88 protein-coding genes (2 of these 88 only partly in view) are annotated in these 115,343 nt (G+C 51.9%); 39 read left to right on the top strand and 49 right to left on the bottom strand.

All coding sequences use genetic code 11. The features are described 5' to 3' along the window. The 10 genes from ACYVJM_RS17500 to ACYVJM_RS17455 form a co-directional block, all read left to right on the top strand. Positions 1-856, top strand: the 3' portion of a protein-coding gene (locus tag ACYVJM_RS17500; RefSeq protein ID WP_461149517.1) for a DUF3078 domain-containing protein. The gene continues 101 nt to the left of window position 1, outside the view; the window shows 856 of its 957 coding nt (coding positions 102-957); its start codon lies beyond the left edge, outside the window; the stop codon is at positions 854-856. An 82-nt stretch (positions 857-938) separates the two neighbouring features. After that, positions 939-1,271, top strand: a complete 333-nt coding sequence (gene mscL, locus ACYVJM_RS17495; protein WP_461149516.1) for a large conductance mechanosensitive channel protein MscL — start codon at positions 939-941, stop codon at positions 1,269-1,271. 90 nt (positions 1,272-1,361) lie between these two features. Further along, positions 1,362-2,711, top strand: a complete 1,350-nt coding sequence (murD, locus tag ACYVJM_RS17490) for a UDP-N-acetylmuramoyl-L-alanine--D-glutamate ligase (protein ID WP_461149515.1) — start codon at positions 1,362-1,364, stop codon at positions 2,709-2,711. A 101-nt stretch (positions 2,712-2,812) separates the two neighbouring features. Beyond that, entirely contained in the window at positions 2,813-3,934 is a 1,122-nt protein-coding gene (locus tag ACYVJM_RS17485) for an FtsW/RodA/SpoVE family cell cycle protein (RefSeq protein WP_097126454.1), read from the top strand. A 28-nt stretch (positions 3,935-3,962) separates the two neighbouring features. Then, positions 3,963-5,057 (top strand): undecaprenyldiphospho-muramoylpentapeptide beta-N-acetylglucosaminyltransferase, encoded by a 1,095-nt coding sequence (gene murG / locus ACYVJM_RS17480; RefSeq protein WP_461149514.1) that lies wholly within the window; start codon positions 3,963-3,965, stop codon positions 5,055-5,057. A 73-nt stretch (positions 5,058-5,130) separates the two neighbouring features. Continuing rightward, positions 5,131-6,516, top strand: coding sequence for a UDP-N-acetylmuramate--L-alanine ligase (gene murC, locus ACYVJM_RS17475; RefSeq protein ID WP_461149513.1), 1,386 nt, complete (start codon positions 5,131-5,133; stop codon positions 6,514-6,516). A 37-nt stretch (positions 6,517-6,553) separates the two neighbouring features. Continuing rightward, entirely contained in the window at positions 6,554-7,327 is a 774-nt protein-coding gene (locus ACYVJM_RS17470; RefSeq protein WP_461149512.1) for a cell division protein FtsQ/DivIB, read from the top strand. Continuing rightward, complete coding sequence (ftsA, locus tag ACYVJM_RS17465; RefSeq protein ID WP_461149511.1) at positions 7,324-8,721, top strand: cell division protein FtsA; 1,398 nt, start codon at positions 7,324-7,326, stop codon at positions 8,719-8,721. Before ACYVJM_RS17470 ends, ftsA begins: the two co-directional genes overlap by 4 nt. An 81-nt stretch (positions 8,722-8,802) precedes the next feature. Then, positions 8,803-10,245, top strand: a complete 1,443-nt coding sequence (gene ftsZ, locus ACYVJM_RS17460) for a cell division protein FtsZ (RefSeq protein WP_461149510.1) — start codon at positions 8,803-8,805, stop codon at positions 10,243-10,245. A gap of 72 nt (positions 10,246-10,317) precedes the next feature. Then, the gene (locus ACYVJM_RS17455; RefSeq protein ID WP_461149509.1) at positions 10,318-11,022 is read left to right on the top strand and encodes a DNA alkylation repair protein; all 705 of its coding nucleotides are present in this window, start codon (positions 10,318-10,320) and stop codon (positions 11,020-11,022) included. Between the two features lie 89 nt (positions 11,023-11,111). Here ACYVJM_RS17455 and ffh read toward each other — a convergent pair whose 3' ends face one another. Continuing rightward, on the bottom strand, positions 11,112-12,431 hold the full coding sequence (ffh, locus tag ACYVJM_RS17450) for a signal recognition particle protein (protein ID WP_461149508.1): 1,320 nt from the start codon (positions 12,429-12,431) through the stop codon (positions 11,112-11,114). Between the two features lie 375 nt (positions 12,432-12,806). Here ffh and ACYVJM_RS17445 point away from each other — a divergent pair, with 375 nt between their 5' ends. Together ACYVJM_RS17445 and ACYVJM_RS17440 are read left to right on the top strand one after the other, a co-directional pair. Next, positions 12,807-13,148, top strand: coding sequence for a hypothetical protein (locus ACYVJM_RS17445; protein WP_461149507.1), 342 nt, complete (start codon positions 12,807-12,809; stop codon positions 13,146-13,148). Between the two features lie 192 nt (positions 13,149-13,340). Then, the gene (locus ACYVJM_RS17440; protein WP_461149506.1) at positions 13,341-14,183 is read left to right on the top strand and encodes an endonuclease/exonuclease/phosphatase family protein; all 843 of its coding nucleotides are present in this window, start codon (positions 13,341-13,343) and stop codon (positions 14,181-14,183) included. Positions 14,184-14,276: 93 nt separating this feature from the next. On the opposite strand, the gene ACYVJM_RS17435 is transcribed toward ACYVJM_RS17440, so the two are convergent. Then, complete coding sequence (locus tag ACYVJM_RS17435; RefSeq protein WP_461149505.1) at positions 14,277-15,983, bottom strand: amidohydrolase; 1,707 nt, start codon at positions 15,981-15,983, stop codon at positions 14,277-14,279. Positions 15,984-16,308: 325 nt separating this feature from the next. Between ACYVJM_RS17435 and ACYVJM_RS17430 the strand changes: the two genes are divergently transcribed. After that, positions 16,309-16,725 (top strand): hypothetical protein, encoded by a 417-nt coding sequence (locus ACYVJM_RS17430; protein ID WP_461149504.1) that lies wholly within the window; start codon positions 16,309-16,311, stop codon positions 16,723-16,725. An 83-nt stretch (positions 16,726-16,808) separates the two neighbouring features. On the opposite strand, the gene ACYVJM_RS17425 is transcribed toward ACYVJM_RS17430, so the two are convergent. The 3 genes from ACYVJM_RS17425 to ACYVJM_RS17415 all read right to left on the bottom strand — a co-directional run bounded on the left by ACYVJM_RS17425 (position 16,809) and on the right by ACYVJM_RS17415 (position 20,700). After that, entirely contained in the window at positions 16,809-19,526 is a 2,718-nt protein-coding gene (locus tag ACYVJM_RS17425) for a carboxypeptidase-like regulatory domain-containing protein (protein ID WP_461149503.1), read from the bottom strand. Positions 19,527-19,532: 6 nt separating this feature from the next. Further along, positions 19,533-20,303, bottom strand: a complete 771-nt coding sequence (locus ACYVJM_RS17420) for a GLPGLI family protein (protein ID WP_461149502.1) — start codon at positions 20,301-20,303, stop codon at positions 19,533-19,535. A gap of 67 nt (positions 20,304-20,370) precedes the next feature. Then, positions 20,371-20,700, bottom strand: coding sequence for a hypothetical protein (locus tag ACYVJM_RS17415; protein WP_461149501.1), 330 nt, complete (start codon positions 20,698-20,700; stop codon positions 20,371-20,373). Between the two features lie 481 nt (positions 20,701-21,181). Here ACYVJM_RS17415 and ACYVJM_RS17410 point away from each other — a divergent pair, with 481 nt between their 5' ends. Then, positions 21,182-22,399, top strand: a complete 1,218-nt coding sequence (locus ACYVJM_RS17410) for an NADP-dependent isocitrate dehydrogenase (RefSeq protein ID WP_461149500.1) — start codon at positions 21,182-21,184, stop codon at positions 22,397-22,399. Positions 22,400-22,611: 212 nt separating this feature from the next. Beyond that, positions 22,612-23,019: a Dabb family protein gene (locus ACYVJM_RS17405; RefSeq protein ID WP_461149499.1), complete on the top strand. Its 408-nt coding sequence runs from the start codon at positions 22,612-22,614 to the stop codon at positions 23,017-23,019. A gap of 223 nt (positions 23,020-23,242) precedes the next feature. Here the strand turns inward: ACYVJM_RS17405 and ACYVJM_RS17400 are convergent, their stop codons facing one another. The 4 genes from ACYVJM_RS17400 to ACYVJM_RS17385 form a co-directional block, all read right to left on the bottom strand. After that, positions 23,243-26,536, bottom strand: a complete 3,294-nt coding sequence (locus tag ACYVJM_RS17400) for a M4 family metallopeptidase (protein WP_461149498.1) — start codon at positions 26,534-26,536, stop codon at positions 23,243-23,245. Between the two features lie 41 nt (positions 26,537-26,577). Continuing rightward, positions 26,578-27,063: an FAD-binding oxidoreductase gene (locus ACYVJM_RS17395; protein WP_461149497.1), complete on the bottom strand. Its 486-nt coding sequence runs from the start codon at positions 27,061-27,063 to the stop codon at positions 26,578-26,580. A 133-nt stretch (positions 27,064-27,196) separates the two neighbouring features. Further along, positions 27,197-27,703 (bottom strand): SixA phosphatase family protein, encoded by a 507-nt coding sequence (locus tag ACYVJM_RS17390; RefSeq protein ID WP_461149496.1) that lies wholly within the window; start codon positions 27,701-27,703, stop codon positions 27,197-27,199. A gap of 119 nt (positions 27,704-27,822) precedes the next feature. Continuing rightward, entirely contained in the window at positions 27,823-28,629 is an 807-nt protein-coding gene (locus tag ACYVJM_RS17385) for a 3-keto-disaccharide hydrolase (protein ID WP_461149495.1), read from the bottom strand. A 123-nt stretch (positions 28,630-28,752) separates the two neighbouring features. On the opposite strand from ACYVJM_RS17385, the gene ACYVJM_RS17380 reads away from it, so the two are divergent. The 3 genes from ACYVJM_RS17380 (at position 28,753) to ACYVJM_RS17370 (ending at position 33,385) form a co-directional block, all read left to right on the top strand. Then, positions 28,753-30,639 carry a family 16 glycoside hydrolase gene (locus ACYVJM_RS17380; RefSeq protein ID WP_461149494.1) on the top strand — a complete coding sequence of 629 codons (1,887 nt, stop codon included), beginning with the start codon at positions 28,753-28,755 and terminating at the stop codon, positions 30,637-30,639. Between the two features lie 92 nt (positions 30,640-30,731). After that, complete coding sequence (locus ACYVJM_RS17375) at positions 30,732-32,744, top strand: c-type cytochrome (RefSeq protein WP_461149493.1); 2,013 nt, start codon at positions 30,732-30,734, stop codon at positions 32,742-32,744. A gap of 242 nt (positions 32,745-32,986) precedes the next feature. After that, positions 32,987-33,385, top strand: a complete 399-nt coding sequence (locus tag ACYVJM_RS17370) for a T9SS type A sorting domain-containing protein (RefSeq protein WP_461149492.1) — start codon at positions 32,987-32,989, stop codon at positions 33,383-33,385. 172 nt (positions 33,386-33,557) lie between these two features. On the opposite strand, the gene ACYVJM_RS17365 is transcribed toward ACYVJM_RS17370, so the two are convergent. Both ACYVJM_RS17365 and ACYVJM_RS17360 read right to left on the bottom strand, forming a co-directional pair. Then, the gene (locus ACYVJM_RS17365) at positions 33,558-34,625 is read right to left on the bottom strand and encodes a PLP-dependent cysteine synthase family protein (protein ID WP_461149491.1); all 1,068 of its coding nucleotides are present in this window, start codon (positions 34,623-34,625) and stop codon (positions 33,558-33,560) included. Between the two features lie 86 nt (positions 34,626-34,711). Next, on the bottom strand, positions 34,712-35,848 hold the full coding sequence (locus tag ACYVJM_RS17360) for a redoxin domain-containing protein (protein ID WP_461149490.1): 1,137 nt from the start codon (positions 35,846-35,848) through the stop codon (positions 34,712-34,714). Positions 35,849-36,115: 267 nt separating this feature from the next. Between ACYVJM_RS17360 and ACYVJM_RS17355 the strand changes: the two genes are divergently transcribed. From ACYVJM_RS17355 to ACYVJM_RS17340, 4 genes are all read left to right on the top strand, one after another. Further along, positions 36,116-37,369 (top strand): GDSL-type esterase/lipase family protein, encoded by a 1,254-nt coding sequence (locus ACYVJM_RS17355; protein ID WP_461149489.1) that lies wholly within the window; start codon positions 36,116-36,118, stop codon positions 37,367-37,369. A gap of 1 nt (position 37,370) precedes the next feature. Continuing rightward, on the top strand, positions 37,371-40,859 hold the full coding sequence (locus ACYVJM_RS17350; protein ID WP_461149488.1) for a PVC-type heme-binding CxxCH protein: 3,489 nt from the start codon (positions 37,371-37,373) through the stop codon (positions 40,857-40,859). Between the two features lie 95 nt (positions 40,860-40,954). After that, a complete protein-coding gene (locus ACYVJM_RS17345) occupies positions 40,955-41,836 on the top strand; it encodes an oxidoreductase (protein WP_461149487.1) in 882 nt (293 codons plus the stop codon). 138 nt (positions 41,837-41,974) lie between these two features. Then, positions 41,975-42,781 (top strand): helix-turn-helix domain-containing protein, encoded by an 807-nt coding sequence (locus ACYVJM_RS17340; RefSeq protein ID WP_461149486.1) that lies wholly within the window; start codon positions 41,975-41,977, stop codon positions 42,779-42,781. 9 nt (positions 42,782-42,790) lie between these two features. Here ACYVJM_RS17340 and ACYVJM_RS17335 read toward each other — a convergent pair whose 3' ends face one another. After that, the gene (locus ACYVJM_RS17335) at positions 42,791-43,009 is read right to left on the bottom strand and encodes a hypothetical protein (protein ID WP_461149485.1); all 219 of its coding nucleotides are present in this window, start codon (positions 43,007-43,009) and stop codon (positions 42,791-42,793) included. Between the two features lie 149 nt (positions 43,010-43,158). Next, complete coding sequence (gene carB, locus ACYVJM_RS17330; protein ID WP_461149484.1) at positions 43,159-46,035, bottom strand: carbamoyl-phosphate synthase large subunit; 2,877 nt, start codon at positions 46,033-46,035, stop codon at positions 43,159-43,161. Positions 46,036-46,342: 307 nt separating this feature from the next. On the opposite strand from carB, the gene ACYVJM_RS17325 reads away from it, so the two are divergent. The 3 genes from ACYVJM_RS17325 (at position 46,343) to ACYVJM_RS17315 (ending at position 49,293) form a co-directional block, all read left to right on the top strand. Further along, entirely contained in the window at positions 46,343-47,773 is a 1,431-nt protein-coding gene (locus ACYVJM_RS17325) for a hypothetical protein (RefSeq protein ID WP_461149483.1), read from the top strand. A gap of 37 nt (positions 47,774-47,810) precedes the next feature. Beyond that, positions 47,811-48,734: a helix-turn-helix domain-containing protein gene (locus ACYVJM_RS17320; protein ID WP_461149482.1), complete on the top strand. Its 924-nt coding sequence runs from the start codon at positions 47,811-47,813 to the stop codon at positions 48,732-48,734. 103 nt (positions 48,735-48,837) lie between these two features. Next, positions 48,838-49,293 (top strand): ferritin-like domain-containing protein, encoded by a 456-nt coding sequence (locus ACYVJM_RS17315; RefSeq protein WP_461149481.1) that lies wholly within the window; start codon positions 48,838-48,840, stop codon positions 49,291-49,293. Between the two features lie 93 nt (positions 49,294-49,386). Here the strand turns inward: ACYVJM_RS17315 and ACYVJM_RS17310 are convergent, their stop codons facing one another. The 3 genes from ACYVJM_RS17310 to ACYVJM_RS17300 are packed head-to-tail and all read right to left on the bottom strand — an operon-like array spanning position 49,387 to position 51,547. Next, positions 49,387-50,727, bottom strand: coding sequence for a peptidoglycan DD-metalloendopeptidase family protein (locus ACYVJM_RS17310; protein WP_461149480.1), 1,341 nt, complete (start codon positions 50,725-50,727; stop codon positions 49,387-49,389). 15 nt (positions 50,728-50,742) lie between these two features. After that, positions 50,743-51,369: a TMEM175 family protein gene (locus ACYVJM_RS17305; protein ID WP_461149479.1), complete on the bottom strand. Its 627-nt coding sequence runs from the start codon at positions 51,367-51,369 to the stop codon at positions 50,743-50,745. Positions 51,370-51,388: 19 nt separating this feature from the next. Continuing rightward, positions 51,389-51,547 (bottom strand): hypothetical protein, encoded by a 159-nt coding sequence (locus ACYVJM_RS17300; RefSeq protein ID WP_461149478.1) that lies wholly within the window; start codon positions 51,545-51,547, stop codon positions 51,389-51,391. A 73-nt stretch (positions 51,548-51,620) separates the two neighbouring features. Here ACYVJM_RS17300 and ACYVJM_RS17295 point away from each other — a divergent pair, with 73 nt between their 5' ends. After that, on the top strand, positions 51,621-52,430 hold the full coding sequence (locus tag ACYVJM_RS17295; RefSeq protein ID WP_461149477.1) for a hypothetical protein: 810 nt from the start codon (positions 51,621-51,623) through the stop codon (positions 52,428-52,430). Positions 52,431-52,617: 187 nt separating this feature from the next. Here ACYVJM_RS17295 and ACYVJM_RS17290 read toward each other — a convergent pair whose 3' ends face one another. The 7 genes from ACYVJM_RS17290 to treZ form a co-directional block, all read right to left on the bottom strand. Beyond that, a complete protein-coding gene (locus ACYVJM_RS17290) occupies positions 52,618-54,090 on the bottom strand; it encodes an APC family permease (RefSeq protein ID WP_461149476.1) in 1,473 nt (490 codons plus the stop codon). A 107-nt stretch (positions 54,091-54,197) separates the two neighbouring features. Then, positions 54,198-54,806, bottom strand: a complete 609-nt coding sequence (locus ACYVJM_RS17285) for a pyridoxamine 5'-phosphate oxidase family protein (RefSeq protein ID WP_461149475.1) — start codon at positions 54,804-54,806, stop codon at positions 54,198-54,200. Between the two features lie 42 nt (positions 54,807-54,848). Next, positions 54,849-55,391 carry a nuclear transport factor 2 family protein gene (locus ACYVJM_RS17280; RefSeq protein ID WP_461149474.1) on the bottom strand — a complete coding sequence of 181 codons (543 nt, stop codon included), beginning with the start codon at positions 55,389-55,391 and terminating at the stop codon, positions 54,849-54,851. A gap of 38 nt (positions 55,392-55,429) precedes the next feature. Then, the gene (locus ACYVJM_RS17275; RefSeq protein ID WP_461149473.1) at positions 55,430-55,990 is read right to left on the bottom strand and encodes a TetR/AcrR family transcriptional regulator; all 561 of its coding nucleotides are present in this window, start codon (positions 55,988-55,990) and stop codon (positions 55,430-55,432) included. Between the two features lie 148 nt (positions 55,991-56,138). Next, positions 56,139-58,496 carry a glycoside hydrolase family 20 protein gene (locus ACYVJM_RS17270; protein ID WP_461149472.1) on the bottom strand — a complete coding sequence of 786 codons (2,358 nt, stop codon included), beginning with the start codon at positions 58,494-58,496 and terminating at the stop codon, positions 56,139-56,141. A 171-nt stretch (positions 58,497-58,667) separates the two neighbouring features. Further along, complete coding sequence (locus ACYVJM_RS17265) at positions 58,668-62,093, bottom strand: HEAT repeat domain-containing protein (RefSeq protein ID WP_461149471.1); 3,426 nt, start codon at positions 62,091-62,093, stop codon at positions 58,668-58,670. Between the two features lie 232 nt (positions 62,094-62,325). Continuing rightward, complete coding sequence (treZ, locus tag ACYVJM_RS17260) at positions 62,326-64,188, bottom strand: malto-oligosyltrehalose trehalohydrolase (protein WP_461149470.1); 1,863 nt, start codon at positions 64,186-64,188, stop codon at positions 62,326-62,328. A 209-nt stretch (positions 64,189-64,397) separates the two neighbouring features. Here treZ and ACYVJM_RS17255 point away from each other — a divergent pair, with 209 nt between their 5' ends. Beyond that, entirely contained in the window at positions 64,398-64,832 is a 435-nt protein-coding gene (locus tag ACYVJM_RS17255) for a hypothetical protein (protein ID WP_461149469.1), read from the top strand. 9 nt (positions 64,833-64,841) lie between these two features. Here the strand turns inward: ACYVJM_RS17255 and ACYVJM_RS17250 are convergent, their stop codons facing one another. The 3 genes from ACYVJM_RS17250 to ACYVJM_RS17240 all read right to left on the bottom strand — a co-directional run bounded on the left by ACYVJM_RS17250 (position 64,842) and on the right by ACYVJM_RS17240 (position 68,860). Beyond that, on the bottom strand, positions 64,842-66,815 hold the full coding sequence (locus tag ACYVJM_RS17250; RefSeq protein WP_461149468.1) for a sensor histidine kinase: 1,974 nt from the start codon (positions 66,813-66,815) through the stop codon (positions 64,842-64,844). Positions 66,816-66,973: 158 nt separating this feature from the next. Next, a complete protein-coding gene (locus ACYVJM_RS17245; RefSeq protein ID WP_461149467.1) occupies positions 66,974-68,407 on the bottom strand; it encodes a Gfo/Idh/MocA family protein in 1,434 nt (477 codons plus the stop codon). A gap of 156 nt (positions 68,408-68,563) precedes the next feature. Further along, positions 68,564-68,860, bottom strand: a complete 297-nt coding sequence (locus ACYVJM_RS17240; protein WP_461149466.1) for an SCP2 sterol-binding domain-containing protein — start codon at positions 68,858-68,860, stop codon at positions 68,564-68,566. Between the two features lie 118 nt (positions 68,861-68,978). Here ACYVJM_RS17240 and ACYVJM_RS17235 point away from each other — a divergent pair, with 118 nt between their 5' ends. Continuing rightward, entirely contained in the window at positions 68,979-69,428 is a 450-nt protein-coding gene (locus ACYVJM_RS17235) for a hypothetical protein (protein WP_461149465.1), read from the top strand. Between the two features lie 206 nt (positions 69,429-69,634). Beyond that, entirely contained in the window at positions 69,635-70,090 is a 456-nt protein-coding gene (locus tag ACYVJM_RS17230) for a DUF2147 domain-containing protein (protein WP_461149464.1), read from the top strand. A gap of 57 nt (positions 70,091-70,147) precedes the next feature. Here ACYVJM_RS17230 and ACYVJM_RS17225 read toward each other — a convergent pair whose 3' ends face one another. The 7 genes from ACYVJM_RS17225 to ACYVJM_RS17195 all read right to left on the bottom strand — a co-directional run bounded on the left by ACYVJM_RS17225 (position 70,148) and on the right by ACYVJM_RS17195 (position 79,908). Continuing rightward, on the bottom strand, positions 70,148-71,392 hold the full coding sequence (locus tag ACYVJM_RS17225) for an alkaline phosphatase family protein (protein ID WP_461149463.1): 1,245 nt from the start codon (positions 71,390-71,392) through the stop codon (positions 70,148-70,150). Positions 71,393-71,485: 93 nt separating this feature from the next. Further along, complete coding sequence (locus tag ACYVJM_RS17220; protein ID WP_461149462.1) at positions 71,486-72,286, bottom strand: SDR family NAD(P)-dependent oxidoreductase; 801 nt, start codon at positions 72,284-72,286, stop codon at positions 71,486-71,488. After that, a complete protein-coding gene (locus tag ACYVJM_RS17215) occupies positions 72,286-74,409 on the bottom strand; it encodes an alpha-glucuronidase family glycosyl hydrolase (RefSeq protein WP_461149461.1) in 2,124 nt (707 codons plus the stop codon). The genes ACYVJM_RS17220 and ACYVJM_RS17215 overlap by 1 nt, the downstream gene beginning before the upstream one ends. 161 nt (positions 74,410-74,570) lie before the next feature. Further along, a complete protein-coding gene (gene uxuA / locus ACYVJM_RS17210; protein WP_461149460.1) occupies positions 74,571-75,770 on the bottom strand; it encodes a mannonate dehydratase in 1,200 nt (399 codons plus the stop codon). 226 nt (positions 75,771-75,996) lie between these two features. Continuing rightward, positions 75,997-77,304 carry an MFS transporter gene (locus ACYVJM_RS17205; protein WP_461149590.1) on the bottom strand — a complete coding sequence of 436 codons (1,308 nt, stop codon included), beginning with the start codon at positions 77,302-77,304 and terminating at the stop codon, positions 75,997-75,999. A gap of 317 nt (positions 77,305-77,621) precedes the next feature. Next, positions 77,622-78,899, bottom strand: coding sequence for a mandelate racemase/muconate lactonizing enzyme family protein (locus ACYVJM_RS17200; protein ID WP_461149459.1), 1,278 nt, complete (start codon positions 78,897-78,899; stop codon positions 77,622-77,624). A 64-nt stretch (positions 78,900-78,963) separates the two neighbouring features. Further along, positions 78,964-79,908 (bottom strand): RraA family protein, encoded by a 945-nt coding sequence (locus ACYVJM_RS17195; RefSeq protein ID WP_461149458.1) that lies wholly within the window; start codon positions 79,906-79,908, stop codon positions 78,964-78,966. 489 nt (positions 79,909-80,397) lie between these two features. On the opposite strand from ACYVJM_RS17195, the gene ACYVJM_RS17190 reads away from it, so the two are divergent. The 6 genes from ACYVJM_RS17190 (at position 80,398) to ACYVJM_RS17165 (ending at position 90,547) form a co-directional block, all read left to right on the top strand. Then, positions 80,398-82,908, top strand: a complete 2,511-nt coding sequence (locus ACYVJM_RS17190; RefSeq protein WP_461149457.1) for a glutaminase family protein — start codon at positions 80,398-80,400, stop codon at positions 82,906-82,908. Between the two features lie 101 nt (positions 82,909-83,009). Next, positions 83,010-84,950, top strand: coding sequence for a glycoside hydrolase family 2 protein (locus tag ACYVJM_RS17185; protein WP_461149456.1), 1,941 nt, complete (start codon positions 83,010-83,012; stop codon positions 84,948-84,950). A 179-nt stretch (positions 84,951-85,129) separates the two neighbouring features. Continuing rightward, the gene (locus ACYVJM_RS17180) at positions 85,130-85,501 is read left to right on the top strand and encodes a BlaI/MecI/CopY family transcriptional regulator (RefSeq protein ID WP_012930632.1); all 372 of its coding nucleotides are present in this window, start codon (positions 85,130-85,132) and stop codon (positions 85,499-85,501) included. Then, positions 85,498-87,408, top strand: a complete 1,911-nt coding sequence (locus ACYVJM_RS17175) for a TonB family protein (RefSeq protein ID WP_461149455.1) — start codon at positions 85,498-85,500, stop codon at positions 87,406-87,408. The genes ACYVJM_RS17180 and ACYVJM_RS17175 overlap by 4 nt, the downstream gene beginning before the upstream one ends. Beyond that, positions 87,405-88,823 (top strand): TonB family protein, encoded by a 1,419-nt coding sequence (locus tag ACYVJM_RS17170; protein ID WP_461149454.1) that lies wholly within the window; start codon positions 87,405-87,407, stop codon positions 88,821-88,823. The genes ACYVJM_RS17175 and ACYVJM_RS17170 overlap by 4 nt, the downstream gene beginning before the upstream one ends. Before the next feature lie 248 nt (positions 88,824-89,071). Next, entirely contained in the window at positions 89,072-90,547 is a 1,476-nt protein-coding gene (locus tag ACYVJM_RS17165) for a DASH family cryptochrome (protein ID WP_461149453.1), read from the top strand. A gap of 167 nt (positions 90,548-90,714) precedes the next feature. Here ACYVJM_RS17165 and ACYVJM_RS17160 read toward each other — a convergent pair whose 3' ends face one another. The 3 genes from ACYVJM_RS17160 to ACYVJM_RS17150 form a co-directional block, all read right to left on the bottom strand. After that, positions 90,715-92,916, bottom strand: a complete 2,202-nt coding sequence (locus tag ACYVJM_RS17160) for a S9 family peptidase (protein ID WP_461149452.1) — start codon at positions 92,914-92,916, stop codon at positions 90,715-90,717. An 89-nt stretch (positions 92,917-93,005) separates the two neighbouring features. Next, positions 93,006-93,590, bottom strand: coding sequence for a YcxB family protein (locus tag ACYVJM_RS17155; RefSeq protein WP_461149451.1), 585 nt, complete (start codon positions 93,588-93,590; stop codon positions 93,006-93,008). Positions 93,591-93,698: 108 nt separating this feature from the next. Then, positions 93,699-94,091, bottom strand: coding sequence for a DUF4783 domain-containing protein (locus ACYVJM_RS17150; protein WP_461149450.1), 393 nt, complete (start codon positions 94,089-94,091; stop codon positions 93,699-93,701). A 154-nt stretch (positions 94,092-94,245) separates the two neighbouring features. Here ACYVJM_RS17150 and ACYVJM_RS17145 point away from each other — a divergent pair, with 154 nt between their 5' ends. Then, a complete protein-coding gene (locus ACYVJM_RS17145; RefSeq protein ID WP_461149449.1) occupies positions 94,246-94,758 on the top strand; it encodes a phosphoribosyltransferase family protein in 513 nt (170 codons plus the stop codon). Between the two features lie 49 nt (positions 94,759-94,807). Here the strand turns inward: ACYVJM_RS17145 and ACYVJM_RS17140 are convergent, their stop codons facing one another. The 5 genes from ACYVJM_RS17140 to ACYVJM_RS17120 all read right to left on the bottom strand — a co-directional run bounded on the left by ACYVJM_RS17140 (position 94,808) and on the right by ACYVJM_RS17120 (position 101,034). Next, positions 94,808-94,984: a hypothetical protein gene (locus ACYVJM_RS17140; protein ID WP_012930624.1), complete on the bottom strand. Its 177-nt coding sequence runs from the start codon at positions 94,982-94,984 to the stop codon at positions 94,808-94,810. Positions 94,985-95,076: 92 nt separating this feature from the next. After that, the gene (locus tag ACYVJM_RS17135; RefSeq protein ID WP_461149448.1) at positions 95,077-98,103 is read right to left on the bottom strand and encodes a DEAD/DEAH box helicase; all 3,027 of its coding nucleotides are present in this window, start codon (positions 98,101-98,103) and stop codon (positions 95,077-95,079) included. Between the two features lie 438 nt (positions 98,104-98,541). Next, positions 98,542-99,531 (bottom strand): glycoside hydrolase family 16 protein, encoded by a 990-nt coding sequence (locus ACYVJM_RS17130; protein WP_461149447.1) that lies wholly within the window; start codon positions 99,529-99,531, stop codon positions 98,542-98,544. 495 nt (positions 99,532-100,026) lie between these two features. Next, the gene (locus tag ACYVJM_RS17125; protein ID WP_461149446.1) at positions 100,027-100,239 is read right to left on the bottom strand and encodes a YgaP family membrane protein; all 213 of its coding nucleotides are present in this window, start codon (positions 100,237-100,239) and stop codon (positions 100,027-100,029) included. Between the two features lie 156 nt (positions 100,240-100,395). Next, positions 100,396-101,034 (bottom strand): Crp/Fnr family transcriptional regulator, encoded by a 639-nt coding sequence (locus ACYVJM_RS17120; protein ID WP_461149445.1) that lies wholly within the window; start codon positions 101,032-101,034, stop codon positions 100,396-100,398. Positions 101,035-101,242: 208 nt separating this feature from the next. Between ACYVJM_RS17120 and ACYVJM_RS17115 the strand changes: the two genes are divergently transcribed. From ACYVJM_RS17115 to ACYVJM_RS17105, 3 genes are all read left to right on the top strand, one after another. Further along, positions 101,243-102,904 (top strand): carboxylesterase/lipase family protein, encoded by a 1,662-nt coding sequence (locus ACYVJM_RS17115; protein ID WP_461149444.1) that lies wholly within the window; start codon positions 101,243-101,245, stop codon positions 102,902-102,904. Between the two features lie 124 nt (positions 102,905-103,028). After that, the gene (locus tag ACYVJM_RS17110; RefSeq protein WP_461149443.1) at positions 103,029-103,286 is read left to right on the top strand and encodes a hypothetical protein; all 258 of its coding nucleotides are present in this window, start codon (positions 103,029-103,031) and stop codon (positions 103,284-103,286) included. 86 nt (positions 103,287-103,372) lie between these two features. Continuing rightward, a complete protein-coding gene (locus tag ACYVJM_RS17105) occupies positions 103,373-103,750 on the top strand; it encodes an alpha-L-rhamnosidase C-terminal domain-containing protein (RefSeq protein ID WP_461149442.1) in 378 nt (125 codons plus the stop codon). A gap of 131 nt (positions 103,751-103,881) precedes the next feature. Here ACYVJM_RS17105 and ACYVJM_RS17100 read toward each other — a convergent pair whose 3' ends face one another. The 8 genes from ACYVJM_RS17100 to ACYVJM_RS17065 form a co-directional block, all read right to left on the bottom strand. Then, a complete protein-coding gene (locus tag ACYVJM_RS17100) occupies positions 103,882-105,087 on the bottom strand; it encodes an alpha/beta hydrolase family protein (protein WP_461149441.1) in 1,206 nt (401 codons plus the stop codon). A 200-nt stretch (positions 105,088-105,287) separates the two neighbouring features. Continuing rightward, entirely contained in the window at positions 105,288-106,088 is an 801-nt protein-coding gene (locus ACYVJM_RS17095; protein WP_461149440.1) for an endonuclease/exonuclease/phosphatase family protein, read from the bottom strand. Between the two features lie 64 nt (positions 106,089-106,152). Next, positions 106,153-107,376 (bottom strand): metallophosphoesterase family protein, encoded by a 1,224-nt coding sequence (locus ACYVJM_RS17090; protein ID WP_461149439.1) that lies wholly within the window; start codon positions 107,374-107,376, stop codon positions 106,153-106,155. A gap of 79 nt (positions 107,377-107,455) precedes the next feature. After that, positions 107,456-109,186: a RagB/SusD family nutrient uptake outer membrane protein gene (locus ACYVJM_RS17085; protein ID WP_461149438.1), complete on the bottom strand. Its 1,731-nt coding sequence runs from the start codon at positions 109,184-109,186 to the stop codon at positions 107,456-107,458. A gap of 24 nt (positions 109,187-109,210) precedes the next feature. Next, complete coding sequence (locus ACYVJM_RS17080; protein WP_461149437.1) at positions 109,211-112,777, bottom strand: TonB-dependent receptor; 3,567 nt, start codon at positions 112,775-112,777, stop codon at positions 109,211-109,213. A 35-nt stretch (positions 112,778-112,812) separates the two neighbouring features. Further along, the gene (locus tag ACYVJM_RS17075; RefSeq protein WP_461149436.1) at positions 112,813-113,850 is read right to left on the bottom strand and encodes a FecR family protein; all 1,038 of its coding nucleotides are present in this window, start codon (positions 113,848-113,850) and stop codon (positions 112,813-112,815) included. A gap of 69 nt (positions 113,851-113,919) precedes the next feature. Then, entirely contained in the window at positions 113,920-114,501 is a 582-nt protein-coding gene (locus ACYVJM_RS17070) for an RNA polymerase sigma factor (protein WP_461149435.1), read from the bottom strand. 219 nt (positions 114,502-114,720) lie between these two features. Next, on the bottom strand, positions 114,721-115,343 hold the 3' portion of the coding sequence (locus ACYVJM_RS17065; protein ID WP_461149434.1) for a fatty acid desaturase. Its footprint extends 409 nt past the window's final position; the window shows 623 of its 1,032 coding nt (coding positions 410-1,032); its start codon lies off the right edge, out of view; it ends in the stop codon at positions 114,721-114,723.

Raw genomic sequence — 115,343 nt, 5'->3', positions numbered from 1 at the left:
CGTTAAACCAGACACCTCATACTGGCAGCGCTCCTTCAGTGGCGGGGTCAACTTCAACCAGGCTTCGTTCAGTAACTGGTCGGGGGGCGGGGTCAACTCCATTGCCATCGGGGGTGTTGTAGCTGCCCGCGCTTTCTACGAAAAAGGCAAAACATCGTGGGACAACACCGCTGATCTTCAGTTAGGGTACGTAACGCAGTTAGGAAATACCCGCAAAGCCGCCGATCAGATTATTCTCATTTCCGTACTGGGTCATAAGATAGCGCCCAAGTGGGATTTGTTCGTCTCCGGAACCTTCAACACATTCTTCACTGCCGGTTATCGATACGACAAACTCCCTACTGATCAAACCAGCCTGAAGGTATCCAATTTTTTTGCCCCGGCTCAGCTGACATTTTCCACCGGTTTGGCGTATAAGCCCAACGACTGGTTTGCCTTACGGATTAGCCCGTTAGCTCCCCGCTTCACCTTCCTGGCCGACCAGAGTGTTCGCGTACGGCAGGATGCCAAAACAGGGCTGTACGTCAGCGATCCCAGCCAAAAGGCTTATGGTGTTGACCCTGGAAAAAGCAGTCGTACCGAATGGCTGGCCTTCCAGTTACAGGCAGCTCTGACTAAACCACTCAGCGAAAACGTATCCATAAACGCCCGCTATCAACTGTTCACAGAGTATGCGCAGCTGGGCAACATCAATCACCGGCTCGACCTGATTCTAACGGCTAAAATAAGTCGGTACCTGAATACCACATTTGGCCTGATTGCCCTCTACAATAAAGATTTTAGTAGTGAGCTACAGATTCAGCAAACGCTGGCCATTGGCCTCTCCTACAACCTGAGTTCTTTCCGCAAAAAGTAACGAGTTTAAGCTATAGAAAACCTTACTCAACCCCCGTAATCTTAATCTAACTTCATTTTCTACCCTAAACTAAGTCGTTCTCATGTTAAGCGAGTTTCGTACGTTCATTGCTCAGGGCAGTGTATTGGATTTGGCCGTTGGTGTCATCATCGGCGCAGCTTTCGGTAAATTAGTAAACTCATTTGTGGAAGACATTATCAATCCAATTCTGGGCCTGGTGATGGGAGGAACTGACTTTAGTCAGTTAAAAATAGTGTTGAAAGAAGCGGTCGGAGAGGTTCCGGAAGTCGCCATCCGGTATGGTAACTTCCTCAATACGTTTATTCAGTTCCTACTCATCGCCTGGGTCATTTTTATGATCGTTAAAGCAGCTAACCGCGCTCGCCTATCAAACTCTTTAGCACCTAAAGAATAATCGGTCAGGTTAAATTTTTACGTAAAGAGCCCCGGTATATGGCCGGGGCTCTTTTTTTATGTGTTATTTTGCCGGTTGTATTGTTTACTTATGGCAGTTCAAAAAATAGTTATCCTTGGCGGGGGTGAAAGTGGTGTAGGCGCGGCCCTGCTGGCACAAGCTAAAGGTTTTGCAGTGTTCCTGTCCGATAGAGGTACCCTTAAAGAAAGTTACCGGACTACACTTCAGACGGCCGGCATCCCTTTTGAAGAAGGCCAGCATACCGAAGCGCAGATCTTGGGCGCAACCGAAGTTGTGAAAAGTCCGGGCATTCCATCAACGGTTCCGCTGGTACAAAAACTCATTGCACAGGGTACACCCGTTATTTCGGAAATTGAATTTGCTGCCCGCTATACAAAGGCAAAACTCATTGGCATTACCGGCAGTAATGGTAAAACAACCACCACGCTGCTCACCTACCACCTGCTCAAAACGGCCGGGTTCAATGTAGGGCTAGCCGGGAATATCGGTGATAGTTTCGCCGAACAGGTGATTGCCGATACATACGACTATTATGTACTGGAACTGAGCAGCTTTCAGCTGGATGATATGTACCAAACGCAGCTCGATGTAATGGTGCTGCTGAACATTACGCCCGACCATCTGGACCGGTACAATTACGAGTTCCAAAACTACGTAGCGTCAAAGTTTCGTATTTTACAGAACGCCCGCCCGTCCGATAGTTTCATTTATTTTGCGGAGAACCAGCCCATTTTGGACGAGTTGGAAAAGCGGCAGCCCGACGTACAGAAACTGCCGATTTCACTTCAATCTACTCCATCACCGGGTGGCTATCTGGTCAACGGTCAGTTAACAGCGAGGGCTCAAACGAATTCTTTCTTTATCCAGCAAAACGAAACGCCATTGCGTGGCCCGCATAATGCCCTCAACATGCTGGCGGCTATCCTGGCGGCTCAGTCGGTGGGTGTTACCAGCGAGGCCATTGAAACCGGTTTAAAAACGTTTCAGAATGCCGCTCACCGACTCGAACCAGCGGGCACGATTAACGGAATACAGTTTATCAACGACTCGAAAGCCACCAATGTCGATTCTGTATTTTACGCCTTGTCGAGTATGGATGCGCCCACGATCTGGATAGCCGGTGGGCAGGATAAAGGCAATGATTACGGCCAGCTAGACGAGCTGGTGAGCCAAAAAGTGAAAGCCCTGATTTGCCTGGGCGTCGATAATCATAAATTAGTCGATCATTTCGGCAGTAAAATTCCGTTAATTTACGAAACACAGGATGTAACGGATGCCATCAGGAAAGGCCTTGAGTTGGGGCAACCTGGTGATGTTGTCCTGCTATCCCCTGCCTGCGCCAGCTTCGACCTATTCAAAAATTATGAAGACCGAGGCAATCAATTTAAAGCAGCCGTTCAAAAGATGCATGATGTATGATACATGTAGGATGTATACTGTAATTAGCCGCGAAAGCAGTATATCCTACATCACACATCCTACACCCTACATCCTACACTCTATATCATACATCAAAAAACATGTTTCTTCGCGATTGGATTCGTACACACCTTAAAGGAGATCGCCAGATTTGGTGGATTGTCCTTTATTTGTCCATTATGAGCGTTCTGGTTGTGTATAGCGCGACGGGGACGAAGGCCTTTCGCGAGCTCGACGGGAATACCGAAATCTTTTTGCTCAAGCACGGCTCCCTCCTGCTGATCGGGCTGGCCTGTACCTATTTTGCACACAAGATCAACTACGTGTATTATGCCCGGCTGTCGAAATTTGGCTTGTGGCTTTCTATTCCGCTTTTGCTTTGGGCCTTCTTTAAGGGCTCAACCCTGAACGATGCCTCGCGCTGGGTAACAATTCCCATTATTAACCAGACGTTTCAACCCTCCGATCTGGCCAAACTCGCGCTCATTTCCAATCTGGCGGCCATGCTGGCAAAACGACAGCGCTTCATGAGCGACCCCATCGTCTTGTTTAACCTGATTCTGTGGATTGGTGTCATTTGCTCGCTTATAATCCTGTCCAATACCTCAACAGCACTGCTGCTGGGGGCTACCTGCTTTTTGCTGATGTATATCGGCCGGGTGCCGGTTCGCTACCTAGGCTATATGATTGCCGTTTGTGTGGTATTTGGCGGTATAGCTTTGGCGGCCGGGCAGCGCTTTGGCACGGCCTCTAACCGAGTGAAGAACTTTATGAGTTCAGATACCATCTTTTATCAGGTCGAGCAGTCCTACATTGCCCTGGCTAACGGGGGCCTCACGGGCCAGGGGCCGGGCAACAGCCACCAGCGAAATACCCTGCCGAATCCGTTTTCCGACTTCATCTACGCCATCATCGTTGAAGAGTACGGCTTGTTGCTGGGTGGCATTCCAGTTATACTGGCCTATCTTTGGTTTTTGTGGCGAGGCATGAAAACCCTCCAAAAGGCCACCCGCCCTTTTGGAGGACTGTTATCGGCGGGTTTAACGTTTAGCATTGTTTTTCAGGCATTTGCCAGTATTTGTGTAGCCATTGGCCTGGCTCCCGTAACCGGGCAGCCGTTGCCATTGCTAAGTATGGGCGGTACATCGTTGATATTTACCGGCTTAGCCATCGGCATTGTATTGAGCGTAAGTCGTGACGAAGCCGACGAAAGTAAAATTTGACTCAACCAGCTTCTAAACAGTAATCTGAATGAAAATAATTATCAGCGGTGGCGGTACGGGAGGACATATTTACCCCGCTATCGCCATTGCCAATGAGCTCAAGGCCATAGACCCCGCAACAGAAATTCTGTTTGTAGGTGCTGAGGGTAAGATGGAAATGGAAAAGGTGCCCCGCGCTGGATATACCATCGTTGGCTTACCCGTGGTAGGGATCAAGCGGGAGCTGACCCTGGCAAATCTGGCCTTTCCATTCAAACTGGGCCGGAGTTTAGTACGAGCGCAGCAGATTGTGCGCGAGTTCAAACCCGATGCCGCCGTGGGGGTAGGTGGCTATGCCAGCGGACCCCTGCTTTTGGCGGCCTCCCTGAAAGGTATACCTACACTTATTCAGGAACAGAATTCCTATGCCGGCTTAACCAATAAAGTGCTGGCGCGATGGGCAAAGCGTATTTGTGTGGCCTATCCCGGCATGGACGCGTTCTTTGCGGCCGATAAGATCAAACTGACAGGAAACCCCGTTCGTAGTGATATCCAGTTTGCCAGCCAGCAGGTTGAAGCGGGGCGAACGCTGTTCGGCATTGACGGTAATCACCCAACGTTATTGATTATAGGCGGTAGCCAGGGCGCCCGTACTCTCAATGAAAGCCTGGAAGGCGGTTTGCAACGGTTTGTCGACGCTGGTATTCAAGTGATCTGGCAGACTGGGCCAGCCTTCATTGAGCGGGCTAAAGCAGCCGTGGCGGCAACCGGCTCATCGCTCATCAAAGCGTATGACTTTATTTATGATATGGATAAAGCCTATGCTGTTGCCAACTCTGTTGTGTCGCGGGCGGGTGCTTTATCGGTGTCGGAGTTATGTCTGGTTGGTCGTCCCGCTATTCTCGTTCCTCTGCCTACAGCGGCCGAAGACCATCAGACCAAAAACGCGATGAGCCTGGTAGAGCATAACGCAGCCCTACTCATCAATGACCGGAATGCCCGTGAAGAACTGGTTACGGCGGCCCTGAAGTTACTGGCTAACCCCGCCCAACAGCAGCAGTTAAGCCAGCAGATAAAAACGCTGGGTAAACCCAATGCTGCCCGCGATATTGCCAACGAAGTAATTAAATTAACGAGGTCATAATAAGCTCCATCTGTTGCCTACGCAAAAAGCAGTATAGCTAACAGCCGGAGCCGGAAACGACCAACAATCAGACATGACATTAGCTCAATTCAAATACATTTATTTCCTCGGCATCGGCGGTATCGGCATGAGCGCCCTGGCCCGCTGGTTTCAGGTAAATGGCTATGCCGTAGCCGGATACGATAAAACGCCCACCGCCCTGACGAATGCGCTTGAGTCGGAAGGGATGATCATTCACTTTACAGAAGACGTCGACCAGATTCCGGCCGAATTTCGGGCCAAGCCAGCCGAAACACTGGTTATTTACACACCTGCGGTTCCTAAAACTCACGCGGAATATATCTACCTAACCGAACAAGGTTTTACGCTTCAGAAACGGTCGCAGGTGTTGGGATTACTGGCTGGTCAAATGACAACCATTGGCGTAGCCGGTACGCACGGAAAAACAACAACCTCGTCGATGGTTGCCCATATTCTGCGGGATTCGGGGGTTAACTGCGCGGCTTTCCTGGGCGGTATCACTAACAATTATGGCACGAACTTCCTGCTCAACGAACCCGCCGACGACCTTAAATCGGTGGTGTGCGTGGTTGAAGCAGATGAGTTCGACCGCTCTTTCCTGACACTCTTTCCTAAATACGCCATCGTCACCTCCACGGATGCCGACCACCTGGATATTTACGGAGCACACGACGCCGTCCTTGAATCGTTTGGTAAGTTTGTTAGCCAGATTGAGCCGGATGGTGTTTTGTTTATGAAGCAAGGGCTCTCGCTGACAGATAAGACAAAGGCCACCGTTCGGCCTTACTCGCTCAAAGAAGGTGATTATTATAGTCAGAACCTTCGGATTGAAAAGGCCACCTTCGTCTTTGACCTGGTGCATCCGGGTGGCGTCATCACCGATATTCAGTTGCTGGTTCCCGGTTTTCATAATGTAGAAAATGCGGTAGCAGCGGGGGCGGTAGCATTGGAAGTCGGCGTATCGCCGGAGGCTATCCGATCGGCGCTAACGAGTTACCGGGGGGTTCGCCGTCGTTTCGAGTACATTCTTAAAACCGATTCGACCGTCTTCATCGACGATTATGCCCACCATCCGGCAGAAGTCGAGGCCTTTTTATCGTCGGTAAAAGCACTTTATCCGGATCGTGACGTGACGGCCATTTTTCAGCCTCACCTCTTTAGCCGCACGCGTGATTTTGCCGACGGTTTTGCCGAAAGCCTTTCTCTGGCAGATCACGTTATTTTATTGGATATTTACCCGGCGCGTGAACTACCAATGGAAGGCGTCACATCGGATCTGATTTTCCGGAACCTACGCTCGAAAACGAAAATAAAATGCACCAAAGACGATTTAGTTAACGTTCTGCGGGAATTGAAGCCTACATTGCTTGTCACTATTGGTGCGGGGGATATTGACCAACAACTAAACACAATAAAAAACCTCCTAAAAGACCAATAGATAAAAATATCTAAAAAACAACCTATCTTATTTACAGATGTTTTCTACCTTTAAATCATCCAAAAAGTGGTTACTCTCGGCAGGAGGCATTTTAACTCTGTTCGGGCTTATTGCTTTTACTGAAGTTCGGCACGGACAAAAACGCGTTAAATCCGTTGTTGTCAGGCTGGATGAGGTTGATGGTCACCGTTTTCTGACCCGTAGGGATGTAATCGGGTACCTGACTAACCAGGGAGCGGATCCGGTGGTCGGAGAACACTACGATGAGGTTGATCTCCGACGGTTGGAAGTGAGACTGCGGCAACATGGTCTAATAAAAAGTTGTCAGGTCTCCCGTGACTTAAATGGTGACTTACTCGTCAACATAGAACAGCCTCGCCCTCTGGCACGGCTGATGCCCTTTGGCGATGGGATCAGGAGTGTGTCGGGACAGTACGTGAGCGAAGAGGGACGTTTCTTCCCGATTTCGATGAATTACTCAGCAAGGGTACCAGTTTTGACGGGGATTTTTTTTGCTCATAACCGTTCGTTATCGAACAAACGAAACCAACCGCTCCTGGAATTGTTAAAGCGCATACAGGATGATCCGTTTTGGCGGGCGCAAATCACCGAAATATCGGTAGACGAGCGGGGTGAAGTGACGATGTGGCCGCAACTGGGTAGTCATAGAATCGAGTTTGGCCCGCCAACAGAACTGGATGCAAAGTTTAAGAAGTTAAAGTTAGTGTATACGGACGTTTTACCGGCTAAAGGCTGGAATCGCTATAGCCGGGTGAGCGTTCAGTACCGAAATCAAATAGTTTGCGAATGACATCAACAGGCATGGACGAGAAAATAGTAGTTGGTCTGGACATTGGCAGTACCAAAGTTTGCGCCGTAGCCGGCCGATTGATTCGAAATAATAAAGAGCAGGAAACACTCGAAGTACTGGGTGTGGGCGAAACGAATTTGACCGATGGTGTAGCGAAAGGTTCTGTCGTTAATGTCAACAATACAGTTAATGCCATCAGACGCGCTGTAGCTGACGCATCGAATCAATCCAATTTGAACATTCACCTGGTGAATGTCAGTTTCAGCGGCTCTCATGTCACCTCGATCAAGTCGAGTGGCAGCATTACCCGCTCATCGTCGGGCGATGAAGTGCAGACGGAAGACATTGATCATCTGCTCAATGATATGTACCGCACCTCTATTCCAGCCGATAAGGAAATCATTCATGTGCTGCCAATGGATTTTGTAGTTGACAATGAAACTAGTGTCAACCAACCCGTTGGACGAAACGGCGTTAAATTAGGCGCTGATTTTCAGCTCATTACAGCCCAGGCCAATGCAGCACGCAATATTCGCAAGTGTATTGTACGCAATAATCTGGCTCAGGATACCATGATGCTGTCTGCACTGGCGTCCGGGCTGGCGGTACTGACGGATGAAGAGAAATATGCGGGTGTTGCCCTCGTGGACATCGGTGGAGGCACTACCGAAATGGCCATTTATTACCGAAATGTCCTGCGGCATGTAGCGGTTTTCCCCTGGGCTGGTAACAGCCTGACCTCTGACATTCAGGCAGGCTGCAAAATCCTCCCGAATCAGGCCGAACTTCTCAAGAAAAAATTTGGCAGCGCAAACCCCAACGAATACAACCTCAATGAGGTTGTCGCCGTGCCGGGCTTGAGTAATCGTAAGCCGAAAGATGTACTTTTGAAAAATGTAGCGGTCATTATTGAAGACCGACTGCGTGAAATTGCGGCTCTGGTACAGGCAGAAATTATTCGCTCGGGGTACGATGGCAAGCTGCTGGGCGGTATCGTCTTAACGGGTGGTTCAGCGCTCATTCCGGGTGTTGAGCTTATTTTTGGGCGGGTAACCAGCGTCGAAGAAGTTCGGGTGGGTTATCCTGAACACCTGGAACCCAATGGTCGCGCCGACCTTGTTGGCGACCCGGCCTATGCAACAGCCGTTGGCCTGGTGTGGGCAGGGTACAAGACCATTGATAACCGAATCTCGTTCATCAGTGATCCTAACCGGGCCTATAAAGAGGAGGACCAGCCTATGGGGCCAACTCGTCCGGTGTATCCGTCCGGAAGCAGCGTAAGCAAACCGCCGGTGGGTGTTAAGCAACCCGAACCGGAGCCTAAGAAAAGCTGGTTTGACAAACTTAAGGAGGCTCTCCAGCCAACGAGAGGAAACGAGACCGATACGTATTGATGACCGTAACGAACCAGCCTTATGCCGGTTTGATCGCGAAAAGGGACTTTTTACAACGAACAGACACCACAGACCGACACGATGAATAGTCAGGGCTATAGATTCGAACTCCCAGATGACAACCCAATCATAATTAAGGTTGTCGGTGTGGGCGGCATGGGCGGTAATGCCGTCAAGCACATGCACAAACTGAAGATGCAGGATGTGAGTTTTGCGGTATGCAATACTGATCGCCAAGCTCTTATGAGCAATCCTGTGCCCACAAAATTGCAGTTAGGCGATGGTCTGGGAGCGGGTACTGAAGCTAAAGCAGGCGAAGATGCTGCCCGGGCCAGTCTCGAAGAAATCCGTAATCTGCTGGCTCCACCTACCAAAATGGTCTTCATTACGGCGGGTATGGGTGGCGGTACCGGTACCGGAGCAGCTCCCGTAGTCGCGGAAGTAGCCCGGGAAATGGGCTTGCTGACCGTAGCCGTGGTGACTGCTCCGTACTGGTATGAAGGTACCGACAAGAAAGAGCAGGCTCGCGAAGGGATTGAAAAACTAAAAAAGAGCTGCGACACCGTTCTCGTTGTTCTCAACGATAAACTGGCTGAGCTATACAGTGAACTGACTTGGACAGAAGCCTATGCACACGCAGATGATGTGCTGGCCAATGCTGTAAAAAGTATTGCGGAGATCATTACCACGCAGGGCGATATCAACGCTGACTTTGCCGACGTAAAGAAGGTACTTGAACAGGCTGGTCAGTCGGTTATGGGATCGGCGGAAGTATCAGGCGAAGACCGGGCCTTACGGGCTATCGAAGCGGCTCTGAATTCCCCGTTGCTTAATGACCACGATATTCGGGGTGCCAAACGAATTCTGCTGACCATTTCGTCGAGTAAGGAACATGCGATGCGCCTGAAAGAACAGATGGCCATCTCGGAACACGTGGCGAAGAAAATCCAGAATGAAGCCAAAATGTTTAAGTTTGGCGCCATCACGGACGATGCGCTGGGAGAAAGTTTGCGGGTTACCATCATTGCCGCTGGTTTTGATGGAACAACCACGTTGATGGAGCAGCTTAAAGATACGTCGATTCAGAACCCGCCAGCGCCGGTTGAGTTAGAGCCGGAACCGGAAATATTGCCTCAGGAACCCTTTTTACAGCCTGAGCCCGTGAATGAGCTTGTACTGATTGCTGACGATGGGGAGGAAATCGATCCAAACCCAGTGAATTTGAGCGCCAAAACAGACGATAAACAAACGCCAACCAGTTATAACGGAACGACAATAATTCGGCCGGAGACACCCGGCATTATTCGTCCACTTCCGCACGATGATTCAGATGTGTTGCTGCTTGATGACGAAGAGCGCCCCAGTGACGCCGATATAATCAAGCGGACGGTCGACGCGTTTGTGAAGGGTCAATACCTGGCCGCTGATCTCGACCGACCTACGTTCGAGCGCAACAAAACTATGCTGTACACCTTACCCTTGTTATCTGAGCAAGAATTTGTACGGTCGAAACTGAACGATTAGTTGACTGGTAGTTAGCGAAGTATTGTAATTCGGCAGAGATTCAACGGAGTCTCTGCCTTTTCTTTTGCACCTATGGAGCCGACCTACACCAACATAAAAAACGCCCTGCTCGCCCTGGCCAACCCTGATCGCGCTGTACAGGTAGCTCGTTTTTTCAAAACCGGACCGGGACAATACGGCGAAGGCGACCAATTCATGGGACTATCCATGCCGCAGCAGCATACCCTTGCCAAGCAATTCCTGCATCTTTCTATGGATGAAACGGAGCTATTGATACGCGATTCGTTTCATGAATGTCGAATGGTTGGGTTGCTAATCTGGGTTAACCAGAACCGAAGAGCAGCATCGATACAACAGGAAATTATACTGGAACGGTATCTGGCTAATCGGCACTATGTTAACAACTGGGATCTGGTTGATGTGACCTGCCCGCATATCCTTGGCCCACACCTGCTGAAAGGCGACCGCTCCCTGTTGTATGATCTGGCAAATGAAGACCACTTATGGAGCCAGCGGATAGCTATTGTGTCAACCTTATCGCTCATCAGGCGGGGGCAGTTTGCCGATACCTTCGCCATTGCAGAGTTGCTTCTGGCACATAAGCATGACCTCATTCATAAAGCTATCGGCTGGATGCTCCGGGAAGTCGGGAAGCGCAGCCCGGATGCGCTGGAGGAGTTCCTGCACGACCACGTCCGGCAATTGCCCCGAACCGCTCTCCGCTACGCCATTGAACGATTTGACCCGGCACGACGGCGTTATTATCTGGACTTGTAAAACAAAGAGTCAGGTACTGTCACGAGCGAGTTGCAAACAACCCGACTATTGTTGACAATACCTGACTCTTTTACTGACCGGTCAATTTCTTACCGCATCATTTTGTTTAGCTTCCCTGACGACTGCATGGTGTTCATTTTCTTCATCATCTTGCGCATTTCGTCAAACTGCTTCAGCAAATTATTCACCTGAGTGATGCTGGTGCCGCTACCGTTGGCAATACGCTTTTTACGGCTGCCGTCAATGATGTCGGGACGGCTGCGTTCTTTGGGTGTCATGGAGCTGATAATCGCTTCGATTGGTTTGAATGAATCGTTATCAATATCCAAGTCTTTTATCATCTTGCCCATACCGGGAATCATTCCAAGCAGGTCTTTCACGTTACCCATCTTCTTGATCTGCTGCAACTGCGACAGGAAGTCGTCGAAGTCGAACTGATTCTTACGCATCTTCGCATTGATGCGCTTGGATTCGTCTTCGTCAAAGGCCTGCTGCGCCCGCTCAACCAGCGAAATCACATCGCCCATGCCCAAAATACGGCTGGCCATACGATCGGGATAGAACACATCGAGTGCTTCCATCTTCTCGCCCGTACTGATAAACTTGATCGGCTTGTTAACCACCGTTTTGATCGAAAGAGCCGCTCCACCGCGGGCGTCGCCATCAAGTTTGGTCAATACAACACCGTCAAAATTCAGGCGTTCGTTGAACGTCTTTGCCGTGTTGACCGCATCCTGTCCGGTCATAGAGTCAACGACAAAGAGCGTTTCCGATGGTGAAATAGCGCGTTTGAGGGCTTCAATTTCCTGCATCATTGCTTCGTCGACGGCCAGACGTCCGGCAGTATCGACGATTACAATCTTCTTACCGGTCTTACGTGCCAGCGCAATCCCGTTCTGAGCAATCTCAACGGCGTTTTTATTTTCCGGCTCGGCATACACCTCTACCCCAACCTGTTCACCCAATACTTTTAACTGGTCGATAGCCGCCGGACGATAGATATCGGCAGCAACCAGCAACACATTACGGCCCTGTTTCTTCAAATAGGCCGCCAGTTTACCCGAGAAAGTCGTTTTACCGGAACCCTGCAAGCCAGCAATCAGCATAACAGCCGGATCGCCCTTGATATTGATTCCCTGCGCTTCGCCCCCCATCAGTTCCGTCAGTTCTTCCTGAACGATCTTGACAAACAGTTGGCCGGGCTCAACTGAAATAAGCACCTTTCGGTCAAGGGCCTTATCGCGGATGCGATCCGTGATCTCTTTCGCTACTTTATAGTTAACGTCGGCATCGGTGAGCGCGCGACGAACTTCCTTAATCGTCGCAGCAACGTTAATTTCTGTAATGCGGCCTTGCCCCTTTAGGGTTTTGATGGCCTTATTTAGCTTATCCTGAAGATTCTCAAACATAGTCTATGACAAACAACGGTACAAAGATAACAGTTTCTGGTGGGCGTTTTTACAGACAAATACTACCAAGCCTTACTTATGCGTTATTTTCTGGAAGCCAACTTATTGAAGCGTCCATAGAATCGAAAAAAAAAGTTATGAGTGCATAAGATCAGCCTGTTTGACCAACGGACAAAATTATAGTTGGCCAACTAGTTGATCCAGCCCTGAAAAGTTGGCATCGTATTTGACTTTATTACACAAGCACGTTTATTTTGAAACAACTTAGTACAAGTATATGATGCAATAATACTATTTCATATATTTGTAATAAATGCATCATCATTTGCAGGGATTACGAATAAGGTGCTCTACTAATTCCTAACCTATTGCCTCATGAAAACTTACTTAACGACAATGAAACCGGGCTGCTTAGCTCTCCTTTTGGTGGTAGCCTGTCCATTTGTCTCATTGCAGACCACGGCAATGCCGTCCGTGGATGCATTTACCGGTACATCGATAAACGCAAATGCGCCCCTGATTGATACCCAGGCCAGACCAATAAAACCGGAAAAAGATGCTGTGCTGGTGCGCAATGCTTCGGTCAAAGCAGAACCTGCAGCGCCGGCAACAGCACCCAAAAAGACCGAAGAGAAAAAGACGATCAGTCGGTGTTGGAAACGGCTGATGAATATGGCTCGCGAAATACGCCACGCACATACGAACAGCAAAAAATAAAATTTATCCCTTACTACTTGAATGCCCCTCAGCCTGAACTGTCTGAGGGGCATTTTGCTTTACGACAGGCATTTTGAAGGTTAACCGGCTGGTAGAATTAAATTCATTTTTGATTTATACAGTGAGGAGTACTACCAAGGATATTCCTTACCGTATAAATCAAAAGTACCCATCTTTTTAAACTCGACTGAAATGCGCGTGCTGATTTTTTCTTTCCTGTGCAGCCTTTTGCTTACACAGACCACCTTTGCTCAAAAAGATACACCGATCAATGTGGCAACCTACAACCTCCGCTACAACAATAAAGGCGACGGCATTAACGCGTGGCCAAATCGAAAGGAAAATGTAAAGGCTCTGATCCGGTTTCACGAATTTGACCTCTTTGGAACCCAGGAAGCTCTGCGCGACCAGTTAAATGATGTAGCCGAACTCACTGAATTCGCTTTCCTGGGAGCCGGTCGGGATGATGGTAAAGAAGCCGGAGAGCACTCCGCTATCTTCTATAAAAAAGATCGGTTCAAGCCCTTACAATCCGGCAACTTCTGGCTGAGCGAAACACCCGATAAACCCGGTAAAGGCTGGGACGCCACCTGCTGTAACCGCATATGTTCCTGGGCCAAATTCAACGACCTGAAAACGAAGAAAGACCTCTACTTTTTTAGTGTTCACTTCGACCACCAGGGCGTAGAAGCCCGTCGGCAGTCGGGCAGGCTGATGGTGGAGAAGATCCGGGAAATTGCGAAGAATACCCCCGTCATCCTCGTGGGTGACCTTAACTCAACCCCCGAAACGGAGCAGGTGAAAACGATCCAAACGCTGTTGAACGACGCGCATAATGTAACAAAAATGCCTCCCTATGGTCCGGAAGGCACGTTTAATAGCTTTAAGTTCGATGCGCCCATGGATAACCGTATCGACTACATATTTGTCAGTAAGCAATTTGACGTCTTGAAATACGGCGTTCTGACCGACGCAAAAGAACAACGTTACCCCTCCGATCACCAGCCGGTGGTAGTCAAGGTAGTATTAAAATAAACGCTGGTTGGTGGTGTCAATTTCTCAAAATTGACACCACCAACCAGCCGCTTTTATGTAGCGCCGACCGAGACGGTCGGCACTACATAAAGATTACTCCGAGCGGGAAGAGCCCGCCTTGGCCGCACTGGACTTCTCTTTTTCAACGGCTTTCTTCACCGCTTCGCGCTGATCGTCCCGTACCGTGGGGTACTTGATGCCCAACTGCTCCAGATACGTCTTGTACTTAGCCGGATTGTAGTAAAAGGGCTCCAGCTTGGGCTTAAACTCGGTCATAATCTTCTTGTTGAGATAAATGGCCGGTTGCTCTTTGGGCGAAATCAGGGGCTCATACTTGATGTCTTTTGTCTGTTCGTCTTTGTAATACGACCAGGCTTCTTTTAGAACCTCCGGCTTCAGTAACAGATCCAGCAGAGTCATTGCCTCTGCTTTGGCCCCATAAACGATTCCTTTATGGGCAATGGGCGTGGCCATGGAGATGGCGTTAGCCCAGTGGTGGCCCGGCAGACCGGGGATGTTGCTGGGGTAGCGCAGCACGATGGTGGGCAGTGACCAGGAAATGTCGGCGATGTCGTCCGAGCCGCCCCCCATGGGAGTCATGGCCTGTCCGCCCATCATGACCACCGGAGCCGAGGAGGTGGGCATGCCCATCGAGTCGAGTTTCGTCGCCAGACCTTCCACCTTCGGAGCCTGTAGCTCCAGTTGGGAAGCGCGGGCCAGCAGTTGGTCCTCCTCCGACCAGGTGGGCAAGCCTACTTTCTTGATGTTGTCATAGGCTGCGGCTGCAATAACCCGGTTGGTATGTACCGGCCAGGCTGATCCCAGAATCTCATACGTAAACTTGGTATCCGTCATCAGGGCCGCACCCTCCGCTATTTTCACGCCCGTCTCAAACAACTTCTTAATTTTCGGATAGGTCCGTTCGCGGAAGTAATACCAGACGGCAGCTTTGGAGGGCACGACGTTAGGTTGGTCGCCCCCGTCGGAGATAACGTAGTGTGAGCGTTGGGTAAGCTCCAAATGTTCGCGCCGGAAGTTCCAGCCGATGTTCATCAACTCCACAGCGTCCAAAGCGGACCGTCCCCGCCAGGGCGCACCAGCCGCGTGGGCCGCCTGCCCTTCGAAGTTAAAGCGAACCGAAACGAGTCCGTTATTGCCATTATCGCCCCAGGATACACCGAGGTTGTTGCCCACGTGGGTGAAGATACAGGCATCCACATCCTTGAAGTAGCCATCCCGAACGTAAAATGCTTTGGTACCCACAAGTTCTTCGGCAACACCCGGCCAGAGCATGAGCGTACCGGGGATTTTCTCCCGCTCCATGAGCTTCTTCACGGCCAGCACGGCTACAATGTTCAACGCCTGCCCCGAGTTGTGGCCTTCACCATGCCCCGGTGCGCCTTCCACGATAGGATCTTTATAAGCTACGCCCGGCTTCTGGCTGGCTTTGGGGATACAGTCAATGTCGGAGCCCACGGCAATCAGGGGTTTGCCAGAGCCCCAGGTAGCGATCCAGGCGGTGGGGATACCAGCAATGCCTTTCTTGACAGTGAAGCCCTCTTTCTCCAACAGCGTGGTTAAGTACTTGAACGACTCTTCTTCCTGGAAGCCCAGCTCGGCAAAACTGAAGAGCATATCATTGATTTGCTGAGCCTGAACGGCATTAGCTTCAACAGCCGCTGCGGCTTCGGCCTTGAGTTTGTCAATTTTGTCTCCGCCCTTCGCTGCTTTTTTCGACTGTCCAACGACCAGCGCAGGCAGCAACAAAAGAGCAAATAGAAGATTTGTACAGTATTTCATAGTTATCGCAAAATTTTATGAGGTATTGAAGGGTATAATCATCTAAAAATAAGGAAATACATCTATTTATACGAACATACGCCTTCCAATTTCACGGTTTCCTTCCTTTTACAAATGCTTGAAGGCATTTGGTTGGGACACGCCTAAACGCTGGTGGGTTCTTGCTACCCGACTCCGGCTACTACACCACCGAAAACAACTCCGAACATAAACCCGAACCTACCGTTCGTGAACTGGCTCGTTTGCAACCGGCTTTTCCTGACTAGTTTTATCAGCACAGACGCCCCCAAAGGCAATTACTATCCACACTAATCTATACTTCTTAATGAAATCTATTCTGCTTTCCTGCTTCCCTCTAGTCGCGTTCATGGCTTTTTCCGGTGTCGCCAACCGATCTCCCGATTACACGGCAAATCTCACCGGTGTCTACACGATAGCCTACATGAACTGGGACGGCGACATAGCCCGCATGCCTGAGCCCGGCTTTTCCGGCTCCATCCGGATGACCAAACTGGACCATACACACCTCAATATGACCTTCTCGGTTACAGCCAAAGGCAATGACAAGATCTTCAGCGAGACCTCAGACCCGCAGACGCTGGAAGTAAGGCCTGCCATCGGAAACTCGTTTTTCCTGTACGATAACGGCATGAAGCTTGGGACCATCTCGCCAACGGCCATCGCCATAAAAACTGCTACGGAGGATGGAAAGGGATTGGTTATTATTAAAGCCCGGCGCTGAGGAATGGGCCTGGATATAGGAATCTGGAGAGTAGCTTCGCTCAAATGACAAACTGGCAGTTGACAAAAGGAGTACTCTAAAGGTCAAATTTTTCGTTCGACACGTATCATTATAAATCTGGGTAATAAGGTGTAAGCTTGCTGGCTGACAAAATAATTACTGACTTGATTGAAAACCAGGTATTGATTGTTAAATAAGTTTGACCCGACTAAGCCAAAAGTCCATTTGGATTGACTGGGCTCATACCTGACCAGCGCATCGACAAATTGAGCTGCATTGGTACTTGTCTTAAATCGCCAATCATACCACTCAGCCGAAAGTTTAAAAAACCACCCACCTGAGGGACGTAACGTAAAAACAGCATGAGGTTTGATAAGCCTTGTCTGATAGGCAGGTAACCCTTCAGGTTGCACCGTACTGACGGTAAAATCAGACCGTCGGAAACCTAATTCGGCATTGAATGGATGATCAAAAGACGTAATAAAATAGAGGGTATTATTTATAGATGTAAATTGAGACCGCCGTAGATCTGTACTGTTTATCTGGTTAAATTGTTCACCTCGCGATGCCTCTCCCTCCCATCTGACTTTTAGTGAAATAGGCGCAATAAGTTTGTCTAGTTGCCCAAAAACAAACCATTGACCGAGGGTGCCTTCTATAGGTCTGGTTGTTTGTTGATTAATAGTGTTTGAAATTTGTAAATGGGTGCTGTATGGCGGTTTGTTAGATGCCCATGATGCTGTGGTAAAAAAGGAGAGTAGACCAGGCCAATTAACATATTGATAGGATAATGACAACCGGTTGGATGTAATAACTGGTAGAGCTGGAATAAATCGGCTAAACGTTCGGTAGTCAGTCAGAATACTGTTACTAATAAGGTTGTTTATTATTGGCAGCGTATTGTTCCGGCTATACGTAAAACGCATTTTTTGTCTTTTCCCCAAATCATAGCCAACTGTTAAGGATGGATTTAGCCATAATTTTTTACTTGTCAACACATCCGTACTGTCATAACCAGATGCCCTTACATGTTGTAAAGCAACATCTGTGGATAAATCCCAACGATCCCACTTTTGAAAGTAATGCCCTTCTGTCGTAAAATACACGCTTTCGTACCGTGTCAAGTTTTTATCAGATACCACAGGCACGATTTGTCGTTGATCCGGTGTTTGTAACTGCGCCGAAATAGAGGCTGTTTCATTTCTAACGACCAGGCTTGACCCTATTGAATATTTCCTGGTATCCGATGAGCCTTTCCACCGTAGCCCTGCACTCATTTCGGCGCTGCTACGGGCAATAGCCTGATTATATAGGTTGTAATCCGGCGGCACACCAAAAAAAGAATTGTAGCGTGCGCTATTGTATATATTTTGTTGTGGTAGCTGGTTATAAATGTAATTTAAGTCAACTAGTAAAGCGTTTTTTCCAGGTAGCCTTCGTGTAATACTAAGGTGCTGATTACTTAGCAGAGATTTCTCAAAACCCTCATTACTAATTTCCTCTGAGAGAACTTCATTTTTCGAAATTGTATTAAATTTCAAAGAAGCTGATGTTCTTTTTATATCTGACGAAAAAGTGATTAATGTCTTTGCATCTACTTTATAATCCATTCTGATATTCCCGGCCCAAACGATTGGCGCACGAACATTATCTAGTGAGTCGTATACATTAATTGTCTTGTTATCTAACAAATAACTAAACCTATTATTAGCCTGACTATGTTGCTTATCATTACTGAAATAATAAAAGCCCCGAATTTTTAGGTTTCCCGTCAGTTTGCTACTTACCGTTGCACCAACCAGGTTTACCCGGTTAAAATTATAGCGATCTACGGCTAAATCCGGTACAGTTGTTAGTTGATTATTGACAAGAGGATTTGTCGAAACCGATTCTGTCGAACTTACATTTTGCTGATCTGACTCCAGTTCGTACTGAGCATTGACAATGGGATCTGTACCGATGTTATTTGCATTCCCAATTACGCCTATCTTTAATCGTTTAATGAGAGAGAATACGCTTAAATTGACTTCATATCGTTTGGCTGTACCAGCAGCAATACCACCATTTCCGAAGACCTTTGCTTTTATATCATCTTTAATCTTCAAATTAAGTACCAGACGCCCTGATTTCTCAATTCCCTGCAATAAACTGTTTTCCGAATAATTATTAATAGCCTGTACTTTTTCCAGAACATCAGCACCCATATTCCGGGTGATAAGCTGGTATTTTTTACTGAATAAATCTTCACCTTCAATCAGTACTTTATCAACAATTTTACCGTTTACTTTGATTTTCCCGTCTTCGCTTACTTGTATACCCGGAAGTTTCTTCAATAAATCTTCAACAGAACGTTCCGTTCCATTTGCAAATGCCTTGACAGCGTAGGTTGTTGTATCATTTTCGCTCCGTACTGGAATGATGGCTTTCACAGATACTTCTTTCAGCTCGATTGCTTTCGTCGTTAGACTGAAATTCAGTTGAATGGACAGGGCGTTTTTTTCGGGTGTAATCAGCGTATCAATTGTTTCGAAGCCTAAACCTCGAATACTCAGCTTGTATGAATCTGACAGTGAACTCGTTTTGATCGAGTAATTACCCGCTATGTCTGTAGAGGCAAAAGCGATTAGCGTTGTATCAGGTTTTAGCCGGTAGAGTGTAGCACTAACGGATGGAATAGGTTGGCCCGTAATTTTTTGACTTACATGCCCTTTAATTTGTATGGTTAGCTGCCCAAATGCATAATTATTCAGCAGCAAAAAGCTGACAAGGAGAATGAACCAGTTACTATAGAGCCTAAGCAAAGTTTACTAGGGATTAGGAGGGACTTCAATACCTTTAACTTCTGTTTTTATTTGTGACCCTTCCATACCCGGTTGCGAACTTGCCATCTTATCGAACCTGCTGTTGTTTTCTTTATGACGCTCCCAAAACGTCTTTTCCGTTAAAATTTTTTTACCGGGCGTAAGGGCAGGAACATCGATAATAGTACCTGAAGGTGCCGGCATTCGTAAGGATTCGAATTGAAACGTAACCGCACCTTTGTTATCGTAAGCTTCCAGAATCAGTCCGGGTAGCCCATGTAATTTCCAGGGGCCAGTGCTTACGGGTATCTCGGTTGTAAACCAGGCCGTATAAAACCGCCCGCGTGTTGTTGCTTCAGCTTTCTGGCATTTCATTCCCCCAATTATCCGAAATTGGTTGATAATTTTCCAGTCGATAGGCGTTATTGTGTCGTCGACGTATACGAATTCCATATCAGCCTGCTGATGCGATATAATTCGATTGGTGGGTAAATCTTTATATACCCAGTATGGGCTTATGTTGCTTCCGGATTTTCGATAGGCTATACGTGAAGAATCCATCGGGTTTAATTTCTTAATCATACCCGTTGCAACAGTTACAGATTGATGCTGATTGAATCGTAGTTCAAACGGAATAGCATATCGTTTGGTAGTATCGGCAAAAGCAAAAGCGGTGATTTGCTGATAGGCTAATATGCCCGATGGGGCCTGTCCAAAAATTCTTGTTGAACAGAGGATATAGAATGTGACAAGAAGTAATGATCGTTCTCTTTTCATGGTTGCAGATATAGGGAAAAGCTACTTTTAAAACTATCGGTGAAACGAATGGTGTTGTTAATACTGCTTACAATTGGCTGTATAACTTTAATGATAAATTTGCGTCGGCTCTGCTTTGGGCACACATGGCAGCAACAGCATCTATATTACTACAGCAGGTTGCTGAGCCCGTTACAGTATTTCCATTTATATCCATTGACGTGGACGTTGCCGATGCACAACCAAAAAATAACGCTAGGATCTCTGAATCGTTAAGAATATTATTAATGATTTGGGGCTTTGTGTTCATTTGGCGAATATTATCTGCCATTATACTCGCGCTTACATTACTACCTGCCTTAACTGAGCCAATGCTTAGTAGTACAATACCGGTTAAAATTAATAATATCTTCTTCATTTGCTTGTCTAAGTTTATGATAGCGTTAAAAGTAGCGCTCGAATATATATATATACCTTAATAAAGATTACTAATTAGTAAATTTTATTCAATTTTTTGATTACTAATAATCATATTAATATGTGGGATTATTATCTTTCTCGTCACATAATGGAGATGATAAGGCGTAATCATCGATCCATATAAAAGAAAAGCCCCTGTCAGAAAAACCGACTTGGCGTATAACAAGCACAATGCACGAGATAACGTAAGCGAGTTTGGGCACCTTGGATCTGGGCAAAACCTACCCTGAAAAAGTTGGCCGACAGTAAATACAGTTGATGATTACCAAAACGTATCACCGCCCAACTTCGGATTTTTCAACCTGACAAGCAGGGCCATTCAAGAAGCTGATAGACGAGAAGTACCCATGTTTAGGCTAGATTCACTACTTTTGCGGCTAAGTTTTCGTATCGTTTTCAATCGTTTATAATCAAGTCTGATGGAAAAAATTAAAGTGGCAAATCCGGTTGTCGAACTGGATGGCGACGAAATGACCCGTATCATCTGGAAATTCATTAAAGACAAGCTGATCCTTCCTTACCTTGACCTTGACATCAAGTACTATGATCTGGGCATCGAGTATCGCGACGAAACCAATGACCAGGTAACGATTGATGCGGCTAATGCCATTAAAGAATATGGTGTAGGTATCAAATGTGCGACCATTACCCCCGACGAAGATCGCGTTAAAGAGTTCAACCTCAAGCAGATGTGGAAGTCGCCTAACGGCACGATCCGCAATATTCTGGACGGTACGGTTTTCCGTGAGCCTATCGTGATGAACAACGTACCCCGTCTGGTTACCAACTGGAAAGCCCCTATCATTGTAGGTCGTCACGCCTTTGGTGATCAGTACCGCGCTACGGATTTCCTAGTACCGGGCAAAGGGAAACTGACCATGAAATTTGAAGGTGAAGACGGTACCGTTCTGGAATATGACGTATTCAACTTCCCCGGCGCCGGTGTCGCTATGGGTATGTACAACCTCGACGAGTCAATTCGCGGGTTTGCCAAAGCCTGTTTCAACATGGCCCTGCAGAAAAACTGGCCACTGTACCTGTCGACCAAAAACACGATCCTGAAAAAATACGACGGTCGTTTCAAGGATATTTTCCAGGAAATCTACGACGCCGAATTTGCCGGTAAAGTGCATTACGAACACCGCCTGATCGACGACATGGTAGCCTCGGCCCTGAAATGGGAAGGTAACTTCGTTTGGGCCTGCAAAAACTATGATGGCGACGTTCAGTCGGATACCGTAGCGCAGGGCTTTGGTTCGCTGGGTCTGATGACGTCGGTACTGGTTACGCCCGATGGCAAGACGATGGAAGCCGAAGCGGCTCACGGTACCGTTACACGTCACTACCGCGAGTATCAGAAAGGCAACAAAACATCGACCAACCCAATCGCTTCGATCTACGCCTGGACGCGTGGTCTGGCGTTCCGTGGTCAACTGGACGGCAACCAGCCCCTGATCGACTTCGCCAACGCGCTGGAAGCCGTTTGCGTAGAAACAGTAGAGAGCGGCAAAATGACGAAAGATCTGGCCTTGTCGGCCTATCCCGTCGGCACGAAGCTAACGGCTGGTGAGCATTACATGAACACCGAAGATTTCCTCGAAGCGCTGAACGAGAATCTACAGGCGAAACTAGCTTAATCCGGACCGCACGGGCGGCCCCGCGGGATTTATTTGATTTTTCTGATAGCTATGATTCTGTATGACAGATGTATAGTTTGCTTATGAAGATTCGCAGAATCTAAAAAATCATAGCCATCAAAAAAATCAAATAAATCCAGGTTCAGACAAGTGCCGCTCCAAAGTAGGGCGGCACTTTTTTTACCTTTTGTATCCAAACCTGTAATCGCTTTATGAAATACCTGCTAACCATCGCCCTGCTATCGTTGTTCGCGTTGACAACGTACGCACATACACCAACCGAGGAACCACCTGTTAAAACAATGAAAAGCTCTTCTGTTCAGCACATTGTGCTCTTTAAGTTCAAGCCCGAAACAACGGCGGCCAAAGTGAAAGAGATCGTAGCCGCTTTTGAAGCGCTGCCATCGCAGATCAAAGAAATCAAAGGGTTCAAATGGGGTACCAACAACAGTCCCGAGAACCTGAACAAAGGACTAACGCACGCCTTCATCCTGACTTTCGATAATGAGAAAGACCGGGATGCCTACCTGCCCCACCCCGCCCACAAAGCCTTTGGCGGCATCGTTGGTGCCTGGCTGGCTGATGTGACCGTAGTCGACTTCACGGATCAGGCGAAGTAATACGGTAAATTAGTTTGCTGTCTGTAAACATAACGGGGTGCCACGGTTCAAAATCGTGGCACCCCGTTATGTTTACAGACAGCTTTTCTGTCATCCCGACGGCAGGAGGGATACTCAGTAGGCTGGAAAATTCAATCTCGACCGAAGATCCCTCCTGCCCGTCGGGATAATAGAAACCGTATTAAATTTAACTTCTATGTAGTCCGTTATTCACGTGATTTAGCTACTCCTTCACCACCTTCCGGTTCGCCGTACCCGTAGGCGTTTGAATCTGGAGGAAATACAGCCCTTTGGGTAACCGGCTTACGTCAACGGTGGCCGTTCGCTGGCGGGCATGGATGGCCGGTTGAACGACCGTTGCCCCGGTGATGCTCTGAATTGATACGCGTTCGATGGTTTCGGTGCCGGGTAACTCAAGGGTGAGCGTCGACTGTACCGGATTCGGATAAACCACCAGCGCATCAGACCAGAGCGGTTCGGCACCCGTAACGGTCAGCACATTAAAGGACTGCACAACATCGGTAGCTGCGTAATACAGGTCGTTGCCCGTCTGGTACGCCCGAATCGTGACCATACCCGCCCCGGTGAATTTCAGGGTCGAGCCCGTCAGGGTAGCGGGGCCGCTTTTGACGGCGAAACTGACAGGTAAACTGGATGAGCAAGTGGCGCTTAACGTCAGATCGCCTTGATTCGTGTAGCGGTCGGCGATGGCGTTGAACGTTATAGTCTGTGTACTTTTGGCGGGCAGCGTACGGGTGGCCTGCGTATACCAGACCGGCCATTTTGCACCGGTATACAAGACAGATGCTGATCCCGAAGGCGACAGTTTATCGGCCCCCAAATTAATAGCCGACACGTTCTCACTCGCCCCCGACGACTCCGTGCTGAACACCAGCCGGTTGTCCAGACGCGAATAGCTCGGAAAGCCCAGCGTATTGTTTTTGTATACCGCCTGTAAATTACCCGTGCTCAAGTCTGTAGCGACCACGTAGTACGTGTCGTCATTCTCATTCACATAGTCAAACGCAAGAACATCGGGTGAGTTTTTCGAAAACGACGGGTTGCCGATGCTTTCGCCTTCTTCCAGATCAGAAAAGAGCTTCTGAATATCGCCCGTGGCAAAGTCAGCGGTTTTATTGTTCCAGACATTGATGAAGCCAACGTCCCAGTAATTAATAGCATCACCACCATTATTCTGAAGCTCATTGTAGGCATCGTAAACGATGTTCTCGCCGGTAAAATCCCATTCGAACGAATCGGCATACAAGACCTCGCCCGTTTGAATCCCTTCGGTATAAGTCGGATTGTAGAGTTTGAACTCGGCCCATTTCTTCTTGGCGTAGCTGTACACATAGATAGAGCCATCCTGATCGGCGGTTAGGGCGGCCAGTTTGGTACCATCCTTCGAAATGGCGACGTTATCCCAAATCGTCTCGTCGGAGATGACCGTCTCGGTAGGCGTTCCCGCCAGGTTTACGGCCCGAATGCGCTTATCGGTTGTGACGTAGTAGGCTGTTTTACCATCGTCGGTAACACTCGGGCGGTGGCGCAACCCCAGCGTCGATTTCAGGTCAAATTTAGACGTCCCCGCACCAATAGTCGTTGAATAGAGCTCCGACGTAGACGCATCGGACAGCAGGAGCAAATCCTGCCCCGAAGCTACCGGCACGTCGGGCTGCTTGCCGGGCGTCGACTGGGTTGTTTCGGTGATGCCGACCGCATCGAACGCACTTTTGGCAGCGGCCACTTCGGTACCGGTGGCCCCGTACAAATCGCCGGCGGCTTTGATAATGGACAGGCGCAGATCCAGAAACTGCGAAGTGCGAACCAGATACGTTGTTAAGGCGCGGTAATAGACTTTTTCAGCCTTTTCCTTGCCGACAGCCGTCGCGAATTTGTAAAACGCAAAGTTGACAATGCCACTGTTTATATGCACCCCGCCATTGTCTTCGGTCGTCGTTTCGTACTGGCTCATGGTGGCAGGCTGGTAGCCGTTCGGGTCTTTGCTCTTTCCGCCCTGGTTCGGGTTCGACAGGCTGCGAACGGCTCCCGATGGCAGAACCGCCGGGGTGGCAATGTCTTCGCCAACGGTCCAGTCGTCCCGGTCGATCATAACGCCGAACACATCAGCAAAGGATTCGTTGATGGCTCCCGACTGGCTTTTGTATTGCAGATTAGCGGTATTCTGAATCACGCCATGGGTCATTTCATGACCCGCTACATCCAGGGCACCGGCCAGTGGTTTCAGCAGTCGACCGTTGCCATACGCCATGACCTGTCCATTCCAGTAGGCATTATCGAGCCCTTTTCCGTCGTCGTCCACCACGTTGATAAGCGAAACAATCGTAGCCCCGTTGCCATTCAGGGCATTCCGGTTAAAATTGTTCTTGTAGTAATCGTAAGCCACTCCCGCGTTGTAGTGGGCAGAAATCGCCGTTGGGGTCCAATCGGTATTGGTGCTCGATGTTACCTGGTAGATTTTCGGGTTATCGCCCTTCACGTTCTTCGCATCGACAGTCCAGAGCGCCCCAACCGGATCGCCGGGCATTTTGGATGTGGTGGCGTTGAACATCGACCGCGACGCGTCAATCAGGTAATACGCACCGGCACTCTGCTGGTACGTCTGAACCGAACGCGTTACACCGTTCAAATCCTTCCCGGAGGTTTTAATAGGCCCCACAACCGTGCAGGTATGGTTGTATTTATCGAGAACCTCGCCCGTTTGGGCATCAATGACATACTCCCAACGATCCAGCATATTCGGGCGGACCGTCAACTGATAAGCGAGTTTAGCCAGCCCGTTTTCTGCAAAAATGCACAACTCGCCCTCGGTCGACTTCATCTTCAGAATGTTATCGCCAAACGACCGCACCGGCGACACGGTCCGCACGTCGGCAAGGGCCCGCTCCGATGCGTCGGCCAGCACCAGTTTAGGCGTAGTATTTAGGTTTTTGGGAATCGCCTGATAACGTCCGTTTAGCAAGGTTACCTCACCATTCGTCAGGTGGGCCACCAGCTCGGCACCGAGCACCGGAACGCCCCGGTGTGTTTGCGTCAGACGAACGTGCATTTGTCCGAGGTCGTCCGTTTCGGTACGAGCCACGGCAAAGTTCGACTCGGGGTTTTCCAGCTTCAACAGCCCGCGCACCTGTGTCATGAAGGCGAAAGTGGCGGAGGCAGCCGCTGTAGCCGAAAGCCGTGCGCCACTAGTTTTAGCCTGATTCAAACTGGCCGTTTTCGGCAATTTACGTTCGATAAACACCGGCAAACCCGTTGCCGAGTCACTAACCACGCGCAAACGCAAGGCATCCATAGCCCGGCCAGTGCCCGCCGTTGCCATTAGCGATTGACGCCCTGCCCGATTGGCGGGCAACGGCACAATTACCGCTTTGAGCCGGTTAGCCAGCCCCGGCGACGATGACTTGCTTTTTTGTTTGGAACCGAAACCTGTTGCGGGCGGCTGAGCCAGCACACTGGTGGCGGTCAAGAGAGTCAGAGATAGAAGAAGTTGTTTCATAAGGGCCGGGCCGACGCTTCGGTTGGGTTGGTCGATTCAGTTTACTTCAGTTTCGAGGCAGCGGGTATCATCGCCATGAACGAGTCATAGAATTTCGGGTAATTGGCCGGTACGGTCTTACCGACGTTTCCCCAAGTGACAGTAAATTCCTGCTTTGCTTTTTTCCATCGAACAAACTTGTAGGTATTGCCGGGGTTATCGAACCTGGTGGTTTTAATCCTGCACTTTTCTTCGGCTATCGAGAACACCCGCTTTGTATTGGCCCTGGTTTGCTGCCCAATGAAAGTAAAGGTTGTATCGCGGCTGCGTTTTCCGAAGAGCTTACCATTATCGAGCAGGTAGTAGGCGGTTGAGTAACCGGTAAACCCGCCCCCGCTGCCCGCAGCAATCTGGCGACCGGTATACGTTGCCGGTGTACCGGCTTTGACCAACTGGCGGGGAGTTTTATCACCCGTAGCCCGAAGATGGCGTCCCTGAGTTAGTGCTGTTGAGGCAGCCAGTAGAGCGATCAAAATTATCTGTTTCATTGAGTAATGCGGTAATGCCAGGTCGTTTGAGTAGCTAAAGATAAAGCCTTCGCCCAGCCTCATCCGCGGCCTTTTTGTATGAGTTGGCACAAACATGGGATAAGACGGTAAATAGCCTCGCCCAATCACTACCTCAGGGAAGTGTGGGTTGCCCATACGTGGAAGGGACGAACGTAACCGACCTGCGGAATGGGCCATGATGCATGATTACCCGGAACAGATTATCGAAATCACCCGACTCAATTTTGGCTAATGTTGGTTTCGCGCCGAGACCACGGGCAATTTCCAGAATGGTGTTGCTGTGCCCAACAACCAGTACTTTTTTACCGCGTATCATTTTGACCCGGTCAACGATAGCGTCGGTTGGTTTGCCGGGGTAATCGACAACGGGAACGCCAATGCGTTTGGCAAGCGCCTGAGCCGTTTGGCGCGTGCGGTAGTAAGGCGTAGAGAAAATAGAGTCGATGCCCGCGTTGCCCAGCGTTTCGGCGAGTGCATCCGCCCGTGCATACCCGGCGGGCGTCAGATCGGTGGTATCGGTTTCGTTCACTTTTTCGGCATGACGAACGATGTAAACCGTTGTGGTTGAACAGGCCACGGAGACAATAATCAGAAGAATAAGAAGCGTAAATAAGCGCATAGCATATTGATTTATAAGCCGAACGCGGCTTGGCCCGTAGGTACAGAAAGGCAATGATACAAAAAAGCCCCCGGTGATGCCGGGGGCTCTTACTGACTGGTCAGTTCCTGTGGTTCTGCTTACAATTCACGAACCCAGATGTTCCGGAAACCAACCGGGTTGCCGTGATCCTGCAGCAGGATTGGACCGGCACCGTGTGGCTGCACTTTAGGATAACCAATGTACTCCGTTGTGCCCCGAATGGCGGCATGGTTTTGTACCAGGATGCCGTTGAGCAATACGGTCACATAGGCGTAATCGGTCATCATACCGGCTTTATTGAACTTGGGAGCCTGATAGATAACGTCGTAGGTCTGCCACTCGCCGGGCTTACGGCTGGGGTTCGCCAGCGGAATTGCCTGCTTGTAAATAGAGCCAACCATACCATCTACGTAGGTAGGGTTGTTGTAGTTGTCGAGTACCTGCAATTCGTAACGGCCCTGTAAAAAGACGCCACTGTTACCCCGACCCTGGCTGTTTCCTTCAACTTTTTCGGGTGTTTTAAACTCCAGGTGAAGCTGAAAATCATTGAACTCCTTTTTCGAACGGGCCGAGAAGCCTTTGGTCGAATACATAACACCGTTGGTAACGGGCCACTTCAGCGGGCCTTCGTTCGTCTTTTCCCAACTAGCTGGCGAATAGCCTTTTATGGCTACCCATTCGTCGGTATTTTTACCGTCGAATAGAACAATTGCGTCGGATGGCGGAGTGATGCCGCTGGTGTTGGCGGTAACCGTACCGGGTGTAACAACAGGAGGAACCGGCTCCCAGATTTCAGTTGATTCGGGGGTTTGCTTGCTGGGCTGAGTCTGGGCCTGAGCCTGATTTGACAACGCAAGACTAACGATACCAACGCAGACAGCCAGCGATAAATGTACGTTTTTCATGAAAAATGTTTCGGGTTAATGCCTTTGCATAATTAACGTTCAAAGATAGGGTAAATGTCAATTAGCAGTCTTTTACACGGAAAAAATGTAATTTCGACCTTCAAAACTTCTTTTCTTAGTCTCATGGTAACCCCACCTCCAACAGCCCGCTTCACCTGGCTGCTGAGCGCTGGCTGGGCCCTTGGTCTCGGATTGGCAATGGCCCAACCCGCACCGGCTCCCGGCATCCCGCTTCCGCTCAACGATTTGAGTGCCTTTTCGTCGCCAGCCCCCAACTGGCGTATCGTTGGCACCGTTCGCGCCGACCTCAATAAACCCAACACCCTGACGACCGATAAAGGCACGGGTGTTTTGGTCAATATTCCACTGGCAAAAATGCCTGACGATCCTAAGGTGCCCTACAAATACGATCTGCTCACGACCCTGCAACATGGCGATGTAGACCTCGAATTTGATTACATGATGGCGTCTCAGTCCAACTCAGGCGTGTATTTACAGGGTCGTTACGAAATTCAACTGCGTGACAGTTGGGACATTCGAACACCGAACGTGCACGACAACGGTGGCGTTTATGAACGCTGGGACGACAAACGGCCCGAAGGGCAGAAAGGCTACGAAGGGCATGCCGCCCGTCAGAATGCCAGCCGTGCCCCCGGTTTATGGCAGCACATGAAAATTTCGTTCCAGGCGCCCCGGTTCAACGCGGCTGGTCAGAAGACCGAAAATGGCCGTGTCATTCGGATCGAGCTGAACGGCGTACCCATTCAGGACGATGTTGAACTGACCGGCCCAACGCGCGGATCGCTCTTCGCCGACGAAAAGCCCCTCGGTCCACTCCGCATTCAGGGAGACCATGGCGCGGTGGCGTTCCGGAACATTCGGTACGTATCGTATGACAAACCCCGCCCCGAACTGCTCAACCTGAAATACGCTGTCTATAAAGGCAAATACGAAAAAGAACCCGACTACGATAAAACAGCGCCCGAGTCGGAAGGAGCGACGAAAGTGCTGTCGGCATCGGTCAACCGGATTCCCAATGAGTTTCTCATTCGGTATACGGGTACGCTACGTGTTTCAGAGCCCGGCGAATACCGCTTTAACCTGGGCGCTTCGGGGGGCGGGGGCATGTTGAAGATCAACAACCAGGTGGTGGTGGCACCCGGTGGCCGAAATGGTAACGGCAAAGTTACACTCCCCAAAGGTGACCTGCCTTTTGAACTCTTCTACTCCAAATTTGTCGACTGGGCACAGCCTGCCCTCGGTCTCACCGTAGCCGGGCCGGGTGTTCGTGAATTCGTGATCAGCGAAGGCGCGGGCAGCAACGGCGAGGAGGTCGACCCGATTATTGTCGATGCGCCCAACAACACCGTTCTCCGTAGTTTCATGGATATGCCGGGAGAGAAAAACACGCTGGGCCGTACGCTCCGTGTGGTTCATGCTATTTCGGTAGGTAGCCCCGAGCAGGTACATTACACCTACGACCTTGATAAAGGGGCACTGGTGCAGGTTTGGCGGGGTATGTTCCTGGATGCTACACCCATGTGGCACGACCGGGGCGACGGCTCCTCCCGCCCCATGGGTATGGTACAACGGCTGGGGGCTCCTGTGCTTTTCTTAAGCAAGCTAACTTCCCCACAAGCCGCCTGGACGGCCGATACCACCGGCTCAGGCTACCGGCCAAAAGGCTATGTACTGGACGAAAGCGACCGGCCAACGTTCCGTTACCAGAGCTACGGTTCATCGGTCGATGACAAAATTCGGGTACTGCCCGGCGGGAAAGGCGTTCAGCGGGAAGTGACCATCGCCAATCCGGCGGGCGACCTCTACGCCCGGCTGATTAGCGGTGCCAGCATTACACCCGTCGAAAACGGCATGTATCTCGTTGATGGGCAGGAGTACCTGCGCATCAACGACGCAGCGGGCGCGAAGCCAACCATTCGCGATGCCAATGGTCGGCAGGAATTGATCGTTCCGGTCAAAGGCAAAGTTATTTACTCAATCCTGTTCTAAACGTATAGGAATACGGCTGGAACGGATATAAACAGATAAAATCCGTTTTGATCAGTTCAATCCGCTCGATCCGTGTTCCCATCCATCATCAGATGAAAAAGCTATTTATTTCCTTATTGGCCACCGCTTCCCTCACGGCAGCAGTGGCTCAGGAATCGCCGAAGGAAGAGGATTTCTTCAAGATTCTGAAAGTAACTGCCCCGGAAGGAACACTCCTTGAAGTGGGCGGTTTAACAACGCTGCCCGATGGTAGTGTGGGCGTTGCCACGCGTCGGGGTGATGTCTGGATCATTGAAAACCCAACCAGCCGCAAACCCTTTTTCCGCAAGTTTGCGTCGGGTTTGCACGAAATTCTGGGCCTTACCTACAAGGACGGAGCCCTCTTTTGTGCCCAGCGCGGGGAGCTGACCAAACTCATCGACTCGGATAAAAATGGCAAGGCCGATATTTTCGAAACGGTTTATGCCTGGCCTTTGTCGGGGCATTATCACGAATACAGCTTCGGGCCGAAGATTGCTCCCGATGGCAAGTTTTTCGTAACGGGCAACGTAGCCTTCGGCGACGAAGAGTGGTGGCGGGGCGAAAGTCGTGTCCCCTGGCGCGGCTGGACAATGAAGATCAGCGAAGATGGCACCATGCAGCCCTGGGCAACCGGTATGCGCTCTCCCTGCGGACTGGGCATCTACGAAGGTGAACTCTTCTACAGCGACAACCAGGGTGAATGGATGGGTTCCGGCGGGATCTTCCACGTCAAAAATGGTGCCTTTACGGGCCACCCGGCGGGTCTGCGCTGGACCGGTCTGGCTAACTCGCCCGTTAAACTCACCAACGAACAGTTCGTTGCCAAGATCGACGAACGGCGTCGGCGGGATGAGAACGGCCGGGCCATCAAACCCGAGAACGTAGTTAACGAAACCCCGACCCTGCTGTATAACCTGAAAGACATGTTCCCGAGCGTCGACGTTCAGACGCCTGCCGTTTGGTTACCGCACGGTATTCTGGGTATTTCGAACTCCGAAATCCTGCAAATTCCGGACGGTGCCTTCGGCCCGTTTTCGGGGCAGTTGCTGGTAGGCGACCAGGGTATGAGCAAAATCTCGCGGGTGTTCATGGAAAAAGTGAACGGCGAGTATCAGGGTGGTGCCATTGAATTCCGCAACGGCTTCCGTTCAGGTGTACTGCGGATGGCCTTTGCCAAAGACGGCTCGCTGTTCGTAGGCGAAACCAACCGGGGCTGGGGTTCGGCCGGCGAAGCAAATGACGGCTTGCAACGGGTAGCCTGGAATGGGGCCATGCCCTTCGAGATGCGCACCGTGAAAGCCATGCCCGACGGATTCGAAATCGAATTCACGAAACCCGTCGACCGGAAAACGGCCGAAGATCTGGCCTCGTACCGGGTTGAGAGCTTCCTGTATAAATACCACGCCGTTTATGGCAGCCCGACGATCAATAAGGAAGCGTTACCCCTTAAAGGTGTAAAAGTGTCGGCCGATGGCCTGAAAGCCCGGCTTATTGTTAGCGACTTACGGAAGTACTACATCCATCAGCTGACGCTGGATGGCGTTCGTGGCGTTGAAGGATCGTACTCACTCGTTCACCCGATTGCGTATTACACCCTGAATAACATCCCAACGGGTGAGAAACTGGCCATGAGCGAAGTGAGCACGAAGAACTCAGCCGCGGCACCCGCTACCGCACCAGCAGCACCAGCCGCAGCGGACAAAAAAGCCGTTCCTGCGAAAGGTGCCAAGACCACCACAGGCGCCAAGCCGAAACTAGTTGGCGGGCAGGCGGTGACGATGGCGAAAGCGCCCACCTACGACGAAGTAAAAGGGCTGCTCACCCGCCACACCTGCGCGGCCTGCCACCAGGCCAACAAGCGGCAGGTTGGCCCCGCGTTCGCCGATGTAGCCAAACGCAAATACACCAACGACCAGATTGTGGAGCTGATTTACAATCCCAAGCCCCAGCACTGGCCCGAATACGCTACCGAGATGCCTCCTATGCCACAGGTGCCTAAAAACGACGCGCTGAAGATTGCCGCCTGGATCAACTCCCTGGCTCCGGCAAGCGGCAGTGAATCGGCCGACGCACCGAAGCCGTAATACTCTTACATGTCGCAACGACCGTCCCGGTCGGGTAGGAATAGCATATCTGTTCTTACCCGACCGGGACGGTCGTTTTGGTACCATTCCCTCAGGCAACTATTATTTCGTCCACTCATCCAGCCGGACAACCGCTCCAGTAGTTTGCATTACATAGTACCAGCTGTAGCCTATATCTTTGTTTCACCAATCGGGAATAACCCGACTCGCTTTTAAATCAAAAACTCTAAAACATAAAGACCATGAAAACGCTCATCAAATCTTTCGCCTTAGCTCTTTCTTTCGCTGTTGCTACGTCAGCTGCCACCTTTAGCGAAGCAAAACCAATTGGCCGCCCAACACGTGCTGCCGCCTATCAGTCGGGCATGTACACCTCGGTAGATGGTAAATTGAACATTGCCCTCGACAAACAAACGGGTGGTGCCGTTGATATCATGCTGAAAAGCGCCGATGGTAAAGTGTTGTTCACCCAGCATGTCGGCAAAAACGAAAGCAAGTTCCGCACCCGCCTGAACCTAAGTGAATTGCCCGATGGCGTTTATCAGGTCGAAATCACCAACGGTGTCGACACCAAATCACACAACATTACAATCTCTACGCAGCAACCCGAAGCACCCAGCCGCCAGATTGCCGTCAAATAAACCACAAACCTTCCTCTTTGATCCTAATAAAACCTCGCCTTTGCTGAATGGGCGAGGTTTTTTGTGGTCTCCTTGCTTGTCAGGTCTGAGGACCTGACAAGCACGTATGGCGCCGAATTACGGAGAAAATTACACGGTATGAATAGCCGAAAATGGCTGGTATAGCGCTTTTTTAGAAAACACCGGGCCGGCCAACCAGCAGACGACTGATAGGACGATAATCAGTGAACTCGATATGCGGGGCAACGTAGCCCGGCTTTATGGGTTCTTCCCGAACCAGATCGGTGCTTAAATACTTCTTGTTGCTGTCGCAAAGGATGGTCACTACACGAGCATCGGCCCCCATTTCGTTTTGCAGGTTGATCGCCCCGATCAGGTTGGCCCCGGACGAAATCCCTACGGCCACGCCAAGCTGTACGGCCAGTTTCTGCGCCACCAGAATCGAATCGCCGTCGTTGGCCTGTACGATGTGATCCAGTTCGTTCAGCTTTAAAATATCGGGAATGAACTCGTCGAAAAAGCCCTGGATTCGATGGCTCCCGGTCTTGTGGCCCACCGACAACGTTGGTGATTCGGCCGGTTCGAGCGGGTGAATGCGGATATCAGGTTTGCGGGATTTGAGGTAACGCCCCACACCCATTACCGTGCCGCCGGTGCCTACCCCCGCCACAAAGGCATCGGGCGTAATGTCGACGCTTTGCAGCTGCAGCCAGATTTCTTTGCCCGTCGTCAGGCGGTGGGCATCGGCGTTGTATTTATTGGCAAACTGCCGGGGCAGAAACACGTTGGGGTCGCTGGCAGCCAACTCCTCCGACCGGCGAATAGCGCCCATAAATCCGCCCTCCTCTTTGGTGAACAGTACAATATCTGCACCAAGGCTCCGGATAATGTCGATCCGCTCCTGACTGATGCCAGCGGGCATGATAATGGTAACCGGATGCCCCAGTGCCCGACCTACCGCCGAAAACGCGATACCCGAACTGCCGCTGGTGGCTTCCACAATCCGGTCGCCGGGTTTAATATTTCCCTCCCGATACGCCTGGTGCAGCACGTGCAGCGCCATCCGGTCTTTCATGCTGCCCGTCAGGTTGTAATATTCGCACTTGACATAGAGCGAACGTGGTTCTCCCCGATAGGTATAAAATAACTCCAGCATCGGCGTATTGCCAACCAAATGCCAGAGGTGTTCAAATTTCTCCTGAATAGCGGGTTTCAGTATCGGTTCAGTTGATGAAAGCATACGATCTAAAAAAAATGTTACCCGCATCAGGTGTTGGTCCCTGCGGGTAACTTGTATGTGAACGGCAATGAGAAGTTGATAGCGGGTTAGGGTTTTGCCGCCAGGATTTCCTCCAATTTCTTCCCTAACGCTTCGCCCCGGACATTTTTGGCGACAATCCGGCCATCGGGGCCAATCAGGAAATTTTGCGGAATGGACCGCACGCCGTACTGCTTAGCCACTTCATTATCCCAGAATTTGAGGTCCGACACCTGCGTCCAGTCCAGACCGTCTTTATGAATGGCTTTTAGCCAGGCTTCTTTCGCCGTTGGCCGATCGAGCGACACGCCCAGCACGGTGAAATTTTTGTCTTTATACTGGTGGAAGTTCTTCACCACGTTGGGGTTCTCCTGTCGGCAGGGACCGCACCAGCTCGCCCAGAAATCGACCAGCACGTATTTGCCCTGGAAACTGCTCAACGACACCGACTTGCCCGACGTATCGGCCTGGGTAAACTCGGGCGCCATTGCCCCTACCGATGTAACTTTGGCAATGGCCAGGGTTTTGGCATACGCTTTCCCGGATTCACTCGTTTTCAGCGACTCAGACAGGCCATCGAACATAGGCCCTACTTCGGCATAATCCGGTATGTAATCGTATTGCTGCAGGGTATTCAGGCTCACCAGCGAGTTCGGATTGGCCAGAATAAATTGTTTTTTCAGCTTCTTTTGATCCGCTTCAATGGCCTCGTAACGTTTGTCGATACGTTCTTCAAACTCCTTCGATTTGCGTTGCTCAGGGGTAGCCGACCGATATTCTTTCATCAACAGCGCCATTTTGGTCGAAACCGGTTTAAGCAGGGCCATCAACTTCTGGTTATCGGCGTTCAGGGGTGTACCGCTAACGACGGCATTGTCGAGCGAGTCGGGGCTGGTTACAGATATCGTACCCGGTTCGAGGTACACGGCGGTGGCCGCGATAGGGCGGTTCCTGCTAAATCCGGTTCCGAGTTTATCGACAAAGAGCGTTGCCTGCGTGGGCGTACCAACTTTTCCGTTAAAGGAAAACGCCCCGTTCTGAATCTGGGCGGAGTCCATTTTAGCCGTGCCGCTCTCCATGTAGCGCAGGTACGCTTTGGCGGGAGCTTTCACCCCGGCAAGTTTCGCAGTGAGGGTATACGTGCCGGTCTGTGCCCAGAGCAGCGACGGACTCAAGAGCAGTGCGGTCACGAAAAAGCGTTTCATAGTTGCCTGATTTAGTGTAAGGCTTAAAAATAGCGGAAAAAGGGCGGTTTTCAACCCCTGTTGGCTTTATGGCCGCCGGATTGGGTTAGTTCGCTGCAGCCGCCAGGGTCTGCCTGTACCCGTTTCCGAAATGATACGCCAGTCCTGTTTTACCCAAATTTTACAATCGGGTTAGAGTAAGACTTTAGCGGTCTAACCTTATTTCAGGTAATACATCAGCAAGTTTTGTTGCTGGTTAATCCCTCGTTCACATTAATTTAAAAATGCATGAGACAGCGTAAGGTATTAGCCGCGCTCGGGTATATGTTATTCGTGCTGCTTTCTTCCGGTTGCGGATTGTCCACTGCACAGAATACCCCCCGGCCGGCCGTTGAATCACCCAACTCCCCCTTCGAACTGAAGAATGGCGAGCGGGTGGTCTTTCTGGGAAATTCACTCTTCGAGAACGATTTTCAATATGGGTATCTGGAACTGGGGCTGAGCACCCGCTGGCCCGACCGCGACATCACTTTCCGTAACCTCGGCTGGACGGGCGATAACGTCTACGGCATTGCGCGAAGCACCATTACCAACCCACCCACGGGCTACGATCTGCTACTGGAAAGCCTTACCAAAGCCAAACCTACGCTGGTCTTTCTGGGCTACGGCGGTGTCGAAGCGCAGGACGGTGAGGCCGGTCTGCCAACGTTCATCGAAGGACTCACCAAATTGCTCGATAAGGTCGACCAGTTGGGAGCCAACGTCATTCTTCTTTCCCCGATTCCGGTGCTGACCACCGATCTGACCCAAAACGTGGCTAGCCGGAATGCCATGCTCGAAACTTACGCGGCTGCCATGGCCAGACTGGCGTCGCAACGGGGCAAACGGTACATTGACCTCTTCAAACCCATTCAGGCAATTGGCCAGCAAACGACCATTACCGACAACGGCATTCACCTCAACGAAACCGGCTATTACTACCTAATCACGACGCTCGAAAAAAGTCTGGGCCTGCCGCCCCGCTTCACCCCCGTTACGATGGCAGCGGGCAAACAGCCAGCGGTAACCACCGGACCAGCCAAACTCCTGAACGCGGAAAACAGCCCCACTACCCTGACCTTCGCCCTCGACGAAACACATTTGCCGCTGCCCCTCCCCGCCGTCGACCGGGGCATCGTCAACAACGGGCCCGTGCTGAAAATAACGGGGTTAAAGAAAGGGTTTTATACCCTTACGGCCGATAAAGAAACGTTGATAACGGCCTCGGCCAGCGACTGGGCCAACGGCGTCGAACTCCGCCAGGGGCATTCGTATGAACAGGTTCGCGAACTACGTCAGATGATTTTAAAGAAAAACGACCTGTTTTTCTTTCAGTACCGACCGCTGAACACCACCTATATTCTGGGTTTCCGCTCTTACGAACAAGGGCGGCATGTGAAGGGGCTCGAAGAGCAAAGTATTCTCATCAAGTGGCTGGAGGGCCAGATTGCGGTAAGCCGCAAGCCCGCTGCCAGCGTATACCAACTTAGCCCATTAAAGTAGTATGAACGTTCTGAACGCTTCCCGCCCCCTGCGTTTCCTCCATAAGTTTCTTATGATCAGCGCCGTTCTGCTCGTCACCTCGGCCGCTAACCAGGACAACCAAAGTGATATTCCGGACCCCGACCCGAAACGCGAACTGGCCTCCTTTAAAGTGGCCGATGGGTTTGAAGTAACCCTGTTTGCCGCCGAACCGCTGGTCGCCAAACCCATTCAGATGAACTGGGATGCCGACGGCCGCCTGTGGGTGGTGAGCAGCACCGCTTACCCGCACCTGAAAACGGGCGAACAGGCCAACGACAAGATTTTTGTGGTGGAAGATACCGACGGCGACGGCAAAGCCGACAAATCGACCATTTTTGCCGAAGGACTGCTCACTCCCACCGGCATTCTGCCCGGCGATGGCGGTGTGTACGTCGCGAACTCCACCGAAATCCTGCACTTCATGGATACGGACGGCGATGGCAAAGCCGATAAAAAACGCCGGATACTGAACGGCTTCGGCACCGCCGATACCCACCACCTCATTCATACGTTCCGATGGGGACCCGAAGGGTTATTATATTTCAACCAGTCCATCTACATCTACAGCCACGTCGAAACGCCCTCGGGCATCAAACGGCTGGAAGGCGGTGGCGTCTGGCAACTCAACCCCAAACACCTCGAACTGGACGTGTACGCCAAAGGGCTCATCAATCCGTGGGGATTACAGTTCGACCGTTGGGGGCAATCTTTCCTGACGGATGGCGCCGGGGGCGAAGGTATCAACTACGCGTTTCCGGGGGCTACGTTTGTTACTTCGCCGGGAGCCGCCCGCATCCTTCGTGGACTGAATCCGGGGCAACCAAAACATAGCGGACTGGAAGTCATTTCGGGTCGGCACCTGCCGGAATCCTGGCAGGGAAGCGTCATTACCAACGACTTCCGGGCCAACCGCATTAATCGCTTTAAACTGGAAGAACAGGGCAGCGGCTACGCGTCCAAACAGGTCGAGGATTTACTATGGACGGATAACGTCGCGTTTCGACCCGTCGATATTTCCGTTGGGCCGGATGGCGCTATTTACGTGGCCGACTGGTACAACCCCATTATTCAGCACGGCGAAGTCGACTTCCACGACCCCCGCCGGGACCAGCAGCACGGCCGCATCTGGCGCATCGTAGCGAAAAACCGCCCGCTGGTCAAACGTCAGCAACTGTCGAAAGCATCGGTCAACGAACTGCTGGATGCGCTGAAACTCCCTGAAGACTGGACCCGTTCGCAGGCAAAACAGCTTTTGAAAGCCCACGGTGCTACAGAAGTCGTACCGGCCCTCGAAAAATGGGTGCAGAATCTGGACAAAGCGGATGCCGAATACGAACACCATCTGCTGGAAGCCCTCTGGGTCTACCAGACTCTTGAAGTAGTTAACGAGCCGCTGCTGCTGCGTTTGTTAAATGCCCAAAATCATAAAGCGCGGGCGGCTGCTTTGCGGGCTATGGAACTGTGGCACACGAAAATAGCCAACATGCCCGCGTTGCTCACCAAAGCGGTGGCCGACAGGCATCCGCAGGTACGGATGGAAGCCGTCATTGCCCTCCGAACTATAAAAACGCCCGAAGCCGCCCGAACGGCCCTGTCTGTACTGGACAGTCCGATGGATGAGTTTCTGGATTATGCCCTTTGGCAAACCGTGCGTGAAGCAGAACCCCTCTGGGCACCCCGACTGAAGCAAGACCCCAACTTTTTGGGTGATGCCCGAAAAACAGTCTTCGCCCTGAAATCGGCCAGCAGTCCGGAAGCCATTACGCAGCTAAGGCAACTGTACCAGCAGGGTAAAGTACCGGAAGACTACCAGAAAGACGTACTCGGGTCGATCGCCAAGTTCGGCAGTGCGGCAGATATAGGCGGTCTGTTCGCAAAAGAGATACAAGTTAAAGGCAGTACAGCGAACCAGGTTGCCATGGTACTCGGTACGCTGGAAGAAGCCGCCGGTCGGGGTGTCAAACCAGGCGGGAGTCTGGATCGGATTACGGACTTCATCGATAGCGAAGACGACGCCGTTGCCACCAGTGCCATCCGGCTAATTGGCCTCTGGCAGTTAACCGAACTCAACGGAACGCTGGTAACACTGGCTCAGAAGGGCGACAAAAATCGTCGGCAAGCCGCCCTCGGTGCGCTGGCGATTACGGATAAGGACAACGCCTGGAAGTCCCTGATTACGCTGACCGGTCCCAAAAGCCCGGCCGATCTGCGACTGGCCGCAGCCGCTCAGCTAGTGTCGGTTAATGCCACCGAAGCCGCCCGCATCAGCGCCGACCTGCTCCGGACGCTCCCGGAGCAAACCGATGTGGCTGAACTTTTCCAGGCGTTTCTGCGCAGTAAGGCAGGCACCAAAGCCTTGTCTGATGAACTAGCCGCCCGTAAAATACCGGGAAAACGCGCCCTGGCGGGTCGTCAGCTCATGCAGCGTGGCGTACCGTACAACCGGCGCAACGACGACGATGTGAAGCTGCTGGCAAAAGCCTTTGAGGCATCGGGCGGGGTTCTGCCCGCCGAGAAAATGCCGCAGGAACTGTCAGCGCAGGAAATCACCAGTCTGGCGAGTGTTGTCAAAGAAACCGCCGACCCGGTGAAGGGAGAAATGATATTCCGAAGAAGCTCCCTTTCCTGCCAGACCTGCCATGCCGTTGGCGGGGCCGGCGGGCGCATCGGCCCGGATCTGAGCAGCCTGGGCACCAGCTCACCCATCGAAACCATCACCCGCTCCATTCTCTATCCGAACCAGTCCATCAAGGAAGGGTACGAATTACAGCGCATCGCCAAAAAAGACGGCAGCGAGCTCATGGGCTATCTGGTTAGTAACGGCACCGCCGAGCTGGTGATCCGCGATGTATCGGGGCAGGAAGTGTCCGTTCCTAAAAGCCAGGTGAGCCTGATCGAGAAGGTGCCGGGATCGCTGATGCCGGCTGGTCTGACGGCCAGCCTGGACAAGCAGGAGTTCATCGATCTGGTGGGCTTCCTGTCGAAGATGGGCGAATCGGGCAAGTTCAGGGTACCCACGGAGCGGTTCGTGCGTCGCTGGAATACCGTTTCAACCAGTAAAGACCTCACTAAAAAACTCCGGGAAGACGGGCTGGGGTATGTTGCCAAAGAGAATGCCAAACTGTCCCTGCAATCGACGTATAGTAAAGTGTCCGGAGAACTGCCGGTCGAGGAATTACCCGTTGTCACAAACGGCAGCAAACCCTACAGCATCGTCCGCTTTGATCTGGAAGTTGTGAGCAAAGGCAACGTTAATCTGGCCCTGAACAACACCGCCGGTATCACCGCCTGGGTCGACCAGAAACCGGGCAAACTAACCGACCGCGGCCTGCTTACCGACCTCACCCAGGGCATGCATACGATCACGCTGGCGATTGACCGGAGCGTTTATAAAGAGGGGCCGCTCAGGGTTCAGTTGGTAGACGCGGAGAATGCCCCCGCCCAAACCCGGCTGGTTATGGGACGGTAACGTAGTGAGCCGTTCAACAAAGCAACTTTGAGCGTTTCAGCAAAGTGAGCCGCTCCGATAAACCCGAATTTTGTCAGACAATAACGTCAACGACAATGAGAAAAATTTGGTTTATCACCGGCAGTTCCAGAGGACTGGGACGTAATCTTACGGAGGCTGTGCTGGCCAAAGGCGATGCCGTAGCGGCTACAGCCCGCAACCCAAACCAGTTAGCGGATTTAGTGTCCCGCTATCCGGATCAGATCTATCCTATCCAGCTGGATGTAACGGATAACGTGCAGATCCATGCTGCGGTAGAACAGACAATAGCCCACTTCGGGCGCATCGACGTACTGGTCAACAACGCCGGTTTTGGCATAACCGGTGCTGCAGAGGCTTTTACAGACGAGCAGGTACGCAGTCAATTGAAAACGAACCTGTATGCGCCCATCGAAATAACCCGCGCCGTATTGCCCCACATGCGTCGGCAGCGGGCGGGGCGAATTCTGCAAATTAGTTCGATAGGCGGACGAGTTGGGCGGGCGAGTGTTTCCGTCTATCAGGCCGCTAAATTTGGCCTGAGTGGATTCAGTGAAGCGCTGCGCGAAGAAGTTGCTCCCCTTGGCATACACGTCACCAGCGTAGAGCCCGGTGGCTTCCGCACCGACTGGAGTGGCGAATCCATGACCTACGCTCCGCACATCGAAGGGTATGAAAGTACCGTAGACCAGCGGGCCAGCTACTTCAGGAGCGGCAGCTTTGTGCCCGTTGGCGATCCGGAAAAAGCCGCGAAAGTGATGGTCGATCTGGTGGACCACCCGGAACCGCCCGCCCACCTGATCCTCGGCAGCGAAGCAGCCAGTCTGCTTCAGCAGGCCGATACCGCCCGAAAAGCCGAATTCGATACGTGGCTGCCCGTCACGATTTCCACCGATCACGACGAATCGGCCAACTTCTTTGAAACAGAACTGGGTAAACTGTTCACCCGGAAGAAGTAAAGGCGATCTCTTTTCAATTTGTGATTGTTATCCTTATCGTGGCGTCAGTTTTAAGAAATTGAGGCCACGATAAGGATAACAATCAGTATTCCCGGAACCCGCACTAGTTTCACCCGATTCTTTATAACGGCCAGAACGATGCCCGAACGCGACGATACTAAACTTCCTCAAATTCTGTATTCCTGCTATTTCGCCCGCAGTCGTGAAGGTGAGCAGTTTGTACCAGAGCATGTATTCAGCTACCAGATGGCGGGGTCCGTAACCATGAACGATGGGGAAAACACATACATCTTTAACGAAGGGGATTTCAGGCTCAGTCAACGAAATCAGCTCGTTAAATTCAGCAAGCAGCCTCCCCAACACGGCGAGTACAAGTCGCTGTCCGTTTACCTCGATCAGCATACCCTCCGGCAGTTCAGTATCGAGTACGGCTACAAATCGGAAAAGCCGCACCACAGTTCGCCCATTGTGCGCCTACCCTCAAACGAACTCTTTACCAGTTACATCGAGTCGTTGAGGCCATATCATCAACTACAGCAGCCGGGGAACGAAAACCTGCTTTCCCTGAAATTACGGGAAGCGATCTTCATCCTGCTAAAGACGAACCCCGAGCTGGCCGATGTGCTGTTCGATTTTACCGAACCGGGCAAGATCGACCTGGAGGCCTTCATGAATAAAAATTTTCACTTTAACGTGGAGCTAAAACGGTTCGCCTACCTCACCGGTCGGAGTCTGGCCACGTTCAAACGGGACTTTGAAAAAATATTCCATCAGTCGCCGAGTAACTGGCTCGTTCACCGACGTCTGCAGGAAGCGTACTATCTGATCAAAGAAAAAGGCAAAGCCCCGTCGGAGGTCTATCTGGACCTGGGGTTCGAAGACCTGTCGCACTTTTCGTTCGCCTTCAAGAAAACGTACGGCGTGGCTCCGTCCAGGCTGTCATAGACGATTCTTCTACGCGGGTACATTGGATATTTCCCGATAGGTATCTTCTTCAGTTAAAAAGCCGGCCTCTTCAGCGTAGGGTTTTATTTCTGTCCGAATGCGATCCATCCGCTGCTGACGCAGAAAATTGTCAACAGCCTTTTTTATCTGGTCAACTTCACTGGTCTGTAGTGACTCAGCTATCTGCTTCAACTCTTCGGCCAATTTATCATCCAGTTCAACAGGCACAACTGTTATAACTAATCTGTTTTAAGAGTATATCATAAATAGCCCTCTTATAACCGCGAATCGCAAGAAAACACTGAGTTCTTAAACTAATTGAGCCACACCTGTTTAGATGTGGCTCAACTGGCAATTCCATAAAGTAACCCTTCCCCCTACCGGCTCAGGTACAGATTCCGCTCGGAGTAGACTTTCTGGAAATAATCGTCCGTCAGGTCGTCGATGAAATAGATGCCTTCGCCGGTCGATTTCATTTCCGGGCCGAGTTCCTTGTTTACGTTGGGGAACTTGCTAAACGAGAACACCGGAATCTTGATGGCGTACCCCTTTTTAACGGGCTTGAAATCAAAATCCTTCACCTTCTTATCGCCCAGCATCACCTTGGTGGCGTAGTTTACATACGGCTCCTGGTAGGCTTTGCAGATAAACGGTACCGTGCGGCTGGCGCGGGGGTTGGCTTCGATAATGTAGACCACCTCGTTTTTGATGGCGAACTGAATGTTGATCAGCCCGACCGTCTTGAGGGCAACGGCAATCTTTTTCGTGTGCTCTTCAATTTGCCGAATCACGTTTTCGCTCAGATCGAAGGTGGGCAGCACGGCATACGAGTCGCCGGAGTGGATACCCGCCGGTTCGATGTGCTCCATGATCCCGATGATGTACACGTCTTCGCCATCGCAGATGGCATCGGCTTCGGCTTCGATGGCGTTTTCGAGGAAGTGGTCGAGCAGGATATTATTGTCCGGAATATCCTGAAGGATTTTCATGACATGCTGTTCCAGCTCGTTCTCGTTGATCACAATCTTCATGTTCTGACCGCCCAGCACGTAGCTCGGGCGAACCAGCAGCGGGAACCCTAACTCACGCGAGAGTTCCAGCGCCCCTTCCGACTCCCGTACCGTTCCGAATTTGGGGTAAGGAATCCCAAGGTCGCGCAGCAGGCTCGAAAACTGGCCCCGGTCTTCGGCCAGGTCGAGGGCTTCCCAACTGGTGCCGATGATTTTAATGCCGTAGCGCGTCAGTTTTTCGGCCATTTTCAGGGCCGTCTGCCCGCCCAGCTGCACAATCACACCTTCCGGCTGCTCGTGCATGATGATGGCGTGAACGTGCTCCCAGAAAACCGGTTCGAAGTACAGTTTATCGGCAATATCGGGGTCGGTCGAAACGGTTTCAGGATTGCAGTTAATCATGATAGTTTCGTACCCGGCCTCTTTGGCGGCCAACACGCCGTGTACGCAGGAGTAGTCGAACTCGATACCCTGCCCAATGCGGTTCGGGCCGGAACCCAGCACGACGATCTTCTTGCGGTTGCTCCGAATCGATTCGTTGCCGGGGAGGTCGGAAACCGGCTCGGCATGATCCGTCGTGATGGGTACCTGGTTGTTGAACGTCGAATAATAGTACGGCGTTTTGGCCTCAAATTCGGCCGCGCAGGTATCCACGCATTTATACACCCGACGAATGTTGTGCGCCTGACGGTACTGATAGATTTTACTTTCTTTTACCTGCAACAGGTGCGCCAGTTGTCGGTCGGCATATCCTTTCTGCTTGGCAATGCGCAGCAGTTCGGGCGGAAGGTCGTCCAGATCGTACTGCTGGATTTCGCGCTCCAGCTCGATCAGTTCTTCGATCTGGTGCAGGAACCAGGGATCAATTTTGGTCAACTGCTGGATGGTGCGGAACGACATACCCGCCTTAAAGGCATCGTAGATATGGAACAGCCGGTTCCAGCTTGGGTGTTGCAGGCTTTCGGTCAGGGCGTTGCGGTCGGTGAGTTCGTGCCCGTCTGCGCCAAGCCCGTTGCGCCGGATTTCGAGCGACTGACAGGCTTTTTGCAGCGCTTCCTGGAAATTACGGCCAATGCCCATCGTTTCGCCAACGGACTTCATTTGCAGACCCAGCGAGCGGTCGGCACCCGGAAACTTGTCGAAGTTCCAGCGGGGCACTTTCACGATCACGTAGTCGATAGCAGGCTCAAAGAAAGCCGAAGTCGTTCCCGTAATGGGGTTCATCAGCTCATCGAGGTTGTAGCCGATGGCCATTTTAGCGGCAATCTTGGCAATGGGATAGCCCGTTGCTTTCGACGCCAGCGCCGACGAACGGCTTACCCGTGGGTTTACTTCAATAACGATGATATCGTCCGTTTGCGGATTGACCGAGAACTGGATGTTACAGCCACCGGCAAACTGCCCGATGCCGCCCATTACGGTAATGGCCAGGTCGCGCATTTTCTGGTACAGCGTGTCGGGCAGGGTCATGGCCGGGGCCACGGTGATGCTGTCGCCGGTATGAATCCCCATCGGATCGAAGTTCTCGATGGAGCAGATGATCACGAAGTTGCCGTTGTTATCGCGCAGCAGCTCCAGCTCATATTCTTTCCAGCCCATCACGCTTTGTTCCACCAGCACTTCATGAACGGGCGATGCATGCAAACCAGCGGTGAGTGCCTTGTCGAAATCTTCGGGACGGTTGACGAAGCCGCCCCCCGTTCCGCCGAGCGTAAACGACGGCCGGATCACGAGCGGGAAGCCAATTTCCTGCGCTATTTCTTTCCCTTCCAGAAACGAGCGAGCCGTGCGGCCTTTACAAACGCCCGCGCCCAATTGCAGCATCAGCAGCCGGAATTTCTCCCGGTCTTCGGTCGTTTCAATGGCTTTGATGTCAACCCCGATAATCTGAACATCGTATTTTTTCCAGATGCCCGCCTTATCGCAGTCGATAGCCAGGTTCAATGCCGTTTGTCCACCCATTGTAGGCAATACTGCATCAATCGGTTTGCCCATCTCCTGATGTTTTTTCAGGATATCGACAATGGACTTCTTCTCCAGCGGCAGCAGGTACACGTAATCGGCATTGATCGGATCGGTCATGATCGTGGCCGGATTGGAGTTGATCAACGACACTTCGATGCCTTCGTCGCGGATGGAACGGGCAGCCTGCGAACCGGCATAATCAAATTCACAAGCCTGGCCGATCACAATAGGACCTGAGCCAATGATCAGAACGGAACGAATGTTGGAGTTTTTTGGCATTTTTCAGTGGGAGAATGGACCGCTTCGGTATTCCGGTTACCCGATACTCGGGCGATCCCATAGGAACACTGGCTTTTTATTCTTTAATGAACAAGACAACGATTGTTGGTAGACCGCTGACGGATACCCAAAAATCCTGCAAAAGTAGCGCATAGCGGGGAAAGGAACAGAGTATTCATCATTTTTTTACACTTTTAACTAAAAAGTAATCAACAACCCATATTAATGGTACCACTGGATAGCCATTGTTGCAAAAGGGGTAGGCATATTTTAATTTTGACGGGTTGGCTTTCTCACTTCACTCTTCATGGTACGTCCTTACGTTCTACTTTTTTGTGTACTGATCAGTTGTCTGGCCGTTACCTGTGTTCGTGATTACCCGTCCACTTCGCCTTATGCCCCGCCGGTAGCCCCGCCCCCATCAGGCGGCCTGCCGGGCCAGCAGCAACCGTCGGCCCAGAAACGACTTTTTCTGGCTAACGATAAAATCCGGTTTGGCATCGACCTCAACATGGGTGGCGCCATTACGTATCTGGCCGAAGCGGGCAGCAGCGAGAATATGGTTAACAACCCCGATTTGGGCCGTCAGATTCAGACATCCATTTATGCTGGTCCGTATCCGTACAGCCAGAATGGCAAAAATCCGGTCGAAGCCTGGAAATACCTCGGCTGGAACCCCGTTCAGGCGGGTGATTACTTCCTGCACCCAGCCCGTATCGTTAGCTACCAGCAGACGGATAACCTCATCTACGTTAAGACGATACCACTCATCTGGCCTTTGTTCGACGAACCCGCCGAATGTACGTTCGAGCATTGGTACGACATTAAGGACAACCGGGTGAACGTCCGTTGCCGGGTAACGGTCAACCGGGCCGATACCACGCAGTACGACGCCCGCACCCAGGAAACACCCTGCGTTTACCTGAATGGCCCCTACGACCGCATGTTCTGTTACACAGGTCTGAAACCTTTCACCAACGATGCCGTCTCCGAATTTACGGATCGGAACGTGATCAACCGCTACGGCACAGAAAACTGGGCGGCTCTGCTCAACGAAAAAGGCCGGGGCGTGGGCCTTTTCAAAGCCCGAGAAGTACGGTTCAGAACGGCGGGGTTTGGCATCCCGCACGTTGGCGGGGAGTTCGACGTATCGGCAGGCTACATCAACAGCGAAGATTTCTGGGTCATCGATCATAATGGGGTCTATGACTTCGAATACACGCTCATTGTGGGTACCCTGACGGATATCCGGCAGTACGTGTACAGCCAGCCCCGCCCCCCGTCGGGTCCGGATTATAATTTTGTGAAAGATCGGCAGGGCTGGTATTACGTGAATACAACGGATAAAGGCTGGCCGATTCAGAATGAGTTGAACGTAAAGTGGTCCCGCAACGAAACTAACCCCGAGGATTTTCGGATTTGTGCGCCCCTGACGTTCTGGTACGCGGAGAATGTCTCTAAAATCTATATTCAGGCGGCATTCAAAACCCAGGGCTCAACGGCGCGGTTCTCCTGGCGTAAGCCGGATGAATATGACTTCATGCCCTTTCAGGATCGGTACACCGATTTTCCGATTGTGGGCGATGGGCAGTTTCGGACTTACGAGATCAACACCAGCCAGCTTCCGGGCTGGAACGGCGTCATTTCTCAGATATCGCTGACCAACTCCGCCAGCCAGACTAACCGGGAGCAAGGGGCCAGGGTACGCATCCGAAGTGTTACCTCCGCAAAACTCTAAGGGCTGGATTGGTGAACCCGCCGGGTAACCGGGATCTATGAAAACTAAACAACCCGCGTCCGATTCTGCCGTTCCGGTTTATCAACTTCGGTCATTTCCGCGGCACGAACCCGACAAGCCGTTCTACATGATCCGGCTGGAGCGGCTGGTTCAGGAGTTTAAAGGAATCGACAAGTCGCACACACACACGTTTTATCTGGTCATGTGGATCAGCCGGGGCAGCGGCACGCACACCATCGACTTCAAAACGTACGCCATCGAACCCAACCAGCTTTATTTTCTAACACCGGGACAGGTGCATAGCTGGGCGCTTTCGGCCGATACGCAGGGATTCAACTTGTTCTTCGACGCTAATTTTTTCAAAGGGCGATTTGGCAACCGGCTTTACCAATACCCGTTCTTTCATTCGCACCAGCACCAGCCGCTGCTATCGGCGATTCCGCAACCGGCGCTGTTCGCCGATCTGCTGGCGTATGCCTATCAGGAATACGAAGCCCACCAAGCCAACCGATCCGACGTATTTCTGTCGTTCGTCCATATCCTGCTGGAAACCGCCAGCCGACTGTATCATGAGCAGCAGATCGGGACAGATACCCACCTGTACGACCGCGTTCGGCAGTACGAAGAACTGCTCGAAAACCAGTTTCTCACCGTTCGGGAAGTAAGTGCCTATGCCAGCCAGATGAACCTTACCCCCAATTACCTCAATCATATCTGCCGACTCGTGGTTGGCAAAACCGCCAGCCAGCTCTGGCAGGAACGACTGCTGATCGAGACGCAGCGGTTGCTGACGCATACGACCCAATCCGTTAAGGAAATAGGCTTTCAACTGGGGTTCAGCGACCCATCTTACTTTGTTCGTTTTTTCAAAAAACAAACCGGCCAGACACCCGCCGAATTTCGGCAGTTACTTGTGAGTAGTGGGGTAAGTGAAGGGATGAGCAGGCCGTTTGTTCGATAATGCGCCCGCATATTATCTTTCCGTAAAACCAATACCGCCCGATAAACAATCAGTCGCGGTTGTAGTTGTAGATAAAGTTCACAACTATAGAAAACTGACTGTTATGATTACGAATAAAGAAATTGTTGACGATCTCAATGAGTTGGTCAAAATCAATAATGACCGCATTCAGGGGTACGAAAAAGCGATTGACGATACACAGGACCCGCAGTTAGACGACCTCTTCCGGCACTACGTTGTCCAGAGCCAGAATTTCCGCAGCCAGTTGGCCGAACACATCGTTCGCATCGACGGTCTGGCGGTATCTGACGCGACGTCTACGGATATATCGAGCAAAATTCACCGTGCCTGGATCGACATCAAAGCCGCCATCACGGGAAAAGATAAAGAAACGGTATTGAGTTCGGTTGAGTTTGGCGAGAGCGCGGCCGTTGAGTCGTACAAAGATGCCATCGAGAAAGATCATATCCCGGCTTACATCAAAGAAGATTTGCAGAAGCAGCTTACCCAGTTGGAAGAAGCCCTGACCAAAGTACAGAGCCTGAAGCAAACAGCTTAAGAAGTAGCTAATAACATAAGGCAACAGCCCGTCCGATTGCTCGGACGGGCTGTTGTGTTTAGTGCCCGAAGCGTCCGTCGGATCATCCCATCCTCACGGCCCCACCATCACCCAGCCCGTTTGCCCATCCGGACTACGAACCAGTTGAAACGGGTTGGCCGTGGCCAGCACGTCAACAGCCACACCCGTCGGTAAGGTAGCGATCGTGGCGGCCTGTGCGTCGGCAGCGTCCAGCAGGGGCCGCGATGTAGGCAATACCAGACGCCGGAGTGGGCGTTTTTCGGCTTCGGTGGCGCTACTCGCGACATAGCCGGTCAGGCCGTCCGGCAACTCGACCCGCAGCCAGGATTCAGTTCCGCCAAGAACAGTAAGCGCCGTTGATTTAGCTACTTCACGCAGCGCAGCACCTTCACTGCCGGGCGACGACCGAACGACAGATCGGACCGCTGATACCCGCACCGAATCACCAAGCCGGTTGGCCGACAGCAACGATTGACGCGCCGGGCCACGTCCCATCCGAATAAACGGCAGGGGATCGGTGGCGCCATCCGTAAAGCCGTAAATACCAAAATGCAGGTGCGGCCCCGTGGTACGGGCATTGCCGGTGTTGCCAATGAACCCAACCGTATCGCCAATGGATACCCGCTGCCCATTGGTGACGTTCCAGCGGTCGAGGTGGGCGTAATAGAGCCGGATGTTGCGGTCATTATCGGTCAGGAAGGCCACGTTACCGCCCAGTTTGCTCACGCCCACCCCCGAAATAACGCCATCGACCGAAGCCAGTGCGGGAGTGCCCCGGGGCGCAAAAATATCGACCCCTTCATGCCGTCGACGACCTCCATCCCGCGCCACACCGAAGAAGCTGCTGATCTGGCGGCTGTCGCGCCCCTTAACGGGAAAGCTCAGGGCGGGTTCGCGGGTGATGGAAATCGTGTAGCTCCCTGTCCGTAACAGTTCGGGCTGAATGCGAATCAGGTACGTCTGCGTTCGGCGGGGTTCCCACGCGAGCACGTTGGTATCTGCTTTGGAAGCCGCGATCAGACTGCTTTTTCCCCGACTCTCCAGCGCGAATACATCAATAAACACCTGTGTTTCCTTCTGGCCTTTTGTTTCGACCTGTACCAGAAACCGGTCGCCCCGCTGGGCATCGAGCCGATAGCCCACGGCAAAAGCTTTGTTAGCCGCGAAATAGCCGCTTTCGCGGTACGGAACCGTGATCTTGAGCGAATCCTGAAGGGCACGCTCACCGGCCGAGAGCCAGTCGGTGCCGAGAGCCGTCTGATCAAGTTTGGCCTGTTTGAGCGACTGCCCGTACTGGTCGTGGGGCGACGACGGGCGGAACAGATTGGCTGTTGGGCCGACGCCGGTACAGGCGCTCACCAGGCCGATCAGCAACCCAATCCAGAGAGAACGAAATTTATCTATAAATACCATAGTAATACTATATTATTAAACGACCCGGTCGCGGTGATATTTTAACCGGGACAGGTAAACGACCATGCCCAAACCCACCAGAACACTCAGAAACGGCACCAGAAACGACAACCCGGTGGCAACGAAATAGACAACGGTACTAATGAGTAAACTCGATCGAACGGACTGAACACGTACATGAGCCGCCGGGCGTTTGAGCAGGTGAAAATCTTTAGTGGCGTAGTTCCACATGCAGAACAGCGTAAAGGATATTCCGGAGAACAGAAACAGGTACAACGCCGACGAAAGCTGGTGGGCAGGGGTATTCAGGTAGTCGGCCAGCAGGGAGGTCGTGAAAGGCACGATACTAACCAGCAGCAACAGCAACCCATTGTAGAACATGAACCGGACATCGCTCCGCCGAACCACGTTGTACATCCGGTGGTGATTGAGCCAGATGATAAAGATGCTCGTGAAACTAATAAAATACGCAATGTAATTAGGCCACTGATGCAGCAGCGCAATACCCAGATTGTAGCTGGAAGTGGCGTCTTTCAGGCTGGGAGCTTTAAGCTGGAAGGTGAGCAACGTAATATCAATCGCGAAAACACCATCGCTGAAGGCTTCCATGCGTAATGTTTCATTCTCCTGAAAGTTTGTCATCAGCCCGTATGTCTATGCTTCACAAACCGCCTGTGCGCCGAATAGTTGTCGGGATACTCATGACCGCCCAAAGGTTACCTTCCTGCAGATACCCGAACGACCGGTAAGGCCGCTCCACATCCGGCTCCGTCCGGCGCAGCCCCGTCATAGTAACAATGTAGAAGTGCAGGTTTGCCATGTGGTCTTATCAACCAACCCTTTACGGTCGTTAAGGGTCTGTGTTTTGTGCGTTACTTTTAACAAAAATCTTTATGCGCTGCTTTTCTACGTTTGTAAGTCTTTTACTGCTTACCGTTAGTTGCCGGGAGCAAAGTAACGTCTCACCCCTGGATGCTCCTGTTACATCCCTTGCCGACCTGCCTACTACGTACCAATCGATTCAAGAGGGTAGCGCTGCCGCCGGTCGTCTAAAGCGTGAAACCCAGAACGGCAAAACCAGTGGTGAATGGCGTTATAATGAGCGCGGCCAGTTAATCGAATGGCGACTTTTCCGTTTTGATGCCGTGGAATCAGCCGTTCAGTATCGTTACGACAAGGATGGCCGCTTACTTTATGTACAGCAATTCGCCAATAACTGCGGGTACTCCAGTGTCTATAATTGTACTGGCCCGGTAGAATGGACGAGTTACAACGAGCTATCAACCGACGCAGCCGGGCGTATTACTGAAAGCCGGACGTATCTTAAGCTGAATGGAAACTGGGATTTTCGTAGTAAAAGCGTGTATGCGTATAACGCGCAGGGGCAACTTATAAACGTGCTGCGGTACGATGCCAAGGACGTATTGGCAGTTACCCAAACACTTACGTACGACAGCCGTGCCAATGTGATAGCTATCCGAGAACAAAGCAGCGTAGCGTCTCCTGACTTATCTGACCGCACGTTTACCTACGCGTATGACACGGGCCGTAACCCCTATTTTAACACGGTTTACTATCCTGCTGCCCTATTTCTAAGCCGCAATACGCAGTTAGCTCCGGGTTTAACCTATGAATACCGCTCTGATGGCTTACCAGTACGTATCCGTCAAAATGGGGACGTTACGGAATTGGAGTACTATTAAGAACAGGAGATATACAACTAAATGGGTCGTTCGTGCAAAACGGCAAAAACTCCTTATGCTATCTCCTGACGACAGCCCATGGGCGCGCGATACTCCATAACCAATAAAGGCCGTAACTCAGTAAGTTACGGCCTTTATTGGTTCAAAATGGCTAGTTGTAACGCAACAGATGCGTTAAACTATCAAACTAGCTCCGTTTCGTGAAGAAATAGACCGGAATACCCAGCCCGGCAATGAGCAGGCCCATGCCCGTATTGAAGGTTTTGGTATAGAGCAGAATTCCGCAGATGGTCAGGCCCGCCACGATGTACAGGGCCGGTACCACCGGATACCCGAACGCCCGGTACGGCCGCTCCGCATCCGGCTCCGTCCGACGCAGCCGGAACAGCCCCGTAATGGTGACGATGTAGAACAGCAGCGACGCAAAGGTGCAGTAGTCCAGTAAATCGCCGTATTTGCCCGACAGGCACAAGAGCGAGGCCCAGATGCATTGCAGCCACAGTGCCCGACCCGGCACCGCGTTTTTGTTCAGGTGCGACGCTTGTTTGATGAACAGACCGTCTTTTGCCATGGCGTAGTACAACCGCGCTCCGGCCAGAATCAGCCCGTTGTTACAGCCGAATGTCGACACCATGATCAGTACCGCCATAACGGCCACGGCCACGTTCCCGAATACTGTTTCGACGGCAGCCGTAGCCACCCGGTCGGCATCGGCAAACTGAATACCACGCCCCATAATATCCGTAGCCGTTGGCAGTCCTTTCAGCGGCAGCAGCGACAGGTACGAGACATTGGCCAGAAAGTAAATCGTAGTGACGATGAGCGTTCCAAAGAACAGCGCCAACGGAATGTTCCGGCGGGGATTCTTGATCTCGCCTGCAATGAAGGTGACATTATTCCACGCATCGGCCGAAAACAGCGACCCGATCATCGACGTACCGAAGGCCAGCACCAGCGCGATACCCGCCAGCGGCAGCACCTCACCCGTGGCGGTAACCGTACTGGCCGCCCAGGCATTAGTCAGGTTGGTCGATAGCAGACCCGTACTCAGGCCGATGGTGATCCCAACGATAATCAGACCAAGCAACGCGATCAGCTTAGCCGACGTAAATACGTTCTGAATCAATTTACCGCTCTGTACCCCACGGCTATTGAGCCAGGTCAGCAATACCAGGCTGGAAATGGCAAACAGCGACCCCAGCGTGACCTTGATCGGGCCGAGGGCCAGCAGAACATTGTCGGGGCCGAGGGCCGGAACAAACACGGCGGTGTATTTGGTAAAGGCAACGGCCACGGCCGCAATGGTGCCCGTCTGAATAACTGTGAAGACCGTCCAGCCGTATACAAAACCGGTCAGGTGGCCGTATGCGCGTTGAATATAGATGTACTGCCCCCCCGCTTTGGGCATCATGCCCGCGAGTTCGCCATAGCTCAAGGCTGCCGCCACGGTTAGCACGCCCGTAAGCACCCAGAGCATCAATAGCCAGCCCGACGAACCCAGGTTACGGGCCATATCGGCGGTGACGATGAAGACGCCGGAACCAATCATGGAGCCGGAAACAATCAGCGTAGAGTCGAGCAGGCTTAGCGACCGTTTAAATTCTGTCGGCTCGTTGGCCACATCGGCCGTAGAAAGGGAGTTCGGTAGGTTGTCAGACATGAACTATAATATATAGCTACAAGAAGCAAGCGTTTTGTCGGAAAAACAACCATTTCGCTTAATAATCGTCGGCTAAATCTGATTTCGACTGCTGTTATCCCTTGATTTTATGTACCCTGCAACCGTTTTATTTCCGCTTCCAGGTGGGCGATATGGGCACGTTGGCTGGCCAGTAACCCATTGATTTCGTCCAGGGTATAGCGCGGGGTGATGTGCTGCGGACAGTTCCAGTCAAACGCTTTTACGTGCAGCAACAGCATCCGTTCGGGGGTGTGCCTGTAGCTGGCAGGGTCCAGAAGAGCGAACAGATCAGGTCGGTCAGCCAATTCCACGATCTCGGCTTCTGCGTATAGTTTCAGTCGGGCCTGATGGGCGTAATCGACCAGAATCAGCGAAACGTTCGGGTGCGTAAGCACATTGCCTACTGAGATGTATTGCTTGTTTCCCCGGAAATCAACAAAACCCAGCGTTTTGTCATCAATGGCCTTCAGGAAGCCCCTGGGGCCACCCCGATGCTGAATATAAGGAAAGCCGTTTTCGCCATAGCTGGCCAGATAAAAGCTATCCCGGTCGGCAATGAAGTCGATTTCGTTGTCCGTCAAGCCTACGAATCGGGTGTTTCGTTCAAGGCGGTCGTAGGTTTGCCGACTGCCATAGCGTTCCTGTACCGCTTTGACCGGCTCCGTAAATGCCAATGATGCGTAATTGCGTGCCATGATGCCTAAGCGTTTCGTGGAGGTGATTACTGTTCTGAATGATTAGCCAATACGCCGTTCGGTTTCCAGAATAGGCGCGTCGTTGATGCTGGCAAACCGCTTCTTCATGAGCCCGTTTTCATCAAATTCCCATAGCTCATTTCCGTAGCTGCGATACCATTGCCCATCGGTATCATGCCACTCGTACTCAAACCGAACAGCCATCCGGTTCTCCCGGAATCCCCAAAGTTCTTTCTTCAGCCGATAATCCAGTTCTTTGGCCCATTTATGGGTCAAAAAGGCCTTGACTTCCTCTCGACCGTTGATAAAATCGGTTCGATTACGCCATTCGGTATCGACAGTGTAAGCCAGACTTACTCTTTCGGGATCTTTACTATTCCACGCATCTTCTGCCAGTTGCACTTTTTGCAGAGCCGTTTCGAGCGTAAAGGGTGGCAAAGGCAAGCGCTTAGCTTCCTGCTGTTCTTTTTCGGCCAGTACGTCATCCCACATCGTGTCGCCACATTCTTCCCGTACAAAAGGGGTTTCGTCATTAATTTCATCCATCGTGTCCATCGCTTTAGTTGATTTAGAGTAAGTATTCATACAATACAGACCGGTCTGTCTGCATAAGGGTAAAAAAATTAGAGCATTCGCTCCACAATACGCCGGGCCGTCTGAATCGGCTCCAGATTATGGAAGAGCTGGCTGGTGATCAACGCACCTTCGAAGAGCAGTGTCACTTCGTCGGCAACATCCGGGCCGGCGGTCGGTAGTAAGTCAGCAAACACCTGGCCCATGCGTGATTTATGTCCCTGGATAAACTGTCGGGTAGCGGTCTCGTTTATGTCCAGTTCCACGAGTGCATTCTGAAAATTACAGCCCCGGAAATCAACACTGGTTGAATAATCACCGAGCATATCGAACAGGGCGAGCACTTTCTCTTTCGTCGTCGATGGACCACTTATGGTCTTTTCTACCTGTTCGAACCAGACCTGACTGGTTTCCATCAGATAGGCCTTCAGAATATCATCTTTTGTCTTGAAATGCTGGTAGAGACTCGCTTTAGCCACCCCAGCCTCCTCAATAAGTTGATTGATACCCGTTGAGTTATACCCTTGCCGATGAAACAGCCGGGCCGCCGTATCGAGAATGCGCTGGCGTACGGCTGATGGTTCGGGTCTTGGTTTACCGTTAATAGTCATCTTTTAAGAAAGCTAGACAGACTTGTCTGTTCAGCCTGTTTGATTTGCTAACCAAAGCCCATGGTTGAATAGTTTCCTATGTCCGTTTTATTTTAAGCGACCTCAGAATACCTTATGGAATTTTCGCTTAGCGTCGTGCCACAGTTACCTATTCCACCTCGATCTCATCCACGGCCAATTGCGCCGTTTTGCCCGGATTGCGCAGCCCCGCCGGAACCTGCCGAACGTTTCTGGCAATGATACGAACATAGCGTGCGGTCGTTGGCGCAAAGTCGAACGGAAGTCGGGCCATGCCTCGTTTGCCCCCTTCGGCCGCGTTTGTTTTCGTCGTCAGCACCGGTGTAAACGTCGTTCCATCCTCAGAAACGGCAATCTCGACTTCTTTGGGCAGACAGATATTCCGAGCGGTATATTTCAAAAAACCTACCCGAACGCTTTGTACTGACTGCGACTGCCCGAGGTCGAGGACAGCGCCAAAATCATTGATGAACGAAACGACACCCGCCACTTCATAGCCGCCCATGCTGCCGGTCGTGCCATCGGTAAGCATGAAATTCCGGTCGGGACGGCCGGTCGTGGGCCCATACAGCAGCGTGTATGCTTTACCCGTTGCCTTCGACACGATGTACTCGGCCTGTACATTTGCCAACTGGCTCAGCGGCCGGTTACCCGAAAACGTGGCCACCCGAACCGGCGTCGATTTGTCGAGACGTAAAGGCTGCTCATACCGGGGCGACTCGCCCGAGGGAATGCTGCCATCCAGCGTATACCGAACGACAGAAGCCGGTACAGTCAACGACTCCTTACTTGGCGTTACCGTTATGACGACATTGCCTTCTGCGGTAGGTTTGGCCGATGGTTTCGCGTCGAAAAACGTCCGGGCAAAATTAACGTTTAACGCTGTAAGTCGGTCGAAATGAATCGTCAGCCGGCGGGTGAAGTCGTCGTAGTTTTTCTGTTCTAGTGGGCTCCAGGCTATTTCGGCCAGGGCGGCTGCGCGGGGCCAGAGCATGTACTCGGCCTGATCGGGGGTGTCGATGTACTCCGTCCAGAGGTTGGCCTGAACGCCCAGAATATGCGACGCTTCAGCAGGCGACAAGGTCGCGGGCGTTGGGTTATACGAATACACCATCGACAGCGGCAGCGACCCGCCAAAGCCCGTTGGTTGCGTGGCCGGGTCGCCCTGAAAATGGTCGAAATAGCAGTACTGGCCGGGTGTCATGATCACGTCGTGCTGTTTGCGGGCTGCGTCGAGGCCGTATTTTGTCCCGCGCCAGCTCATAACGGTCGCGTTGGGCGACAGGCGGAGCGATGTTCCGTTGCCTTCCAGAATCTCGTCCCAGCCAATGATCCGTCGCCCTTTTGCCGTTACGAACTTATCGATCCGGTTCACAAAATAGCGCTGTAATCCAAACTCATTTTTCAGTCCTTTCTGCCGAATCAGTTGCTGGCAAAACGCGCTTTTTCGCCAGGCGGTCTTCGGGCATTCGTCCCCGCCAATGTGAATGTATTTTCCCGGAAACAGGCTCATTACTTCGGTCAGCACGTCTTCCAGAAAGGCAAACGTCTTTTCTGTCGGGCAGAAGACGTCTTCAAATACACCCCATTTGGTGGCCACCTGATACGGCCGTCCATTGAGCCCTGTCGGCGAACAGCCCAGTTCGGGATACGATGCCAGTGCTGCCAGTGCATGGCCGGGCAGCTCAATTTCGGGCACGACGTTAATGTATTTCGTAGCCGCGTACCGCACCACTTCCCGAATGTCGTCCTGGGTGTAATAGCCACCATACGGTTTTCCATCGAACACCTGTGGGTCGGAGTCATCGTAATGGCCGATAATAGTTTCGCGTCGTTGGGCGCCAACCTCCGTCAGTTTGGGGTATTTTTTGATTTCAATCCGCCACCCCTGGTCGTCGGTCAAGTGCCAGTGAAAGTTGTTGAACTTATGCAGGGCCATCAAGTCGAGGTACTTCTTAATGTACTCCACCGAGAAGAAATGCCGACTCACGTCGAGGTTCATCCCACGATACCGGTAACGCGGCTGGTCCTGAATCCGGCAAGTGGGCAGGGTTAAAGGCAGGGGGGTAAGGGCATTAGGCAACAGTTGGTATATCGTCTGAACAGCGTAAAAAAAGCCATTGGCGCTAGACGCTTCGAGCGTTACACGGGTTTCGGTTACGTTGATGCGGTAGCCTTCGTCTCCCAGTGCAGCATCGGTTACGGGCACGAATTGAACGCTGTTACCCGTTGGACCGGAGGCTGTTCGAACGGAAATATTGAGCCCGGCGGTGCGATTCAGCTTGTTCGCGAGCGTATCGGCAATGGCTTTGAGTTCGGGTTGTCCGGCGGGTACGGCAATCGTTGTGGCGTTATTAAGAGTAAACTGGCCGGTACCCGCTTCGAGCTGAGCCGGTTTGGGAATAATGGCAAAACGATCCGTTACCTGAGCAGACGTTGTGAAAACAAACAGGCTAAAAGCGGCCAAAATAACAAAGCGAAAGGGCATACGTTGAGCGGGAAGTTGCTTTTATACGTCAACAGCAAAATCGCTTAAAACCGTATAACGATTACGCGTATTCTTAAAAAATAGGTTTAAACACCGAACAGGGAGAACACAGAGCTATTTATCTCCACGTTCTCCCTGTTCGGTGTTTAACCTTTTTGCCGCGCAAACGGCTTAGTTATTTTCTTTCAGCGTTGCCAGAAAGCTCACCACATCGCGAATCTCGCGTTTGGTGAGCAGGTACTTCATTTCGGGCATACTCGATGGCGAGTTTGTGCGCTTGGCGATCTGGTCTTTCTTAATGGCTACGTCCGGCTGGTCGCCCACTTTTACGGACACGTCCGTATCGGTTTCGCCCTGTAGAATACCGCTGACGGTTTTACCGTTTTTCAGCTTCAGCGTGACGGTTCCGAAACCGGGGGCCAGTCGCGCGCTTGGGTTGATGAGAGCTTCCAGCAACTGCTCGCGGGTGAGTCGGCTGGCCACTCCATTCAGGCGCGGACCGGCATTACCGCCCAGATCATCGTAGGAGTGACACCGGATACACTGCGCTGTCTGGTGACGGAAGAAAATCCGACGTCCTAAGTCGGGTTCACCCCCCATCAAACTACCCTTGAACGAAGCCGCCAGCGCATCGGGCGACATTTTATCATTGATCGCTTTGTACCGGGCGGCCAACTGGGGCGATTTACTGCTCTCGATGGCCTCGCCCAGCTCCAGTTGCAATTCGGCGGGGAGCGAACCGGCCTGTAGTTTAGCCAGCAACGGATCGAACGCCTTTTGCGTATTTTTAATGGGTAGTTTACCCAGCGTGAGCAGAGCCGCCTGTTTTTCTTCGGTCGTCCGGTTAGCAATTACGTCGGTAAGGAGCGTCACCATCCGATCTTTGTCCATGCTGGTTTTGCTCAGCAGATCCAGACCTGCCACCCGCACGCTTTTCTCCTTATCGGCCATCGCCACCTCAATAGCTTTGCTTTGCTGTGCGTCGTTCAGCGAAGCCAGCGCCCGCAAAGCGGCAATGCGAATGGCGGGCTCTTTATCCTCCGTCAACCGGCTGAACAGCGCGGCACCGGCTTCTTTCAGGCCCATTCGCTCAATGGATTTGATGGCGCTGAGCCGCAAGGACTGCTCTGAGCTTCCTAGTAGTTTAATAAACGCATCGCCCGTTTTGCTTTTCAGCGCGGCAGCATCGCGATTAACCACGCCCCGATACCGGCCATCGACCCGGTCCAGTACCGATGGTGAGGCCCAGGTGCTAAGCGCGTCCATAGCCTCGGCCCGCATGGCTACGGGATTACCGTCTTTCTGCGCATACATCATGAGCGTCTGCATGGCTTCCGGCGTACCAACCCGCAGGTTGGCGTTAATGGCCCGTCGGATGAGGGGTTCGTTGGTAAAACTCGTCGTTTGAAGTACTTTACCCAGCGCAGGCAAAGCCGCAGGAATAGACAGATCATCGTTGATACCACGAGCGGCTTCGGTCACGACAAACTCGTCTTTATCGGCCAGGAAGGCAGCGATACCGGGACTGTTCATGCGCCGAAGGGCGACCACCGCAGCAATGCGTACCGCTCGCGATGGACTGCTGGCCAGTGCAATTACCGGTTCAGCCTTGCCGATCCGGGCTAGCGCCAGACTACCCGCGTGGCGGATGTAGGCGTCTTCGTCGTTGTTGGCTTCCAGCAGTTGAATGATGGGCTGAATGGCCGGTTCGTAGGCGATGCGGCCCAGGGCTTCGGCGGCAAAGAACCGCGCCCGGCTGTTGCTGTCTTTCAGTAACGGAATCAAAGCGGCACCGGCTTCTTTGTAACGAACATCACCCAGCCATTTGGCGGCCTGCGCCCGAATTTCGGCATCGCTGTCCTGAAGCAATGGCATCAGCAACTGGCCATACTGTTTATCCTGACGGGCCAGCTGGCTAATGCCCCAGATACCATGCACACGCGCCAGTTGATTGCCGGTTTGTTTGGTCGATGCGGTCAATACCTCAACACCTTTAGCGCCCCGTTTCACCAATTCGAACTGGGCTTTCTGCCGAACACGCATATCGGGGTTCTTCAGCAAGTCGCCTAAAGACGCTTCGGAGCGGCCCGCGAATTTTTCGGCCAGCAGGGTTTGGGTTAATTTCCGTTCGGCAGAACCAGCACCGGCTTTATCGTCCAGTTTCCAGATGCGGCCGTAATCTTTCGTGTCCCAGCCATTGATCCAGTCGGCTACGTACAAAGCACCGTCCGGACCGAAGTCGATGCCGGTAGCCAGCACATTACCCAGCACTTTTTTCTCTTCGCCCAGTTCAAACGTAGCGCCTTTGGGTTTCAGTTTGAACGCGTGAATGCCCGACTTGGCCGGGTTGCCAACGAATTCGGCCACGAAAAACATGTTTTTGTAGGCCGGGCTCAGTGCTGTGCCGGGGTTGTATTTCATGCCTGCGGGGCCGCTCACATAGTTGGTGATGGTTGGCGTAATGTAAGCGGCCTGCCCTTCAAAGCGCGGCTTGTACATCTGCTCGTCCATCCACACCTTGTAGGTGTTGTTGCGCGGGTCGCGGTATTTGCCGTACTGCCAGTTGCTGCGCCAGCCCGTATCGGAACCGTTCACGATATACACCAGCCGCTCTTTTTCGCCCGGATGGTCGCCGTCGTTGTCCTCGCTGATCAGGTTGCCATATTCATCGAAAACGAACTCGTGGACGTTCCGAACGCCATGGGCGAACACTTCGAAGTCACTGCCGTCGGGGTTCGATCGCACGACGACGCCACTGTTCGGATGCTCCCATTTCTTGCCGTCCGGGCCTTTGCCGTTGAAGCCAATATCACCAATCTGCCAGTAGATTTTTCCGTCCGGCCCCATCTCGATGCCCGACATGCCGTGGCCGCTAAAGCCCACGTGAACGCCATAGCCGTGCGAAATAGACGTTTTTGTTTCGGCGATACCGTCACCGTCTTTGTCCTGCATGCGCCACAGGTCGGGAGCCACGGCCACGTACAGATCGTTGCCATTGGCCATAACGCCCCCGGCAACGTCGGTCACTTCGTCGTGGAAATCATCGACGACCAACTGCGTCATATCGGCCACGCCGTCGCCGTTGGTATCTTCAATCCGGAAGATGTTTTCCTTCTCGACGGTCATGTCGCGCCAGTCGTGGGAGCCATCGCCGTTGACATCTTTCAGCCATTCGTTTTTCTTACTGTTTTCAGGGGATAGTACCCGGTGCAGAAATGCCCGTTTGTCCTCAACACTTTGCAGATGGTTGGATTCTATTTCCCAATCCTGATGTCCCCGAATGTCGAACTCGGAGTTTTTCTGACGGTTGGTTCGGGTGTAGAACAGCCGCCCGTTGTCGTCAATATCGATGCCGATGGGGTCAGCCACCAGCGAGTCGACGCCCCACAGGTTCAGGCTAAGGCCGGCGGCCAGTTCAGGCGTTACAGTGGCTTCGATGGCTTTCGCCAGTTGGGCGGCTTTAGCAGGGTCCATCCGCTTGATCCGCCGGTCGATCGGATCTTTCTCAACCTGATAGCCCAGCAGGCAAAGCGTGGGCACCAGCGCGCCGAGCCAGAGGAGTTTTTTACCGGTCGGGCTAACGTTGTTTTTTTTCATGTTAATCAGGAGTATAATCGATTTACACTGGAGCCGCCTGGCGGTCCAAACTGATTTTGAGGGTTCAGATGCCTGGGTAGTTGTTTCACGGTTGGATTCAAACCCAACCGACCCTTACCATAGCGGTCATAAAATCAGCGTTTCATGATGTAAAAGCCATTTGCAGCCAAACGCTACTTTCATTCCGGAGAATATGTTTTTACGTAGCCCTTACCTGTAAATAGTTTCGATTTTACTCACAATTCGTAAAGATCAGGATCGATTCCGGTTGAAGCACGACGGCCGCACTACCCCCCACATGGGCCGGAGCCGCCATCGGGCCGTGCCATTGAGGATCGGCGGAGTCGAGGAGCTTGCGCCACTGGGTTTCATTGGCCGGTAACGTCAGCGATTGCTCTTCTTTGGAGAAGTTCATCAAACAAACGACCGTTTCCGATGTATCCGACGTACTGCCTTCTTCCTTCTTATGCTGCCGAAAAAGCGTAAGGGTCTGGCGAATTTCATCTACCACAACGGCCACCGATTCCCGATCCGGGTGACGCAGCGACGACGACTTCCGCAGGGCCAGCAGCGTCTGGTAATACCGAAAGAGGGTCTGGTGCGGTTCCTGTGTGAGCCGTCCCCACTGGAGCTTCGACCGCTCGAAGGTGCGCTCGTCCTGCGGGTCCGGAGTCTCAAAATCAGTTTGAAAATCAGCAAATTCTTTTTTGCGCCCCTGCCGAACGGCTTCCACCAGAGTGGGGTTCGAATGGCTCACGAAGTACAGAAAGGGGTTCAGCTCGCCCCACTCCTCACCCATGAACAGCATGGGCAGATACGGACTGCTCATCACGGCCCCGGCCATCAGCTTCTGCATCTCAAAGCTGACCAGTTGACTGGGTCGCTCGCCCAGCATCCGGTTGCCAATCTGGTCATGATTCTGCGAAAACACCACAAACTGCCGCCCCGCATGCCCCGCCGTCGATTTCCCCACAATCCGGGCGCGCCGGGGCATGTAGGTACCGTCATACACATAGGCATCTTTATACGATTTGGCCAGGTGCTGAATACCGTCGTAGTCGGCATAATAGCCGTTGCGTTCGCCACCAGCCGTTACGCGCAGGGCATGGTGAAATTCGTCGTTCCACTGGGCATCCATACCATACCCGTTGTTCAGCAGCGGCTGAATGAACTGCGTTTCGTTCTGGTCCATCTCCACAATGAGGTAGTGCTGCCGACCGGTTTGCGCCATCAGGGCATCGACATACTGTTTCATTTCGCGAAGGATGTGCGGGTCACCCGCGTCGCAAATGGCATGAACGGCGTCCAGTCGCAGGGCATCGATATGAAAATCGCGGAACCACATCAGCACATTTTCGACAAAATACCGCCGAACGCTATCGCTGTAATCATCATCGAAGTTAATGGCATTGCCCCAGGGCGTGAGGTGTTTGGACGTGAAATAGGGGCCGAAATCTTCGAGGTAGTTCCCTTCGGGTCCAATGTGATTATACACGACATCGAGCACCACGGCCAGCCCCCGTTTATGGCAGGCATCGACCAGTTTCTGCAAGCCTTCGGCCCCGCCGTAGGAATTTTGTACGGCATAGGGCAGCACCCCATCGTACCCCCAGTTTCGGGAGCCGGGAAATTGCGCAACGGGCATGATCTCAATGGCGTTGATACCGAGTTCGACCAGGTAATCGAGCCGATTTTCAATACCTGCGAAAGTACCCTCGGGCGAAAACGTGCCCGTATGCAGCTCATAGATCAGGTAATCGTCCAGCGGGAAGTTAGGCCAGTTGGCATCGGTCCACGCAAACGTTCGGGTATCTACTGCTGCCGATGGGCCATGAACCCCTTCGGGCTGAGCCAGCGAAGCGGGGTCGGGCCTTTCGATGCTGTCGTTGAGAACAATTTTGTAAGTATCGCCGGGTTGTAGCTGGGCCGTTGTCGTACACCAATAGGCACCATCGTTTTCAAGCGGAATATCGAGTGGCCGATTATATCGGCGAAGCACGACGCTTTGCGAGAAAGGAGCCCAGACACGAGCGGTGGCACCATCGGGGCCGAATGTGACCCCCAGCATTCGGTGGTTGAGTAATGCCTGATTCATAGGTTGAGTTAGTCTTTAGTAAGCGGTTAGGTAAACAACCCGCTAACTCCGCTATGTGTTGGCTAAAGCCGAAAATCACCTTACATAAAGCATAGTAGTACCAGCAAAACGAATTTACCTACCGTTGCCTAAAAACAGCTTTAGTAAACGATTTAACCTCGTACAATACCTTACCTTACCAGCGAACCAAACCTATTTACCTTACCAACATGATAAAGACCCTCCAATTGCTTCTGACAGTATCGTTGTTTGCCTTACCGGCAGCAGCACAAACCACTCACACCGCGGCCAAAACCAATGAAACGGTATGGATAATCTCCTACCCTGTTAAGGCAGACAAACGGGCCCAATATGAGCGGTTTATTCATGAGATTTTCTGGCCGGGTGCCAGCAAATTATCAGCAAAGGAGCAAATGGTCTTTAAACAAACGCGGGTGATGCACCCCGTCGGTGCCGACGCTGACGGGCTTTACCGGTATCTGTTCATCATGGATCCCGTAATAAAAGGAGCGGATTACGGCATTGAGTCACTGATCAAAAAAATGTATGGTGCCCAAAAGGGCGCCGAGTATTTCAAGCTATTCAAGGGTGCTGTTGTTGAAGGAAAGTACATGGATTATCGGGTTACCCAGTCAAAAGATTAAGGTTGGTTATTATACCGCCACCTCCACGGTGGTTCCTTCTTCTTCAAAAATCCGGAACGTACCGCCCAGCTCCTGAGCACGCGTTTCCATGTTCCGCAGACCGTAATGATGGGGGGCCAGGGCTTCATCCGTCCAGCTGAAGCCCTGGCCGTTGTCATGAATACGTAAGTTGATATGTCCATCGTCCTCAACGAATAGCTGGACAATGGCCCGGCTGGCCTGAGCATGTTTGATCACATTGTTGAGCGCTTCCTGTACAATCCTGAACAGGTTAAGCACCTGCGACGAACTCAGCTTATACGAGTGCGAACCGGACACCTGCACATCGACGTGCAGACCGTCGGTTTCGTGCACGTAGCGGTTGATATACTGGTTGAGTCGCTCGGCGAATTCCTCCACCGTAAAACTTTCCTGATGGATGGCCCAGATGGTTTCGCGCAGGAGCTTGACGGCCTCCCGGGTGTGGGTCACGATGGTACGAAGCTGACTCGCCAGCCGCTGCCCATCCGCACTGGGTTTTTTCTCTACCTGGGCGCTGATGTGCGTCAGATTAGTCACGATGAAGGCCAGGTGAGCCCCCACATTATCGTGCAAATCGCGGGCAATACGCTCTTTTTCAACCAAAAGGCTGTTTTGAAGAGCCAGTGTCTGCACGTCGGTTTCGTACATACGCTGCTGCTGGATGTTGCGTTCTTTGATCAACTTTTCATTCTGATCCCGGTTAATCTTATAGCGATAGGCCAAGCCCACCATCAATGCCAGCACTTCGAACAAAGCCGCCGGTGCGTAATACGCAAAACAGGACACCGGTCTGAACGTTGGCAGAAGCCCGAAATTGGCAAAAACCAGCCCAAGGTTAAGGGTGTAAAACGGCAAAATACCTACCAGATACAACCAGGCTTCCTGCACATGGTACCGGCGCCGGATGCTGACAATAATATACGCGATAATAACCGGCAGCGGCAGCCAGTAAAGCGCCGTAAACAACCGAATCAGCACCAGTTCCATACTGGGTGTGAGGGGAGTGAACCACTCGGCGGTTAGAGCGACAAGGCATAAAAATCCGCTCCAGAGAACCCCCGTACCAATGATATGCCAGCGATGCGAAGGCGTACGCCATAAACTAAGGAACCGCCGGACAAATGTCAGCTGCGAATAGAACAGAACGAGCGGGAACAAAAAATAGACGTTCTGCCGGGGCATCCAGAACTGGGCAGCAAAGCCAAACTGATTCAGGAATCCATCGTTGATGACGAAAAAACCAACAAGGCCAAGGAGGCAGAAAACATAGCGTGAATAGATCTGGTCGAGCGTGGTCAGGAAGAAAATCAGGCTCATCACCGCCATGAATATTAGCGTAAACAATACCCCGCCCCAAAACAAATAACTCTCCTGCACCACCGACTCATAAGCCGATGCCCGTACCAGTTCGACCGGCACCACCTGCGAACCCCGATGTTTGACCACCCGTAAATAAGCCGTTACAACCTGACCGGCAGGCACCGTAAACGGGAACCAGAAATGTCGGTTGTTCTTGATGCGTTGACCGGCGGGCGTTTTCCAGCCAATCGTCGGTGAGGTCGACAAGACCTGGTTTTGCGCATTCACGACGAAAAGCTGAAGCTCATCGAAACACCAGAAATCAATTTCAGCCAGCCAGGCCTGGGGTTGGCTCAGCGTATTTTTCAGACGAAACCGAAGCCAGATGGGAGTAGCCGTTTGTGTACCTGTAACAACCCCAAAGTTGGGAACCGGCGAGGTAATGGCCCGGAAAGCGGCTGCATTCGCTGGCTGAATGATAGCTGACAGGGTTCGGGTGTGAGACGAATCCCGAAGATACGCCATTGTTCCCTCCAGCGATAACCTGTCACTATCTTCTGGCAGCACAATCACCGGTTGTCGACTCAATGGTTGCGCTGATAGCCGTAGCACCACCAGGCAAACAAGTAAGAGCGACAAAATCAGGTGTTGCAAACGTATCATTAGCGGGTGAAGTCCCCACTAATGTAAACGGAGTGCGATTAATAAACAAGTAGTTAACATCAGTTAATAAGGGAGTGGTGAGGTAGTAAAATAGTTGACCGTCAGACATCGACCATTCTCCTGTTGTACTACATCACCACTCCACGATTAACAACCGCCTACAGGGTATACCCCCCATTATACTGCCGTTTCACAAACTGGTTGGCGTAGTCGTAATTGGTGATTTTCATGTTATCGCCATCCCAGAAGAGCTTTTTGCGACCGGTGAACTTGCCGTCTTCGCGGGCCAGGTAAGAGCGCGTGGCCAGATTGCCCATCAACACGGTTTCGGTAAGCGGGCCGGACTGGTCGAACGAGGAGGATGTGTACGCGCCATAGCCCTGTTTGCAGGCTTTCACCCACTGCTGTTGATGGCCTTCTGTTTTACCTTCGACCAACGGTTTTTCGGGAGCAGGCAGCTCTTTCCCACTGAACTTGTCGGCGGGTAGTAACTTGGGATTATTCCCGAACAGACCACCCGTCAGCATACCTTTGGTGCCGATAAACAGCATGCCGCCATCGATCTCCCGAAATACGTCGCTGTAGGCTACACCTTCGGGTAGTTGGGGCCGAATACCGCCATCAAACCACGAAAACTTTATTTCTTTCACTTTCTTATCCTCGGATGGAAACGTGAGGTGAATAGCCGATGAGGGTGGGCAGCTATCGTCGTAGAACGCTTCTTCGAAGAAATCGGCATATACAGAACCCACGCTGCATTCAACGGAAGTGGGGTATTTGAGCTTGAGAGCACGAAAAGGTACATCCATAAAGTGGCAACCCATATCGCCGAGGGCTCCGGTGCCAAAATCCCAGTAACCGCGCCAGCGGGTGGGCATGTACGCTTCGTGGTAAGGTCGCATGGGGGCGGTGCCCAGCCAGAGCGGCCAGTTTACTTCCGAAGGTACCGGCTGCGACTCCCCTTTTTCTTTCGGTGATTTAACGCCCTGCGGCCAAACCGGGCGGTTGGTCCAGCAATATACGGTATGCACATGGCCAATAACATTCTTCTGGATGGCCGTTTCGATGATGCGCGTGGCATCGCCCGAACTGCCCTGATTACCCATCTGGGTCACGACTTTGTACTTTGCAGCCGCCTGGGTGAGCATCCGGGCTTCGTAGATGTCGTGCGTCAGCGGTTTCTCGACGTACACGTGTTTCCCCATCTGCATGGCGGCCATGGCAATGGGCGCGTGCATATGGTCGGGCGTGCTCACAATAACGGCGTCGAAAGTCTTGCCCGCCTTATCGAACATCTCCCGGTAATCCTGAAAATAAGGTGCGTTGGGAAACTGCCCCCGGAATTTCCTGGCTTGCCGGTCGTCGACATCGCAGAGGGCCACAAAGTTGTCGGAGCCGTTGTTGTATGCCAGCCGAACATTCACATCGGCCTTGCCGCCACAGCCCACGGCAGCGATATTGAGTTTATCGGACGGGGCAATAATGCGCGACCCATCGGCTGCTTTTCCACCCAGCACATGGCGGGGAACTATATAAAAACCAGCCGCTGCCAGCGCACTGTTTTCCAGAAACTTACGACGAGAGGTAGACATAAAGGCGAATGAGCGAATGAGTGAATGAGCGAAATAAGGCCGCTCGTGTAATGAATTGTAGTAAGCTTAAAAACTTACCAGACTACTGATATCCGTATATCCAGTTCAATATACTCAGCGCCAAAGACCCTGTTTCACTCATTCACTCTTTCGCCTTTACCCCATCACTTGCCCCATTTTCATGGCGATACCCATGTCGCCTTTTATTTTGAGCTTACCAGACATGACGGCCATCATGGGGTTAAGGTCGCCGGTACCCATTTTTACGAGATTGTCGATGCTTACCTGCAAATCGCAATCCGCCGGTTTATCTTCGTTGGACACCGTAGCTGGTGACCGAGTAGCATCAATAAAGATAGGCCCCTGATCGGTGACAATCTTAACCGTAGCGTTAATGTTGTCGGCATGTGTAACTTTGGACCGGATTTGCTCGGTTAGTTCTTGCAGAGTCATCGGATTTGGATTTCGTTGTGATAAAGAAACTCAGCCGCGAAAATAAGGTTTTTTTGCGGCCTGACCGGAAGCCCCCTTTTTATTAGCCCATGCGGGTCTCCACCCGCGCTACAATTCTATGCGTTCCCAACTAGTAACTCTCCTCTGCATACTCACCTTCCTTAGCTGCGGCTGGGGCCTGATCGATTCGGCCGTTTCGTTCGTACAAGCCGATGCCGTAGCCGAAACAAAATACGTCGAGTCGAAGCCCGACCCGGCCAAAAAGAAAGACGCACCCAAGCAGTATTTCGAAGACCGCTCCTCCGACGCGCCCGCCCCCGGCGACCCGGACGAGATCAAGTCGCTCGCCGTTGCCCAATTTTTGTATTCCCTGCTCACACTCATCGGGGCCATTCTGATGTTCCGGCTGCGTAAGATCGGCTTCTGGATCTACGTGGCCGGGATTGTGGTTGGTCTCGTATTACCCGTAGCGCTGGTGGGGGTAGGTGCACTGAACACGTCTTTCGGTGTATTTTTCAGTCTGATCTTTGCCGGGCTCTACTGGCTTTCGCTTAAAGAGATGACATGATCTCTGCCAGGCGTTTGATGCGGGTGTAGTGTATAGAGCGTAATAGAGATTATTTTTTGAATCGGATTAAACAATGTTCGCTTAATCCTATCAAACAAGAACAAGTACGCTGCTTTCCCTTGGAATCAGCCTGTTTGTTATAAATTTAATCGTAGTTGAATCGACAAAAACCGGTCTCCTGCGTTTATATAGCAAATCACTCACGTATGAACCCGTTCCGCCTGATTGTCCTCTTCCTGCTCGTCTGTCTTTCACTCCCGTCGTTTGCCAGCGATCCCGACGACCCGGATGCGCTGGTTGGTAAGTGGTTGAGTTCGAAGAAGCGGAATCAGGTTCAGATTTATAAACAGGGCAACAAGTATTTTGGCAAGCTGGTCTGGATGCTGGAACCCAATGAACCGGGCACCAACAAACTGAAGGTCGACAAAGCAAACCCCGACGAAAAGCTGCGAAGCCGCCCGCTCATGCACATGGTCCTGCTCACTAACCTGACCTACAAAGGCAACAACGTCTGGAGTGATGGGGAAATTTATAACCCCGAAGACGGCAAAACGTACAACTGCGAAGTAACTCTCAAGGATCATGATTCCATTGACCTTCGGGGCTACGTAATGGGCCTCAGCTTCCTGGGAAAATCCAAGATATGGACGCGGGTGAAGTGAGATAATGAATAATCAAATTTATTCTATCTACATTATTCATCCTTATCTGTTAACATACTACTCTACAATCCACCGCGAGAGCGCATTGTACCGGCCTTCCAGCACGATCTTATAAAACCCTTTGGGCAGTGCCGATACATCAAGAGTAGCGGCTTCAGCCTTGGCAGGAACTTCGGCCATAAGCAGGTAGTTGTCCCGCTTGCCTTCTTCAAAGTGATTGGTGGTCGACAGCCAGACTTTCAGGGTTTCGTCGGGCTCCATGGCTTTCCAGGTCAGCGCAATTTTATTACCCTCCTTTTTCGCGGTCGGTTCCGTAACGGATAGTTTGCCTGTTAAGGGTACGCCATCCAGTTCAAAAGCCTGTTCTTTCGGAATCGTGAGTTGGAGATGCCGGGCCATGGTCGGCATGATGTCCACAATGGCGGGGGTGTTCTTCTTGAACTGCACATTCAGGTCTTTGGCATTGGTAACGATCCAGGTGGCCCGCTCCCGGTCCGACTGCCCCCCGTGATTTTTACCGGTGTCGGCGCTGCGCCCGTGGTCGGTGGTGATGAATAGCTGCCAGTCTTCTCCAAACGTTTTCTGGCGGTATTGAATGGCTTTCCAGAGTCGGCCCATCTGGTCGTCCATGATGGATACGGCCTTGTAGAATTGTTCACTATCACCGTATTTATGGCCCATATCGTCGGTGTATTCCAGATAGACCCACGACAGATCGGGACTTTCATCGCGGATGTAGCGGCTGGCTTCATCCACCACTTTCTCGTCGATCCGGTGGATGTATTCCGACTGTTTGTCGTGCCGAAAATGAAGCGTATCGAGTTCAAAACCGTCGAAGGAATAATCAAGCCGGAGGTTGCCGGTTTGGGGCAGGCTCTCGCCAACGAGCTTGGTCCGGTTGTCGAGCCAGGTGGAGAAAACGGCCGTTTTTTTCTGCGGATACTGGCTTTCGAAGAAGCGGAAGATAGTCCAGTACTGATAATTGGGGGCTTTGATGCTGTTGTCCCAAACGTTGTGTTTATTAACCCAGGTGCTGGTAAGCAGACTGTTATACCCCACTGCCGAAATCGTTGGCGTTTGCGAGTAAGTGCCTTTCTGACCACCCACATACGCCCGGGCATAGCCACCAACTTTAGCAATGGCATCCAGATTGAGTGTAGGTTGCTTTTCGATCACATCCGACGGAATCCCGTCGACGATAACGAACAGAACTTTTCGGGGGTTTTTCTGCGCCTGACACACAGACGAAAGCCACAACAGGCAACCGCCAATAAATAAGGGTAAGATGGTGCGTTGTACCATAGGTTCGGGAGATATGCCCAAAGTAACGACACCAGGCCATACCATCGAAACACATGCCTAAAATTTCACACCTTCATAATAAGCTTTCTGTCATCAGAACCCAATCGAATTACCGCCATCCACCGGCAGCGAGGCCCCCGTGATGTACTTGGCGGCTTCGGAGGCCAGGAAAACAGCGGCCCAGCCAATGTCTTCGGGCTGACCAAACTTACCCATGGGCGTCCGGCGCATGGCGCGGGCGAAGCGGTCGGGGTCGCCACCCATCGCGGTTTTGCTCATGGCCGTTTCGATGAAGCCCGGCGCAATGGCATTGACCCGAACGCCGTTGCCCGAAAACTCCGACGCCAGCACTTTCACCATGCCTTCCACGCCCGATTTTGAAGCTGCGTAAGCCGCCACCCGATCAATGCCATAGTAGGCCGCCATGGATGAGATCATGATGATCGACCCGCTCTGGCGCGCCATCATACGTTTGGCACAAGCCCGCGTCAGGCTGAAAACGGAGTTGAGATTCGTGTGTACAATTCGGTCGAAGTCTTCGTCGGTGACGTCCAGTGCCGGTTTTTTCATATTGATACCGGCGTTGTTGACCAGCGTATCAATGGGTCCGTGTTCAGCTTCAATGCGTTCAACGAGATCATCGAGCAAGGGCCGGTCGGTTACGTCGTTGACCACATAATGCGCCCGGTCGCCCAGGGTGGCAACCGCTTCCTGCAGCGGCTGCTCCCGCCGACCGGTGATGACCACGGTTCCTCCGGCCTGCACCATGCATCGGGCAATATCGAAGCCGATCCCACTACCCCCACCGGTAATCAGAGCGAGTTTTCCATTGAGTGAAAAAACGGAAAGGCTGGCCGATTGGCCATTAGGCTGCGTAAGTTGTTCTTGTTCCACTAGCGTAATTTATAAATTTCGGATAAGGCTTTGACATCCTCCAGCGTCCGATTGGGCTTGGGGAGTGAAGCCGGAATGGGTTGTTTTGAATAGGTCTGGAGGTACAGCACCCACGAATCGCGCCACCAGATGGCTTCCTTGTGCTGGGTTGACAGTCGGCCTGTTACGTCGGCAAAGATAGCGGGATCAACGGCGGGTTTCACCAGCGCCCACTGCTTCTGCATCCACACGACCGAGTCGGCACCAGTATAGAACCGGGTGCAGAGTTCATCCCAGAGGGTACGACCCGTACTTAGTTTCTTTGTCCAGGGCACGTGGTGAAACCACAGCAGATACGGCAGCGGGCAGGTTTCGGGGTTGTTCCATTGCTGCTGGACTTCGGGCCGATACTGCGCCAGCGCATTGCTGCCCGTCGCCGTCCGGTCGAAGCCGAGCCCAACAGAATCGGCCCGGTGGTAATAAATAGCCGTCCAATCGGGGCGGACGCTTTTCTCCTGCCAGGGTTCAGGCGCGAAATGAACACCCGACCACGGACGCGACAGGCCAAGCGGGGTGTTGTAATTGACATAAATCTCCCGCGACTTGAGCATCAGATCGGTAATGGTTTTCACAGCTTTGGGTTCGCTCGTCAGGGTCATCTTTACCCATTCGTCCGCAATCCCTTCCGACGACAACGTATGATCCCACGCCAGCCGACCGTAGGCGTACCAGTTGGCTTGGGCCATAGGGTTGCCGGTCCAGTTCCGATCGGCACCCGTGTTGGCGACTCCCGCAATGGCCGTCATGGCATATTGGTGCAGGCTTCCGTCAACTACTTTCGCCACCGTTGCTCCTCCGGACGGTGAGCCTTTGCCTTTCACGTAGGTATCGGTCTCCAGGCATTCCTTGAACAGGGGCGCTTCATAGACCCAGTGGGTAGCAAAACCGAGGTACTCCTGCGTGATCTGAAACTCTATCGACAGGGGTGTTTTAGGCATGTTGCCGAACAGGGGCGAGAAGGGTTCGCGTGGCTGGAAATCGATAGGACCATTCTTCACCTGCACAATGACCTTTTTATCGAACTGGCCATCCAGGGGCGTAAATTCTTCATGAGCTGCTTTGAATCGATCGGCTTTGGGGTCGGCTTTGTAGACGAAGGCCCGCCACATTACGATGCCATCATACGGTCTGAGGGCTTCGGCCAGCATGTTGGCCCCGTCGGCGTGGGTGCGGCCGTAATCCTGCGGACCGGGTTCACCTTCGGAGTTGGCTTTGACCAGATAGCCCCCAAAATCGGGAATAGCTTTGTAAATCTCTCTGGTTTTATCGACCCACCATTTCCGCACCTCTGGGTCAAGTGGGTCGGATGTTTTCAGGCCGCCAATGGTTTTGGCCGCCGGAAAATAGACCGACAGATACACCCGTATGCCATACGGCCGGAACACGTTGGCCAGAGCCGCCACCTTTTCGATGTATTCGGCGGTCATGAAACGGGCGCTGGCATTCACGTTATTGACAACCGTGCCATTGATGCCCAGCGACGCATTGGCGCGGGCATAATCGCGGTAGCGCGGGTCGACGGTAGCGGGTAGTTCGTACCATTTCCAGAGCGACTCACCGGCATACCCCCGTTCAATGGTGCCATTGGTGTTATCCCAGTGATTCAGCATCCGGTACTGGATTTTCGGATTGCTGACCAACGATAAATTGTCGAGAGACTGACCCGTTTGCAGTTGCCGAAGCAAGGCAAAGGCACCATACAACACGCCCGAAGCAGTCTTTCCGGAAACGGTTATGTTCCCCGATTTACGACCCGTCAACTGATAACCGTCCGCAGCAAGAGTCTGCAGACCAGCGTTGGGCGCACTCGCCACCGACAGCACAATGCCCCCGGTCCGATTGCCGGCATTGGCAATGATGGGCACCGTTTTGCCAAGTAAGCCCTGCAAACCCATCTGAAGTTCGTCGGCGGCCGATTTCAGGATAGGACTCGTACCATTTAGGGTAATAAACTGCGCCGACCGGGCATAATCTTCCCGCCTGGGTACGTCTTTAATCAGGTCATATTTCAGCCAGAGCCGGTAGCCATCGTCGGAGAAGGCCAGGTGGCTGATGAATAGAAGGCAAAATAGTATTCGTTTCATTTTTTCAGGTTGGTTTTCTGGCGCGGTTTCGTGCCAAGCTGGCGCGGGCATACGCTCGTGCCTTCTTATGTTGCAAGCATTCGCTTGCGTCAGTGAATACTGACTCCATAAAAGGCACGAGCGTATGCTCGCGCCAGCTCGGCACGAACCTGCACCATTTTCTACAAACTCCGTTCAATACCCATTTCCAATCCCCTTATCTCGGCCAGTCCCCGCAACCGACCGATGGCCGAATAACCGGGATAGGTCTTTTTGTGCAGGTCGTCGAGCATCTGGTGGCCGTGGTCGGGGCGCATGGGAATAGACGTTTCGCCGATACCCTGTTGGGCGCGCCGTTTCTGTTCCAGCACGATTTCTTTTACCACCGCATACATATCCACATCGCCTGCCAGGTGGTCGGCTTCGTGGAAGTTGCGCGGGTCTTCTTCGCGCTTGGTTGTGCGCAGATGGATAAAATGGATGCGCTCGCCAAACCGTCGGATCATGGCAGGCAAGTCATTATCAGGCCGGATACCCAGCGAACCGGTGCAGAATGTAATGCCGTTGGCCGTCACGTTGCTGGCGGCCATCAACTGCGCCAGATCGGCTTCGGTGCTAACTACACGCGGCAGACCCAGCAGCGGACGTGGCGGATCATCGGGGTGAATGCACAGATTGACGCCCACTTCCTGCGCCACAGGAGCCACCTGCTGAATGAAGTAATACAGGTTTTGCCGAAGTTCGGCATCGCCGATGGTGGCGTATTCATTCAGTAAGCCCTGAAAGGTATCGAGGGTAAAGGCTTCTTCGGAACCGGGTAAGCCCAGCAGAACGATGTTCGACAGCTCAGCGATGCGTTCGGGTGTCATCTGGCTAAACTTCCGATGAGCCGATTCGATAATTTCGGGTTCGTAGTCGACTTCGGCACCGGGGCGTTTGAGGATGCACAGGTCGAAGATGGCAAAGTCTTCCCACACAAACCGAAGCGCCCGCGAGCCGTCGGGCATTTCGTAATTGAGGTTGGTGCGCGACCAGTCCAATACGGGCATGAAGTTGTAACAGACCGTTTTGATGCCGCAAGAAGCCAGATTTCGAATCGACTGTTTGTAGTTGTCGATGTATCCCTCGCGGGTGGGTCTCCCCTTCTTGATGTCTTCGTGTACCGGCAGGCTCTCGACAACGGCCCACTGCAAGGGCAAATACCGGTCATTATCAGCTTCGACCAATTGTTTTCGTTCGTTGATGGCATCGACGGTCCACAGATCGCCTACCGCAATCTGGTGGAGGGCCGTCACGACCCCGGTGCAACCAGCCTGCCGAATATCCATCAGCGAGACCGGATCATTCGGCCCAAACCAGCGCATTGTTTGTAACATTCCCATTTGTACGCTATTCTTCTGTTGATTGTAATACGGTATCTCAGTCCATTGTGGTGTCGGGTTTGAGATGGCACCGGCCACTCGGCCCAACACCACAGCAAGTTCGGACGGCCACGTCCGGGCTACTCGTTTAAGGTCAATTCTTGCGTCACAAATGTCAGCAAAATGGGCCAGTCGAGCGGATCGACCTGGCCCATGAATACCGGCATTTATCATTAATAGGCTACTTTTACTTCGTTTTTACGCGGCTAAAAACAAAAATATATAACATCGTCCAGGCCACCAGGTACGCGAAACCGGCGATGTAGAAGATGATGTAATAGCCTTCCGACAGGCTACCCAACAGCTTGTAATGATCCAGAATACGGCCGACGATCAAGGGGAAAACGGCACCGCCTAACGTTCCGGCCATCGTACCCAGTCCCACAACCCGGCTAATGACCTGCTTCGGAAACTGATCGGCCGCTACCGTGAAAATATTGGCCGACCACGCCTGGTGAGCGGCAACCGCCAGCGACAAAATACCGATTACCGGCCACATACTATTCATCTGACTGATGAGCATAACCGGCATCACGCATATAGCAAACAATGCCATCGACCACTGCCGCGCCCGGGTTGGGTGCCAGCCTTTGCGAATCAGCATGGACGAGAGCCAGCCCCCGCCAACGCTGCCAATGGTTGCCGCCAGATAAATGACGATGAGTGGAGCACCCAGTTTTTTCAGATCGAGGTGGTAGATATTAGCCAGATAGGATGGCAGCCAGAACAGGAAGAACCACCAGATAGGATCGGTCAGGAGTTTGCCGCTCATGAAGCCCCAGATAGCTTTATTGGCAAAAATGGGGTACTTCACGGCTTCACCATCGGCCGTTGTTACGGTAGCCGCATCACCAGCTGTGGCAAATTCGGCGGCCGTTTCCTGCGTAATGTGGGCCAGTTCCGCTTCGTTAACATTCTTATGCCGACTTGGTATTTCGTACATGAACCACCAGGCTATGATCCAGGCAAAGCCCAGGGCTCCGGTCACAATGAAGGCCGTTTGCCAGCCTGCCATGAGTGCCAGCCAGGGTACCACGGCGGGGGCCGCCACTGCGCCAATATTGGCTCCGGCATTGAAAATACCAACGGCCAGCGCCCGCTCTTTTTTGGGGAACCATTCGGCCACGGTCTTGATCGACGCCGGAAAGTTACCAGCTTCTCCAATGCCCAGCAGGCCACGGGCAATCATGAATCCAAACGTACTACCGGCCAGCGCATGACCCATGGCCGCCAGGCTCCAGACCAGAATGGCCCCGATGTATCCCAGCTTAGTACCCACCCGGTCAATTATATAGCCAGCCAGTAAGGTGGTAGCTCCGTAAAAGAACGTGAAGACCGTAACGATGTTGCCGTAATCTGACTCTGTCCAGCTGAATTCTTTTTCGAGAATGGGCTTCAGAAGACTAATGACCTGGCGGTCGAGGTAGTTGATCGTTGTCGCAAAAAATAACAGCGCAACGATGACCCAGCGGTAATTGCTGGCAGCGGGTAACATACCGCCGGTAGGCCTCAGGGTATCGGCAGCAACGGGAGTGGGTTTTGTAGTCAATGGAACAAGTTTGATTAATGTGAGTGTCGGCAAGACTACTCTAAAACATCCTTAGCCCGTTTAATTACTGTATGGCATAGTGTGTCGACATCGGTTGCCTATTGGGCCCGGAATCTCTGCATGACTACATGGGTTCAGGCTTATCCACACTCACAAGAGTTATCCACAACTTTCAGTGCGTAAATCGTAACTTATCCACACGTTCAACTTGCTGATTTGTAACGCGGCTTTCTCCGGGCTGGAGGAAAGCCGCGTTACACTACCTACACAAAGAAAGGCACGTCCTTCGGTGCGTATTTACGCATGCCTTCCTCGTTGATCTCGACACCGATACCCGGCTTATTGGAGAGCGGAATGAATCCTTTCTCGACCATCGGCCCATCGAAGGTGACGATTTCTTTAAACATGGGCTCTTCATGGAAGTAAATCTGCCATTCCAGAATCAGGAAGTTGGGGACCGATGCACAGACGTGGCTCGACGCCATGGCACCCAGGTACGAGGCCACCATATGCGGAGCAAAAGGTACGTAATATAGATTAGCCAGGTTGGCAATCCGCTGCGCTTCGCCCAGGCCACCCGCTTTCTGTAAATCGGGCATGATAATATCGACAGCCCCGATTTCGAGTAGTTTGCGGAATCCGTGCGCCAGGTAGTGGTTCTCTCCCGCACAGATGGGCGTATTGGATGCCTCCCGAATCTGGCGGTACGCTTCGGGGTTTTCGGCCGGGATGGGCTCTTCGAGGAATAGCAGATTCAGCGGCTCCATCATCTTGGCCACCCGGCGACCCGTGGGTACATCATATTTGCCGTGCATATCCACGCAGATGTCGATCTTCGGACCAACGGCTTTACGGACACCGGCAATCTGGTTGTACATCCGCTCCAGTTCGCCCTGGCTGGCGGTCCAGTTGTAGGCATCGTATTTATTCGGGTCGTTGCGCTCGTCGATGTCGTATTTTACCGCCGTGAAGCCCATATCGACCGCACGCTTGGCACTTTTTCCGAAGGCTTCGGCGCTGGTATCGGTTTCGCGATAGGCCCCGGTGTCGCAGTAAACCCGGATTTTATCGCGGAACTTACCGCCCAGCAACTGGTATACGGGCATGCCGAGGGCTTTGCCAGTCAAGTCCCAGAGGGCCGTTTCGATAGCCGACAGCACCGATACATACATGCCTGCCTGGGCCCCTTCGAAGAAACCCGCTTTTCGAACATCTTCGAACAGGCGATTGACGTTGAGTGGACTTTTGCCTTTGATGCGTTCGCCCATCATCTTCACCAGGTGATACGTTCCGGGCGTGGCATCAACGCCTTCGCCACAGCCCCATATGCCCTGGTTGGTATGGATTTTCACAAACAGGCTGTGTCCATTTCGGATGTAGCCGCACTTGATATCGGTGATTTTCAGGTCGGAGGGTGCCGAGGAAAGCGGGGCATTATGAACGGCCGTTTCCAACCCCTCGCCGAAGGTGGATAAGGAAGTGGCCGCCAGGGCACTGGCAATGGCGCCTTTGGTTAAGAAAGAACGACGGGATGTTGTCATGTTTTAGGAAAGGTTTCAATTAATAGGTGCCAAACAGCGTCTGGCTGCCTGGTACAAAAGTCAACTACCAGGTGCGGGTTTTGAGATACTCCTGAATCTGTTCTTTCGGTACGGGCAGTTCGCTGACGTGGGCATTGAGCCACTGCGAAAAATCTTTCTCGATAGCATCCGACCAGCGGGAGTCGATCTGTCCCGGTGTGTATTTCTGCTCCCGCAGCCGAAGGTGCCCGAACATGTCGCGCAAGCGGATGATCTCCGATGTTTTCACCACTTTTTCGGCCAGATGGGGCGGAATAAACGCCACACCGCCATCGCGTCCCAGCACGATATCGCCCGGCATGACCATCACTTTTCCAATGCGCGTTGGGCGATTGATGCCTACCAGCGTGGTGTTCAAATCCCCTTCCGGGTTATGGTGTGAAGGGTGATAGCTCCGAAAGTACGACGTAAAACCGCCAATTTCTTTCAGACCAGCCACATCCCGAAGGGCTCCTTCGTACACGATTCCGTTGCCCGTTTTGGCGTAAATCGAGTTGCCCAGGTTATCGCCGATGGTTGGGCCGTCTTCGTGCATACCATACTGGTCCACGACATACACATCGCCTTTCACGAGCATGTCAATGGGCCAGGCATTCTGCGATTTCACCCGCCCGTCTTTGGTATGTCCCTTCTCGTCCGTTACCCGGTGTACATCCGGCCGACCAGGCATAAACGTTGCCGTCAGGGCGCGGCCTACCAATACACTGTCGGGGTTGATGGTTTGCCAGTCGCCCGCGTACTGGTAGCGGTATTTTTCGCCTTTCATCACTGCCCAGGCTTCTTCATGGGTTACCAGTTTCATGCGTTTGATAATGGCATCCGGTACTTTGGGGCGGCCATCGGGGAATCGCTCCCCTTTCCATTCGGGCGTTAGGAAGATGAGTTCTTCCTTCGATATCTGCTGTGCAACCGATACCGACGCCAAGCCGGTCAATAACAACACAGCGGTCATTACGATTACCTGTTTCATCGAAAATAGTAGAGATTAAACGTTTAGGATTTGGGAAGAATAAGGCAGATAATCAATTCATCTACCCTTTGTAAGCTCAGGAAAGGATAACCATGAGCCGTGACGATAAAAGTCCCCCATAATTTTCATATTTGCAACCGATTGCAAAAGAATACGAAAAGAATAATTTAATAATAAATGATTTATATACCATTTACTACCAAAGAGGTGAACAATCAACCGACCAAGCTTAAACTATACCCGTTGTAAGTACCAGAATTGTCTTTCATGAATTACAATCGGTTGCAAAAAGCGCCTTATAACGCTTTGCGACGGCTTTGTCTCAATGTCTACTCCAGTCTTTATACGATAAGGCGTATCACCGCAAGACGCAAAGCAGCCGGGCAATTCGGACGGTGCCAAATTATTCCCGTCCTATAAGTAAAGGTTTGCCGACATCTGGTTTATGTTGTGGATGATTTTCGTGTATCTACCAACCAGCTAGTTCCAATGCAAAAAAACTCGGCACTTTTCATTACGCTTCTTTACTCTCTCTTTTGCGGCCAGCTTGCGGCCCAAAACCTTCGTCCACCCGCCTACCCGCTCATTACGCATGACCCTTATTTCAGCGTCTGGAGCATGACCGACAAGCTAACCGATTCGCCCACGCGGCACTGGACCGGTAAACCTCAATCGCTGGAAGGCATTATCCGGGTAGACGGTAATGCGTATCAGTTTCTGGGAGCTGTACCCACCAACTACGAGGCCATTCTGCCAACCGGCGAAACCCAGTCATACACGGCTCAGTACACGACGAAGAAGCCCGCTAACGGCTGGGAGAAAGCCGATTTTAATGCCAGCAGCTGGCAGTCGGGACTAGGTCCTTTCGGCGATACGCCCGAAGCCAAAACGAAATGGGTTACCAGCGATAAAGACGGCATTTATTACCGCCGGGAGTTCACGTACGATGGTAAAGCCGACCCGGCGAAGCTGCTGTTGGCCATCAATCACGACGATGATGTAGTCGTTTACCTGAACGGCACGAAAATCCTCGACAGGCCCGACTATGTCAGCGAGTACGTTAATCTGCCGCTATCTGCGGCAGGTCAGAAAGCGCTTCGTAAAGGTAAAAATGTACTGGCGGTGCATTGTGTGAGCCCTCGGGGCGGTTCCTTCATCGATGTCGGGATTCTGAATCCCATCACAACCCAAACGATCACCGCAGCAACCCAAACGGGCGTGACGGTATCGGCCACCCAAACCGACTATCAGTTTACTGCTGGGCCAGTGAGCCTGCTCGTCAATTTCATGTCGCCTTTGTTGCTTGATGAGGTAGAGGTGGCCGCACGCCCGATTACGTATGTTACTTTTGAGGTTCGTTCGCAGGACCGCAAGCCGCATTCGGTGCAGGTTTACCTGAGTGAATCCGGGACAATGGCAACGAATACGATAGGCCAGGAGGTTGTCCTGAAAGCGGGACAGGCACCAGGGCTGCTCTTTCAGACCGTTGGTACCGAGGCACAGCCCGTTCTGGCCAAGAAAGGCGACAATATACGCATCGACTGGGGGTATGCTTACCTGGCTGCTCCGCAGGAAACGGGCAATCAGACGGCCAACGGCATGGCGCCCGGCCTCAAGCAGGCGTTCCTGACGAATGGCCAGCTTCCTACTGATACCAAAGCCGCTGTACCGGGCAACAAGCCAAGAGCCGCCGTAGACGTGGCTATTGCCAGCGTACTCGATTTTGGCAACGTGTCGAAATCCGCCGAGAAACATCTGATGTTGGGGTACGACGATTTGTATTCGGTGCAGTATTTTAAGCAAAATCTGCGGCCGTGGTGGCGTCGGGATGAGAAAGCCACCATGGTTTCGCTCTTGCAGACCGCCGAAAAAGACTACGGCCGACTTCGGGAAAAATGTGCAAAATTCGACAATCGCCTTTATTCCGACGCGAAAAGGGCCGGTGGTAAAGAGTACGCGGATCTATGCGCGCTGGCATACCGGCAAGCCATTGCTGCCCATAAAATCGTAGCCGGTCCAAAAGGAGAGCTGCTCTTTCTCTCGAAAGAGAATTTTTCGAACGGCTCCATTGGCACGGTGGATATCACCTACCCTTCGGCTCCGCTTTTCCTGCTATATAATCCAGCCTTGCTCAAGGGTATGATGGAGCCTATCTTCCAGTATTCGGAGAGTGGCCGATGGAAAAAGCCGTTTGCCGCCCACGATGTCGGAACGTACCCTCAAGCCAACGGCCAGACTTACGGTGAGGATATGCCCGTGGAAGAGAGCGGTAACATGCTGATTCTGGCCGGGGCCATTACCGGAGCCGAAGGGGACGCAGATTACGCCAAACAACATTGGAAAACCCTGACAACCTGGGTTGAGTACCTCAAAAAAGACGGCTTTGACCCGGCCAATCAGCTTTGTACGGATGATTTCGCCGGTCATATTGCCCGCAATGCCAACCTATCGGTCAAAGCGATTCTGGGCATTGCGGCTTACGGAAAGATGGCCACTCAACTGGGCGACAAAGCCACCGGTCAAAGCTACCTGCAAACGGCGCGGGATATGGCCGTCAAATGGCAGCAGCTTGCCATGGACAAAACCCTTAACCAGAAAGCTCACTACGATCTGACGTTCGAGAACCAGAACGACACCTGGAGCCAGAAATACAACCTCGTATGGGATAAACTACTGAACCTGAACATCTTCCCAAAAGAAGTTCCCCAAACGGAAATCGCCTATTACCTGACCAAGCAGCGCACCTACGGGCTCCCGCTCGATAGTCGTAAGACTTACACTAAGTCAGACTGGATTGTCTGGACGGCCACGCTCGCCAAATCGGACCGCGATTTTGAAGCGTTCATCAAGCCCGTCTGGAAGTACGTCAACGAAACCCCGACGCGCGTACCCCTCTCCGACTGGCACGAAACCATCAACGCGAAACAGGTCGGCTTTCAGGCTCGCTCGGTTGTAGGTGGGTATTACATCAAAATGCTGGAAGGGAAACTGAGTAAGTAAGGTTTAAAACTAACAGCACTACAAACCGAAGCGTCGGCCCATTCCCTCCTGTTTTCAAGGAGGGAATGGGTGAAAAGAACCCTAAACCTTTATAATAACCCATGCGATTCAACCAATTCTTACTCACCCCACTGGGCCTCCTTTGGGCGTCGACGCTTACTTATTCCCAAACCGCGGCATCCGTTCAAAACACGCCCCGTGCTGCCCCGATCATGAGCCGGTGGGAGAAACAGCTTACACCGGAGAACGCCTGGCGTGAATATCCGCGCCCGCAAATGGTTCGGAAACAGTGGCAGAATTTAAATGGTCTTTGGGAGTACGCCATTACACCCAAAACCGCTCCTCAGCCAACGGAGTTTTCGGGGCAGATCCTGGTGCCGTTCTGCCTTGAGTCGACGGTGTCGAAAGTGAATAAGCCCCTCACCGCCGATCAGCGCCTGTGGTATCGCCGGACGGTTAGTCTGCCTGCCGACTGGGCCGGGCAACGGGTGCTGCTCCAATTCGGCGCGGTGGATTATGAATGCAGCCTATGGGTCAATGGCGGGCTGGCCGGATCGCATACGGGCGGTTCCGATGCGTTTAGTTTCGACATTACCGACTACCTGAAAGATGGACAGAACCAACTGGTGCTGGGCGTAACCGACCCAACATCGACGGGCGAGCAGCCACGCGGTAAACAGTTGCTGAATCCAAACGGCATCTGGTACACGCCCGTGTCGGGCATCTGGCAAACGGTCTGGATGGAGCCGGTGCCGAAACAAACTTACATCGACGAGGTAAAACTGACTCCTGAACTGGATTCGGGGCGCGTTCGGGTCGATGTGCTGCTCGACAAGCCCGCCAACAACTACACCACCGCTATTCGATTGACGGCACTGGATGGAAACCGAACGGTGGCAACCACGTTGGTTCGGGCCGGACGAACGGGCTATCTTTCGCTGAAAAATCCCAAACTCTGGTCGCCCGACAGCCCATTTCTGTACGACCTCAAAGCGGAACTGGTTACTGTAACCGACCCCTTCGGCGATACACCCCGCAACAAACGTCCCCGCCAGGATGAGGCACTCAACAAAGCGTTTGCCAGCGCTACCGTAACGGGCAATCCGCTCGATGTGGTTACGGGCTACTTCGCCATGCGGAAGATCGCTATGGGTCGTGGGCCAGGCGTCGCTACACCTGTCGCTAACCAGCCGGTCTTGCTGCTGAACAATAAATTTGTGTTTCAGAACGGCCCCCTCGACCAGGGCTGGTGGCCCGGCAGTTTGCTGACGCCCCCCTCCGACGAAGCAATGACGTTTGAAATTGACTTCCTGAAAAAGTCCGGGTTCAACATGCTCCGTAAGCACATTAAAGTCGAGCCCGACCGTTACTATTACCTCTGCGACAAACTGGGTATGCTGGTCTGGCAAGACATGCCGTCGGGCTTTCTGGAAGGGCAGAACGAAGCCCCCGGCGATCAGTCGGAGCCGATTCGCCGATCGAAGGGCAAAGAACAGTTTGAGCTGGAACTGCGCCGGATGATGAATCGCCTGCACAACCACCCCAGCATTGTAACCTGGGTGGTGCATAACGAAGGCTGGGGCCAGTACGACAACAAACGCCTGGCCGACTGGGTAAAAGCCCTCGACCCCAGCCGGACCGTGAACGCCAGCAGCGGCTGGAATGACCTCGGCGCGGGCGATTTCTACGACATTCATACCTACGAGCCGGAACCCAACGCACCCGCCCCCAAAACCGACCGGGTAGTGGTTATCGGAGAGTTTGGCGGTATCGGCTGGCCGGTACAAGGCCATCTCTGGAATCCAGAGATGCGCAACTGGGGCTACCAGACCTATCAATCGGCCGATGAAGTACTGAAAGCCTACCAAAAGAAGTACGCCAAAATCGTGGAATACTATCAGAAGCAGGCTCTTTCGGCAGCTGTGTATACCCAAACGACGGATGTAGAAGGCGAAGTAAACGGTCTGCTCACCTACGACCGCGAGGTAATTAAAATACCCATCGAAACACTGCGGAAGATTCACGCCCCTTTATTTAAATGAGCACTGCTGGCACGAGTAAATACTCGCGCCAGCAGTGCGCCAGCAACGCCAACGACTTGCCCTTTCTGACGTCAGAAAGGGCATTTTTTAGTTTCAACAAAAATTTAACTAATATATTAGTTGTAAAACTAAACTATTAGTCATACATTTCGTTCATAATCAATAAATCACTGTACATCATGCCGATACGCGATCTTACCAAAGCCGAAGAAGAGATTATGCGTGTGCTTTGGCAGCTTCAGAAAGGCTTTGTCAAAGATGTTCTTGCCGAACTGCCCGAACCCAAACCGGCCTACAATACTGTGTCGACCATTATCCGGATTCTGGAAAAGAAGGAGTTGGTTGGCTACCGGGCTTACGGGAAAACGCACGAGTATTTTCCGCTGATTACTGAAGAAGAATACCGGCGTTTTCAAACGGAACAACTCATGGCGAACTACTTCGATAATTCGCTCAAAAAACTGGTGTCATTTTTCGTACAGGATAAAAACATCAGTTTATCTGAAGCCGACGAAATCATTAAGCTCCTAAACAAACAGAAAGATCAATGAACGCCCTCGACTACCTCCTCAAAGCCAACCTCTATGGCCTGCTGTTTGCCAGTTGTTATTGGATGCTGCTGCGTCGGCATACGTTTTTCGGACTGAACCGGGCATATCTGCTGGCTTCGGTGGTTCTCTCCTTGACCCTGCCACTAGTCACATTACCCGCCAAAACCGTGGAAACGCTTCCAATGCCGGTGGGCGTTATGGCGCTGCCTATCACCCCTATCCCGGTAGCTACGGTCGAAGCCCTCCAACCCGACGCCGGCCCCGATTGGGAGCAACTCGCGCTGTGGGGGTATGGACTCGTTGCACTGACGTTATTGACACGGTTAGGTATCCGGACCGGGCGGCTGCTGCGGCTGATTCGGCAGTCGCCCCGGCAGGTACAGGATGGGTATGTGGTGGTAAAACCCAACGACCCGACCCTCCCGACCTTCTCATTTTTCAACTACGTTATCCTGAATCCCGCCGATACTGACAATGCGCTGATTACTCGGCACGAGCTGGTGCATGTTCGCCAATGGCATAGCGCCGATGTACTGAGCCTGGGTATTGTTCAGGCTGTATTCTGGGGTTATCCGACGCTGCTGCTCATTGCCCGTCTGTTGCGTCAGGTACACGAATTCCTGGCCGACCAGCCCGCTACCCAACCAACGGAATACGCCCAATTTCTGGTCGACTATTCGTTTGGTACGCACCTAAGCCTGAGCAGTCCCGACACCCTGACGAACAGTTTCTTCAATCCGTCACTCCTTAAACAACGCATTATTATGCTGCAACAGAGAGCCACGACCCGCTGGGCGCTGGGCAAATACGCGCTGGTACTTCCACTGGCTTTTAGTCTACTGGCCATGACTACGGCGCGGGAAGAGATCACGATCGCAGTGGACTCATTTCAGGATGAAGGAATCACCGTGACGGGAAAAGTGACGAGTTCAGTGGATGGGAAGCCGTTGCCGGGAGTTTCCGTCTTAATTGTGAACACAAGAAAAGGAACGAATACAAGCGCAACTGGCGAATTTACACTAACGAACGTCCCTAAAAATGGATCATTAGCGTTCAGTTTTGTTGGCTTCAAAACAGATGTTATACCTGTTAACGGGCGCACTGCCCTTGGTGTTGCTTTAGCTCTTCAATCGAATGACTTAAACGAGGCACACGTAGTTGCTTCCGAACCAACATCGGCTCCATCCTCTAAAAAACAGGTATCTCAAACAGGCGATGAAGTCTTCATGGTTGTTGAACAGGTACCCGAATTCCCGGGTGGGATGAAGGCATTAAGTCAATACCTCGCCCGCAACTTACGCTACCCGACAGAAGCTCGCCAAAACAAAGTACAGGGCCGGGTCTATGTAAAGTTTATTGTCGACAAAACCGGCGCTATTCAGGAATTGCGGGTTCTGAAGGGCATTGGTGGAGGCTGCGACGAAGAAGCCATACGCGTTGTGAGTAAAATGCCCAACTGGATTCCGGGAAAGCAACAGGGAAAGACAGTGTCTGTTATGTACAACCTCCCCATTCAGTTTTCGCTCGAAAAGAAAACCGAAGATAAGCGAACGGGGCAGGTTATGTCTGACATAAAAGCGGGGTCGGAGCAGTCCGTAGTTCAGAATAACAGCAAAAGTGGAGGATTAAAAGTAGACAATTCCATGTCGGCTGGCAGCCAGAATCGATATGCGATGCCTCTACCCGATTCGCTCCGAAAGCCCGGCGCAAACATCACGATACGAAGTAATGGATTCACCGCCGGCGATCCGCTGTATATAGTTGATGGTGTCGAAGCCAAAAGCGGTATCAGTCACCTCAGTCAAAATGAGATAGATAACGTCACGGTCCTGAAAGGGGAATCGGCAGCGGTTTACGGCGAAAAAGGTAAACATGGTGTCGTAGTTATAACCACGAAAAAGAAATGAATACGCTCCCCTATCTCTTAACCGCCAGCCTGTATCTGCTGTTATTCTACAGTTGCTACGCGCTGTTGCTGCGCCGGAATACATTCTTCGGCATGAACCGGGCGTATCTGCTCATATCGGTGGGGCTTTCGCTGCTGCTGCCGCTGGTCGAGCTACCCACCGGAACGGGCGACTCCCTGCCCGTGGGCACCATTACCTTGCCAACATTGATCATTGGCAGCCCCCAACCACAATCGGATACCCTCACCGCGTCGCAGTGGTTATGGCTGCTATACGGACTGGGTGTGCTGATTATGCTGGTCCGGATGAGCATCCATTTAGGCTCGCTCGTTCGCCTAATCCGGCGCGGTACGGCTATTCGCACCCCTGCTTATACGCTCATAATACTCCCGACTAACGAAACGCCTTCGTTCTCGTTCGGCCGCTATCTGGTCCTTAACAAGACTGATGCCGCTACGCAACCCGAAGCCCTGATGCGTCATGAAGAGGCTCATATCCGCCAGCGCCACACCGCCGATGTGCTGCTTCTGGAAGTGGCACAGGCTTTCTTCTGGTTCAACCCGGTGCTCTGGCTGTACAAACGCTCCCTTCAGGAAATACACGAATTTCTGGCCGACCAGGCCGCCGTTCGGCAGATTGCCGCCCCTTCTACGTCCGACAATCGACTTTCCGCTCCACCCACCTATGCGCAACAACTAGTGGCCTATGCACTCGATGTGCCCATGACCGCCCTGACAACACCCTTTGTTTCTAAATCAACCCTTAAACAACGCATCGTTATGTTACAAAAACCGCAAACCCATCGCCGGGCACTTCTCGGCTACGTCATCGCTCTGCCCCTGGCCGCCCTGCTGACCATGTGTACTCAATCGGAGCAGGACCAGACCGCTCTCACCACCGCCGAAGCCTCCGCCCGGAAAGCGGCAAAAGTAGAGGGCGAAATCTTTACCGTAGTTGAGCAGCAGCCCGAATTTCCGGGAGGTATGCCAGGTCTTACAGCCTACATCGAGAAGAACCTGAAGTATCCCGAAGCCGCAGAGAAGGCGAATGTTCATGGACGGGTGTTTGTCAGTTTTGTTGTCACAAAAACAGGCGAGATCTCCGATGTACAAATCCTGAAAGGCATTGGCTATGGCACTGACGCGGAAGCGGTACGGGTCGTAAAAAACATGCCCAACTGGAAACCGGCCAGACATAATGGCGAGCTTGTGAATGTGAAATACAACCTGCCCATTAATTTTCAGTTTGAGGATGGGGCTTCATTCTCAAATGAATCTGCTTTCAAGGATATAGCCGTTTTTCTTATTGATGGAAAGCCAGTCAGCGCGAAAGAATTTTCGGCTGTCCCCACCACCAAAATTGCCCGGATGGACGTCGACAAACCCAACAAAACAGTCTCCATCACCACCAAATGATCCTCCAACCCCGAAGAGGGTTGACTATGGATGACCGGGGGCGCAGCCCTCGGATCGTAGCCCGGAGGTCACCGGCCCACCCCAACCACGATGGGGGTTGGTATAGTCCCGCACGCAAAAGCCGGGGGCTACACCCCCGGTTATCCACAGTCAATCCCTTCGGGCTTAGTTTATGACCTAATTTTGGTGCGTAGTGAACCAGTAGAGGGTGTGATCCATTAGTAACAGACAACCGTTCTCTGTTAGTCATGAATCGCATCCTCTACTGGTTTCGTAACGACCTTCGCCTGCACGACAACGAGGGGTTTGTCCGGGCGCTTGAAAACGCGGATCAGGTGCTTCCTGTATTTGTGTTTGACCCACGCTGGTTTACCGGGCATTCGCAGCTGGGGTTTCGCCGGATGTCGGCCTTCCGGGCTAATTTCCTGCTCGAAAGTGTAGCCGACCTGCGCCAGTCGCTCCGCAGCCAGGGAGCCGACCTGATTGTACGTGTAGGGGAACCTGCCGATGTGCTGGCCGAACTTGCCAAGGAAATAGGGGCAACAGCTGTGTACGCCAGCAAAGAAATTACCCAGGAGGAAACCACCCAGGAAACCAGGCTGAGTACGAAGTTAAAACCGCTCAACATCGACTTTGAGCTGTTCTGGATGAGTACGCTTTACCACGTACGGGACTTACCGTTTACTATTTCGCAGTTGCCCGATGTGTTCAGCAAGTTCAGACAACAACTTGAAAAGAAGGCTATCATCCGGCCAGCGTTTGCTACTCCGACCCGTATCGCCCTTGTACCAGCTATAGACCCCGGCGAAATTCCAACCTTACCGGCACTTGGGTTCGACGATGCGGAATCGAATCGGGTTGACCAACCCGATGCCCGTGGCGCAGTGCCCTTCAAAGGGGGCGAAACGGTAGCACTCGCCCGACTCGACCGGTACCTTTGGCAAACAGACCTGATTGCCACCTATAAAGAAACCCGAAACGGCTTGCTGGGCGACGACTATTCGAGCAAATTCTCGGCCTGGCTGGCTACCGGATGCCTGTCGCCCCGGCAGGTCTTCGAAGAAATTCGTCGCTATGAATCCGAGCGTGTTCGTAACGATTCGACTTACTGGCTGGTTTTCGAACTGCTCTGGCGAGACTTTTTCCGGTTTGTGGCGCTCAAGTTTGGCACCCGGATCTTCAAACGGAGCGGTATTAAACATGACCTTCATAAAACCTTCGGACGCGACGAGAACCTGTTTCAGAAATGGACCGAAGGCCAGACGGGTATCCCCTTTATTGATGCCAACATGCGCGAGATGAATGCTACGGGCTTCATGAGCAACCGGGGGCGACAAAATGTAGCCAGCTTTCTGGTGAACGACCTCGGCCTCGACTGGACCTGGGGAGCCGCTTACTTCGAAAGTAAACTTATCGACTACGACCCATGCAGCAATTGGGGCAACTGGAACTACGTGGCGGGTGTCGGCAATGACCCGCGTCAGTACAGCAACGGACAGCCGCGCTATTTTAACATCCTCAGCCAGGCTCTTCGTTATGATGAGCAGGGCGACTACGTGAAACACTGGCTCCCCGAACTGGCCAAGGTACCCAACGATCAGGTACACCTCGTTTCGAATTTAACGACTCAACAGCAGGAAGCGTATGGGGTAGTACTCGGTCAGGATTATCCATTGCCGGTTGTAGACCCGAACAAATGGGTAGTAGCCCCACCCCTGCCCTAAAAAGGGATGGAGCTACTACTGGTCACTTCCCGGCTTCTCTTGTATCTTCTGTTCGTGAGGAGCCAGACCGGGGATGCGGACCTTCAGTTGGCAAGCCTGTTTGGCACTTAAATAGCTTACTAATTTTATTGTCCGATTACCTGTCTGTCGTTCAGGCGCAAACTATTCTACAGATTCTTCTCCACAAAATCCGTCAGCATCTGGTAGAGGTGAAGGCGGGTATTGCCGCCATAAATGCCGTGATTCCGGTTAGGGTAATAGAAGGACTGAAATTGTTTGCCGGCGGCAATGAGCGCATCTTCGAAGGCGATGGAATTCTGGAAATGTACGTTATCGTCGCCGGTGCCGTGTACGAGTAGAAACGGGCCGCGCAGTTTGGCCGCGTGCGTAACGGGCGAATTATCGTCGTAGCCCGCTGCATTTTCCTGCGGACGTTTGAGGTACCGCTCGGTATAAATGGTGTCGTAGAACCGCCAGTTTGTAACGGGGGCCACGGAGATGCCCGCTTTAAAGACATCGGCTCCGAGGGTCATGCACAGCGCACTCATGTACCCGCCGTAACTCCACCCCCAGATGCCCACGCGGGCCGGGTCAACATAGGGCAGGGTCTTTAGATTTCGGGCAGCGGCCATCTGGTCTTCGGTTTCGAGCTTGCCGAGTTGGGCGTAAGTGGCCGTTCGGAAGGCGGCTCCACGAGCACCCGTACCCCGTCCATCGACCGATACAATGATATAACCTTTATCCGCCAGGGTTTGGTACCAGAAGAAGTCGCGGCTGTCCCAATCATTTTTTACCGTCTGCGAACCCGGACCGCCATAGACGAACATGAGAACCGGGTATTTTTTGGCACCCGTACTGTCGAAGTTCGCCGGACGGATCATCCAGGCGTTGAGCGGGGAGCTATCGGCCGCTTTGGTTTGAAAAAATTGCTTTGGCGTAATGGTATAGGTTGCCAAACGGCTTTTCAGAGCTTCGTTGGCTTCCAGCATCCGAAGGTCGCCGGTTGTTTTAGTATCCCGCAGACTAACCCGCACCGGCGCGTTTGCCGATGTATGGTATAGCAAATAATAGGCAAAATCGGGGCTGAAATTGGCCGTGTACGTACCCGGCAGCGAAGTTAGTGGCTGCTTATTCTGTCCATCTACGCCAATGCGGTACAGATGCCGTTCGAGCGGGGAGGTTTCCGTAGAGGTGAAAAAGATCGTGCCCGTTTTTTCATCAACGCCCGATACGCTGGACACCTCGAAGTTACCGGTGGTAATGGGCCGAATAAGCTGTCCGTTCATATTGTACAGATACAGGTGCTTGTAGCCGCTGCGTTCGCTGCTCCAGATGAACGACTTGCCATCATTCAGGTACGTCAGGTCGTCCGTAAACTCCAGGTCAACGTACGTAGGACTTGTTTCGGTGAGGACGGTCGTTGCCTGGCCGGTTGCCGCATTTACGTGAAGCAGGTCGAGTTTGTTCTGAAGCCGGTTCATCCGCCGAATCGACAGCAGACCCGGATTTTTCGTCCACTGGATGCGCGGCAGGTAAATATCGGTTTCGGTGCCCGTTTGCGCCTGTACTTTTTTGCCGGTGAGCACATCGGCTACCCAAACCGACACACGGGAATTCGCTTCGCCCGCTTTCGGGTATTTGAAGCGGTATTCTACCGGATACAGCCCTCCCCAAAGCTGCATGTCGTATTCGGGTACGCGGCTTTCGTCGAACCGAATCCAGGCCAGCCGCTTGCTGTCCGGCGACCATTCGAAGGCACGTGCCATACTAAACTCTTCTTCATATACCCAATCGGCACCACCGTTGATGATGGCGTTCAGCTTGCCATCGGTAGTAAGTTTGGTTTCCTTCTGAGTAATCAGGTCGACGACAAACAGGTTGTTATCCCGCATGAACGCCACGCGTTTACCATCGGGCGAGAAGGTCGCGTACTGCTGCTTACCCCCTTTACTTACCTGCGTCAGGCGGCTTGAGCTAAGGTCATACACGTAGAAATCGGCTTTGCTCGACCGGCGGTAAATGGGCTCCTCCTGGGTGGTGATCAGCATCTTCCGCTCATCGGCCGATAGTTGGTAACCCTCTACACTAACCCGTTTTGCCGTACCCGACACCGTTGCCTGCTGCGCGTCGAAAAGGGTTTCTACGGGCGCCCCGGTGGTAATGGAAAACTTACTGATTTTTCCACCATCGAGAGTGGTATAAAAACCACCGGCCTTCATCCAGTTGACTGCTTCGACGGTACGCTGGCTGAATACACCCTGATTGCGCCCCCACACGTCATCGAGCGACACATTTTTTCGGGTTTGACTAATGGCCGGGAAGGCAACAAGAAAAAGGAAAATCCGTATCAGATATTGATGGGCAGTCATGGGTCTTCTGTTGTCTGTATAAAACGAAACGGTTCGCCGTTGCAACAGCGAACCGTAGCAACGGCGAACCGTTCTATTGAAAATATACCTTATTTTACCGGTTCGGCGGGGACACTGCCTGGCAACAGCCCCTTGCGTTTCAGCAGAGCATCCATGAAGCGCAGGTCATTTTCGCTGGTAAAGATGTTATAGGGCAAATACAGGAATTGCGCTTTCGCGAGTCCTTTGGTTACGGTTTTGGCAATCCAACTGGCCTTTACATTCGACATGGCTTCGGCATTGTCCAGAAACAGGATGTAGGCATCCTTGTCTTTAAACACACCGTTGATCTGGCTCCATTTCAGAATACCGCCTTCTTTGACGTTGATGCGCATCAAAATCTGGCGGCTATCAATTTCATAAATGTATTTCTGAAATAAGGCCTTACTCTGTTCCATCTGGGCGATGCCCGTAATCTGAACGGCCCAGAACAGCACATACAGAATGGTGAGAAGCACAACAACGATGTAGATCCAGTAATTCGGATAGATGTTCGTCAGGCTCAGCACGACGTTCAGTAAAATGAGTGCCAGCGGCACAAATCCCCATTTCCAGTTGTCTTTTACCCATTGACGCAGGGCAATATTAATATACGTTTTTTGGTCTAACGCGTATTTTTTTGTCTTAACAATCATAGCACCTCTACATGAAAGTGCAAAGATAAGAGAAAGATGTATGATGTAGGATGTAAGACGTAGGATATAGCTGGCTGGCCGCGAAAGCAATACATCCTACATCCTCTTTCATGAATCTTTCTTCTCTTTCCGAAAGTGCAGGGCGTTAATGGCGTATTGATGGTTCGTCTGGCGTATCAGCACATATACAGAATAGACCTGTCCATCGGTTTCGTACGTGCCGGTGCTGTATCGCAGCCGATCGGACGAACCCCGGTATACGAACTGAAAACTATGCGGTGGGTATTTACGAAAAAAAGACCGTAAAATCAGTTCGGCATGGGTGGCCTGGAGAGCCTTAAAGTCGACCTTTTCGGTGTCAATCACCAATTCAATTGTTTTGGCGAAACGAGCTGATAACTGCCCGGCATCGCCACTTCGCAGGGAGGTGCCCACCGTTTGGGTGATGTCGGCTTCAACCAGTCGTAGGGCAGGGTATATACCCACCAATAAACTAAACATAAAACTAAATAATAGGCTCATAGCTGTCGAGAGCATAATTCTCTTTTCACCACAAAAGGCGAAAACTATGCCAACTAAATACCCCGCCCCTATATTTCACTGCTTAGCGCCTTTTCCCCATCTTTGCGGGGTCATTTTATTTTACGATTCGCTTATGAATACCGTGCAGCCAACGCTTATCCTGAACGCCGAACAAATCCAGCAAAAGATCAGGCGAATCGCCTTTCAGGTATACGAAAATAATTTTGAAGAGACCACGCTGCTAATGGCGGGTATTTCCGGAGAAGGCTACGTACTGGCGCAGGCATTGGCGCAGGAATTGCGGGCCATTGCTCCTTTTTCAGTAAGTCTGCTTCAGCTGAATTTCGATAAAACACAGGAAGCACAGCCAACGGTAACGGTTGATCCACCCGTAACCAGTTATACGGATGCTGTCGTTATTATTGTCGATGACGTTCTGTATACCGGCCGTACGCTGGCCTTCAGCTTACAGCCCTTCCTGAGCCAACCCGTCCGTAAATTACAGGTAGCGGTGCTGGTTGACCGTAATCACCCGCGTTTCCCGGTAGCCGCCGACTACAAAGGCTACGAACTCAGCACTACCCTGACCGAACACGTCGACGTTGTATTGACGGATAAAGAGCGGATGGGCGTCTACCTGACGTAGTGGAGTGGTGGAGTCTGTTTGCCTATGAACTACTCCACCACCCTACCAACTACACTCTTGTACTTCTCACCAGGCCGATACCGGCGAAGAAAAAGATGCCGCCGAGAATAACATAAACGAAGGACGCCTGAGAAACGCCCCCTTTGGTGAAGTCGATACCCCCGTAAATAAGACCTATTAAACCAGCCAGCGTCAGGATAATACCTAAGATACTTTTCGCATTCATACGTTGAGTTTTTTAGCGTGAACGGTTGATAACCGGGTTAATAACTACAATCAGCTAAAATCCTCCCTGAAAAAATTATTTCTTTTATCAGCTTACTCCAGAAGCACCATAATATCTTCTTTTGTAAGGGCTTTCATAAAATTTTCCTCCGTTGTTATGAGGCTGCCCGCCAGTTGTTGTTTGGCCCGCTGCAACGACAGAATTTTCTCCTCAACGGTGTTTTTGGCAATGAATTTGTACGTGAAGACCGTTTTCTGCTGACCAATTCGGTGGGCCCGGTCAACGGCCTGCGCTTCGATGGCGGGGTTCCACCAGGGGTCCAGAATAAACACATAGTCAGCAGCCGTCAGGTTGTGCCCCAGACCACCGGCCTTCAGAGAGATCAGGAATAATTTCACCGAATCGTCGGTTTGGAATAGCTCCACCTGGCTTTGACGGTCAACTGTCGATCCATCCAGATAAGCGTACTTGATATTTTTCTCTTTGAGGTACTGCCGTACTACCGTAAGGTGCTTAATAAATTGACTGAACACCAATACCTTATGGTTTTCTGTCATGGCACTTTCCAGCCGCATCAGCATATCGTCCAGCTTACCTGAGTCACCTTCGTACTCGGCATCGACCATACGGGGGTGATTGGCAATTTGCCGAAGCTTGGTCAGGCCCTGTAACACAATCATCTGCGATTTGGCAATACCCTCCTCTTCAATCCGCTCTAAGATCAGGTTTCGGTAGTACGACTTGGCTTCTTCATACTGAGCCGCCTGATCGGGGGTCATATCGGAGTAGAGTACACTTTCTACTTTGGGCGGCAGATCGGTGGCTACCTGCGCCTTGTTCCGCCGGAGCATGAATGGCTTGATGAGCCCGTAGAGTTTGCCGGTTCTGGCCTCATCGTGCCGCTTTTCAATGGGTATCTGAAACTCATTCCGGAAGAATGACTGACTACCCAGCAAGCCGGGATTGATGAACGACATCTGCGACCAAAGGTCCATCGTGCTGTTCTCGATCGGTGTACCCGTCAGAATGAGCCGGAATGCATTATTAAGCTGCATAACGGCTCTGGTGATGTGTGAAGATGGGTTTTTAATAGCCTGCGACTCATCGAGAATGACGTAGTTAAAGCGGTAATCGCTTAACAGATCAATATCGATCCGGACAATTCCGTACGAGGTTAGAATAAGGTCGTAGTCGTCGAACTGGGCTGTATTCTTCTCGCGGTAAGTCCCGGTATAGACCATCACGCGCAGGTCGGGGGTGAACTTTCGGGCTTCGAGTTCCCAGTTATACAACAGCGACGTGGGCATTACCAGCAGACTTGGCTCAGTTACACCCGCTTCTTTCTGGCCCTGCAGCATAGCCAGTGTCATGACGGTTTTACCAAGGCCCATGTCATCGGCCAGACACCCGCCAAATCGATACTGCCGCAGAAAATTCATCCAGTCGTAGCCCGCCTGCTGGTAAGGTCGGAGGTTACCCATAAAGCGAGTGGGCAACGGAAACGACTCAATCTCCTCAAAATCGCGTAGCCGTTCAAGCTTCCGGCTGATGATGGTCGTGGCCAGATTTTCGCGCTCCAGTTCCTGTACCAGTGCCAGGTGGTGCTTGTGCAGGACCAGGCGCTCGTCTTCATCAATCCCGTTTGGGTGCTCCAGAAAGCCGAACAGTTCGGAATATTTGGTAAACCAGGCTTCGGGAATTACGGCTATTTCGCCATTGGGCAGGGTAAACTCATGCTTCTTGTTCAGAATGAGCGTCCGCAATTTCAGGAATGGAATTTCAAACTCACCAAATCGAACATTGGCGTAAATATCGAACCAGTCGCGCCCCTCCTTAATGGATACGTTAATACTCGAATAGCCCAGAAAGTAGCGCTTGGTATCCTGTGCATCCTGGCGAAGTAAAAAACCGGCCTCCTTTAACTGGCTATTGTTATTGGCCAGCCAGCTAAACGCTTCGGATTTTGACAACGCCAGCCGACCATGCCGTAAATCCAGGCCCGACTCCCGCAAAAACGTAAGCTTCAAACGTTCCAGCCGCTGGTCCCGACGAATTTTATGGAAGACATACTCGTCGTTCTTCTTTTCCAGACTTACGTTGGCCGATGCGCCGAAATTATCGTACCGAAAGGTGAAATCGCCGTATTGAAACGACAAATCGAACATGATCCGCTGATTGCCGACATCTTCATTGTCAATAACGTCAACTCCATCCTGAAACAACGCCACCGGAACGGCCTTACTCGACTGCACCATTTCGGCCACGGTCAGGACGGGCACCGGCTCCATGGCTTCGGTTCGGATCTCGAATCCTTTCGCATATACATCGTACGAGGCAATCAGGGGCGTAACGAACCGCTCGTAATACTGCTGCTCAATATTGCGGGGAATGACAATATGATTTTTCGTGAAGAAGGGCCGCAGCTTTTTACCATCAACGTTCTTACTGAAGTGGTAAAGCCGGTTATTGACCAGCAGATAAGCCGGTTCATCACAAATCATGAGCGCATCTTTGTACTGAAACTCAACCCGCTCCGTATCCACCGAACCACCATCTTTACCATCTTTCGGGCCGCCCTCTCGTGGGCCGCCCTCTCGTGGGCCTACCGGATAGCGGATAATGGGGAAATAATGGGTAGAGTCGGCGTTCCGGACAAAGTGAAAATGCACCCGTGCCGGTTCGGGCATCCAAATGATGGACTCCCAAGCGGGGTTGCCATCATTGCCCATAATGTAAAAAGGCTTGCCGGGAAGCAGCGCCATAATTTTAGCCTTGATGGTTTCCAGGTAACTGCCGATGGCCTCCTGAATCAGCTTATCCCCTTTCTGCGAGTCGTATATTTTCAGAAAAAAATCAACGGCGGGCAACTTTCGGGTGTTGAACTTTTTGACGATGGTATCCTGCTGAATACTATCAATGAGTTTAACCAGTTCGAAATCCCGCTCGTCCAATCCTTTGGCAAATTCCCCAACATTTTGGGTCGACAAGGTCTGGTTTTGTAGCGTCAGTTCGCCTTTGCTATTACGTTGCACAACAAATGCCTCAATGAGGTAGCCCAGAAACTCGTGATCCAGCAGCGAATACACGATTTGAAACGGTTGCAACGGCGAGACTTTCATGGTTCAATAGCATTCAACCCAGCCTTTAGAAGGCCAGACCGAACGTCAGGAAGAGGGTGAACAATAGCGGTTAAAAACTAGCGTGGATGGCGCGCCGACATCTGCAAAAGAAAACCAGCAAACCTACTCATAATGAGCAGTTTAACTGATATTTACAGTTGTCAAAGATTTCAAATATACGAATCAAAACAAAATGTACAAGTAAGAAATTGACAAAATCAGTGAATGGTAAAAAAGCCGCGCAAAAGTGATAGAAATTGGGGAAATGGAGCTGAATAGCACCCTGAAGTGGCTACTGAAAGGGAAGGATGCCAGCGAGAGTTTTGTGGCTGTAGTTTTTGAGTAGTACGGGGCGTACTACGTCAGCAGGAGCTTGGCAAAGTAAGCCAGTCGCTGTAGATAACCGTTTATAATTTTCGGCTTTACCGGGTGTACTGCCTATTCTTTTGCGTACACTTTTACCCAATCGACCTGCATGATGCCTTCGTTGTCATTGAGCGGTATCTGGTCGGCGGTAGGCAGGGCATTTTCGCGTAAGAAGAAGTCGCCACCAACTGCCAGATTAAGCGTAATGCGCTGTGGTTTTTCAAACAATTTTTCCACTTCATCATCCTGCTTGGTGTCAATTACCTGCCCATCCAGCAAGAACGTCAGAGAATCTTTCTGCCAAATCATTTCATACACATGCCAGCGGTCCGTCAAGTTGGAGGTGCTGGTTATCGTTCTTCCCTCCTGAGGGATGAGTGCCCGGTAAAGTACATTATCGTAGAAGTAGGCATTCTGAAAAACGTACGGATTTTGACCACGGGCCTGTACAATGGCAATGCCCCCATTGGTCGGCCAGTTGTCTCCGTAAGACCAGAAAGACGATCCCATGCCGTAGCCGGCAGGCAATTTGATACGGGCCGCTACCCGCAACTGACTACGGGTACGGTTGGGCGTAAAAAGAGCGTTCGATTCTATTCGGGCTGAGGTAAAATCAAACTCCTTCCTGGTCTCATCGATATCCTGCCGGTACTTATAACCCTTTACTTTCTTCTTCTTAACCTTGATTAGCAGTAATTTATTAGCGGAGTCTTCGGGATCTTCGCTAATCAGTATGTTTTCCGGCTTGTCGGTGTAGAGTTGTAGTTCATTGTTAAAGCTTCCCCCTATCCAAGGCCTCCAGTTGGCATTCTCCGGGTCGACCGGACTCTGATCGAAGTTATCGTCAAAATCCTTGTGCCAGCCATTGGTTGCCAGTAACGAATCGGCTGATCTGGCGTAGTCATAACTACAAAGGTTCGATTCGTCAGTTTGACAGACAATGACCGACGGAGCAGGGACAAATGGATAGATAACGGTCTGTCTGCAGCCCGGTGCAATTGCAGTAAAGAGGCCCAGCAGAAACAGGAGTGTCAGAATACGAGAAAACAGGACACGTTTCATAACATATAATGATACGTTTTAACAGCTAGAGTTTATCTACCTATTTACAGGAAAACTATAGCATGAAACTGTCCTAGCAATTTATGGGCCAGATTTTGGAAATACGGCTTAAACGCATTCTACAAATAACCTGTTCACTAATACAATGATGTATTACAGTGTCTATCAATAGCTAATTTATTCTTTTAGTATACCATAATAGCGTAACATTAAGAGACCTTAAACACAATAATTTCCATATTTTGTAGATAGATTCCAGATTTGAGAATCAAAAAGCTCGCCACAATTAACCCTTACAGTTATTTTCAACCCATTATGACCAGACAAAGAACTGTTCATTCATTTCGATGAACAGTAAAACAAATAAGTAAAGTACTCTGGCACTAATTGTACAGATACAGCCGTGTTTTTGGCATACACAATTAGTCAGCGGCAGTCGGCGAGTTTCCCTGAGGGCCGCAAAGTTGAGTTGCATCAGGTATTCCTGAATGCCGCCTATGCCCTTTTCTTCGACGGGTTCGTACTGAAACCAAAAGGTAAATAAACCGGACAGGTGCCCAACAGACTGCTAATAATGAATATGACAGCCAGTACCACACTGACAATGCCCCAAACGCAGGAAGTGATACCCAAGGCGTATAAAGCAATCAGGACAATTGCCACACTAACCCGTACGGTTCGATCGAGGTAACCCATGTTCTTTTTCATGTAGTGTTTTTCTGACGAAGAACTGACTTTTTACAGATCAGTTCTGTGACAAAAGTCACATAAGCTCGCGCTCCTGAAAAAGTAGGTAATTAACTGTTATACAGCCCGTTTGCCGATGATACAAGTACCCAGCACTGCCACGAACCCAACCAGTAATTAAGCCAGCATGGTTATTTTATTTCGCATGAGCCGAATCTGGCCATTTTTTTCCAGCTGCTTTAGTAATCGGGAAATCACCTCGCGTGAAGTAGCCAGCTCCCGGGCAATTTCTTCGTGTGTAATGTTCAAAACGGTACACTGACAGCTGGCTATTTTTTTCTGAAGGTAGGCCAGCAGGCGCTCATCGAGTTTATGAAAAATCACTTCATCGATGGTCATCAACAAGTCGTCGAACCGTTTTTGATATGTTTGGAATACAAACTGCTTCCAGGTGGAATACCGGCATAACCACTCATCCACTTTCTCAACCGGAATGGCGATCAGTTCGGTTTCCTCTTCAACGACAGCCGTAATTTCGCTCCGCTTACTGCCCAGACAACAGGTTAGCGACATGGCACAGGCGTCCATACCCCCAAGGTAATACAGTAATGCCTCCCGACCTTCCTGATCGGGACGCATGATTTTAACCGCCCCCCGAATGATGAATGGAACAAAACGGATGTACTCACCGGGCCGAATCAGGTAAGATCCGACTGTAACCCGCCTGAATTGACCCACCTCGACCAGTTCTTGAAGCAACAGATACTCGAACCGCCCATGCAGGGTTTCCTGTAAATACTCGGTTGTTAATTTCATAGTTCATCTGGCCGTTAAACAAAAAAATTGTCCTGAAAAACAGCATCCTAGCCACAAGTTACGACGCGGCAATTGGTGGACAAGCTCATGGTTGAAGCAGGTATATTGATCAGCTTTGATTATCAGAATATAAGAAAATTCAATTAGATTAATTAAATATATTTTTGTCTTTTTGCAATAATACATAAAGAACTAACTACTTTCCCCGATGGACAAGCTACACCGACGCGATTTTTTAGGCCGCTTGACGCTCGCTACAGCTGCGGCCTCTTTACCCGGGTATGCGTTTTCATTCCATGGCAAAGCCGATGCGTTTGTTGAGGCAGAAACTACGTATGGACGGATAAAAGGTGTACGCAAAGAAGGAGTCAATCTCTTTAAAGGCATTCCATATGGGGGCCGTATTTCCGGCGACCGACGCTTCCGGCGACCCGCCCCGCTCGAACCCTGGACCGGCGTTCGGGATGCCCTTCAATTTGGTGCACCAGCCATCCAGTCACCTCGCCGAAATGAGCCTGCTCCAGCGGAAGATTGCCTGTTTTTAAATGTCTGGACCCCCGCCAATGACAATAAGAAGCGGCCGGTCATGTTCTACAGTCATGGTGGCGGATTTGTGATTGGTTCAGGGGCCTCGGCGAGCCAGGATGGCTCAAACCTGGCCCTGAACTTCGACGTTGTAGTTGTTGAAACCAACCATCGGCTGGGACTGCTGGGCTTCTTGTACCTGGATGAGCTTGGTGGTGCCGATTACGCCGGATCGGGCAATATGGGCATGCTGGATATTGCCGCCGGACTCAAATGGGTACACGACAACATTGCGCAGTTCGGGGGCGACCCGAACAATGTCATGATCTGGGGCGAATCGGGTGGCGGGGCCAAAACGTCCTGCCTGTACGCCATGCCCGAAGCGGCTCCCTACTTCAACAAGGCCTCTATCGAAAGCGGGCCGGGCGTTCGGATGACACCCAAAGAAGTAGCCGCCGAAACAACGGCCATGCTGTTGAAAGAACTGAACATTGCTCCCAAAGACTGGCGAAAATTGCTGGATGTACCGGCTTCGGATCTGCTCGCGATGCAGGCAAAACTGCCGTTTGTTCCACCCTTCATTGAGAAAAACAAAAACCAGGGCATGATGCGCCGAAACTACGGGGGCTTTGGCCCGGTGGTTGATGGTGTTGTGCTGCCGCATCACCCCTTCGACCCCGCGGCCCCGGCTCTATCACGCAATAAACCGCTGCTGGTTGGCTGGAATGAGGACGAATACACCTTCTTCGCCTGGGAACGCAAGGATACCGAGTTTACCAAACTGGATTTTGACAGTCTGGCGCAAAAGCTGGAACCCCAGTATGGCGGAGACACCGCCAAAATTATTGACACCTACCGGAAAGCCAACCCCAACGCCACCGCACCGGATATTTTCGTCGCTATTTCATCCATTACTATGATGGGCTTAGGCTCGGTAGACATTGCGGAGAAAAAGGTGAAACAAGGCGGGGCACCGGTCTATCTGTACAATTTCGGGTACAAGTCCGAGAAGAAGATCCCGGGTAGCGACTATGCAATGGGTACACCCCACGCGATGGACATTTCATTCAAGTTCAATAATGAAATTCCGCCCCGGGACGGTTCTGCGCCCAAAGAAAGCTTTTTTGGGGGTAACCGGCCCGAGCGTTTTACAGCTTCCCACCACTTTGCCGAATTATGGACCACCTTCGCCCGGACCGGCAAACCGGCCGCCAAAGACGTTCCCACATGGCCAGCCTATAACCTTAGAACCCGACCTACCATGCGGATCGACACCACCTGTGCGGTAATAGATAACCGTTTTGGTCAGGAACTGGCTGTGTGGCGATCTGTCGGGAAGTTATAATACAAGACTGAAAATCATTCGGTTATAGCTGAATGGGTATGCATAACGAGTACATCCATCGTGGCGCATCAGGCATTTGTTCGTGATGCGCCACTCTTTTTCCTGAACCCACTAATCCATTTCGATGAGAACCGTATTCCAAGCCATCTTTACGCTGCTTATCGCCGTTGGCAACGTGCTGCTTCGTTCGGTGCTGGCCCGGCAAATTCGGGAAGAACTGATGCAGAAACCCTGGAAAGCCCAGTGGATCACGGGGCCGGGCCGACCCATCAACCGGTTTACGGCTGATTCGAACCTTACCCTGCAAGACTATAGCGTCATTAAATTCAGGAAAACCATTGAGCTAGCCAGCAAACCAGCTTCGTTCGTGGTTCATGTGTAGGGCGATAACCGGTATAAACTCTTTGTGAACGGAAAACAAATCGGTTAGGCACCCGCTCGGGGCGACCTTTACTTCTCGACGACTATATGAAGTGGCTCGGAAAATGGCAGGAAAATGTAACTATAGGGCTTTCGACCTACGCCGAAACATCGGATGTGAACACTCCGCGCTCGGATTGCCACGCGTGGGGAACCAGCTCAATTATAGAGTTCTTCCGGACGATTCTCGGTATTGAAAGCGCGGCTCCCGGTTTTGCCAGCGTGAAGATTGCATCCCATCTGAGTTCCCGCAATACGATCAGCGGTGAGATTCCACACCCCAATGGAAAAGTGGCCGTCAGTTACACCTTACAGAAAGGTGCGCTACGGGCTGACGTAACCCTTCCGCCCCAAACCACCGGCAGCTTTGTCTGGAAAGGAAAGATCCATGTATTCAAAACGGGGAAAAATACGCTGACGTTGTAAAACAGGACGGTATCTTTTGCCTTTCAACGTAAAAAATGGCGGTATGGAACTGACTTGATGCCAACCTCCATACAGCCATTTTTTGCGATGAATCAAGTAACTAATTTCCAGGCAACCCGGCACCTGGGTGTTTACTGCACCGATGTAAACAGTGTATAGGTTCCCGCCAGCCAATCCGGAATCGTTTGAACGTGTGTTTTACCGGCACTGGTAAAGAGTTGAACTGTTTTTCCTGCTCCACGCGCCTGCATGGCATCGTAAGCGTTCTTGGAGTTCAGGTAATACACCTGCGGATCGGCATCCCCATGGTACAGTTGCAGGGTTGTCATGGGCTTCCAGTCGTAGATGTTGTTGTCGGCAACGGCGTTAAGGAAGGCCGTATCCGTTCCGTTCAAAATACCCGCCTTGAACGAATCGGTCAGTACCTGATCGAAGCTTACATCCAGAGTGGCCAGTTGACGGTTTTTCTGGATATCTGTCAAATAAGGCTCTTTAAAGTAGAAAGACAGAGGCCGGTTCAGTTTGTAGATCTGATCGTAGCTTAGCAGCACCCACAAAAATGCCCGGTTCCACTGCGCTACCCCCGCCGACTTCTGCGTCAGCAGCGCTTTCATGAAACTGGTTTTATCGTAAGCCCCTGCGCCACATGAAACCGCCCGCAGGTTAAATTCCGTGGGCACCTCATCCTGCATCTTTTTGTACAACGCCATCGTTGCATACCCCCCTTCCGAATAACCCGCCATGTAAAGACGAGAATCCCATTTAACGTCAGAACGGCTGCTTATGTATTCCCGGGCGGCTCGCAGCATGTCCAGACTGGCCTGTGCCAGACTCGCCCGGTTCTCGTAGGTGTGCGGCAGATTCTTGGATGCCCCGAAACCAATGTAATCCGGACAGACCATGATGTAGCCGATAGACGCAAAAATCGTAGCGAACTGATAAGCCTCGCTCTCCGGGCCGAAATTGGAAGGTGCGTCGGCATCATCGAAGATGGTACCGTGCTGCTGACTGATCATGGGAACGGCAGTGGTTGTGTTGGGGACAATCAGCAGACCCGATGCCTGAATGGCCGAACCATCCCAGTTTTTAGTCTTGTAAACGAGTTTAATCACCGAGATACCCTGCTTTAGCAAAAGTGCATACAGAGGGCTAATGGCTGACGCCTGAGCCGTTAGCTGATCCTTGGAAACGGTGGCTACGATAGTACTGCTAACCAGATACTGGTCCGCAGCGGGTTGCGGATCGGTGGTGGTTGACGTACAGCCGCCAAGGCACAGGACAACAAAAAATACTATTCCGAACGATCGGCTTGCTTTGAGGAAGTTTAATAGATTCATGGGGTTGGTATGCGTTAAAACGTCGGCTGTGCTGAATAAATCATACAGACCACAAAGTAAGGGCATACAACCCGCCAATATTGGTATATCTATCTATTGGTGGCCGGGCAATTCCAACAGAAAAAAACGCTGTGTGCTCATCTTTTCTCCCGGCTTGTCAGCTCACTGTCGCTACCCATCTTACGACCTGTGCATCGCAATTACTTAAGCATCAGCTCAACAACTACGGGCAAATGATCGGATGCGTACTGTTCGTCAATAACGCTGGTCGACACACTCTTCAGGGAGCCGTCCTGTTTGTATAGGACAAAATCAATAGCACGGCTAGGGTTTTTAACCGGAATGGTGGGTGCACAGGATTGACAGCTGCGCACGAACGTCTGGTCAAAGAGCTGGATAACCTTACTGTCGGCCTGAGCATTGAAATCGCCCCCCAAAATAACGGGCAGAGCAGTTCCGCCGAAGTGCTTTATCAGTAACTCCGCCTGTGTAAGCCGGTTGGGTTCTTTCAAATCCAGATGCGTACTGGCAAAAATGATTCGTTTTCCTTTTGTCGGCTCTACCGTTACGGCCGCTACTGTTCGGGTTTCGCCCCCAATAGCCGGATCGACGGGCAGGATAAACCGGGTAGAGTCGAGGATGGGGAACCGGGACAAAACGGCAACGCCATAATCGCCCCCCTGGTGGTCGATGGCCTTGGAAAAGAAAAAGTTCATCCCCGTTAACCGGGCCAGTTCCTTCGCCTGATTCAACCCCTTCCCCGACCGTTCGGTATTCACATCGACTTCCTGCAAAGCAACAAAATCAGGTTTTTGGGCCGTAATAACGCGTGCAATGGCCTCCACATCAATCTTACTTCCGGCAGAAGGTGGATTGCAGTGGTGGATATTGTAGGTCATTACCTTGAGACTTTTTGCTTTCTTCGCTCCTTCCGGCTGGCCTTCGTAGGCATGGGAAGTGAAAGAAAGAAGAACGAGCAGCAGACTGTTAATTAGTTTCATAAATGATTGATTAGGGGTATAGTTTGTAGTGCTGTCAGTTTCTTAAAACTGACCACACAACCACTCACGTACGATTCTTTCTGGAGATAGTGTACTTCCCTACCACTTCGCCATCATCCCGAATCATTTTCAGATTCAGTTCTTTGTTGGTGGCGTGCAGCTTTATCAATGTCCGGTTTCCTTCCAGCGGCCCTCCTCCAATCACGATCGGGTAATTATGATCGGTATTGGCATCGTGGGTGCCGTACCGGTGTGTGTGGCCCGAAATCTGAATATCGATTTTTGCTTTATTCAGCAACGGGCCAAAAACCTGACGGCAATGCATGGTGCCGTGCCAATCGCCGGAGTGATAAGGCGAAATATGAATGAGCACTACCCGAAAAGGGGCTTTTTTGAAGTCCTTACTCGCTATCTCCTTTTCCAGCCACCTGGCCTGCGTTTCCCGATATCGGTCGAAAGCCGATAGTCCGCCGTATTCGACGCTGTCGTCGGTCTTGTCTTCGCCCGAATCCAGAATGACAAAACGCACCGGGCCACGCGTGAACGCATAGTAGTACTTATCGTCGGGGTAGGCGTAATAGGCGGGAATATGACGGGAGAAACTACCCCGGCATTCGTGGTTACCCTGCGTCAGGATGAACGGCATCTCCGATGCGAAAATATCGACCGCAGGTTTGATCAGGTGCTCGACCATCTGACTTTCTTCGGTCACCCAGTCGAAGCAGTCACCGTTAAAAACGACAAAATCGTAATCTCGTTTATTACCGGTATAGCCGTGCCGGTACAGCAGTTGAGGGATGATCTGTGGACGGTCGTGGATGTCGTTGAAGATAACGGTCTTAAACTCTTCCTCATTTTCGGCCGGGGTTTTAAAGCCGTACATGGGGCTGGTGATGGTTTCGCCAAATTCCACCTTCGATCCTTTGTAACCCAGTATTTCGGTAGATACGATCCGGTACTTATGATCGCTCCCCGGTGCCAGCCCCGACAGGGTTATTTTATTGATCCGGTTATTGGCTTCGATCAGCCCGTTGTTGTAGCCGAACTCCCGTTTGCTGGTGTAAGTCCCGGCCCCGTACTCGACCCAACTAAAACAGTTTTTATAGGTAATCCACATAATGGTTACGCCCTGGGTGCCCATGTTTTGCAGATACGGCCCGGCCACAAAATGATTCTTTTCCTCTGCCGAAACGGAAGACGCGGCAGCCAGTGCCGGAGCCGCGGGCAGCAAACCCAGCGCCCCGACCTGCGCCATTTTTTCAAGAAACGATCGTCTGTCAGAAAGCATATTGGTGTATAAGGTTAAGCGTTTAGGATGTCTGCGTGGTGTCGGGTTCTCAAACCCGACAATAAGGCGGTGGCTACCCCTACTCCCAATTTGGGTTCTGCGTCAGCTTAGTATTCAGCAGCCGCTCCTGCGTTGGAATGGGGTACAGGTAGTCACGATTCTCGTTGAATTTTTTGTTGATGTGCCCGTTCACTACAATATTGCCGCCTTTATTGCCATTCTCCAGTAGAATTTCACTGCCCAGCTTGAGGAGTTGCGCCCCCGGTACGGATGGTTTGGAGCCTTCGTAAATAACCAGGTCGACTTTGCCGTTCTTATCCAGATCATAACTGCCCGGACCCGGAAAATACATCCCCTTGAAGGTCTTTGTCAGAAGTTGCCCCTCTTTCCAGCGGATGATGTCGTCCCAGCGGAAGAAGTTTTCCATGACCAACTCCACGCGCCGTTCTCGCCGTATTTCCAGAATGACACCCGTATTGGCTCCCTTTAACTGTGTGTATTGCTGCGCCTGATACGGATCGGGGCTGGCATTGGCAGCAGCCATGTTGATGTTTGGCATACCAACGCGGTCGCGGGTGAGTTTGGTGGATAGATCCAGATCGGCCTGGGTCAACGTACCCCGTTCGGCCTTGGCTTCGGCAAAATTGAGGAGCACCTCGGCATACCGGAAAATGGGCATATCGGTAATGTCTTTGGTAAACGTATCCCATTTGGGTGCCGAAACGAACTTGATCAGTTGGTAACCGGTAACCGTAGCGCCAAACTCCGGCACCAGTGGCGTCGTTTCGCCGATACGGGTGTAGCCCGGCGTGCGAATCGTCTGCGCCAGACGAGGGTCCCGGTTTTGTACCTCCTCCGCAAACTGCATGGTTTCGTAGCCTTTGATATCGGTGAAGCGCGTGCCATCGGCCATCAGGTAGCTGTTGACCAGCTTCTTTTCCAGGCCGGGCTTTCCGTACGAAGCCGTCATGGTGTAATAGTTTAGGTTGTGGTACACCTGTAGTTCATCGCTGAAATCGCGGGCCAGAATCACCTCGTCAGGAATCGCATTATCCGACGAAAACAACTTGCCATAGGCCGTGGCGGGCGTGGCTTTGTAAATCGTGTACCCGCTGTTCTTCATCAGTTCTTCCGAGGCCGCAATGCTTTCGTCCAGAAATTTATCGGCATTGGGCAAGCCAAATTCGGTATGGTATTTACGAAATGTCCCCTCGTACAGCCCCATTCTGGATTTTAGCGCCAGGGCCGTCCATTTCGTAACGGTCGTCACCTGCCGCGACGCGTCCAGATTGGCAATGGCATAATTGATATCGGCCATTACCGAATCCATGACCATGGCCCGGGGGTCGCGCGGTTTGGTCAGCATCTCCTGATTCATCACCTCAATGGGTTTCGAATACCAGGGAACATCACCGAAACGTTTTACCATGCCAAAGTAAAAATAGGCGCGGAAAAAGCGAGCCAGGCCGTTGTATTTGGCTACGGCTTTGGCATCCGGACATTTCCCCGAATTAGCCAGGAAATAGTTGATATTGCGCAGCGTGCCCCAGCTCCAGCCACCCCCGCTGGTAGGCACGATCCGCGTACCCTGCAACTCATCACGCAGGCTGTTTTTAACTACATTGTCGACGTCTTCATTATACACGTCCTCGGCCGATGGCAGGGCGTTATAGAATGAATTAGTATACAGCAGCAGGTCGTTTTCGGTATTAAAAAAGGTTTCGGGCGAAATGGCGTCCTGAGGCAGCATGTTCAGGTCGCAGGCCGACAAGCCAAGGGCTATTGCCAGGATACTTAAGATTTTTTTCATCGGAGTACGAAGAGTTGGATTGACCTAGAACGTGAGATTCAGACCGGCAGAAATTGTCTTGGACAACGGGTAGGTTCTGCCGTTTGTCGCATCGCCATCGAGTTGCTCCGGGTCAATATATTTGGAACGCAGGGGCGTATAAGTGAGCAGATTTTCACCACTTACATAAATCCGGGCGCGGGCTATGCTGATCTTTTTGCTGAGACTTTCGGGCAATGTGTAGCCAATCACCACATTTTTCAGGCGGAGGTAGCCAATGTTCTGAATGTATCGATCATTGGCAGCGTTCAGATCACCACCACCGTTTAGCGCGGTATAGCCTCTCAAGACCGGAAAATACGCATCGGTATTCGTCGGGGTCCAGACGTCAGCTTCGAAGTTTTCGGGGATAAAGGAGTAATACGGCCGCGAATATGGCCCCCAGAATTTATCGGCGTTGTTGCCCGGATACCAGTTTTTCCGGAGAATACCCTGCGCCAGCACCGACATGTCGAAGCCGTTCCAGCTGGCACCAAGATTAACACCGTAGCGGTAGCGTGCCCGGTCGTTGCCAATTATTTTCAAGTCGCCGTGATTCGCCAGTGTGTTGGCTCCCTGATCGATCTTGCCGTTCCCATCAGTATCAATGAATTTCAGATCACCGGCCTGCAGTTTGCTCCAGTCGCCGGGAGCGCTCAGGCGCTGCTTATTGACAAGTGTTTGATCGACGGTGTACCCCTGCGCTTCTTCGTTGGTTTTGAAATAACCGTCGATGGAATAGCCCCAGATATCACCAATGGTCTGCCCTTCGTAGCGGCTCGACAGGATCTTGTTCGGGTTGTCGTATTTAGTGATGATCGATTTGGAATCGGACAGCACAAACGACGCATTGTAGACAAATGGTTTACCCGCCACCTTAACCTGATCGCGCCAGCCGATAGACAGTTCGAAGCCCTTCGTCTGCAAATCGCCGGCGTTTTGAGTCGGCACCGTAGCTCCGTAAACTGCCGGAAGCACTTGCCCCGGCACCAGCATACCCGTTGTGTTCCGGATGTAAACATCAGCGGATAAATTCAGTCGATTTTTCAGCAAACCCGCATCCAGACCCAGGTTGGAGGTGGTCGCTTTTTCCCAGGTAAGGTCCGGCGAAATAGGGTTCGGGCTGTTCACGTACGACAACTTCTGTCCGTTGGTTATCCAGCTCGACTGCGCCGTTGGCATGATGGAGATGTACGGGTAAAAACTGGCCGAACTGGTGTTGGACGGCAACTGATTGCCCAGCGTACCGTACGAAGCCCTGATCTTGAAATTATCGACAATGCCCTTCAGCGGATCGAAAAAACGCTCTTCGCTCAGCCGCCAGCCTGCCGAAACCGACGGAAAGAAACCGTACCGCCGACCTTCGCCAAAGCGTGAGGTTCCGTCATACCGGCCATTCACCTCCAGCAGGTATTTACCGGCATAGTCGTAGTTCAGTCGATAAAACGCCCCGAACAGCGAGTACTGATACGAATCACCGGCCGACAGTTGTTCGCCCGTGCCCAGGTTGAGGTCGTTAAGACTTTCGGAGAGCAAATTCTTGCGAGCTCCGAACAGCCGCTGGTGCTTTTTGGATTCGTAGTTGATCCCCGCCGTAGCTGCCACGTAGTGTTTCCCGAACGTATGGTTGTAGGACGAATACACGTTGGTCACGTTCATTGGATCGAACCAGAACGTTTTTCGGTACTGATCCGTGTTGTAGTTGGGCACCGTAGTCAGAATACCCGGCTGGATGGAGTATTGCGCCACCGCCGACCGGTACCAGTCGTCGGCGATGTAAAACGAGTAGGAGTAGTTGGCGACCAGATTCCAGGTTTTGGTAAAGTCGATGGTTACCGAGTTGATCGCCGTTAGCTCGTGCACGCGTTTTTCGCCCCCGGCAACGCCTTTCAGCAGGTTTGCGTACAGCCCGTCGCCAATGGAATAGTTATTTTTCAGGGTATTATAGGTAGCCGTTCCATCGGGGTTCGTTGGCGCGTAAGCGGGCAAGGCATGCACCGTGATCCCCACAAAGTTGGCGTTGGCGCCCCCTTCCAGGCCCGGATACTTATACTTCGAGTCGAAATACTGGATATTGCTGCCGACTTTGAGCCAGGGCGTTAGCTGCGCGTTGATCTTGCTGCGGAGGGTGTAGGATGTGAACTTATCGGTATTGATCTTCATGATCCCGTCCTTCTCGAAAATCGACCCCGACAGAAAATAATTGACTTTATCGGTTCCGCCCGACAAATTGATGTTGTGTTGTTTGGATGGTTCGGTCGTGTTGAAGAGCGTATTCCACCAGTCGTAATTCCCGTAGTAGTTGTATATATCTTTTCCGTTTACGTTTTTAATGACCGTCCAGGGGCGCGATGGGTCTTCAACTTTGTCGTACCGCCGGGCTTCCAGCTCCTTATAATCTTCCTCCGAATAACGGGTGTAGCTGTTGCCGGTAGCCCGCGTAAAAGCCTCGTCATTCATCCGCACATATTCGTAGCCATTGGTCAAAAATTTGGTACTGACCGTCGGGGCCGACCAGCCGAAATTGTTGCTGTACGATATGGTTGTCTTACCATTCTTGGCCGTTTTGGTCGTCACCAGAATAACCCCGAACGCACCCCGCGCGCCGTAGATCGCCGAGGCAGCCGCATCTTTAAGCACCGATACCGACTCCACATCAGCGGGATTGATGCGGTTGATGTCGCCGGGAATACCATCGATCAGCACCAGCGGCCCGCCCCCATTGATCGACGTTTCGCCACGCACGTTCAGGTTGCCGCCCTGCCCCGGCTGGCCGGTGCTGAAGGTAATGTTCAGGTTGGGCACCATCCCCTGAAGAATCTGCGACATGTTGTTCAACGGCCGGTTTTCGAGTTCCTTGGCCAGCACCTGCGATACGGCTCCCGTCAGGTTCACTTTCTTCTGGGTACCGTAACCGACTACCACCACCTCGCTCAGGGCGTTCTGCGTTTCTTTGAGGGTTACGTTGAGCGTCGACTGACCGCCATTGACCGGTACTTCCAGCGTTTCGTACCCGATGAAGGAGAAAGATAGAACCAGGTTGCCCCCGGCATCGGGAATATTCAGCGAAAAGCTTCCATCAGCATTGGTTGAGGTGCCGCGGGTGGTACCTTTCACGACAATGCTCACACCGGGCAGCGGCTGGTTACTGGCGTTATCCCGCACCACACCCGACAGGATGCGCCGGGGCTGGTCGAACGTTACGACCCGGCTGATCTGAAAAGCCGGGACCAACAGCAGGCTGCTTTGTCCATCCACTTTTTTCAGAATGATCTGACCGTTGATGACCTCCCAGGCTATGTTCTGGGGCGTAAACAACCGCTGGAGTACACTCGCCAGACGTTCGTTGCGGGCACTGATCGAAATCCGCTTTTCAGCACCAATCACACGCGGGCTATACACGAAACGCACATCAACAGCCTTTTCCAGATGCTGCAATACCGTTCGTACCGTCTCGCCTTCTACCGTTATGGAAACGGGGCGATTCATCAGTTCCTGTGCTGATAAGGGCACAGCCTGGACTAGACTACCACTCAGCAGAACGCTGAGTAATAGCGAAAGAAAACGTTTCATAAAGTATAAGTAGTTGTTTGTAAGCTGGTTTGGTTTTAAGGGCAGCCACGACCGCTGATCTGGATATGCGTACCGTTGGTTTGATAGGTAGCCCCAATGGACAGACAAATCATGTTCAATTGGTCAGGTAATGACTGGTTGGCCAGATTAGCCGTGAGTGTACAGTTTACGAGTGCGTCAGTGTCGAACGAGATGGTTACGCCATATACGTCGTCCAACTCCCTGAACACGCGGGCCACAGGCGTGTTGTCGAACACAAAGTGAGTTTTGATGGCTTGAGGCCGAACAACCACCGGATGATCGGCCAGTGATTTGACAATCCGGCTATCCGCCCGGAAGAAAGTGGCTTTCTCGTTGGGAATCAGTACCATGTCAGACGCCTTTTCCGGCTGATCCGCCTGCCGATAAACCGCCACCCGGCCCGTCCGAACGACTACCTCGGCGGTGGGCTTTCCGGCATGGGCCACAATGGTAAAACTGGTGCCCAGTACTTTGGTAACCAGCCCATTGGCATAGACCAGAAATGGGCGCTTCGGATTTTTGGTAACGTCAAAAAAGCCTTCGCCCACCAGCCGGACTTCGCGCCGATTTTCGGCAAACTGTTCGGGATAGTATAGTTGGGTGCCCGGCTGGAGGGTAATCGTACTGCCATCCGGCAACGCTACCCGAAGCGGCTTACCCGACTTATTCGTTCTATCGATCAGCTTCGACTTACCCGTTTGAGCCACTAGCTGTCCGGCACCCGTTTCCGGTGAACGGTTCATCAGAAAATACCAGCCTAGCCCAATGCCCAGTGCGAGCACAGCAGCAGCAGCCAGCCGGTAAAACAAGGCTGGCATCCGTTGGTGGGTTGGCGCTTGCCTGATCTGGGCTGCCATGTGTTGCCAGTGCTGCTCGACGAATGCTCGCTTACCGGCTTCGGGCAAAGCGGGTTCGGCGTCTCCATCCAGCGCATCGTACCAGGCTTCGACCTGCGCCCGCTCCTCGTCGGTCGCATCGCCGTTCCGGTATTTGGTTAATAGGGCTTGTAGCGCTTTGGGGTCCATATCATCTGGCAACGGTACCGTCTTCAATTGTGCCGCATTCAAAGTACCAGACGAACAACTCGAAAAATACCCTAAGACCCGTATGTTATGAATATATTAAGCGGTCAATAACGTGGTCAGCACCACAGCCGTGGCGTAATCGTGCAGGTTGGCACGGAGGAAGGCAACCGAACGGGACAGGTGGTACTCAATAGCTTTTTCTGAAAGACCAAGCCGCGCAGAGATTTCGCGGGTGGTTAGTTGCTCGAATCGGTTGAGGACGAACACCTCGCGGGTTTTGTCGGGCAGTTGCTCCAATGCCTGATGAAGCGATTCGGTCAGTTGGCTGAACTGCACCGAGTGAAGCGTATTGAGGGTATCGGTTGGCGGGGTATAAACGAAGTGACTGGCATACTTTTCCCCCTGCAACTGAGCGCGCACGTGATCGACAATAAGGTGCTTAAGGGAAGTGGTCAGGTACGCTCCTACATTATTGATGAGTAGTGTTCTACGTTTTTGCCATAGCCGCAGAAACAGCTCCTGCGCCATGTCGGAAGCCATTGCTTCGTCGCGAAGTTTGCGCTTTGCCAGCGCAAAAAGATCGTACCAGTAGCGTTCGTATAATGTGCGAAATGCCTCCTCGCTATCTTCACGAAGCAGGGCCACTAATTGGGTATCGGTTAGCTCTTGCTCAGACATAGCCACAAAGTTGACATAGACAGTTCACTCGGCAACCAAACATAAATTAAGTTTCTGTGAATTCTGGAAAGAACACTTAGTCTAAGGAACATACGTAGTTATTTCTACTCTTTCAGTAGTCTAACTCGCACGCCATCGAACAACAAAAACCCCCATCACTTGCGTAATGGGGGTTTTCTTACTAATCGTATTGTCTTTCCTGCCAATTACTCCTGGCCGTTAAGCAGCCGTTTCAACGGATACTGCCTGTTGTTGCACCAATTCCAGATCGGGTCTCGACTGATCCGAAACCGGAACACGACCCCGCTCTTTGCGAACAATGCGCGAGTAAAGCGAAATCTCCTGATCGAACAGAAAGAGGAAGAACAGTTTTATGAAGGACGTATGGTACTTCAGCGATTCGTAATATTCGGGTGCCGACTTCTTGATTTCCGGCAGCTTGTTCCAGGGAATGGACGGAAAATCGTGGTGCTCGTTATGAAAACCAACGTTCAGGTTCGGGCCGTTCAGCGGGCCATAGTAGCTGTATGTTTCCTGCTGTGGATCGAGCGTCAAAAAGTGCTCCTGCGCCCAGCGGGCACCCAGCGGATGCAGACCCACCGAGAAGAACAGACAAAGCACCATAAACGCCAGCGCTTTCCAGCCAAAAAACGTTACAATCAGTACATCGAACGTAATCTGAACGATAAAATTGGCAATGACCCACTTATCGAAAACGGCCAATTCTTTCATGCGCAGGGTGCGAATACCCTGGAAAATAGGATAGAACAACAACCAGATGGCCTTACCGATTGAGTAATTTTTAATCAGCTTGGCTTCGTACCAGTCCGGCAAATCGGCGT

It is taken from the genome of Spirosoma pulveris, assembly GCF_054781875.1.
This window is presented reverse-complemented; position numbering and strand designations above follow the sequence as displayed.

Excerpts from the sequence above, each read along its gene's own strand:
- ACYVJM_RS17440 (WP_461149506.1), top strand. The coding sequence starts at position 13,341 with ATGCGCGTGCTGATTTTTTCTTTCCTGTGCAGCCTTTTGCTTACACAG.
- ACYVJM_RS17265 (WP_461149471.1), bottom strand. The coding sequence starts at position 62,093 with ATGAAAAAAAACAACGTTAGCCCGACCGGTAAAAAACTCCTCTGGCTC.
- ACYVJM_RS17380 (WP_461149494.1), top strand. The coding sequence starts at position 28,753 with ATGGTAACCCCACCTCCAACAGCCCGCTTCACCTGGCTGCTGAGCGCT.
- ACYVJM_RS17140 (WP_012930624.1), bottom strand. The coding sequence starts at position 94,984 with ATGAATGCGAAAAGTATCTTAGGTATTATCCTGACGCTGGCTGGTTTA.
- ACYVJM_RS17070 (WP_461149435.1), bottom strand. The coding sequence starts at position 114,501 with ATGTCTGAGCAAGAGCTAACCGATACCCAATTAGTGGCCCTGCTTCGT.
- ACYVJM_RS17110 (WP_461149443.1), top strand. The coding sequence starts at position 103,029 with ATGAGAACCGTATTCCAAGCCATCTTTACGCTGCTTATCGCCGTTGGC.
- ACYVJM_RS17295 (WP_461149477.1), top strand. The coding sequence starts at position 51,621 with ATGCGCTGCTTTTCTACGTTTGTAAGTCTTTTACTGCTTACCGTTAGT.
- ACYVJM_RS17415 (WP_461149501.1), bottom strand. The coding sequence starts at position 20,700 with ATGAAGAAGATATTATTAATTTTAACCGGTATTGTACTACTAAGCATT.
- ACYVJM_RS17145 (WP_461149449.1), top strand. The coding sequence starts at position 94,246 with ATGAATACCGTGCAGCCAACGCTTATCCTGAACGCCGAACAAATCCAG.
- ACYVJM_RS17310 (WP_461149480.1), bottom strand. The coding sequence starts at position 50,727 with ATGGTATTTATAGATAAATTTCGTTCTCTCTGGATTGGGTTGCTGATC.
- ACYVJM_RS17350 (WP_461149488.1), top strand. The coding sequence starts at position 37,371 with ATGAACGTTCTGAACGCTTCCCGCCCCCTGCGTTTCCTCCATAAGTTT.
- ACYVJM_RS17325 (WP_461149483.1), top strand. The coding sequence starts at position 46,343 with ATGGTACGTCCTTACGTTCTACTTTTTTGTGTACTGATCAGTTGTCTG.
- ACYVJM_RS17170 (WP_461149454.1), top strand. The coding sequence starts at position 87,405 with ATGAATACGCTCCCCTATCTCTTAACCGCCAGCCTGTATCTGCTGTTA.
- ACYVJM_RS17435 (WP_461149505.1), bottom strand. The coding sequence starts at position 15,983 with ATGAAATACTGTACAAATCTTCTATTTGCTCTTTTGTTGCTGCCTGCG.
- ACYVJM_RS17215 (WP_461149461.1), bottom strand. The coding sequence starts at position 74,409 with ATGAAACGAATACTATTTTGCCTTCTATTCATCAGCCACCTGGCCTTC.
- ACYVJM_RS17130 (WP_461149447.1), bottom strand. The coding sequence starts at position 99,531 with ATGAAACGTGTCCTGTTTTCTCGTATTCTGACACTCCTGTTTCTGCTG.
- ACYVJM_RS17125 (WP_461149446.1), bottom strand. The coding sequence starts at position 100,239 with ATGAAAAAGAACATGGGTTACCTCGATCGAACCGTACGGGTTAGTGTG.
- ACYVJM_RS17470 (WP_461149512.1), top strand. The coding sequence starts at position 6,554 with ATGTTTTCTACCTTTAAATCATCCAAAAAGTGGTTACTCTCGGCAGGA.
- ACYVJM_RS17245 (WP_461149467.1), bottom strand. The coding sequence starts at position 68,407 with ATGTCTACCTCTCGTCGTAAGTTTCTGGAAAACAGTGCGCTGGCAGCG.
- ACYVJM_RS17165 (WP_461149453.1), top strand. The coding sequence starts at position 89,072 with ATGAATCGCATCCTCTACTGGTTTCGTAACGACCTTCGCCTGCACGAC.
- ftsZ (WP_461149510.1), top strand. The coding sequence starts at position 8,803 with ATGAATAGTCAGGGCTATAGATTCGAACTCCCAGATGACAACCCAATC.
- ACYVJM_RS17300 (WP_461149478.1), bottom strand. The coding sequence starts at position 51,547 with ATGGCAAACCTGCACTTCTACATTGTTACTATGACGGGGCTGCGCCGG.
- ACYVJM_RS17090 (WP_461149439.1), bottom strand. The coding sequence starts at position 107,376 with ATGCTTTCTGACAGACGATCGTTTCTTGAAAAAATGGCGCAGGTCGGG.
- ACYVJM_RS17230 (WP_461149464.1), top strand. The coding sequence starts at position 69,635 with ATGAACCCGTTCCGCCTGATTGTCCTCTTCCTGCTCGTCTGTCTTTCA.
- ACYVJM_RS17290 (WP_461149476.1), bottom strand. The coding sequence starts at position 54,090 with ATGTCTGACAACCTACCGAACTCCCTTTCTACGGCCGATGTGGCCAAC.
- ACYVJM_RS17400 (WP_461149498.1), bottom strand. The coding sequence starts at position 26,536 with ATGAAACAACTTCTTCTATCTCTGACTCTCTTGACCGCCACCAGTGTG.
- ffh (WP_461149508.1), bottom strand. The coding sequence starts at position 12,431 with ATGTTTGAGAATCTTCAGGATAAGCTAAATAAGGCCATCAAAACCCTA.
- ACYVJM_RS17095 (WP_461149440.1), bottom strand. The coding sequence starts at position 106,088 with ATGAAACTAATTAACAGTCTGCTGCTCGTTCTTCTTTCTTTCACTTCC.
- ACYVJM_RS17395 (WP_461149497.1), bottom strand. The coding sequence starts at position 27,063 with ATGAAACAGATAATTTTGATCGCTCTACTGGCTGCCTCAACAGCACTA.
- ACYVJM_RS17240 (WP_461149466.1), bottom strand. The coding sequence starts at position 68,860 with ATGACTCTGCAAGAACTAACCGAGCAAATCCGGTCCAAAGTTACACAT.
- ACYVJM_RS17105 (WP_461149442.1), top strand. The coding sequence starts at position 103,373 with ATGAAGTGGCTCGGAAAATGGCAGGAAAATGTAACTATAGGGCTTTCG.
- ftsA (WP_461149511.1), top strand. The coding sequence starts at position 7,324 with ATGACATCAACAGGCATGGACGAGAAAATAGTAGTTGGTCTGGACATT.
- ACYVJM_RS17205 (WP_461149590.1), bottom strand. The coding sequence starts at position 77,304 with ATGTTACCCGCTGCCAGCAATTACCGCTGGGTCATCGTTGCGCTGTTA.
- ACYVJM_RS17250 (WP_461149468.1), bottom strand. The coding sequence starts at position 66,815 with ATGATACGTTTGCAACACCTGATTTTGTCGCTCTTACTTGTTTGCCTG.
- ACYVJM_RS17275 (WP_461149473.1), bottom strand. The coding sequence starts at position 55,990 with ATGACTATTAACGGTAAACCAAGACCCGAACCATCAGCCGTACGCCAG.
- ACYVJM_RS17175 (WP_461149455.1), top strand. The coding sequence starts at position 85,498 with ATGAACGCCCTCGACTACCTCCTCAAAGCCAACCTCTATGGCCTGCTG.
- ACYVJM_RS17235 (WP_461149465.1), top strand. The coding sequence starts at position 68,979 with ATGCGTTCCCAACTAGTAACTCTCCTCTGCATACTCACCTTCCTTAGC.
- ACYVJM_RS17195 (WP_461149458.1), bottom strand. The coding sequence starts at position 79,908 with ATGAAACAGGTAATCGTAATGACCGCTGTGTTGTTATTGACCGGCTTG.
- murD (WP_461149515.1), top strand. The coding sequence starts at position 1,362 with ATGGCAGTTCAAAAAATAGTTATCCTTGGCGGGGGTGAAAGTGGTGTA.
- ACYVJM_RS17160 (WP_461149452.1), bottom strand. The coding sequence starts at position 92,916 with ATGACTGCCCATCAATATCTGATACGGATTTTCCTTTTTCTTGTTGCC.
- ACYVJM_RS17385 (WP_461149495.1), bottom strand. The coding sequence starts at position 28,629 with ATGAAAAACGTACATTTATCGCTGGCTGTCTGCGTTGGTATCGTTAGT.
- murG (WP_461149514.1), top strand. The coding sequence starts at position 3,963 with ATGAAAATAATTATCAGCGGTGGCGGTACGGGAGGACATATTTACCCC.
- ACYVJM_RS17420 (WP_461149502.1), bottom strand. The coding sequence starts at position 20,303 with ATGAAAAGAGAACGATCATTACTTCTTGTCACATTCTATATCCTCTGT.
- ACYVJM_RS17085 (WP_461149438.1), bottom strand. The coding sequence starts at position 109,186 with ATGAAAAAAATCTTAAGTATCCTGGCAATAGCCCTTGGCTTGTCGGCC.
- ACYVJM_RS17485 (WP_097126454.1), top strand. The coding sequence starts at position 2,813 with ATGTTTCTTCGCGATTGGATTCGTACACACCTTAAAGGAGATCGCCAG.
- uxuA (WP_461149460.1), bottom strand. The coding sequence starts at position 75,770 with ATGGGAATGTTACAAACAATGCGCTGGTTTGGGCCGAATGATCCGGTC.
- ACYVJM_RS17355 (WP_461149489.1), top strand. The coding sequence starts at position 36,116 with ATGAGACAGCGTAAGGTATTAGCCGCGCTCGGGTATATGTTATTCGTG.
- ACYVJM_RS17365 (WP_461149491.1), bottom strand. The coding sequence starts at position 34,625 with ATGCTTTCATCAACTGAACCGATACTGAAACCCGCTATTCAGGAGAAA.
- ACYVJM_RS17190 (WP_461149457.1), top strand. The coding sequence starts at position 80,398 with ATGCAAAAAAACTCGGCACTTTTCATTACGCTTCTTTACTCTCTCTTT.
- carB (WP_461149484.1), bottom strand. The coding sequence starts at position 46,035 with ATGCCAAAAAACTCCAACATTCGTTCCGTTCTGATCATTGGCTCAGGT.
- ACYVJM_RS17390 (WP_461149496.1), bottom strand. The coding sequence starts at position 27,703 with ATGCGCTTATTTACGCTTCTTATTCTTCTGATTATTGTCTCCGTGGCC.
- ACYVJM_RS17255 (WP_461149469.1), top strand. The coding sequence starts at position 64,398 with ATGATAAAGACCCTCCAATTGCTTCTGACAGTATCGTTGTTTGCCTTA.
- ACYVJM_RS17405 (WP_461149499.1), top strand. The coding sequence starts at position 22,612 with ATGAAATACCTGCTAACCATCGCCCTGCTATCGTTGTTCGCGTTGACA.
- ACYVJM_RS17135 (WP_461149448.1), bottom strand. The coding sequence starts at position 98,103 with ATGAAAGTCTCGCCGTTGCAACCGTTTCAAATCGTGTATTCGCTGCTG.
- ACYVJM_RS17115 (WP_461149444.1), top strand. The coding sequence starts at position 101,243 with ATGGACAAGCTACACCGACGCGATTTTTTAGGCCGCTTGACGCTCGCT.
- ACYVJM_RS17280 (WP_461149474.1), bottom strand. The coding sequence starts at position 55,391 with ATGAATACTTACTCTAAATCAACTAAAGCGATGGACACGATGGATGAA.
- ACYVJM_RS17430 (WP_461149504.1), top strand. The coding sequence starts at position 16,309 with ATGAAATCTATTCTGCTTTCCTGCTTCCCTCTAGTCGCGTTCATGGCT.
- ACYVJM_RS17370 (WP_461149492.1), top strand. The coding sequence starts at position 32,987 with ATGAAAACGCTCATCAAATCTTTCGCCTTAGCTCTTTCTTTCGCTGTT.
- ACYVJM_RS17120 (WP_461149445.1), bottom strand. The coding sequence starts at position 101,034 with ATGAAATTAACAACCGAGTATTTACAGGAAACCCTGCATGGGCGGTTC.
- ACYVJM_RS17155 (WP_461149451.1), bottom strand. The coding sequence starts at position 93,590 with ATGATTGTTAAGACAAAAAAATACGCGTTAGACCAAAAAACGTATATT.
- ACYVJM_RS17320 (WP_461149482.1), top strand. The coding sequence starts at position 47,811 with ATGAAAACTAAACAACCCGCGTCCGATTCTGCCGTTCCGGTTTATCAA.
- ACYVJM_RS17410 (WP_461149500.1), top strand. The coding sequence starts at position 21,182 with ATGGAAAAAATTAAAGTGGCAAATCCGGTTGTCGAACTGGATGGCGAC.
- treZ (WP_461149470.1), bottom strand. The coding sequence starts at position 64,188 with ATGAATCAGGCATTACTCAACCACCGAATGCTGGGGGTCACATTCGGC.
- ACYVJM_RS17455 (WP_461149509.1), top strand. The coding sequence starts at position 10,318 with ATGGAGCCGACCTACACCAACATAAAAAACGCCCTGCTCGCCCTGGCC.
- ACYVJM_RS17375 (WP_461149493.1), top strand. The coding sequence starts at position 30,732 with ATGAAAAAGCTATTTATTTCCTTATTGGCCACCGCTTCCCTCACGGCA.
- ACYVJM_RS17185 (WP_461149456.1), top strand. The coding sequence starts at position 83,010 with ATGCGATTCAACCAATTCTTACTCACCCCACTGGGCCTCCTTTGGGCG.
- ACYVJM_RS17285 (WP_461149475.1), bottom strand. The coding sequence starts at position 54,806 with ATGGCACGCAATTACGCATCATTGGCATTTACGGAGCCGGTCAAAGCG.
- ACYVJM_RS17360 (WP_461149490.1), bottom strand. The coding sequence starts at position 35,848 with ATGAAACGCTTTTTCGTGACCGCACTGCTCTTGAGTCCGTCGCTGCTC.
- ACYVJM_RS17270 (WP_461149472.1), bottom strand. The coding sequence starts at position 58,496 with ATGCCCTTTCGCTTTGTTATTTTGGCCGCTTTTAGCCTGTTTGTTTTC.
- ACYVJM_RS17305 (WP_461149479.1), bottom strand. The coding sequence starts at position 51,369 with ATGACAAACTTTCAGGAGAATGAAACATTACGCATGGAAGCCTTCAGC.
- ACYVJM_RS17340 (WP_461149486.1), top strand. The coding sequence starts at position 41,975 with ATGCCCGAACGCGACGATACTAAACTTCCTCAAATTCTGTATTCCTGC.
- murC (WP_461149513.1), top strand. The coding sequence starts at position 5,131 with ATGACATTAGCTCAATTCAAATACATTTATTTCCTCGGCATCGGCGGT.
- ACYVJM_RS17315 (WP_461149481.1), top strand. The coding sequence starts at position 48,838 with ATGATTACGAATAAAGAAATTGTTGACGATCTCAATGAGTTGGTCAAA.
- mscL (WP_461149516.1), top strand. The coding sequence starts at position 939 with ATGTTAAGCGAGTTTCGTACGTTCATTGCTCAGGGCAGTGTATTGGAT.
- ACYVJM_RS17225 (WP_461149463.1), bottom strand. The coding sequence starts at position 71,392 with ATGGTACAACGCACCATCTTACCCTTATTTATTGGCGGTTGCCTGTTG.
- ACYVJM_RS17080 (WP_461149437.1), bottom strand. The coding sequence starts at position 112,777 with ATGAAACGTTTTCTTTCGCTATTACTCAGCGTTCTGCTGAGTGGTAGT.
- ACYVJM_RS17180 (WP_012930632.1), top strand. The coding sequence starts at position 85,130 with ATGCCGATACGCGATCTTACCAAAGCCGAAGAAGAGATTATGCGTGTG.
- ACYVJM_RS17345 (WP_461149487.1), top strand. The coding sequence starts at position 40,955 with ATGAGAAAAATTTGGTTTATCACCGGCAGTTCCAGAGGACTGGGACGT.
- ACYVJM_RS17200 (WP_461149459.1), bottom strand. The coding sequence starts at position 78,899 with ATGACAACATCCCGTCGTTCTTTCTTAACCAAAGGCGCCATTGCCAGT.
- ACYVJM_RS17150 (WP_461149450.1), bottom strand. The coding sequence starts at position 94,091 with ATGTTTAGTTTATTGGTGGGTATATACCCTGCCCTACGACTGGTTGAA.
- ACYVJM_RS17100 (WP_461149441.1), bottom strand. The coding sequence starts at position 105,087 with ATGAATCTATTAAACTTCCTCAAAGCAAGCCGATCGTTCGGAATAGTA.
- ACYVJM_RS17445 (WP_461149507.1), top strand. The coding sequence starts at position 12,807 with ATGAAAACTTACTTAACGACAATGAAACCGGGCTGCTTAGCTCTCCTT.